This window comes from Flavobacterium pectinovorum (assembly GCF_900142715.1).
In the GTDB taxonomy this organism is placed as follows: domain Bacteria; phylum Bacteroidota; class Bacteroidia; order Flavobacteriales; family Flavobacteriaceae; genus Flavobacterium; species Flavobacterium pectinovorum.
This window is the reverse complement of sequence record NZ_FRBX01000002.1, coordinates 749433-864775: the sequence shown is the minus strand read 5'-3', so window position 1 is coordinate 864775 and position 115343 is coordinate 749433. Positions and strand designations below refer to the sequence as shown.

General features: G+C 33.9%; 77 protein-coding genes and 2 riboswitches (1 of these 79 only partly in view). Of the genes, 19 read left to right on the top strand and 58 right to left on the bottom strand.

Annotated elements, in window-relative coordinates; all coding sequences use genetic code 11:
* Positions 1–943: the 3' portion of a hydrolase/aminopeptidase gene (locus BUE22_RS10245; protein WP_073394940.1), read on the top strand. Its footprint begins 920 nt before the window's first position; the window shows 943 of its 1863 coding nt (coding positions 921–1863); its start codon lies off the left edge, out of view; its stop codon occupies positions 941–943.
* A gap of 327 nt (positions 944–1270) precedes the next feature.
* Here BUE22_RS10245 and BUE22_RS10240 read toward each other — a convergent pair whose 3' ends face one another.
* Positions 1271–2515, bottom strand: coding sequence for a glycosyltransferase (locus BUE22_RS10240; protein WP_073394939.1), 1245 nt, complete (start codon positions 2513–2515; stop codon positions 1271–1273).
* 113 nt (positions 2516–2628) lie between these two features.
* Here BUE22_RS10240 and miaE point away from each other — a divergent pair, with 113 nt between their 5' ends.
* Positions 2629–3210, top strand: a complete 582-nt coding sequence (miaE, locus tag BUE22_RS10235) for a MiaE family protein (RefSeq protein WP_035685975.1) — start codon at positions 2629–2631, stop codon at positions 3208–3210.
* Between the two features lie 51 nt (positions 3211–3261).
* Complete coding sequence (locus BUE22_RS10230) at positions 3262–5988, top strand: AsmA-like C-terminal region-containing protein (protein ID WP_073394938.1); 2727 nt, start codon at positions 3262–3264, stop codon at positions 5986–5988.
* 72 nt (positions 5989–6060) lie between these two features.
* Here BUE22_RS10230 and BUE22_RS10225 read toward each other — a convergent pair whose 3' ends face one another.
* From BUE22_RS10225 to rplU, 3 genes are all read right to left on the bottom strand, one after another.
* Entirely contained in the window at positions 6061–7347 is a 1287-nt protein-coding gene (locus tag BUE22_RS10225) for a hypothetical protein (RefSeq protein ID WP_243396783.1), read from the bottom strand.
* Positions 7348–7857: 510 nt separating this feature from the next.
* Complete coding sequence (rpmA, locus tag BUE22_RS10220; RefSeq protein ID WP_017497241.1) at positions 7858–8118, bottom strand: 50S ribosomal protein L27; 261 nt, start codon at positions 8116–8118, stop codon at positions 7858–7860.
* A gap of 24 nt (positions 8119–8142) precedes the next feature.
* Positions 8143–8586, bottom strand: a complete 444-nt coding sequence (gene rplU / locus BUE22_RS10215) for a 50S ribosomal protein L21 (protein WP_042566198.1) — start codon at positions 8584–8586, stop codon at positions 8143–8145.
* Between the two features lie 277 nt (positions 8587–8863).
* Here rplU and BUE22_RS10210 point away from each other — a divergent pair, with 277 nt between their 5' ends.
* On the top strand, positions 8864–10186 hold the full coding sequence (locus BUE22_RS10210; RefSeq protein ID WP_042566197.1) for a M16 family metallopeptidase: 1323 nt from the start codon (positions 8864–8866) through the stop codon (positions 10184–10186).
* A gap of 12 nt (positions 10187–10198) precedes the next feature.
* Positions 10199–12247, top strand: a complete 2049-nt coding sequence (locus tag BUE22_RS10205) for an insulinase family protein (protein ID WP_073394937.1) — start codon at positions 10199–10201, stop codon at positions 12245–12247.
* A 93-nt stretch (positions 12248–12340) separates the two neighbouring features.
* Here the strand turns inward: BUE22_RS10205 and BUE22_RS10200 are convergent, their stop codons facing one another.
* Positions 12341–13207 carry a DMT family transporter gene (locus tag BUE22_RS10200; protein ID WP_073394936.1) on the bottom strand — a complete coding sequence of 289 codons (867 nt, stop codon included), beginning with the start codon at positions 13205–13207 and terminating at the stop codon, positions 12341–12343.
* A 103-nt stretch (positions 13208–13310) separates the two neighbouring features.
* Between BUE22_RS10200 and BUE22_RS10195 the strand changes: the two genes are divergently transcribed.
* Both BUE22_RS10195 and BUE22_RS10190 read left to right on the top strand, forming a co-directional pair.
* Positions 13311–13688 (top strand): heavy-metal-associated domain-containing protein, encoded by a 378-nt coding sequence (locus BUE22_RS10195; protein ID WP_073394935.1) that lies wholly within the window; start codon positions 13311–13313, stop codon positions 13686–13688.
* Between the two features lie 132 nt (positions 13689–13820).
* Complete coding sequence (locus tag BUE22_RS10190; protein WP_073394934.1) at positions 13821–14282, top strand: VOC family protein; 462 nt, start codon at positions 13821–13823, stop codon at positions 14280–14282.
* 67 nt (positions 14283–14349) lie between these two features.
* Here the strand turns inward: BUE22_RS10190 and gldD are convergent, their stop codons facing one another.
* Genes gldD through mutY form a run of 4 tightly spaced genes read right to left on the bottom strand, consistent with a single transcriptional unit; the run spans position 14350 to position 17753 of the window.
* On the bottom strand, positions 14350–14910 hold the full coding sequence (gldD, locus tag BUE22_RS10185; protein WP_073394933.1) for a gliding motility lipoprotein GldD: 561 nt from the start codon (positions 14908–14910) through the stop codon (positions 14350–14352).
* Position 14911: 1 nt separating this feature from the next.
* Positions 14912–16207, bottom strand: a complete 1296-nt coding sequence (locus BUE22_RS10180; protein ID WP_073394932.1) for a gliding motility-associated protein GldE — start codon at positions 16205–16207, stop codon at positions 14912–14914.
* A 23-nt stretch (positions 16208–16230) separates the two neighbouring features.
* Positions 16231–16671, bottom strand: coding sequence for a single-stranded DNA-binding protein (locus BUE22_RS10175; protein ID WP_042566190.1), 441 nt, complete (start codon positions 16669–16671; stop codon positions 16231–16233).
* A 35-nt stretch (positions 16672–16706) separates the two neighbouring features.
* A complete protein-coding gene (mutY, locus tag BUE22_RS10170; RefSeq protein ID WP_073394931.1) occupies positions 16707–17753 on the bottom strand; it encodes an A/G-specific adenine glycosylase in 1047 nt (348 codons plus the stop codon).
* Between the two features lie 139 nt (positions 17754–17892).
* Between mutY and BUE22_RS10165 the strand changes: the two genes are divergently transcribed.
* Together BUE22_RS10165 and BUE22_RS10160 are read left to right on the top strand one after the other, a co-directional pair.
* Positions 17893–18183: an HU family DNA-binding protein gene (locus tag BUE22_RS10165; RefSeq protein ID WP_042566188.1), complete on the top strand. Its 291-nt coding sequence runs from the start codon at positions 17893–17895 to the stop codon at positions 18181–18183.
* A 406-nt stretch (positions 18184–18589) separates the two neighbouring features.
* The gene (locus BUE22_RS10160; protein WP_073394930.1) at positions 18590–20134 is read left to right on the top strand and encodes an Rne/Rng family ribonuclease; all 1545 of its coding nucleotides are present in this window, start codon (positions 18590–18592) and stop codon (positions 20132–20134) included.
* 218 nt (positions 20135–20352) lie between these two features.
* Here the strand turns inward: BUE22_RS10160 and BUE22_RS10155 are convergent, their stop codons facing one another.
* From BUE22_RS10155 to BUE22_RS10130, 6 genes are all read right to left on the bottom strand, one after another.
* Positions 20353–20736: a hypothetical protein gene (locus tag BUE22_RS10155; RefSeq protein ID WP_073394929.1), complete on the bottom strand. Its 384-nt coding sequence runs from the start codon at positions 20734–20736 to the stop codon at positions 20353–20355.
* Between the two features lie 18 nt (positions 20737–20754).
* Positions 20755–23130, bottom strand: coding sequence for a penicillin-binding protein 1C (gene pbpC / locus BUE22_RS10150; protein ID WP_073394928.1), 2376 nt, complete (start codon positions 23128–23130; stop codon positions 20755–20757).
* A gap of 133 nt (positions 23131–23263) precedes the next feature.
* Entirely contained in the window at positions 23264–28954 is a 5691-nt protein-coding gene (locus BUE22_RS10145) for an alpha-2-macroglobulin family protein (protein WP_073394927.1), read from the bottom strand.
* Between the two features lie 209 nt (positions 28955–29163).
* Entirely contained in the window at positions 29164–29796 is a 633-nt protein-coding gene (locus tag BUE22_RS10140; RefSeq protein ID WP_073394926.1) for a hypothetical protein, read from the bottom strand.
* Between the two features lie 22 nt (positions 29797–29818).
* Positions 29819–30262: a nucleoside deaminase gene (locus BUE22_RS10135; protein ID WP_042566300.1), complete on the bottom strand. Its 444-nt coding sequence runs from the start codon at positions 30260–30262 to the stop codon at positions 29819–29821.
* Between the two features lie 79 nt (positions 30263–30341).
* Positions 30342–31451 (bottom strand): Fic family protein, encoded by a 1110-nt coding sequence (locus BUE22_RS10130; protein WP_073394925.1) that lies wholly within the window; start codon positions 31449–31451, stop codon positions 30342–30344.
* A gap of 182 nt (positions 31452–31633) precedes the next feature.
* Here BUE22_RS10130 and BUE22_RS10125 point away from each other — a divergent pair, with 182 nt between their 5' ends.
* Entirely contained in the window at positions 31634–33421 is a 1788-nt protein-coding gene (locus BUE22_RS10125; protein ID WP_073394924.1) for a 1-deoxy-D-xylulose-5-phosphate synthase, read from the top strand.
* A 40-nt stretch (positions 33422–33461) separates the two neighbouring features.
* On the top strand, positions 33462–34463 hold the full coding sequence (locus tag BUE22_RS10120; protein WP_042566182.1) for a DUF3078 domain-containing protein: 1002 nt from the start codon (positions 33462–33464) through the stop codon (positions 34461–34463).
* Here the strand turns inward: BUE22_RS10120 and BUE22_RS10115 are convergent, their stop codons facing one another.
* On the bottom strand, positions 34464–35810 hold the full coding sequence (locus BUE22_RS10115; RefSeq protein ID WP_073394923.1) for a deoxyguanosinetriphosphate triphosphohydrolase: 1347 nt from the start codon (positions 35808–35810) through the stop codon (positions 34464–34466). It lies immediately after the preceding gene.
* Positions 35811–35888: 78 nt separating this feature from the next.
* Positions 35889–36350 (bottom strand): Lrp/AsnC family transcriptional regulator, encoded by a 462-nt coding sequence (locus BUE22_RS10110; protein WP_042566180.1) that lies wholly within the window; start codon positions 36348–36350, stop codon positions 35889–35891.
* A 157-nt stretch (positions 36351–36507) separates the two neighbouring features.
* Here BUE22_RS10110 and metE point away from each other — a divergent pair, with 157 nt between their 5' ends.
* On the top strand, positions 36508–38829 hold the full coding sequence (gene metE / locus BUE22_RS10105) for a 5-methyltetrahydropteroyltriglutamate--homocysteine S-methyltransferase (protein ID WP_073394922.1): 2322 nt from the start codon (positions 36508–36510) through the stop codon (positions 38827–38829).
* Positions 38830–39159: 330 nt separating this feature from the next.
* Here metE and BUE22_RS10100 read toward each other — a convergent pair whose 3' ends face one another.
* Both BUE22_RS10100 and BUE22_RS10095 read right to left on the bottom strand, forming a co-directional pair.
* Positions 39160–39756 carry an outer membrane beta-barrel protein gene (locus BUE22_RS10100; RefSeq protein WP_073394921.1) on the bottom strand — a complete coding sequence of 199 codons (597 nt, stop codon included), beginning with the start codon at positions 39754–39756 and terminating at the stop codon, positions 39160–39162.
* A gap of 162 nt (positions 39757–39918) precedes the next feature.
* Positions 39919–40497, bottom strand: coding sequence for an outer membrane beta-barrel protein (locus BUE22_RS10095; protein ID WP_042566177.1), 579 nt, complete (start codon positions 40495–40497; stop codon positions 39919–39921).
* Positions 40498–40645: 148 nt separating this feature from the next.
* Here BUE22_RS10095 and gldA point away from each other — a divergent pair, with 148 nt between their 5' ends.
* Both gldA and BUE22_RS10085 read left to right on the top strand, forming a co-directional pair.
* Positions 40646–41542, top strand: a complete 897-nt coding sequence (gene gldA, locus BUE22_RS10090; RefSeq protein WP_073394920.1) for a gliding motility-associated ABC transporter ATP-binding subunit GldA — start codon at positions 40646–40648, stop codon at positions 41540–41542.
* A 434-nt stretch (positions 41543–41976) separates the two neighbouring features.
* Positions 41977–44100 carry an outer membrane beta-barrel family protein gene (locus BUE22_RS10085; RefSeq protein ID WP_073394919.1) on the top strand — a complete coding sequence of 708 codons (2124 nt, stop codon included), beginning with the start codon at positions 41977–41979 and terminating at the stop codon, positions 44098–44100.
* Positions 44101–44307: 207 nt separating this feature from the next.
* On the opposite strand, the gene BUE22_RS10080 is transcribed toward BUE22_RS10085, so the two are convergent.
* The 18 genes from BUE22_RS10080 to BUE22_RS09995 form a co-directional block, all read right to left on the bottom strand.
* The gene (locus BUE22_RS10080) at positions 44308–45480 is read right to left on the bottom strand and encodes a PepSY-associated TM helix domain-containing protein (RefSeq protein ID WP_073394918.1); all 1173 of its coding nucleotides are present in this window, start codon (positions 45478–45480) and stop codon (positions 44308–44310) included.
* 113 nt (positions 45481–45593) lie between these two features.
* On the bottom strand, positions 45594–46823 hold the full coding sequence (locus BUE22_RS10075) for a DUF4374 domain-containing protein (RefSeq protein WP_073394917.1): 1230 nt from the start codon (positions 46821–46823) through the stop codon (positions 45594–45596).
* A gap of 91 nt (positions 46824–46914) precedes the next feature.
* Positions 46915–49260 (bottom strand): TonB-dependent receptor, encoded by a 2346-nt coding sequence (locus BUE22_RS10070; protein ID WP_073394916.1) that lies wholly within the window; start codon positions 49258–49260, stop codon positions 46915–46917.
* A gap of 297 nt (positions 49261–49557) precedes the next feature.
* Entirely contained in the window at positions 49558–50961 is a 1404-nt protein-coding gene (locus tag BUE22_RS10065; protein WP_073394915.1) for a pyridoxal phosphate-dependent decarboxylase family protein, read from the bottom strand.
* 115 nt (positions 50962–51076) lie between these two features.
* Positions 51077–52300: a dicarboxylate/amino acid:cation symporter gene (locus BUE22_RS10060; protein ID WP_073394914.1), complete on the bottom strand. Its 1224-nt coding sequence runs from the start codon at positions 52298–52300 to the stop codon at positions 51077–51079.
* 102 nt (positions 52301–52402) lie between these two features.
* On the bottom strand, positions 52403–53056 hold the full coding sequence (locus tag BUE22_RS10055; protein WP_073395037.1) for a class I SAM-dependent methyltransferase: 654 nt from the start codon (positions 53054–53056) through the stop codon (positions 52403–52405).
* A gap of 108 nt (positions 53057–53164) precedes the next feature.
* A complete protein-coding gene (metF, locus tag BUE22_RS10050; protein WP_073394913.1) occupies positions 53165–54121 on the bottom strand; it encodes a methylenetetrahydrofolate reductase [NAD(P)H] in 957 nt (318 codons plus the stop codon).
* 157 nt (positions 54122–54278) lie between these two features.
* Entirely contained in the window at positions 54279–56954 is a 2676-nt protein-coding gene (metH, locus tag BUE22_RS10045; RefSeq protein ID WP_073394912.1) for a methionine synthase, read from the bottom strand.
* Positions 56955–57367: 413 nt separating this feature from the next.
* Positions 57368–57805: a hypothetical protein gene (locus tag BUE22_RS10040; RefSeq protein ID WP_073394911.1), complete on the bottom strand. Its 438-nt coding sequence runs from the start codon at positions 57803–57805 to the stop codon at positions 57368–57370.
* A gap of 166 nt (positions 57806–57971) precedes the next feature.
* Complete coding sequence (locus BUE22_RS10035; protein WP_073394910.1) at positions 57972–58976, bottom strand: homocysteine S-methyltransferase family protein; 1005 nt, start codon at positions 58974–58976, stop codon at positions 57972–57974.
* 311 nt (positions 58977–59287) lie between these two features.
* Positions 59288–59402, bottom strand: a riboswitch (SAM riboswitch).
* 373 nt (positions 59403–59775) lie between these two features.
* Complete coding sequence (locus BUE22_RS10030; RefSeq protein ID WP_042566166.1) at positions 59776–60828, bottom strand: NAD(P)/FAD-dependent oxidoreductase; 1053 nt, start codon at positions 60826–60828, stop codon at positions 59776–59778.
* Between the two features lie 97 nt (positions 60829–60925).
* Positions 60926–61507, bottom strand: coding sequence for a precorrin-2 dehydrogenase/sirohydrochlorin ferrochelatase family protein (locus BUE22_RS10025; RefSeq protein WP_073394909.1), 582 nt, complete (start codon positions 61505–61507; stop codon positions 60926–60928).
* Positions 61508–61623: 116 nt separating this feature from the next.
* The gene (gene cobA / locus BUE22_RS10020; RefSeq protein WP_073394908.1) at positions 61624–62397 is read right to left on the bottom strand and encodes a uroporphyrinogen-III C-methyltransferase; all 774 of its coding nucleotides are present in this window, start codon (positions 62395–62397) and stop codon (positions 61624–61626) included.
* Positions 62390–64480, bottom strand: coding sequence for a HEPN domain-containing protein (locus tag BUE22_RS10015; protein WP_073394907.1), 2091 nt, complete (start codon positions 64478–64480; stop codon positions 62390–62392). Before BUE22_RS10015 ends, cobA begins: the two co-directional genes overlap by 8 nt.
* A gap of 161 nt (positions 64481–64641) precedes the next feature.
* Positions 64642–65886, bottom strand: coding sequence for a sulfate adenylyltransferase subunit 1 (locus BUE22_RS10010; protein WP_073394906.1), 1245 nt, complete (start codon positions 65884–65886; stop codon positions 64642–64644).
* A gap of 150 nt (positions 65887–66036) precedes the next feature.
* A complete protein-coding gene (cysD, locus tag BUE22_RS10005) occupies positions 66037–66954 on the bottom strand; it encodes a sulfate adenylyltransferase subunit CysD (protein ID WP_305809585.1) in 918 nt (305 codons plus the stop codon).
* Positions 66955–67153: 199 nt separating this feature from the next.
* Complete coding sequence (locus BUE22_RS10000) at positions 67154–67864, bottom strand: phosphoadenylyl-sulfate reductase (RefSeq protein ID WP_042566162.1); 711 nt, start codon at positions 67862–67864, stop codon at positions 67154–67156.
* Between the two features lie 26 nt (positions 67865–67890).
* Entirely contained in the window at positions 67891–68793 is a 903-nt protein-coding gene (locus BUE22_RS09995; RefSeq protein WP_042566161.1) for a sulfite exporter TauE/SafE family protein, read from the bottom strand.
* 308 nt (positions 68794–69101) lie between these two features.
* Here BUE22_RS09995 and BUE22_RS09990 point away from each other — a divergent pair, with 308 nt between their 5' ends.
* On the top strand, positions 69102–69884 hold the full coding sequence (locus BUE22_RS09990; protein ID WP_042566160.1) for a sulfite exporter TauE/SafE family protein: 783 nt from the start codon (positions 69102–69104) through the stop codon (positions 69882–69884).
* Positions 69885–70290: 406 nt separating this feature from the next.
* On the opposite strand, the gene BUE22_RS09985 is transcribed toward BUE22_RS09990, so the two are convergent.
* The 11 genes from BUE22_RS09985 to BUE22_RS09935 form a co-directional block, all read right to left on the bottom strand.
* The gene (locus BUE22_RS09985; protein WP_008466594.1) at positions 70291–70701 is read right to left on the bottom strand and encodes an RrF2 family transcriptional regulator; all 411 of its coding nucleotides are present in this window, start codon (positions 70699–70701) and stop codon (positions 70291–70293) included.
* 128 nt (positions 70702–70829) lie between these two features.
* Complete coding sequence (locus BUE22_RS09980) at positions 70830–71369, bottom strand: RDD family protein (protein WP_073394905.1); 540 nt, start codon at positions 71367–71369, stop codon at positions 70830–70832.
* Positions 71370–71376: 7 nt separating this feature from the next.
* Positions 71377–71886: an RDD family protein gene (locus tag BUE22_RS09975; protein ID WP_073394904.1), complete on the bottom strand. Its 510-nt coding sequence runs from the start codon at positions 71884–71886 to the stop codon at positions 71377–71379.
* Between the two features lie 191 nt (positions 71887–72077).
* The gene (locus BUE22_RS09970) at positions 72078–73250 is read right to left on the bottom strand and encodes a trans-sulfuration enzyme family protein (protein WP_042566294.1); all 1173 of its coding nucleotides are present in this window, start codon (positions 73248–73250) and stop codon (positions 72078–72080) included.
* 142 nt (positions 73251–73392) lie between these two features.
* A complete protein-coding gene (locus BUE22_RS09965; protein ID WP_042566157.1) occupies positions 73393–73818 on the bottom strand; it encodes an OsmC family protein in 426 nt (141 codons plus the stop codon).
* Positions 73819–73885: 67 nt separating this feature from the next.
* Complete coding sequence (gene thrA, locus BUE22_RS09960) at positions 73886–76300, bottom strand: bifunctional aspartate kinase/homoserine dehydrogenase I (protein ID WP_073394903.1); 2415 nt, start codon at positions 76298–76300, stop codon at positions 73886–73888.
* A 1-nt stretch (position 76301) separates the two neighbouring features.
* On the bottom strand, positions 76302–77285 hold the full coding sequence (locus BUE22_RS09955; RefSeq protein WP_243396782.1) for an alpha/beta fold hydrolase: 984 nt from the start codon (positions 77283–77285) through the stop codon (positions 76302–76304).
* A gap of 79 nt (positions 77286–77364) precedes the next feature.
* Positions 77365–77472: riboswitch (SAM riboswitch) on the bottom strand.
* A gap of 188 nt (positions 77473–77660) precedes the next feature.
* Positions 77661–77861 carry a hypothetical protein gene (locus BUE22_RS09950; protein WP_042566154.1) on the bottom strand — a complete coding sequence of 67 codons (201 nt, stop codon included), beginning with the start codon at positions 77859–77861 and terminating at the stop codon, positions 77661–77663.
* Positions 77862–78486: 625 nt separating this feature from the next.
* Complete coding sequence (locus tag BUE22_RS09945; protein ID WP_073394901.1) at positions 78487–79575, bottom strand: homoserine dehydrogenase family protein; 1089 nt, start codon at positions 79573–79575, stop codon at positions 78487–78489.
* Positions 79576–79774: 199 nt separating this feature from the next.
* Entirely contained in the window at positions 79775–81079 is a 1305-nt protein-coding gene (locus tag BUE22_RS09940) for an O-acetylhomoserine aminocarboxypropyltransferase/cysteine synthase family protein (RefSeq protein WP_073394900.1), read from the bottom strand.
* An 81-nt stretch (positions 81080–81160) separates the two neighbouring features.
* On the bottom strand, positions 81161–81343 hold the full coding sequence (locus BUE22_RS09935; RefSeq protein ID WP_073394899.1) for a hypothetical protein: 183 nt from the start codon (positions 81341–81343) through the stop codon (positions 81161–81163).
* 748 nt (positions 81344–82091) lie between these two features.
* On the opposite strand from BUE22_RS09935, the gene metK reads away from it, so the two are divergent.
* Both metK and BUE22_RS09925 read left to right on the top strand, forming a co-directional pair.
* A complete protein-coding gene (metK, locus tag BUE22_RS09930; protein ID WP_073394898.1) occupies positions 82092–83342 on the top strand; it encodes a methionine adenosyltransferase in 1251 nt (416 codons plus the stop codon).
* Between the two features lie 160 nt (positions 83343–83502).
* Positions 83503–85287, top strand: a complete 1785-nt coding sequence (locus tag BUE22_RS09925; protein WP_073394897.1) for a DUF4153 domain-containing protein — start codon at positions 83503–83505, stop codon at positions 85285–85287.
* A 61-nt stretch (positions 85288–85348) separates the two neighbouring features.
* Here BUE22_RS09925 and BUE22_RS09920 read toward each other — a convergent pair whose 3' ends face one another.
* The 3 genes from BUE22_RS09920 to BUE22_RS09910 all read right to left on the bottom strand — a co-directional run bounded on the left by BUE22_RS09920 (position 85349) and on the right by BUE22_RS09910 (position 91310).
* On the bottom strand, positions 85349–87577 hold the full coding sequence (locus tag BUE22_RS09920; RefSeq protein WP_073394896.1) for a hypothetical protein: 2229 nt from the start codon (positions 87575–87577) through the stop codon (positions 85349–85351).
* Between the two features lie 95 nt (positions 87578–87672).
* On the bottom strand, positions 87673–90360 hold the full coding sequence (locus BUE22_RS09915) for a TonB-dependent receptor (RefSeq protein ID WP_073394895.1): 2688 nt from the start codon (positions 90358–90360) through the stop codon (positions 87673–87675).
* 41 nt (positions 90361–90401) lie between these two features.
* Positions 90402–91310, bottom strand: coding sequence for a GLPGLI family protein (locus BUE22_RS09910; protein WP_073394894.1), 909 nt, complete (start codon positions 91308–91310; stop codon positions 90402–90404).
* Positions 91311–91543: 233 nt separating this feature from the next.
* On the opposite strand from BUE22_RS09910, the gene BUE22_RS09905 reads away from it, so the two are divergent.
* Positions 91544–92353 carry a hypothetical protein gene (locus tag BUE22_RS09905; RefSeq protein WP_073394893.1) on the top strand — a complete coding sequence of 270 codons (810 nt, stop codon included), beginning with the start codon at positions 91544–91546 and terminating at the stop codon, positions 92351–92353.
* Positions 92353–92967 carry a deoxynucleoside kinase gene (locus tag BUE22_RS09900; protein WP_042566144.1) on the top strand — a complete coding sequence of 205 codons (615 nt, stop codon included), beginning with the start codon at positions 92353–92355 and terminating at the stop codon, positions 92965–92967. Before BUE22_RS09905 ends, BUE22_RS09900 begins: the two co-directional genes overlap by 1 nt.
* Before the next feature lie 208 nt (positions 92968–93175).
* On the opposite strand, the gene BUE22_RS09895 is transcribed toward BUE22_RS09900, so the two are convergent.
* From BUE22_RS09895 to BUE22_RS09855, 7 genes are all read right to left on the bottom strand, one after another.
* Entirely contained in the window at positions 93176–95722 is a 2547-nt protein-coding gene (locus tag BUE22_RS09895) for a sodium-translocating pyrophosphatase (protein WP_073394892.1), read from the bottom strand.
* Positions 95723–95833: 111 nt separating this feature from the next.
* Complete coding sequence (locus BUE22_RS09890) at positions 95834–96364, bottom strand: inorganic diphosphatase (protein ID WP_042566140.1); 531 nt, start codon at positions 96362–96364, stop codon at positions 95834–95836.
* A gap of 110 nt (positions 96365–96474) precedes the next feature.
* Positions 96475–97074, bottom strand: coding sequence for a DNA-3-methyladenine glycosylase family protein (locus BUE22_RS09885; protein WP_042566139.1), 600 nt, complete (start codon positions 97072–97074; stop codon positions 96475–96477).
* Positions 97075–97372: 298 nt separating this feature from the next.
* Positions 97373–99874, bottom strand: a complete 2502-nt coding sequence (locus BUE22_RS09880; RefSeq protein ID WP_073394891.1) for a DUF5686 and carboxypeptidase-like regulatory domain-containing protein — start codon at positions 99872–99874, stop codon at positions 97373–97375.
* 70 nt (positions 99875–99944) lie between these two features.
* Positions 99945–100922, bottom strand: coding sequence for a pyruvate dehydrogenase complex E1 component subunit beta (locus BUE22_RS09875; RefSeq protein WP_042566137.1), 978 nt, complete (start codon positions 100920–100922; stop codon positions 99945–99947).
* 1103 nt (positions 100923–102025) lie between these two features.
* Positions 102026–111973, bottom strand: a complete 9948-nt coding sequence (locus BUE22_RS09860) for an RHS repeat-associated core domain-containing protein (protein ID WP_073394888.1) — start codon at positions 111971–111973, stop codon at positions 102026–102028.
* Positions 111974–111978: 5 nt separating this feature from the next.
* Positions 111979–114954 carry a DUF8202 domain-containing protein gene (locus tag BUE22_RS09855; RefSeq protein ID WP_073394887.1) on the bottom strand — a complete coding sequence of 992 codons (2976 nt, stop codon included), beginning with the start codon at positions 114952–114954 and terminating at the stop codon, positions 111979–111981.
* Positions 114955–115343: the final 389 nt, after the last annotated feature.

The following is a 115343-nucleotide window of genomic DNA, read 5'->3' as shown; positions in this document are numbered from 1 at the left end:
TTCTTTAACAAGTTTATTGGCGCACGAATTAGGCCACAGTTGGAGCGGAAACTTAGTAACCAACGCAACCTGGGATGATATTTGGTTAAACGAAGGTTTCACTACTTATGTAGAACACAGAATTGGCGAAGAAATTTTCGGTAAAAAAGAAGCTGAAATGCAAGACGTTCTAACTCGTAAAGATTTAGATGACAATATTACTGAATATGGCGCTACCAATCCAGATACAAGATTAAAAGCAAGCCTTACCAACAGAAACCCAGATGACGGAATTAGCCAGATTCCTTATGTAAAAGGCTATAACTTCCTGAAAGTAATCGAAGAGGCTGTTGGTCGTGAAAAATTCGATCCGTTTATTAAAAACTATTTTGATGCGCATGCTTTTCAATCTATAACAACAGAAGACTTCGTAAAATACCTAAAAGAGAATCTTATTAAAGATGACAAAGCCCTGGCTGATAAAATCAAATTAGACGACTGGATTTATAAACCAGGCGTTCCATCAAACATTACAACTCCTTCTTCTGAAGATTTTACTGCAATAGATAACATTCAGAAAAACTGGAGAACAACAGGCGTTAAAGGATTAAGCGAAAAGATAAAATCAACAACGGAAAAACAACATTTTATCGATTATTTACCTGCAGATATTACAGCCAAAGAAATGACAGCAATTGATAATGAGTTCAGTTTTACTAAAAACGGAAACTTCGTTATTAAACGTCAATGGTTTGTTCAGGCAATTCGTCATCAATACAAAACCGCTTATCCTGTTATTGAACAATTTATGATTGCAACGAGCAGAACAGGATCGTTAATGACACTTTATAAAGAATTGGTTAAAACTCCGGAAGGAAAAACCTGGGCAAAACAAATTTTTGAAAAAGCAAAATCTGGTTATCATGCCACAACTGTTCAGGCTGTTGAAGGTTTGTTGAAATAGTTTTCAGTCACAGCAAAAAGTGACAGTAAACAGTTTTAAATTTAAAAGTTTACATCCCCAATATCAAGATAATTGATAATTGGGGATTTTTTATATCCCATAGGGATTATATATTGGTAGAAAAAATCCAAGTATTACAATCATTGTCCCGTTAGGGACTACATATATTACATATTGTGCAGTCCCTAACGGGACAAATAATCAAAATGGATATTTTCTTTCTACCAATATATAATCCCTACGGGATATAACTATTCAATTTTATATATACAGGGAAATTATCCACCACATACAGTACATTCCCCTAAATATTAGCAATTAAAAACCTTAATTTTTATTCTTCGCTTCAATCCATTTTGCCATGTATTTGGTACTTTTTAAAGTATGATGCTCCAGTAAACTTCCCATAAAATTATGCAAACGATGATTTTCAAAATCATTCAATAATGAATTAATCGTTTTAATTAATTCGTCTGAATATTTATTTTTCTGATAGCACTCGTTCACAATTGCGATTCCATTTTTTTGGGCTTGCTTCCACAAATTTTCATTTTGATATAGTGTAACTGCATGTTTTGCAAACTCCTGAATATCATCAGTAATAAAACCATTCCACGGCAAATTACCATGCATTGCTTCCGAACCAATTGTTGTGGTTGCACTTGGTGTTCCGCATTGCATTGCTTCTAACAATTTTCCTTTTAAACCTGCACCAAAACGAATTGGAGCCAAAACAATTCTGGCGTTTTTTACAATTTCATTGGCATCTTCTGCCCTTCCCATAATAAAAAAACCGCTTTTAGGCTGATGCAATTGCAGTACTTTTTGTGATGGATATGCGCCATAAACTTGTAAAATAGCTTCGGGAAACTGTTTTTTAATTTCGCCCCAAATTGTTTCTTTTAAATACTGAACTGTATTCCAATTTGGTTCATGAAGAAAATTTCCGATGAAAACAAAATTCTTGCGTTCTTCAAAAGAAGGTAATTCCTGAAGATTTTCCTCAGACATTTTATCAACTAAAAAAGGTAAATAATGAAGCAGATTGGAATCAATTTTAAAAGTATCTTTTAGGAGATCCATTTCAAATTCTGAAATAATAAAAGATAAGTCACATCTTAAAATACTTGCGATTTCACGTTTTGCAACTTCCTCAGATAACAAATCATGAACTTCAAAAGTTCGATTTTCTTTAAAAGCTTTTTGTCTCGCTGTTCTCAAACAATGTAAATCTTCAGTATCCAGTAAACGAATTGCTTTTGGACAGTTTTCTGAAACCCGCCATCCAAATTGTTCTTCAATCATAAAACGATCAAATAAAACAACATCCGGATTTAATGCCATAATAAAATCATCAAAACTGGAATTATTCAATTCTATGGTTCTTTTTTCAACTCCAAAAGCTTTCAAATCAACCATAAAATCACTGTCTAATGCCGGGCTTGCAAATGTAATTTCAAATCCATTTGTTGCAAAAATAGAAATCAACTGCATCATTCTTCCACCCGCTGCAGACGAATTTGGCTCCGGCCAGACAAAACCAATAATTAAAAGTTTTTTTGTGTGATTCATTTGATTTGTTTCAAGTTACAAAATAATACTATTTTGCGCGGATTTGCACCATATTTCCTGACTTTCGGCGATAAAAAACACTAATTTTGCAGAACACTTTTTTCTATAAAATTATGTTAGGATTAAAATTAGCCACAGACCCTCGTTGGGTAAATATCGTCGAATCGAATATCGAAGAAATTTTAACGGATCATGCGTGGTGCGAGCAAAAAGCAGCTTCAAACGCCATTAGTTTAGTTACTTACAATTCTGAATTGGAAGAATTAGTAACCGAAATGCTTGTAATTGCAAGAGAAGAACTGGAACATTTGCAGATGGTTCACGACATAATTAAAAAAAGAGGCCTGACTTTGGGCCGCGAAAGAAAAGATCATTATGTAAATGAACTTTTTAAATTTATGAAGAAAGATGGAAGCCGTAAAGACGCGCTTTGCGATCGTTTATTGTTTTCGGCAATGATCGAAGCCAGGAGTTGTGAGCGCTTTAAAGTACTTTCTGAAAATATAAAAGACGAAGAATTAGCCAAATTTTATCGTGATTTGATGATTTCTGAAGCAGGACATTATACTACTTTTTTAGGCTTTGCCAGAAAATATACAGACAATATAGACATCGACAAACGCTGGAAAGAATGGATTGAATATGAAGGTTCGATCATAACCAATTACGGAAAAAGCGAAACCGTTCACGGATAAAAAAACTGTTATCCAATCCTAATTCAAATATAAATCATATCACAATTTTAAATGCCAACTAATAAATTTAAATCGGTCTTACTAAAAACAGGTAAATACCTGGCAATAACTTTTGCTGTTATTCTGGGGTTATTGTTTTTAACGCCTATTATTTTTGAAGATCAAATTAAGGATCAAATCAAAAAAACGGCGAATGAAAGGCTAAGCGCCGAATTGAATTACTCTGATGTTTCTGTATCTTTTTTTCGTCATTTTCCTTCTTTGACCTTAACATTAAATGATTTAAGTCTTAATGGTTCTGCACCTTATAAAGCTGAAAAATTTATTACCGCAAAAGAGGTTTCGTTTGGAATAAACGTTGCAAGTTTAGTTTTTGGCCGATCTGTAAAAATCGACCAGATTTATTTGTCTGACTCGTTTATAAATGTAAAAGTCAATAAAAATGGTGAAGCCAATTACAACATTTACAAATCTACGGCGCAGACAACCACACAAAAAGACAGCTCAGATACAGCTTTAAAATTGGAGCGAATTGAAATCATCAATAGTAAAATTATTTATGATGATCAATCTACAAAAGTACATTTTGATGCTCTTGGTTTTAATTATTTAGGAAAAGGGGATTTAAATAAATCTGTTTTCGATTTATACTCAAAAGCAAAAGTCGAAAAACTAAATATTGTTTATGAGGATGAGCCTTACTTAATGAACAAAAAAATTGATGCTGATTTGATTACGAAAGTAAATATCAATTCGTTATCATTCTTTTTCCAACAAAACAATTTAAAAATAAATCAGCTGGTAGTCGATTTTAAAGGAAATTTCAATTTTCTAAAAGACGGCTATAATATGGACTTGGCAATAAAATCAGAAAATAGCGATTTATACGATGTTTTCACTGCTTTTCCACCAAAATACATCACCTGGCTTTCTAAAACAGAATTAAAAGGAAATACTAATTTACTTTTAACAGTAAAAGGAGACTATATTGCTTCGCAAAAAAAAGCTCCGGATCTTAATTTAGATGTAAAAATTGACAACGGATTTGTGAATTATAACAAAAGTGCTTTTCCGGTTTCTGACCTTAATTTAGAGGTAAAAACAAAAGTTCCTTCATTAGATCCTGAACTTTTAATTGTTGATGCCAAAAACATATCATTGAAGATCAATAACGATTATTTAAAATCAAAGTTATATATGGAAGGCTTAAGTACTCCAAATATTGACGCCGATTTTAAAGCCAAAATGGATCTTGCCAAATTAAACAAAGCCCTTGGAATTCCTGACTTGGAATTAAAAGGAACTTTGGCCGGAGATGTAAAAGCGAAAGGAAAATTCGATCAAAAAAACAAACTTTTTCCTGTTACAAAAGGAAATATTGATTTAGAAAATGGTTATATCAAAACAAAATATTATCCAAATGCGATTACCAATATTGTTGTAAAATCTAACATCAGCAATCAAAAAGGAACTTTTCAGGATTTGAAAGTGAATTTAAAACCAGCTCAGTTTACTTTTGAAGGAAAACCTGTTTTTGTATCTGCTGCTTTAAGCGATTTTGATGATTTAAATTATGACATCAAAGCAAATGGTGAACTTGATGTAAATAAAATATACAAAGTGTTTTCTCAAAAAGGTCTGGATTTAGATGGTTTTATAAAAGCTGATTTGGTTTTAAAAGGCAAACAAAGCGACGCTGAAAAAGGAAATTACAGCAAACTTTACAACAAAGGAACGCTTGAACTTAGAAACATTGGAGTTGCATCAGAATATCTGCCTAAAAAATTCATTATTAAAGAAGGTATTTTCAAAATCAATCAGGATAAAATGTCTTTCAATAATTTTTTGGCTGCTTATGGGCAATCAGATTTTAAGATGAACGGATATTTGCAGAACGTTTTTAATTATATAACAACAAATACAGGAGTTTTAAAAGGTTCTTTTACGGTTTCGGCGAGATATATTAATGTAGATGAGTTTATGTCTGAAACAGATACAAATACAGCTTCTCAAATGGAAACCAAACAAACTGGAGTTATTATTATTCCAACCAATTTAAATTTGCAATTAATCGCGCATGCCCAAAAAGTTTATTTTGACAAATTAAATCTTCAAAATGCCAGCGGAAATTTAAAGATGAACCAAGGCAAACTGAGCATGCAAAATACAGGCTTCAATTTAATTGGCTGTAATGTTGCTATGAATGGCAATTATCAGGCTGTGACGCCTCAAAAAGCAAATTTTGACTACAGTATTAAAGCTTCTGATTTTGATATTAAAAGAGCCTACAATGAAGTTGAAGTTTTTAGAAAAATGGCTAGTGCAGCCGAAAAAGCACAGGGAATTGTATCACTTGATTATCAGTTAAAAGGAAGATTAAACGGAAACATGAAACCGGTTTATCCATCGCTTGTTGGCGGCGGAACACTTTCTGTAAAAAACGTAAAAGTAAGAGGTTTGAAAATGTTTAATGCCGTAAGCAAACAAACCAATTCTGAATCTATGAAAAACCCTGATCTTTCAAAAGTTGAAATAAAAAGTAAGATCAAGAATAATATCATGACAGTTGAACGCTTTAAATTTAAGTTTGCCGGCTTTAGACCAAGAATTGAAGGAACTACAAGCTTAGACGGAAAATTAAATCTAAAAATGCGTTTGGGATTACCGCCATTAGGTATTTTCGGAATTCCGTTAACTGTTACAGGAACTCAGGATAGTCCTAAAGTAAAAGTTGGCCGTAAAACTGAGGATTTAGAAGAAACAAAGGATACGGAGTAGATAAATTTAAATCTCAATTTTTATCCCGAAGCTTCGGGACCAAATTCCAATTCCCGACAAAACAATTATAACTTAAACCACATACAACACGCCCGAAACATATAAAATACCTTTGGCCAGCAACCACAATAATACCGCCATTCCTAAAAATCCCCAAGTAGCCGTTTTGCTTCTTTTCCAGCTTACAAAAAATGTTGGAATCTCCCAATATTTTATAATAACATAAAGGCTTGTTCCTATTAAGGACGCCCAAATCATTTCTCCGGAATGAATATAAAAACTATACAATAAAACAGCCGAAAGAAAAAGAATGGTGATAAATTGTAAATAGTAGTAATTTTTATAATTGTATTTAAAATTATGCTTAAGTGACAATAATAAAAATGAGATAATCAGCAAACTAGTCAACGCAATTACGACATAAGAAAAAAGCGAATTATGCTGTCCTATAAAAAAGCCATCTATAAGTAAAGCTAAAACCATGCAGGCAGCAAGCGAATAAATACTTCTTTCTACAGCCGTGTCTTTATAAGGAATTAGAATTGGTGATATATATTTCTCTAAAACACGCCAAAAAGGTAAAGCACAAATAGCCGCCATACCAGACACAACAATCTCATAATTATATAATGTATCACCCGGAACTTTATATAAGACATACAAAAGAGCGACAGTCACAATAATTGCAGGAAGACAAATTGTTTTTACTGTCTCCCATTTATTGTTTCCCCAGAAATTGTCTTTTATTTGAAAAACATACTTCTGAACCAGATATTTTCGGGTAAAAATGGCAGTTGACTGACTCCACAATAAAAAGAGACCTGTATGAATTACTACTGTTCTCAGTGTCATTTCTTCTAAATAGCATCCCAAAATAATACATGCAACACCTATCAACAACAACTCATAAGTAAGCAAAATTGCCGAAAACAAAAGTCTGAATAACGGCGCAAATTGTCTTATAAGAACACCTATTAGCAAATTCCAATAATTACGTAATAAAGCAATTATGGCACAAATTGCAATAAAAGCGGCCAAATACAACATCCAATTGGTAAGTGATTGCGTTTGCATCCAAATTTGAACTGCAGAATCTTTTACCGGAACATATACAACATGAGCATTAACATAAATTTCCTGTGCCAATTGATTTCTTACTGAATCATGAATTGCAGAAAAGTGATTTTTATGTTTCAACCAATATGCATTAGCATCAGAACCGCTTTTTTGTAAAACTGCGAATTCATATAAAATCTTTTTTTGAGTATCATTTAATGACGCTATTTGTTCAGTAGGATGAATTTCTTTTGCAAACAGGCTTGTAGAGAAAAGAAATAAAAGAAAAAATATTTTTTTCAAAATTTGAGTGGTTTAGTCCAGTCAAAAATACAAATAATACGATACAAAAAAATTTCAATTCAGATAATAAAAAAACATGGATCAACGCCAAATATTGTGGAGAAACATTAAAATTCCCATACTCCTCAATTATTTTTTACCGCAGAGAACGCAAAGATTTTTCGCAGAGTTCACTAAGATCTAAGTTGTGTATACACAATCTAAGTCCGCAAAGCTTTGTGACCTTTGTGTTTTTACTAAACTTGACATATTTAAAAAACTTTGCGTTCTCTGTGGCAAATTTTTATTTGTCTCTGCACCGGTTTTAGGACGAATTCAAACTCAGTTTCTGTGTTAATTTCAACTAAGAAAAAACCACATAACACTGATTATATGATGCTTTCTATAATAAAACAATAAAATTTACCGTTTTATTTATATTATGTATACGCCGATAGCCAATTTCAATTTACAGAAAAAGAAAAAACCCGCTCTTTTCAGAACGGGTTTTTTTAATAAGTAATTTTATGATTATGCTTCGAATGGAAGGATAGATACATAAGATTTGTTATCTTTTTTCTTTTGGAACTTAACAACTCCAGCTACTCTTGCGTGTAGTGTGTGATCTTTACTGATGTAAACGTTTTCACCTGGATTATGTTTTGAACCTCTTTGTCTAACGATGATGTTCCCAGCAATAGCAGCTTGACCACCAAAAATCTTAACGCCTAAACGTTTTGATTCTGATTCTCTACCATTCTTCGAACTACCGACACCTTTCTTGTGAGCCATGACGTATGAGTTTAAATATTGTTATTATTCTTTAGTAGCTTCTTTTTTTGCTTTTGGAGCTGCTGCTTTTTTTGCTTTTGGAGCCGCTTCAACTTCAGTAGCCGGAGCTTCTTCTGCTACAACTGCTTTTTTAGCTGCTGCTTTTTTAGTTCCACCTGCTGCAGTAATACCTTCAATTACAATTTGAGTAAGATATTGTCTGTGACCATTTCTCTTTTTGTATCCTTTTCTTCTTTTCTTTTTGAAAACGATAACTTTATCTCCTTTTAAGTGTTGTAACACTTTAGCTTCTACTGAAGCACCTTCTATAGCTGGGGCGCCTAAAGTTACGTTTCCATTATCGTCTAATAAAAGAACTTTGTCAAAAGAAACTTTTGAACCTTCTTCATTAGCCAAACGGTGAACATAAACCTTTAAGTCTTTGCTTACTTTGAATTGTTGCCCTGCTATCTCTACGATTGCATACATACCAAATTGATTTATTGATTTTTAAGGTTGCAAATATACAATTAATAATTTACTGTGCAATCTCTTATTTCAAAAATATTTTCCTCGCATTAAAGTCTGTTTTTCAAGGTGTTTTATGGCTTTAAAAAACATATCGCGATCTAAAAGACTGTTAAAGTAGCATCAAAATATTGGCTAACATTAAAATCATCATTAAAAAAACTTATTTTTGATGTAACTATAATTACCTCTTGACTACCTACTATAATATTATAGGTAATAAAAATTATTAATCTTTATGAAAAATTCGATAATGATGTTAAGTGCTGCATTAATGCTTGGCGGAGTAGCTCATGCTCAAAAAGTAGCTTTTGAAGAATATAATTTAGACAACGGCATGCATGTTATTTTGCACAACGATCCTTCGGCGCCAGTTGTTGTAACTTCTGTGATGTATCATGTGGGATCTAAAGATGAACGCCCGGATCGTACAGGTTTTGCCCACTTTTTTGAACATTTGTTATTTGAAGGAACCCAAAACATAAAACGCGGTGAATGGATGAAAATTGTAACCGCAAATGGCGGAGTAAACAATGCCAATACATCTGATGACAGAACTTATTATTATGAAGTTTTCCCGTCAAACAGTTTAGAACTTGGTTTATGGATGGAATCTGAAAGATTGATGCACCCAATTATCAACAAAATTGGAGTTGATACGCAAAATGAAGTCGTAAAAGAAGAAAAGAGAATGCGTTACGACAATCAGCCTTATGGAAATATTTTGCCTGAAGTTAAAAAAAACATGTTCAAAAACCATCCGTATCGCTGGACAACAATTGGCTCTATGAAAGATCTGGATGCTGCAACTCTTGAAGAATTTCAGGCTTTTAATAAAAAATTCTACACCCCAAATAATGCCGTTTTAGTTGTTGCAGGCGATTTTGACAAAACAAAAACCAAAGAATGGATTCAGAAATATTTTGGTCCAATTCCAAAAGGGGAAGTTGTAAAAAAACAAACTTTTACAGAAGAACCAATTAATCAAACAATAAAAGCAACTTACGAAGATCCGAATATTCAGATTCCGATGGTCGTTGCTTCGTACAGAACTCCCTCAATGAAAACAAGAGATGCCCGGGTTTTAGACTTAATCTCTTCTTATTTAAGTGATGGAAAAAGCTCAAAATTGTACAAAAAAATAGTTGATGATAAAAAAATGGCGCTTCAAATTGGTGCGGTAGGTTTTAGCCAGGAAGATTACGGAATGTACATTTTATACGGTTTGCCAATGCAGCCTAATACAACCGCAGACATTTTAAAAGAGATGGATGAGGAAATTGTTAAAATACAAACCGATTTGATTTCTGAAAAAGACTATCAAAAATTACAAAATAAATTTGATAATAATTTTGTCAACGCAAACGCAAGTGTCGAAGGAATTGCAGAAAATTTAGCTTCTTATTATTTACTTTATGGAGATGTAAATCTTATAAATACCGAAATCGACCTCTACCACTCTATAACAAGAGAAGAAATTAGAGATGTCGCTAAAAAGTATTTAAACCCTAATCAGCGTTTAATTTTAGATTATGTTCCTTCAAAAAAAGTTGAAAACTAAGAGTCTCAAATCATGAAAAAAATACATACAATTTTAATCCTTTTATTCCTAACGGGAATTATGCAAGCACAAGATCGCCCACAACCTAAACCAGGTAACGCACCAGTAGTCAACATCAAAAAACCACAAACTTTTGTTTTGGCAAACGGTATGAAAGTTTTGGTGGTTGAAAATCATAAATTACCAAGAGTAAGTTTTAATCTTACGCTTGACAACGCTCCTTTTACCGAAGGAAACAAAAAAGGCGTTGACGAATTAACCAGCAGTTTAATTGGAAACGGCTCTAAAAAAACAAAAAAAGAAGCTTTTAATGAAGAAATTGACTTTTATGGCGCAAGCATCAATTTTACTTCATCTGGCGCTTATGCAAGTTCACTTTCTAAATATTCCGGAAGAGTTCTCGAGCTTTTAGCCGAAGGCGCTTTACAGCCAAATTTTACTCAGGAAGAATTTGATAAGGAAAAAGCAAAATTATTAGAAGGCCTTAAAGCCGATGAAAAAAGCGTTCCGGCAATTGCCAATCGCGTTGTTGACGTTTTAGCTTTTGGAAAAAATCATCCAGCTGGAGAATTTATTTCTGAAGAAACGTTGAAAAATGTTACTCTTGCAGATGTTCAGGCAAATTATGCTACTTATTTTGTTCCTGAAAATGCTTATTTGGTTGTAATTGGAGATGTTAAATTTAAAGAAACAAAAGCAGCTGTAGAAAAGCTTTTTGGCGGATGGAAAAAACAAAGCGCTCCAAAAAATACTTACGCAGATCCGCAAAATGTATCAAAACTTCAAATTGATTTTGTTGATGTTCCAAATGCAGTTCAATCTGAAATTTCATTGGTAAATACCGTAAATTTAAAAATGAGTGATCCTGATTTTTTTCCTGCTGTAATTGCAAATCAAATTTTGGGTGGTGATTTCAACAGTTATTTAAACATGAATCTGCGCGAACAGCACGCCTGGACATACGGCGCAAATTCAAATATTGGAAGCGGAAAATATGTTACTAAATTCAAAGCAACATCTGCAGTTCGAAATGCGGTTACCGATAGTGCCGTTACAGAATTTGTAAAAGAAATTAAAAGAATCAGAACAGAAAAAGTTTCTGATGATGTATTAAAAAACGTAAAAGCAGGTTATATCGGAAGATTTGTAATGCAGGTTGAAAAACCTCAGGCTGTTGCTCGTTACGCTTTAAATATCGAAACAGAAAAACTTCCGGCTGATTTCTATGAAAAATACATTCAAACTATTAACAATGTTACTCCGGATGATATTTATCGTGTTGCCAACAAATATTTCCCTCTTGATAATATGCGAATTGTTATAGTAGGAAAAGGTTCTGAAGTACTAGACGGTTTAGAAAAACTTCAAATTCCGATTTATTATTTTGACAAATACGGAAACCCTGTTGAAAAACCGGTAAGCAAAAAAGAGGCTCCGGCTGAAATCACCGCAAAAACTGTGTTTGAGAATTATATCAAAGCGATTGGTGGCGAAAAAGCGGTTTCTGCAGCAAAAACACTTTCCATGAAAGGTTCTACGACAATTCCGCAAGCACCGACTCCTTTAACTTTTACTTCAAAATTAGATTCAAAAGGAAAAATGATGGTTTCACTTTCTATGGGAACTATGGCTTTGATGAAGCAAGTTGTAAACGACAAAGGTGCTTATATAGAACAACAAGGACAACGTAAAAATCTTGAAGGCGCAGATTTAGCCGAAATGAAAGCAAACGCAGCTCCTTTTGAGGAATTGCTGTTAAGCAAAAAAACTGGTTTAAAAGTGGAAGGAATAGAACCAATAAACGGCAGCGACGCTTATTCTATAAAAGATGGAAAAACTATTTATTATTATGATGTAAAATCAGGATTAAAAGTAGCCGAAACCAAAATAAAAGAACAAAGCGGACAATCTACAACACAAACAACTTATTTTAATGATTATAAAGAAGTAAAAGGCGTAAAAGTTCCTTTTAATCTAATACAAAACGCAGGTTTTGAATTAGACATTAAAATGTCTGAGATTAAGATAAATGAAGGCGTTTCTGAAGCAGATTTTCTTTAAAAAGATTCTGGTATTAAGTTGCTATCCCGAAGCTTTGGGACTAAGATTTTTTTAAGAGCTTTGTCAAAGTTTTAAACTTTGACAAAGCTTTTTTTATTTCTTAGCCGATAAATAAACTCCGATCAAAATAATAAAAGCACCAAAAAACTGAACTGGCGTTAGCATTTCATTATCTAATAATCCCCAGAAAAAAGCAACTATCGGAATTAAATACGTTACTGATGTTGCAAAGACAGGCGATGACATTTGAATTAATTTAAAGAATAAAACATTTGCAATTCCGGTACCTAAAACACCCAAAATCATTACAAATAAAATAGAATGCTGTGTTGCTTCGAGATTTATTCTTTGTGTAAAATCGGTTGTGCTTAAAATAATTAATGCAGGAATAAGCAAGACCGTAAAATTTCCGGTTGTGATGCTTAATGAATTCAAATCCGGTAAATATTTCTTGATTAGATTTACATTTATGGCGTAACAAATCGTTGCAATTACGACCAAAAGAACATAATAATAATTTTGTCCCGGATGCGCAGAAGCGCCGCTTAAAACCAGTAATAAACACCCAATTAGACCAACGAAAACTCCTAAAACCTGACGTTTTTGAAATTGTATTCCGAAAGCAATTATTCCTAAAACCAATGTATTTAAAGGTGTAAGCGAATTTAAAATAGCCACAATAGAACTATCGACCTGAGTTTCGGCAATGGCAAAAAAGAAAGCCGGAATAAATGTCCCAAAAACTGATGTTAGCGCCACAAATTTCCATTGACGGCGGGAAATTTTCTTTAAACTTGAAAATCCTACAATAAGCAAAAACAAAGCGGCAAAAATAATTCGGAGTGAACCTACCTGAATTGCTGTTAAACCAACTAATCCTCTTTTAATTAAAATAAAAGAACTTCCCCAAATTAGCGAAAGCAAGAATAAATAAAACCACTTTAATTGTTTTGCATCCATAAATAGTATTTTACTGCAAATTTGTAATTATTTTATGAACTGACCTTCGCTTTTTTATTAATTTTGCGAACAACGTTATTAGCTAATTTAAAACATCGATATAATGAAATTTACAAAAATCATAACGGCACTAGCAATTTCAGGTTTAGTACTTGTAAGCTGCAAAAAAGAAGAAGACAAAAGCTTAGCGGTAATAAATGCTGACAAAACAGTTACCAAAGAACACAAAGCAATTGCTCCCGAAAATGTACAAACTGCAAGTTTTACAATCGAAGGAATGACTTGTGCGGTAGGTTGTGCAAAAACTATTGAAAAAGAACTATCTAATCTTGAAGGTGTAGAAAAAGCTGCCGTTGATTTTGACAAAAAAACAGCAACGGTAACTTTCGACAAAACAATTCAAAATCCTGAAAGTTTAACTAAAGTGGTTCAGGAAACAGGAGATGGAAAAACATATAAAACTTCGAATGTAAAATCGTAACAAAACATTTGTAGCGTACTGAAAAGAAATAATACATTTCAAACAGTAGTAAACTCAGGATTACTACTGTTTTTTTTTGAATTATTTTAAATCGATTCACTCACAGCAATAATATAATTAAATACAAAAAGAATGAACCTTAAATTTAGCCATATAGACATTTTAGTTAAAGACCTTCAGGCAGCCTGTGATTATTACAGACAAATCCTCGGAGCCGAAATCTCAAAGAAATTCACTTGGGAAAGAGGAGAACTTCATGTCGAATATGCTGTTGTAAAAATGGGTCAGGAACGTTTTATGCTGGTGAAGCCTTTTTCGGGAAATTTAAAAAACCTATTAGATACTAAGGGTGAAGGAACTATTTATCGTCATTGTTATTCCGCTCCGGACATTGAAAAAGTTTTTGATGAATTGGTATCTAAAGGAGTTCAGCCGGAAGATGAAAATGGAAATCCTTTATCACTGGAAAGCCTTAATTCTCCAAGCGGAATTCGAATTATTTGGCTTCCAAAACGTTTTGGAGAATTCTCAATCGAGATACTCGAAGAAGCAGGACTTCAGGAGTTTATGAATGATGCATTTTCGGCTTCTTAGTTCAATGCAATTTTTAATTACATCACTTTAAAACATAAAAAAAGCATTCAGTTGAATGCTTTTCTTTTTATTTCCATTTTAATGTTTCCATCAACTGTCGCATATCATTTTTGATATAACTGGCTGCCGGCATAATTGAATCGAAGTTTGGTTTTGCATAAAAATAAACCGATCCGGTTATAAAATGTTTTGTACTGTCTGTAACGTAAAATTGAGAGTTTGTAGCAGCGTTTCCATCAACTTGATAAAACATTCCGTAAACCTTTTTTTCCGGGTTTAAATACGGCTGTTCTAATATATCATCAGCTTTTATTACATGCTCGTAAGTTAGTTTTTGCGCATCTTTAAGTAATTTTTCGATATCGCCGTTTACTGGTTTATACGTTAAATAAATGGTAGCTTTCATTTTGGGATACGTAATTGCAAAACCACAATTTTTTTCGCCTTTTATAATCGCAGCTTCATTCATTTGAAAAGAAAACGGACAATCACCTTCAAAATTAGCATATGTAGCTTCCGGATAATCCAAACGTAAAAAACTTGCCGGTTTTGGCATCACATCATCTTTACAGCTTACAAGTGTTAGTGTTAGTAAAATTGTCGCTACTGAAATTATTCTTTTAAGCATTTTATTCTATTGTTACTTTTATTTGTTTTACACGTTTTTTATCAACTGTTTCTATCGTAAAAACACAGTTCTCAAACGCTATTTTTTGGTCTTTTTTAGGGAAATTCCCCAGAATCTCAAGAATAAAACCAGCTAACGTTTCGGCTTCACCTTTATGTGATTCAAAAATATCTTCATTTACATCTACAATTCTGTAGAAATCCTTCATATTGATTTTACCTTCAAAAAGAAAATTCTTTTCATCTATCTGAGAATAATTGAGGTTTTCATCATCAAACTCGTCACTTATATCACCTACAATTTCTTCTATGACGTCTTCTAAAGAAACCAATCCGGATGTTCCGCCATATTCATCAACCACAATAGCCAAATGGCTTTTAAGACTTTGAAAATCCTTTAATAAATTGTCCAGTTTTTTATTCTCCGGAACAAAAAAAGGCTCTCTTAATAAAGATGTCCATTCAAACTCTTTTTTGTCAATATGGGGCAATAAATCCTTAACAAACAAAACGCCTTCTATTTGATCGATATTGTCTTTATAAACAGGAATTCGTGAAAATCCTTTGTCGATTATCTTTGGATAAATTGAAGCAAATGATTCTGATATCTCTAATGCAAAAATATCAATCCTTGGACTCATTACCTGTTTTGTATCCGTATTCCCAAAAGATACGATTCCTTCGAGTATTTTTTGCTCTTCGCTTGATGTCCCTTCAGAATCTGTAAGCTCTAAAGCCTGGGAAAGCTGATTGATCGAAAAATTATTCTTCTGTTTCCCTAATTTATTCTGCAAATATAGGGTAACCCGACGCATAGGCAAACTTATTGGTGAGAGTAATTTATCTAAAAAAGAAATTGGGTATGCTGCCCATTTCGCAAATTTTATATTGTTTCGACTGGCATAAACTTTAGGTAAAACTTCACCGAATAGTAAAATCAAAGTTGTCACCAAAGTAACTTCTAAAACAAACTTAAATACTGGTGAAATAACATTTGAAAAAATATTTTGTCCAATAAAAGAGAATAAGATAACAACTCCAATATTGAAAAAATTATTGGCTACCAATAAAGTAGCTAAAAGTTTTTTGGGTTTATCTAAAAGACTGGAAATAATTTTTCCTTTTGAAGTATCTTCTTGTAAAGTATCTTCGATGTCTTTTTGAGATAAAGAAAAAAGTGCTACTTCGGCACCTGATACAATTGCTGATAAGAACAGCAAAATAAATATTCCGACAAAACCAATAATTAAATTGATGTCTAAGTTAGTAGAGAAAAATAAACTGGGCTCCGGGTCCAAATCAAAAAAGATTAGTTAAACAATCAAAAAGGCAAATCATTTATAGGCAAGCCTTCGTTACTCGCTTCAAAGTTAGCATTTTTTGCGGATTCTGACTCGTGATTTTGTTTATGATTTGCTACTTCTTTTTTGGTAGTCAAGAAAGTAAACTCCGTAACCTGAATTTCGGTTGTATATTTTGTAGTTCCGTCTTCGGCTTGCCATTGACGCGATTTTATGCGCCCCTCGATATAAATTTTATCTCCTTTAGAGAGATATTTTTCACAAATTTCAGCCGCTTTATTGCGTACTACTAAATTATGCCACTCTGTAGAGGTTATCTTTTCATTGGTCGTTTTATTAATATAAACTTCATTTGTTGCCAACTGAAAACGTCCAATACAATTTCCTCCATCAAAATAATGCATCTTTACATCATCGCCTAAGTGGCCGATGAGCATCACTTTATTTAATGTTCCGTTCATAGTTTTTGTGGTATTTATCTCAAAGATACATTTTTTTAGCAATTTATTTCTTGCTTTTTTATAAAATTATAAATCACAATAGGAAAAGGAAATGTTTCCAAACTAACTGAGTCTACTCCATTTTCAATTATTTCATTGATTTTAATTTTCCAAAACTGAATATGCAAATGCTGATGCGAAAGTTTATGAATAACCGTTGCATGGCTACAGTCTTCTATACCTAATATAGTATAGTTTGAAAATATATCATTTTGAACAGTTTTTGAAACAAAATCAAAATCAACAATTTCCTGTGCTTCTAAAAGAGGAAACTCATATAGATTGTGCCAAATTCCTTTTGCGGTTCTTTTTTGGATTAAAGTATTACCCAAAACATCTTCTAAAATTAAATAATTAAAAAATCGATTGGTTACTTTTACCTTTTTAGTCTTTACAGGCAAAACATCTACTTTCTTTTTTTGCAATGCCGCGCAGCTATTTGAAAAAACACAAACAGAACAGTTCGGACTTTTAGGCACACATTGCAAAGCACCAAATTCCATTATGGCCTGATTGAAAATTGCAGGATCGTCCTTTGGCATTAATTGGCGTGCCAGTTCTGTAAATTCTTTTTTGGTTGCCGGTAATGTAATATCAGATTCAATATCAAAATAACGGGAAAGCACTCTAAATACGTTTCCGTCTACTACCGGAACAGGTTCATTATAAGAAAAAGAAGCAATTGCAGCGGCTGTATATTCACCAACACCCTTTAATTTTAACAATTCAGTATAAGAAGGAGGGAAAATTCCATTTAACTCATTTGCCACATATTGAGCCGTTTTATGCAAATTTCGGGCACGAGAATAATAGCCTAATCCCTGCCAAAGTTTCAAAACTTGCTCTTCATCGGCATTTGCGAGATCAAATACCGTAGGAAATTCCTCTGAAAAAGAAAAAAAATAAGGCGTTCCCTGCGCAACTCTAGTCTGTTGCAACATTATTTCTGATAGCCAAATTAGGTACGGATTGGTCGTTTTTCGCCAAGGCAAATCACGTTTGTTTTGTAAATACCATTTTATCAATATGTTAGAAAAATCCATCGTAAAATACTTAGAATACAAAAGTAAATGTTTATGTAATTAAAATTTAACGAATTAGCTTGATTAATTATTTTTTTAATTCCTATATTTGCAAACTCAAAAAAATAGTACATCATTTATAAATAAAATAGGAAAGAAAATGACGAAAGCAGATATCGTAGCGAAAATTTCAGAGAAACTAGGTCTTGAAAAAGGAGATGTTCAAGCAACAGTAGAAACTTTTATGGAAGAAGTTAAAATTTCATTAGAAACTGGTGACAATGTTTACCTAAGAGGTTTCGGAAGTTTTATCGTAAAAACAAGAGCTGAAAAGACTGGAAGAAACATCTCTAAAAACACCACTATCAAAATTCCAGCGCACAACATTCCTGCGTTCAAACCTGCAAAAGTTTTTGTAGAAGGAGTAAAAACAAACAACGAAGCAAAATAATACTATTAATTAATTATAAAATCGACACGATATGCCAAGTGGTAAAAAAAGAAAGAGACATAAGGTAGCTACTCACAAAAGAAAGAAAAGAGCGAGAGCTAACCGTCACAAAAAGAAAAAGTAGTTTTAAACTACTTTTTTCTTTTTAAACGTTCATTGAAATTGAAAAAAGATGAAAGAGTAAAGAAAATAGAAGATAGATGTAAAAATCTATTCTCTTTGTTCTATTCTCTACTAATCTTCTTTTCCCCGGGTTCAATACCTGTTAAAAATATTGTTTAATCCATCTGTAGATAAGATTTTAGATTTTAGTCCCGATAGCTATCGGGATAGATTTTAGATTTTTTTAATCTATTTTCTATTCTCTATATTCTATTTTCTGAAAAAACAGATAAAAATTTACAGTGTGAATAAAGAATTAATCATTAGATCTAGTTCTGAAGCCGTAGATTTTGCCTTATTAAAAGATGGAAAACTAATTGAATTACATAAAGAAGAAGAGAAAAGCAATTTTCAGGTTGGTGATATTTTTATTGCCAAAATAAGAAAACCAGTTGCCGGACTTAATGCTGCTTTTGTAAATGTGGGCTTCGAAAAAGATGCCTTTTTACATTATCATGATTTAGGACCTAACTTAGCTTCTCAATTGAAATTCATAAAACTTGTAAGCGCAGGTAAATTAAAAGATTTCTCCCTAAAAACCTTTCAGTTTGAAAAAGAGATTGACAAAGATGGCATCATTACTGATATTTTAAGTGCCAATCAATCTGTTTTAGTTCAAGTTGTAAAAGAACCTATATCTACCAAAGGTCCAAGAATAAGCGCTGAGCTTTCATTGGCAGGAAGATTTATTGTTCTCGTTCCGTTTTCTGACCGAGTTTCTATTTCACAAAAAATAGAAGACAAAAAAGAAAAGGATCGTCTAAAAAAACTTGTTCTATCTATCAAACCAAAAGGATTTGGTGTTATTGTTCGTACAGTAGCCGAAGGCAAAAACGTAGCCGAATTAGAAAAAGATTTGCAGAACCTGCTTGCCAGATGGAATGCAATGTGTAAAAAATTACCAACTGCTCATCATCCATCAAAAGTATTAGGAGAGCTTAACAGAGCTTCTTCAATATTAAGAGATGTTTTTAATGATACCTTTAGCGGTATCCAAATAGATGATGAAGAGTTGTACCATCAAACGAAGGAATATCTGCAAGAGATTGCACCTTCAAAACAATCGATTGTTAAGTTTTATCAATCAAACGACACTCCAATTTTTGAGAAATACAATATAGAGAGACAAATCAAAACTTCATTTGGAAGAACGGTTTCAATGAGCAAAGGCGCTTATCTTATTATCGAACACACTGAAGCTCTTCACGTTATAGACGTAAATAGTGGAAATCGTTCTAATAAGGCGACTAATCAGGAAGATACCGCCATGGAAGTAAATATGATCGCTGCCGCTGAAATTGCCAGACAACTTCGTTTGCGTGATATGGGCGGAATAATCGTAGTTGATTTTATCGATATGTCTAATCCTGAAAACAGGAAGGTTTTGTTCGACTTCTTGCGAGAAGAAATGAGCGACGATAAAGCAAAGCATAAAATCTTACCGCCTAGTAAATTTGGTTTAGTTCAAATTACCAGACAGCGAGTAAGACCCGAAGTTAATATTAAAACTAGAGAAGAAGATCCAAACAATGAACATGGCGAAATTGAAGCGCCAATTTTAATCATTGATAAAATCACCTCTGATTTAGACAGAATTTTAAAAACCCACAAGGGTGTTGTACTTAATGTACATCCGTTTGTGGCTGCATACCTCAGTAAAGGTTTTCCATCATTACGTTCAAAATGGTTTTTTGAACATAAGAAATGGGTGAAAATCATACCTCGTGACGCTTACACGTACCTAGAATATCATTTCTACGACAAAAAAGGAAATGTTATCAAAGAATAAAACAAGAAACCGCCTCTCGAAAGATTGGCGGTTTTTTTGTGCCTTTTTTTATTTTATTAGCTACGAATTCACGAATTATTATAAGTTCTAATTCGTGAATTCGTGGCTGTTTTTTAGGAGCAATTTCCAGCTATTCGTTACAATCTTTTATTTTTTAAAGAAAAAAATAAAAGGATTTCCACTTCTATCTGGGCTAGGCACTCGTTTTCATAAGAAGATTATTTACTTATATTTTTTATTTGAGTAAAGAAAAATGAACTACATGCAGATATAAAGCAAACTATTAAAATCGAACTAATAACAAATTTTGTTTCACCATCACCCAATATTGTGAAATTTTTAAAATCAAAATATTCAAAAGCAGACACAAGAACGCTCAATAAATAAACTAAAAAAACAAATAAACTACTTTGACGAAAGTTTGAAGATGATGCGTAATTATTAAAAAGATGTAACATTGAACCAATTGGTAAAAGAAGCGTATAAAAGAAAAGCCATAAAATAGTAAATTCTCCATTTTTAAAAAAGAATCCAAAGCCATAATGATAATTAAAAAATACTGATCCTAAAATAATTATCAGATACAGACACGTTTGTTTCATATATTATATTTTAGTTTTTTATTCTCTCACAATTTCAACTTTTCTCCTTATTTCATTTCCAAATTCATCAACTACAGTAACATAATGAAATCCTGCTGTCATCATAATGGGTTTTTCATGAAAAACTTTTGTTTCGCCTTTGTAAACATTATCAACGTACCAAAACAATTTATTTTCTCTTTGAGAATACGCTACTTTAAAAATTACCGGCTGTATTTCGCTATTAAAATCTTTTGTGAGATAAATTTTGCTGTTTGCTTTCGGATAAATAAAATCCATTGAAGCGGTTTGAGTACCGATACAATTTTCTCTAAATGGAGGCAAAGACAGGTATTCGATATGTTTGCCTTTGTAATACCAAGCCATAACCGGAGGTAAAACAAACCAATTTTTAATTACGATATTCTCTACACTTTCACAACTGCTATTAACCTGAAATTGTTCTGTTTGATCTAAATGTACGACTTTATGATACGGACAAATTGCTGTCGTTTTTCCTTTTTTACTGACCCATTGTTTTATTTTCGGGCATCCTTCTTTTGCCAGATAACCACTTAATTTACAAACTTCTACCTCATCTAAATCATCATAAGGCGTTTCGAACCATTTTTGCCTTGGCAGTAAATTAAAAACATCAAACAAAATAGGAGCCGCACTTGTAACTCCTGTCAAAGTTGGTCTTCCCTCGCCTGTTGCGTTTCCAACCCAAACACCCACTACATATCTCGAATTTGTTCCGATAGCCCAGGCATCACGATTACCAAAACTGGTTCCGGTTTTCCAGGCGATTTTTAACGAACTGTCATAAAACTTCCAGGCTTCGTCTCCTTCTGGTCGGTTTACTTCTTCCATTGCATTATACGCTAACCAAATTGAGCCGGCACCTAAAATATTCTTCTGATTCGTTTCGTCTCCAAAATCAGCCTCAAAATTATTTTCGTAATTCAGTTCTGCAAACTCTTTTGTTCTGTATTTTCCGTGACTTTTAGTATAATAATTTACCGTCGAAGATAAGTTTGCATATGAACGGCATAAATCCCATAAATTACTTTCGGCTCCGCCAAGAATAAGCGATAATCCGTAATGATCAGGTGTTTTATTTATATCTCTTAATTTAAATTTTTGCAATTCTTCATAAAATTTATTTACGCCAAATTCCTGCAGCATTAAAACTGCCGGAATATTTAGCGAACGGGACAGAGCTCTATGCGCAGGTACGGCTCCATCAAAAGTTAGATTAAAATTTTCTGGCGTATAACCCGCAATCTGAGTTGGTACATCTGCAACCAAAGTATTCGGCAAAAGTTCACCATCATCGAGCATTGCAGCATATAATAAAGGTTTTAGAATACTTCCGGTACTTCTTGGCGCATCAATAATATCAACATCTTTTTGGTGATCTTTATCTGTTGGTGCATTCCCAACATAACTTATTACATTTCTGTTTTTGACATCAATGACCAAAATTGCCAGATTATTGACTTCGTTTTGTTTGTATTGATTGTAATAATATTTCGCAATTTGATTTACTCTGTTTTGTAAAGCAAAATCAACCGTGGTTTTTACTTTTGTTCCTTCCTGATTTTTAGCAACTCGCTGTAATAAATGAGGTGCAATTTGAGGCAAATTATACGGTTTTCCGGGCAATGGCTCATCAACAGAAAGTTCATACGTTTGTTTATCGATTATACCTTCCTGATTTAATTTCAATAAAAGTCTATTTCTTTTTTCTAACAATTTAATCTGATTTTTTCCGGGATAAATTAAACTTGGCGCGTTTGGCAAAACTGCTAATGTTGCGCTTTCTGCCCACGAAAGCTGAGTAGATTTTAATCCGAAATAACGCCAGGAAGCCATTTCAAGTCCAACAACATTTCCACCAAAAGGTGCATGCGCGGCATACAAATCTAAAATTTCGTTTTTAGAATAACCTAATTCTAAACGTGTTGCCAGAATAAGTTCAATGAATTTTTCGAAATAAGTTCTGCTTTTTCCTTTTCGAGAAAGCCTTATTACCTGCTGTGTTAATGTACTTCCACCGCGAACTACTTTTCCGGCTTTTCGGTTTTGTTTGATAGCATTGACCATTGCAACAGGATTAAAACCGGGATGTTTATAGAAGTATTCATCTTCAAAATAAACGATACATTTTTTAAATTTATCGGGAACGCTATCTTGTTCCGGAAAACGCCATTGCCCGTCACGAGCAATTTTTGCGCCTAATAATTCTCCTTCTTCACTTTCGATAACGGTAGAATAAGGTTCGTGAAATAAAGTTCGTGGCAACGAGAAATAATAAATCAGCAAGAGTAAAAATACAATTGCTGATTTTATTTTATTTCTTTTTATCCAGTATAAAATGCGTTGAAAGAACGCTATAAGTTTATTTTTCAAAACAATTTCATTTTAGCCCACTGATTGTGCGGATTAAACGGATTTACACAGATTATTTTTTTATTAAATCTGAAAAACAAAACTAAAAACCAGTGTAAATCCGTTTAATCCGTTCTATCCGTGGGCAATATATTTACTTCACAACCTCAACCCAAAATCCTTTAGTTCTTGCTAAAAACGTATTATCATACATCGCTTCGCATTGCAATCCCGGTAAATAATAATTTCCTAAATAAGATGCATTCAGTAGAATTCTAAATACTTTGGTCTCGCCTGCTTTCATTCCAAAATAAAAATTTGTCCTGTCATCACGAATATCAATATAATCTGCAATATTGTTTGTTGCATCTCCGTAGTCAGTAAAACGGGTATTTACGATTTCAAACCCAGACGGAAGAATTTGAGACAATGCTACATTTTCAACGCGTTCATTTCGTTGATTTCTAACCGTAACTTCTGCAACAAACTCAGTTCCTTGTGTAATTCTCGAAACATCTATTGTTCCGCCTTTACGATTTTTGAAAACAATTCCGGCCGAAACATCATTTTGAACAACATTTTCCTGCCCAATTGGTAAAATTCCTGTATTTAATACACGAACATAAATGGTGTTCTTTTTATTATTTTTTAAAGTAATACTGTTTGATCCTGTTTTTACCACCAAACTTCTGTCAGCAACTGTCTTTGATGTTTTTACTACCTGAGATTTGCCGTCTTTACTAAACTGAACATCAATTCCTTTAGCACCATTATTTGCAGCAAATTTAGACATTGCATATAGGCAATATGCTGTTGTTTGCGTGCTCATCCATTGGTCACTTGCCATGTTTTTAGCCAGTTTTATAGCCATTGCAAATGCTTTTTCTTTTTGCCCTAACAATAACATCGTTTCAAGAGCCATTGCTCTGTTTCTGGCGCTTGAACCATAATAATAGTAATTATAATCACTTGTTTCATCTTCAATTTTACTATGTAAAAACAGGTTTTGACTTGCTGATTTTTGTCCTGCCAGAATATAAGCGGCAGCCAATCGCAATTTACTTTCATTAGAAATTCCTTTTGTTTCTCTTAATCTGTTCATCGAAGATAAATCTGAAGAACCAGCCAAAGCTAATGTATACAAACGATAAGCTTGTGCCAGATCATTTCCATAACGAGGTTCAAATCGCCATTGTTTGGCTTCTTTTTGTTGGTAGGAAAGCCATTTTGATTTAAAATTAATAGGTAAAACATAACCTTTTTTCTCTGCCTCAATCATAAAATGTCCAGCGTATGAAGTTCCCCAATCATCAGCAAGCGTATTTCCCTGCCAATAAGAAAGTCCTCCGTTTGGCAACTGAAAACCTCCCAATCGATTTATTCCGGCCGTAACATTCTTTTGAATCAGTTGTAAACGTGTACCATCAATATCAGCAACTTCATTTAAAAATAATTGTGGAAATACAGAGGAAGTCGTTTGCTCTACACAACCGTGAGGATATTGAATCAGAAACTGTAATCTTCCGTTTAAATTAATTGTTGGCATTGATGAAACTTCCAACTTAGCTTTATTACTTCCTGAAACTCCAAACGTTTTCCAGCTAATTGTTTTAGAGCTATTAGGTTCTAAAATCACATCTGTAAACGTATTCGTTACCGGATTTGGATTCGTCATATCAATTTCAACATCATAAACTGATTTTTCGTTCCCGGAAGTTGCCACAATTTGCACTTTTCCAATTCCGGTTAAACTGCCTACGGCCAGATTAAAATAAGCCATTTTTTCATCTGGTTGTGCAAATGTCAATCTTTGTGATGCACTTCCAATAACTTTCAATCCATTGCTGGTTTTGATCTGAACTGAAACATTTTTAATATTTTTTTCCATTGCAAAAACCGTAACCGGAATCGTTACTTTTTCTGATGGTGAAATTTTCCTCGGCAATGAAGCCAATACCATCAACGGACTACGAACCGGAGTTGCTTTTTCCACACTCCCGTATGCACTTGTATTGGCATCTCCTGCCACAACCATTGTTCGCACTGAACCAATGTATTTTGGTAATTTAATCTGATGTGTTTTGGTTTGTCCTTTTTCTAATTTAAAAGGTCCCAGATAAACCACAACCGGTTTAAAACGATTGGCTTTTTTGGCTTTTCCTCCACCCAAATCCTGATCTCCCCCAATACTGAAAATCTGATTTACTTTTCCACCATACGCACCAATAACATCATTGTAGACATCCCAGGTTTTTACGCCCAATGCTTCACGCACATAAAAACTATCCCAGGCATTTGGCGTTTTAAAACGTGTTAAATCCAACAACCCTTCATCAACAATTGCAATTGTATAGGTCATTTCTTTTCCGGATTGCTCATTGACTTTTAACGAAAATGTCTGTTCTGGTTTTAAAACATCCGGCATGGAAATTTTAGGAGAAAGAATCGTGTTTTTATCCACAACTTCAATCGGAACAATTCCGTACATTCTTATTGGCGAATCGTTTTTGGTCGTTGCGTGTGGTTGCAAAAGTGTAATATTAAAATACACATTTGGGGCCATTGCGGCTGTAACCGGAACTTCAACTTTTGTTTCGCCTTTTTTAGTTTCAACCCAAAGCGTCTGCACTACTTTTGATCCGTTTTCTATCGAAACCAATGCGCGTCCTCCTTCACTCGAAGGAAAAGAAATTTGCGCTTTTTCGCCTACAGCATACTCTTTTTTATCCGTAGAAAAAACAAGCATATTGGCAGTAGAAGCATCTGTATTTCTGGTTTTTCCAGACCAGATTGGCCAATCGATATTTACGGTTAATGCCGATGCATGTCCGCCAGCTTCATCTGAAACACGAATTAAATAACGTCCCCATTCTTCATCTGTCAATGCAAATTGAAAACTTCCTTTTCCGCTTGAATCTGTGTTTACTTTAAAAGTTTTATAAGATGTTGTTGCTTCTGATGAATTGTAATTGGATAAATTATCGCTTGAAGCATCCCACCACCAGCGCCATTCAACCTTGTATACTTTTACTTCAAGATCTTTAACAGACTTTGGTCTTCCATTTTCATCCACTGTTACAACATCAAATTTATTAGCCGTTCTGGTTTCCAGCATTCCGTATTTGTTTGGTTCAGGCGATTTAACTCCCACATATGTTTTATACGGAGAATAAGTTGTCGAGATAACATCTGTACTAAAATCTCCGCCTTCTTCATAAACTTTGGTAACAAACGCGGCTTTTAGCATTCCCGGTGCCTGACCTTGTAATTTAGGATCTATGTTTACGGATGCTCTTCCGTTTGCATCTAATTTTCCGGAGAAAACATTCACTTCTTCGGTACTAAACTGACGTACTAGATCATCAAAAACATATTTAGGATAATTTTTGAAAGTTGTGCTTTGCTGCGAAAATTTAGCTTGCATTTCTACATTCAAATTCTTAGCAATGGCACCATGAAGCCACGTTACTTCAAGATTACTTGTATTAGAATGTGACGAAGATAAAATAGGATTTCTAAAACTATTTTTGATTTTTAAACGATTTGGTTTAATCGTTTCTATTTTGATGCTTTTATAATATTTTGCTCCGCCTACGCTTACCATCGCTTCCCAATTTCCGGTTGGCGCATCGGGATCTGTTGGAACCGTAAAAGCGTAATGATTTAATTCATTCGTTTTTTGTACGGTTTGATACGTCACTTTTCCATTCGGATCTGTTAACCTGAATTTTATCGGATGCGCTTTGGGTAATTTATTCGCAGCATCATTTAAAATAAATGATAAATACAAATTATCGCCCGGACGCCAAACGCCACGTTCTCCGTAAATAAACCCTTTTAATCCTTTTTGTAAAGTTTCGCCGGAAACATCAAAATTACTTACCGAAAGTGAATTTCCGTCGTCAAGTTTAACATAAGTCGATTGATTTCCTAAAGTAACAATGGCAAAATAGGCAAATTTATCTAACTGAAATGAAGCAATTCCTTCACTGCTTGTTGCTGCTGTTGCCAGTTTTTGCTGCTGAAAACTATACAGATCAACTCTTGCATTTGAAACCGGTTCGGTTGTAATAATATTATTTACAGCAAAGAAATATGATTTATTTTCGCCTCTTTTGGCAATTACTCCCAAATCTGAAGCTAAAATATTGGTTCCTATTTTGGCATTGTAATAATACGAACCTGTACACGGATCCTGACTTTCTCTCCATTCATAATCATCATAATAATAATCATCGTAAGAGTTTCCACTGTAGTTTACGTCATTTTCATCGACTTCTTCCTCTTCTTCTGCAGAACTATCATCGCTTTCAGAACTTTCGCATTTGTATAAAGAATAGGTCTTTTTGTAGGAGAATTCAACTCTGTAAATTGCACCGGGTTCCGGGCTTATAATTTTGGACAAATCCAATGCAAAAGTGTTCCATTTACTCGGATTTATTAATGAATTTTCTTTAAGATTAAGTCTCGTTTTGGCGATGGGCTGCGAAACTCGTTTTAGGTTTTGTGTTCCGTTTAGTTCATTATTTTGAAGAAATTGTAAAATGTTGTTTTTATAGATTTTATACACTTTTACATCTACTGCACTTAAATTTACGGCTTCGAAATTCAGTTTCAAATTACTTGAACTTGGCAGGATTGTTCCGTTTTTGATAAGACGAACATTTGGTTTTATTTGATCAAAAGATATTTTTTCAGTATAATTATTTTTCATTTTCTGACCGTACTGGCTCTCGATTCCCTGAAAAACCTCCAATAATAATTCACCTGAAACAACTGCTGATTCCGGCTCTGGTTCTGCTACAACTTCCTCCTCTACAACCGGTTCTGCTACCGCAACAGTATCCACAGCAACACTTGCAGAATCAACTACAGCAACGGTAGAATCTACAGCAACAGCTTCGGTTTCTACTTCAACTTCGTGTACCACTTCTTCAACTGGTTTTTGATTACTGAAATATACTTTCAGGACATTTCCCTGAGTTGAGAACTTCAGATTATTGGTATTTTGTATGGAAACCAATCCTTTAAAATCCTGACCTTTTTCTAATGGTTCAGAAAAATTGATCAATACCTGTTGATTATTATCATCCGGAATATCGACTTTAACAATCTTAAAATCATTAATAGCTGTAATTGGAAAATCCATTTTGCCCTTTTGGTCGATATCAAAATCATTTCCATCATATGCAATCTCCAGATTACTTTCTGAATCTAATCGTTGAATGCTATCAATTATAAACTTAAATTCTTTTCCTGAATTTGGCGTTTTATTAAATTTAATTTTAACCTTATTTCCGTTTTGAGAAGCTTCAACCAATTTTTGGGCTGTTTCTAAATCTATATCATCTGCGGTTTTAAGAACACAATTCAGATATTGAAATTCTTTACTATAAGACTGAATATCCAGCGTATTGATGGTAAAATCCTGTTTTACAGTTTTAACAGTAAAATTAAAATCAGAAAGATCAGTTTTATCATCATCTGTTTTTTTAGGAAGTTCAATTAACTTATCTAAGTGTAACGTTACCTGATACTCTGTTCCTGCTTTTAGTTTTTCCTCTGGAATAAAAGCAATTGTATTGCTTGATAGTGCCACTACTTTTCCGTCGACACTTGGCGAAATATCAAACAAATCATTGTCTAAAACCTCATTTACTTTCCATTCTTTTTTATCGAAAGCCAGAACAACACGAATATCCGATTGTGCTGAGACAATTCCGCCTGTAAAACTTGTTATGTACTCTTTGAATAATGAAAAATCAGAGTTGAAATCTGATTTTTTGCCACAGGCCTGAAAAATTAAAAACACAAAAAACACGTAAACTAATTTTCTTGCTTTCACTTTGATAAAGGAGTTAATTGTTACAAATACTGTTAAATATAAAGAAAATGCGGTTTGATGATCTTAAAATCATATTAACAAAACACTAATTATATTCTAGTAAATGTATACTATTTTCCGAAGTATTTAAGAGGAAAATTCAGTTGCCTGAATTATTTTTCAGAAAGGGAAAGAAAGAATTATTGATAGCTTTTAGCAGAAAAAATGTTTTACATTTCTATACCTAATTTGGACAAATTTTCATCCATCTCACAAAAATGTTCCTCGGTATTGGCTGAATAAAAAAGTTGATTATTACTCATAATTATAATAACATCATCACTATAATTTCCATAAAATTTTATTCCTTCACACCATTGTTTAAAAGCAACGTTTTTATTTTTGTAGTTTTCAACGATAAAATCTATCTCATTTTGTTTCAATTCTTTAAATGATTCAGATGGAAATTGAAGTGCAAAAGCGGCCTGAAGAAAAGCCATTGCAGTAAAAAACTCTAATAAGGTTTCTGTTTCTAACAGCCATGTTTTTTGATCATAACTTATATAAACTGGCGGATTAGCATTTAATAAATCCTGTTTATTGATTCCCCAAACACAAGCTCTTTGATTCTCAGAATAAAATATCAAAAAATCATTATGTTGATAATATTGAAAACGTTCCGGTGTAATTAATAAATCTTGTGTCTGATTTAAGTCTTGAATTTTACCCAATTCAGCGTAATAATCAACAAATACTTGTGGAAGATTCCCAAAAATATTTTTAATTGTTTCTATTTCTTTATTTGCAAAACCATTAGATTCTGAAATGTGAAATAGTTTTTTTATTGTTGAAAAATCAGTCATAACATTGTTATCATCAAAAATATTATTTACGTCTCTCCATAAAAAAACGCTTCATTAATTCGGCCGCTTCATTGGCCATAACTCCAGAAACAACAGTTGTTTTTGGATGCAGTTTTGTTCCCATTACCATAAAACCACGCTGTTCATCGCGGGCGCCAAAAACGATTTTTGAAATCTGACTCCAATACAAAGCTCCTGCACACATTTGGCAAGGTTCAAGCGTAACATACAACGTGCAATCTTTAAGATATTTTCCGCCCAGAAAGTTTGCGGCCGCGGTTATGGATTGCATTTCGGCATGAGCCGTAACATCATTTAGCAATTCTGTTAGATTATGACTTCTTGCAATTACTTTATCAGCCACAACAATGATGGCACCAACAGGAATTTCGCCTTTTTCATAGGCCATTTCAGCTTCCTGCAAAGCTTTTTTCATAAAGTATTCGTCGGTGAAAGGATTTATCATAATTGCAAAAATAAGGTTTTGAAAATAATTTTTCTTAATTTAAGCATTAGAAAAATATCGACGAATCGGTAGATTTTAATTATTCTTTTACCGACAAATTCAAATCATAAGATCGGTTTCTACCTTCTCCTTTTGGTCTCAAAACATCTTTTTCTGTCAAATCCTGCAAATCTCTTGTTGCTGTTGCTCTTGAGGTTTTAGTAATTGAAATATACTTTATCGCCGTCATTCCGCCTTTAAAACCCGAAATACCATTCTCAAACATTTTTAAAACAACCTTTGTCTGTCTTTCATTCATTACATCTTTAAACTGATCTATGAATTTGCTTTTTGTTAATGTAAAAAGAACAATTTGTTTTGCATTTTTTTGAGATTCTAAAATCAAATTAGAAAAGTAAAAAATCCAATCTGTAATTTCGAGAGTTCGCTGTGCCATTTTTAGTGATTGGTAATATACTTTTTTGTTCTGTTCAATTGTACTTGAAATACTCATTAAAACAGGACGATTTAACGATTCTGAAAGACACTTTTCTGCAATAGCTCTTCCAATTCTCCCGTTCCCATCTTCAAAAGGATGTATACTTTCAAAATACAAATGAGAAATAGCCGTTTTAATCAAGGCTTTTTTAATATCGCTTTTTACTTCAAAATCATGGTACCATTTAATGAATTTCTTCATCTCCGTCGGGACCTGATTTGATGGAGGAGCCTCAAAATGAATAATTTCCTTATTATAACTACCTGAAACAATTTGCATCGGTTCTTCTCCTCTTCTATATTCGCCCGGAGTAACGTTTTTAGAATATTCCATCAGGATAGAATGCCATTCTTTTATTGTCAACTCCGTTAATTTATCAGAATAAGAGTTTCGAACCATTACCATTAGCTTGCCAATTCCCTGTGCATTTTTATCTCTAATCTGACTCACATTCTCACTAATCCCTAAATTCTTTTTAATGGAAGAAGTAATATCTTTTCTGCTAAAAAATTCACCTTCAATTTCAGAAGTTTTTATTGCTTCTGAAATCATAAATTGTAAAATGGTTTCTTGCTGAATTACTGTGGATAAAGAATCAACAAGTCCTTTTAATTCTCCTGTTTCAAATGCAAATTCAATACATAATGAATCTATTACAGAATCATCATATGTAAAGTTTTCCCAATCTGGTAGTTGCCAATTGTATTTCATGAGGCAATTAATTTTATTAATCGCCTCAAATATAGTAATTTTTTGAGGCAATTAATTCTGTTAATCGCCTCATTTTTCAATAAAATGATTTTATTAGATTTAAAATATCAAATAAATTTATCCTCAAACATTCAAAAACAATATTTTAAATTTAAAACCGTAAATTTGTTTTTTACTCTACAATGAAAAGCAATTTACTTTCAAACATATTCAATCCAGCCGATTTACGTCTTTTACAAGAGGCGCAATTACCTCAAATTGCTCAGGAATTACGTCAATTTATAATTGATGTTGTTTCTGTAAAAGAAGGGCATTTGGGCGCGAGTTTAGGTGTAATTGAATTGACAATTGCCTTGCATTATGTTTTTAATACGCCCGAAGATTTATTGGTTTGGGATGTTGGACATCAGGCTTACGGACATAAAATCCTGACTGAAAGACGAGAAAATTTTCATACCAACAGACAAATAGGCGGAATTTCCGGTTTTCCTAAAAGAGGTGAAAGTGTTTACGATACTTTTGGTGTTGGACATTCTTCAACATCAATTTCTGCGGCACTCGGAATGGCGATTGCCTCTCAACTAAAAGGTGATTTCAACAAACAGCATATTGCAGTTATTGGCGATGCTTCTATAGCTTCAGGAATGGCTTTTGAAGGTTTGAATCATGCCGGAGTTACTGACGCTAATATTCTTGTTATTTTAAACGACAACGCAATCGGAATTGATCCAAGCGTTGGGGCTTTAAAAAAATACCTCACAGCGGTCAAAAATGGAAAAAATCCGAAGCAGAATAATATGATCAAATCTTTGAATTTTGATTATTCAGGACCAATTGATGGTCATGATCTTCCGACTTTAATCAAAGAATTAAACCGTTTAAAAAAGACAAAAGGTCCTAAATTCCTTCATATTGTTACAACAAAAGGAAAAGGTCTACAGCAAGCCGAAGAAAATCAGGTAAAATATCATGCGCCTGGAAAATTTGATGCTTTAACCGGAGAAATTCATTTGAAATCTGAAGAAAATCTTCCTCCTAAATATCAGGACGTTTTTGGTTTAACCCTTTTGGATTTAGCCAAAAAGAATGAAAAAATTATAGGAATTACACCCGCAATGCCATCCGGAAGTTCTTTAAAATTTATGATGGATGAAATTCCGGAGCGTGCTTTTGATGTTGGCATTGCAGAACAGCACGCCGTTACGCTTGCCGCCGGAATGGCAACTCAGGGCATGATTGTGTATTGCAATATTTATTCGACTTTTTTACAGCGTGCCTACGATCAGGTTATTCATGATGTCGCTTTACAGGATTTGCCTGTTATTTTTTGTCTGGACAGAGCGGGTTTGGTTGGCGAAGACGGAGCAACGCATCACGGTGTTTTTGATATTGCTTATTTAAGATCAATCCCAAATATGATAATTTATGCGCCAATTAATGAAATTGCGCTTCAAAACATTTTATATACTGCTCAATTTGGACTAGAGCATCCTATTGCAATTCGATATCCGAGAGGTCGGGGCATTATTTCAAATTGGGAAGTAGAAAATTTCGGACAATACGAAAATATTAAAATTGGCGACGGAAATTGTCTAAAAAGCGGTACAGAAACAGCCGTTTTATCAACTGGAACAATTGGCAATAATGTGATTGCTGCCTTAAACGAATGCGGAAATCCTAAAACTATTGCCCATTACGATTTTCCATTCATTAAACCTTTAGATCACAATATATTACATTATACTTTTGAGAATTTCAAAACCCTTATTACTATCGAAGATGGTGTCATCAGCGGAGGTTTTGGAAGTGCTATTCTTGAATTTGCAGCAGCAAATAACTATACGAATAAAATACAAATTCTGGGCGTTCCTGATGTATTTATTGAGCATGGAACTGTCTTACAATTACAACAATTATGCAAAATTGACGTTAAAAGTTTAGCAAATCTTTTTTCTAACCGTTCAAAATAATTATTTTGCGCAGTCAAAAAAAAAATCAAAAGTTAACCTAATGAAATTATTTCGATTCACCATCTTATTATTCCTTTTTAGTTTTTCAATTACGACGTCTGCTCAAATTATTCGAACTACGCTAGATCCTTCCCAATTGCCAAAAATTCCTTCAAACTGGACAAAGAAAAATCAAATAGGTTTTGATATTTCAGAAATTGCATTTGTTAACTGGAGCGCGGGGGGAACAAGTTCTATCTCTGGTTTATTTAAAGGTGAATTTGGAAGAACTTATGCCAAAGGAAATCATAAATGGGTGAATGAACTTATTGTAAAATATGGTTTAAATAAACAAGATGGTACCGAATTAAGAAAAACTGACGATGCTGTTCAGTTGAACTCTACTTACGGATTTAGAAAAGACACTTTATCAAACTGGTATTATTCTGCCAAGTTTAATTTTAACACGCAATTTACAGACGGTTACAATTATCCTAATAGGGATATTGCAATCTCTAAACCATTTGCACCGGCCTATATCTTTTTAGGAGCCGGAGCTGAGAATTCAAACAAGCAAAAAGACAGAACATTTTATTTCTCTCCAATCACGTTAAAAACTACTTTGGTATTAGATCAATATTTAGCAAACCAAGGTTCTTTTGGTGTTAAAAAAGCCGTTTATATAACTGATCCTAATGATCCTGCAAGTCAAATTTTAGTTGAAGAAGGACAAAAGGTAAAAGCCGAATTTGGTATTTTATTCACCGGATATATGAAAAGCGAAATTTATAAAAACGTTTTTTATGAAAACAGACTAAGTTTATATACCGATTATCTGAACAAATTTGGAAATGTCGACATTGATTATGACACGCGTATAGACCTTGTAGTTAATGCTTATGTAAAAGCAAACATTGGGGTTCATTTAGTTTATGATGATGACATCAAAACCAAAATAGATGTTGTAGACCCGGTAACAGGAACAACAAGTCAGGTTAATGACGGACCAAGAGCTCAGCTAAGACAAGTTCTGGGTGTAGGTCTTGTATATGCTTTTCAGTAATTAATTATTCTTTCTTCCGTTAATAGTTTCGAATAATTCTAAAGCATTTCCATCTGTCAACAGAGAAACAAAATGACAAATATGAAGCAAACGTTCATATAAATTAGTTTTATCTAAATGATGCTTTTCCGGCAGCATTTTTAAAATTAAATTATCATAATTGGATGCCTTTCCTTCATATTTGTTATTAAAAGCTGTTATAAATTTATCCAGCAAGGTTTGAATAATTTGATAACCCACAATTTCCTTTTCAATTACTTCACGGCTTTGATAGATTTTCTCAACACTTAATTTGATAATATCATCCATTTGGGCTTTGTATTTGCTTTTATCTGTTAAAGCAAAAGGAAATTTTCCGGCCAGGATTGCTTCTTCATTTTCAATAAAAACATCAACCGCATCGTTTATTAAAGCTCCAATTGCTAAAGCTCTTAAATAACTAATGCGATCTTCTTTGGTCTCTAACATTTTATATTTTGAAACGCCAATATTGTCTTTTACAAGTTTTATTAAATATTCTAAAGCGAAATCTTCAGAAACTAAACCAAGATTTATCCCATCTTCAAAATCAATAATTGTGTAGCAAATATCGTCTGCAGCTTCTACCAAATATGCAAGAGGATGTCTTTCAAAACCAATATCTTCACCTTCTTTGTTGGCAATCATGCCCATATCCTGAGCTACTTCTTCAAAAAATGATTTATCAGTCTGGAAGAAACCGTATTTTTTATCGGCAATATTGTTTGTTGGTTTTTTAGGAAGACTTTCTTTTGGATATTTCATAAAAGCGCCTAAAGTGGCATACGAAATTCTCAGTCCGCCCTCAATTCCCGGACGACTGGCTGTAAGCACAGAAAATCCATTGGCATTTCCTTCAAAATCAATCAAATCCTGCCATTGTTTTGCTGTTAGTTTATCTTTATGTTTCAATCCGTTTCCTATTGAAAAATATTCACCAATAGCTTTTTCGCCAGAATGACCAAAAGGAGGATTTCCTATATCATGCGCCAAAGATGCCGCCGCTACGATGGCACCAAAATCATTCATATGATAGCCATGAATTTCTTTTAAGTACGGATATTTTTCGATAATTTTTTTTCCAACCAAACGCCCTAAAGAACGCCCTACAACTGAAACTTCTAAACTATGTGTCAATCTCGTGTGTACAAAATCTGTTTTTGAAAGGGGAATTACCTGTGTTTTATCCTGCAAAGATCTAAAGGCCGACGAAAATATAATTCGGTCATAATCTACCTCAAATCCCAAACGGGTATCATCTTGTTCTACACGTAATCTTTTGTTAGTATCGCCTTGACGTTTGAGTGATAAAAGTTGTTCCCAGTTCATTTTTTAATTTTAGATTGTAGATTTTAGATTTAGGATCTAAATGTCAAAAATACATTTTATTTTAGGATTTTATAGCGATTAAAACTCTAAAGCTGTGCTATGTTTAATTTCTCCCATGACAAAAATACTGTTGGTATTTCCAATATTTTCTATGGTTGATAATTTATTCATGACAAAATCCTGATAACTAGCCATATCCTGAACCAATATCTTTAGCATAAAATCGTAGTCTCCGGCAATATTATAACATTCTATAATTTCTGGAAGTGCCACAATATCTTTCACAAAATTACTTCCTACATTTTTTGCGTGCTCTTTTAGGCGAACATTACAGAAAACCGTCATACCGCGATTCATTTTTTTCTTATCTAATAAAGCAACATATTTAGTAATATATCCGTCGCGTTCCAGTCTTTTAATACGTTCATAAACCGGCGTTACCGTCAAAAATAATTTACTTGCGAGGTCTTTTGTATTGATATTGGAATTTTCCTGCAGGTGTTTAAGGATCAACAAATCGGTTTTATCTAAGTTTTCCATAGTAATTTTTACGGCTAAAGTTCTTTTAAATAAATTTCATCAGTAATATAATCTTTGAAAAAAGCATTTTAAAAGACATTTTACTTAAATAATAACCAAATATAAGTATTAAAACCTAAAACAATAAATTTGTTCAGTAAAAAATACTGAGACAAAAATGAAGACAAATAATTTAGGTTACCCACGAATTGGCAGCAACAGAGAACTGAAAAAAGCCAGCGAATTGTATTGGGCAGGAAAAATTTCGGTTGACGAACTTATTGATGCCGGAAAAGAAATTCGCCTTAACAACTGGAAATCACAAACTAAAGCCGGAATCGATTTAATCCCTTCTAATGACTTTTCTTTTTATGATCAGGTGCTTGATTTAACATTGGCTTTGGGTGCCATTCCGGAGCGTTATCATGAATTTGCCAAAACCAACTCTTCTATCGATTTGTATTTTGCAATGGCAAGAGGCGCGCAAAAAAACGGACAAGACGTTGTGGCGATGGAAATGACAAAATGGTTTGATACCAATTACCATTATATTGTTCCTGAATTTACAAAAAACCAAAAATTTGAATTGTTTTCAGAAAAAATAATTAATGAATTTAAAGAAGCAAAAGATTTAGGAATTGCTACAAAACCAGTTTTAATTGGGCCAATTTCTTATTTACTTTTAGGAAAAGAAAAAGAAGAAGGTTTTCACCGAATTGATCTTATCGATAAATTGCTTCCGGTTTACTTTGAAATTTTCGAAAAATTACAAGCCGAAAATGTAGCATATATTCAGCTTGACGAACCTTTCTTAGCTTTAAATTTAACGGATAAAGAAAGAAACACTTTTACAGAAGTTTATAATGAAATCAATATTCGTTTTCCAAAAATAAAAATCATTCTGGCAAACTATTTTGATTGTTTTGGCGAAAACCTGGCTACTGCATTGGCTTTGCCTGTTGACACTTTTCATTTAGATTTAGTACGCTGTCCGCTTCAACTAAATGATATTTTAGAATCAGGAAAATTAAACACTACTGTAAATCTTTCATTAGGGGTTGTTGACGGGAGAAATATCTGGAAAAATGATTTCAAAAAATCGTTGGAATTAATCAAAAAAGCTACTGATGCTTTGGGAGAAAACAGAATTTTAGTTGCTCCGTCTTGTTCTTTAATTCACAGTCCGTGTGATTTAGACTTAGAAACAAATGATGCAACACTTACACCTGAAATCAAACAATGGCTTGCTTTTGCCAAACAAAAAATCAGTGAAATTGTATTATTAAAACAATTTGCTTCAAACGAAGTGAATACTGAGAATTCTGAAGATTTTAAACAAAATACAATCGCGAATGAAAATCGTAAAACTTCAAAATTAATTCACAATAATGAAGTTAAATCGCGTGTAGCCAACATTACAGCTTCTGACGATAAACGTAAAAGTACATTTGCAACGAGAAGAAAAAGTCAGATCGAAGCTTTGAATCTTCCATTATTTCCAACAACAACTATTGGATCTTTCCCTCAAACGGCGGAAGTAAGAAGCTGGAGAGCGAAATTTAAAAAAGGCGAATTAACCGTTGAACAATACAATGATTTAATCGAAAAAGAAACCGAAGCTACGATTCGTTTTCAGGAAGAAACGGGAATTGATGTTTTAGTTCATGGTGAATTTGAACGTAATGATATGGTGGAATATTTTGGAGAACAATTAGCCGGATTTACCTTTACTAAAAATGGCTGGGTTCAAAGTTACGGAAGCCGCTGCGTGAAACCCCCGGTAATTTATGGTGATGTTTCGAGACCAAACCCAATGACTGTAAAATGGTCAAAATACGCACAATCCCTAACTCCAAAATGGGTAAAAGGAATGCTTACAGGACCTGTAACGATTTTGCAATGGTCATTTGTTCGTAACGATCAGCCACGTTCTGAAACTTGTACGCAAATTGCATTAGCGATTCGTGATGAAGTGGTTGATTTGGAAAAAGCAGGAATCAAAATTATTCAAATAGATGAACCAGCGATTCGCGAAGGATTGCCATTGAGAAAAGAAGAATGGGCAAATTATCTGGATTGGGCTGTAAAAGCTTTTAGAATTTCCGCAAGCGGTGTTAAAGACGATACACAAATTCATACACATATGTGTTACAGTGAATTTAACGATATCATCCAAAATATTGCTGACATGGATGCCGATGTTATTACAATCGAATGCTCGCGTTCGCAAATGGAACTTTTAGATGCTTTTGCCAATTTTAAATATCCAAACGAAATTGGACCTGGGGTTTATGATATTCACTCGCCACGTGTTCCTTCGAGTCAGGAAATGGTAAAATTACTAGAAAAAGCTTCGGCTGTAATTCCTGTAGATCAATTATGGGTAAATCCCGATTGTGGTTTAAAAACACGCCATTGGGATGAAACCAAAAAAGCTTTAATCGAAATGGTTGCCGCTGCTCAAGAAATGAGAGCTGCGGTTGAAAGTCCGGTTAATTAATACTTTTTATTTAATATATTTTTGTTTTTTAATGTCAACAAGTGAAGTCGGAAATCTGTAGTCATGATTTTTTGGCTTCACTTTCGTTGGCATTTTTGTTTTTAAAAATAAAATGAGTTAAAGTGAATTTTGAAGCAGAAAATTATGTTTCCAAAACACGTTCTGTCCCGCTATCCGCTATATCTTTTATGTCCGCCGCGGCGGACACAAAAGGATATCGCTTCTATCGGGGCTAAATGAGAATTTTTAGTTTTTAAAAGACTTCACGTAAAAAGCAAAAAGCATCCGCCAACGCGGATGCTTTCTTCAAAATTGAATATAATTTATATATTAAAAGTTTTTAGAAACTCCAATATTAACTGTTTTCCCAAAATTGAAATAGAATTTACTAACATCAGTATCACTAGTGTCAAAACTTAATGTTTCGTATCCTAAACCACCAATGCTAAAGTTTAACCCAAAACCTTTTTTCATATTTATAAAAAGTGCTGGTGTTATTCCTGCGTAAAGTCCATCTGCTTTACTTTCTGAAGTAAGCGATCCGTTAATATAATCTTTATTTTTCTGATTTTGGAAACCAGCCCCTAAATCGGCAAATACTGAAAATGTTTCACTCAACGGAACCGAATAACGCACAAATGCGCCTACTTTGAAAGCATTAAATTTCGATTCTGATTCTCCAATACTATTTAAAGAAAATGTTGATTTTGAAGAAGACAATGCAAATTCAACACCAGCTGTCCAGTTATCGTGAAACTGATACCCCACCTTTGGAGAAAAACCAAATGAATTTGATTTTCTCTCTTCGCCTTGATTATCATTTTTTTCAGAAGTAAATCCAATGTTTCCACCAACTAAGATTGTTCCCTTTTGAGCATTTGCAAAGCTAAACATAGCCAATGCAAGAATAAGTAGCATTTTTTTCATATGTAAGATTTATTAAGATTTTACATAGACTAAACAACAAAAATACCACGATTTCATTCTAACAGATTTCTTAACAATTTGTTTAAAATCGAATACATAAAACATCTTAAAACAAAAAAGCATCCGCCACGGCGGATGCTTTCATTTAATATAATCTTAAGATTAGAAGTTTTTAGAAACTCCAATATTAAATGTTTTACCAAAATTAAAATCGAAGTTTTTGTATTCTGGTCCGTTGTTTTCGTAGTTTATTGTACCGTAGTTTAATCCACCAATGTTGAAGTTTAAACCAAAACCTTTTTTCATATCGATAAAAAGAGCTGGTGTTACACCAACATACATACCGTCACCTTTAGCTGTTGAAGTAAGTGGTCCTGCATAAGTTTTGTCTTTTTCAGCCTGATAACCTAACCCTAATTCTGCAAAGAATGAGAAAGTTGGATTTAATGGCATTGTGTAACGTAAAAATGCACCTAATTTAGTAGTATTAAATCTATCTTCGTTAACTCCTTGTTTCGTTTTAGAAGAACCAAAAGAAGCCTCACCCCCTACTGTCCAACTTTCGTGAAATTGGTAACCTACTTTTGGAGAAAAATCAAATTCATTGTTTTTTACTTCGTTGTTACCAAGAGTTCTGGTTTCTGAAGAATAACCAATACTACCACCAACTAAGATTGTTCCTTTTTGTGCATTTGCAAAGCTAACTACAGCTAATGCAACAATAACTAACATTTTTTTCATTTTGTTTTTGTTTTAAAAAATTTAATAACGCTTTAACAATAACGATGCCGCAACAATTAAACATTAAGATTTTTTTATGAGTTCTTAAAAAGACAAAAATTTAGTAAACGAGCGTATTTCTGTTTACTTTTGTAGCAAATAAATACTCATGTCGATAGAAGTAAACAACATATCAAAAAGTTACGGAACGCAAAAAGCTCTTAACGAAATTTCATTTAAAATTGAGAAAGGAGAAATCGTAGGATTCTTAGGACCAAACGGCGCAGGAAAATCTACGTTAATGAAAATTTTGACCACTTATTTACTTGCCGATAGTGGCTCAGCTCTTGTAAATGGTCATGATGTCATGACAAACACAAAGGCAGTCCAGCTTTCTATTGGGTATTTACCCGAGCACAATCCATTGTATTTGGATTTGTATATTCGTGAGTATTTGGCTTTTAATGCTGATGTGTATCATGTTGCCAAGTCAAGAATTGAAGAAGTAATTCAACTGACAGGGCTGACACCGGAAAGTCATAAAAAAATAAGTCAGCTCTCTAAAGGATACCGCCAGCGTGTGGGACTTGCGAATGCTTTACTGCACAATCCGGATGTATTAATTCTCGATGAACCAACTACAGGTCTGGATCCGAATCAGTTAATGGAAATACGAAATGTAATTAAAAATGTTGGAAAAGATAAAACAGTTTTTTTATCAACTCATATTATGCAGGAAGTAGAAGCTATTTGCGATCGTGTCATTATTATTGACAAAGGACAAATTGTGGCTGATAAAAAATTAGATCATTTAATTTCTGAAAATAAAGAACAGGTTATCGAAGTAGAATTTGATTATCAGATTCAGGAACAGCTTTTAGCAAAACTTGAAAATATCATCTCATATAGAAACATTCATGATATGACCTGGGAATTAACTTTTGTTGCAGAAAAAGATATGCGTCCGGCTATTTTTGATTTTGCCAACGAAAACGGTTTGAAAACATTACAATTAAATCAAAAAAATAAAAATCTTGAAGCTGTTTTTAGAGAGATAACAAAATAGGTTTCAATTTAAAGTTTCAATTACAGAAAAGCTCGTTTTATAAACGGGCTTTTTTGTTTGTCTATTTTTCAATAGAATTCAATTATTCATTTTTCTTACTTTATTTCTAAGGTTAAGTTTTCGAAGTTTTAAAAACGGTTCATTCCCAGTGTTTTGGTGTTTTCTTGAAAAATTTATAGTTATTTTTATTTAGACTTGATATAAATAGTGTTATATTTGGAAAATAAAAACTCCAAAAAACGTTCAAAATGTTATCTCTATACTCCTCCTTCAAAAAATACTTCCTCCGATTAATCAATCGTATTTTGCATTTTCGAAAAGTTCTTTCAGAAAAACTCGAACGCATTGTTTTACCATAAAAACATTCCAAACTTATTTAAATCCCAATTCAATGAGAGTTGAAAAATCTCTCTTAAATTAAATATTACCATAATATGAAAAATATTATAACCTCTCTTATGCTTGCTTTTTCTGTCTACAGTTATTCACAAACAGAAAAAGAAACGGACAGTATTGTTGAAACCTCTATAAATGCGCTTGACGAAATTGTTATTGTAAAAAAGAAGGTTCTTTATACTCAAAAATCAGACAGAATGGTTTTTAATGTTGAAAACAGTATTGTTTCTGAAGGTGGAACGGCATTAGACGTTTTAAGCCGCGCTCCAGGTGTTGTGGTTTCTCAGGATGGCGAATTATCAATTCGCGGGCAACAAGGCGTTGGTGTTATGATAAATGGCAAATTAACTCAGCTTTCTCAAAAGGAACTGGCTAATTATTTAAAATCGACAACCTCATCAAATATCAAACAAATTGAAGTTATTACCAATCCTTCATCAAAATATGATGCAACCGGAAAAGCCGGAATTATCAATATTATTCTAAAAAAACCAAGCAATTCCGGCTTAAAAGGAACCGCTTTTTCAAGTTATGGAAGAGGTAGAAAAAACAGAACAAATTCAGGAATAAATTTAAGCTATAACAAAGACAAATTTGGTGTTTACGGAAACTACAGCTACACCTTTAGAGGCGAAGAAGAGCGCAAAAAATATGATCAGATTCAATATACCGACAATACCAGACAAGAAATTGTAACTAAAAATTATCAGAACGCAACGACTGACGAACCCTTGACTTCAAACAATTTCAAAATTGGAACTACTTACGAAATTTCGCCTAAAACTAATTTAGAAGCGTATGTTGATGCTAAAATTGGCCGTTATGAAAATATTGCCAACGGAAGAAATACGTTATTGAATGCGCAAGATCAATTACAATTTGATGCTTTGACTTATAATGACAGTAAAGAGAAATGGAATGATTATACTTATGCTTTTTCCGGAGTTCATAAATTTGATACTGAAGGAAAAAATATGACTTTTGATTTTGAATACGAGACATCTAAATTTAGATCAAATCAGTTTCAGAGTGCCCAAAATACAGATCAGTCAAGCTCAACTGTTATTAATGACAGAAGAGGTTTTATTCCTTCGCAATTAAAAGTTTTTACAGGAAAAGTTGATTTTACAAATCCCCTAAAAGAAAAGGAAAGCATTGAATGGGGATTTAAAGCAGGGTTGAAAAACAATGATAATCCATCGGTTTATGAATATAACGAAAATAACCAATGGATTATAGATGCAAATTCGACCAATCATTTTGAATATAAGGAACAGATTTATGCGGCTTATGCGAACTATAAATATCAAATGGAAAAACTTAATATTCAGGGTGGGTTAAGAACGGAATATACAGCTATTAATATTCTACAAAAAACGTTGAATGAAGAGCATAAAGATGATTACCTGAAATGGTTTCCTAGTGTTTCAATGAAATATGAATTTAATGAAAATAATTCTGTACACGCATCGTATAGCAAAAGGATTAACAGACCAAGCCAATTTGATTTAAACCCATTCCGTTTTTATGATGATTCTTTTAATTATTCGCAGGGAAATCCAAATTTAGTTCCCGAAATTACTCATGCAGCAGAAATTGGATATGCATGGAAAAGCACTTTTATGGCTTCGGTATATTTTAGCAAAACAAAAGATGTTTTTACAGAAGTGTATGTCTACAATCCTGCAACCAATACAACAGTAACTTCTCAAATTAATGTAGATAAATCATATAATTATGGTGTAAATATTACCAACACAAATGAAATATACAAATGGTGGTCACTCAATACACTTTTTAATGTTTTTGAAAATAAATTTATGGGAAATACTGTAAATACAGATATAATAGACCCAATAATTACTTTTAATTTAAGTGCACAAAATGCCTTTACAATTTCTGAAACATGGAAAGCTGAAGCAAATGCACAATATCAATCGAAATCAAATTTAGGTATTTATGAAAGAGCTGATTTTTTTGATTTCAGCATCGGAATTTCGAAACAAATTTTGGCAAATAAAGGAAATATCAAACTGAATTTTACTGATATTTTCAACACTAATAATTTTGATATTAAATCGGTCATCGGACAAACAGGAATTAATAAACAATACGAGCTTGATAACCGTATTGCTACAATTGCCTTTACCTATAGAATATAAGCCTATAATATAATTCAATCTTTGTTTTTTTGTTTTTTTGTGTTAGTAAAGAGCCTGTTTGTAGTTAGCAGGCTCTTTTGTATTATAAAACATCATCAAAAACTTATTTACTTTAATCTAAGAAGGAAAAAAGCCTTTTGAAAATCGTTAATGTATTTTCAAAAGGCTTTTCTATTCTCATTCAAACCAATACGTTTGAAATAAAAGCTAAGATTTTACTGTTGGTTTCTGTTTTTTCTTTCTTCCTAACCAAATATAAAAACCTGTAATTGGCAAACTGGCACAAATTAAACTGGCTGCAAAATAAATTATTTTAGTTGTTAATCCGCCGATGGCACCAACATGAAGACTATAATTAGAGCGACTCATCCAATCATGGAATTTTTCATCGTCAATGTATTTTCTTGAATTCGGAAGCAGTTCTAATGTTTTTGGATCAAAATACAAATCTCTCCAATTTCCGTTATGCATATCTGTACAGGCATAAAAATCATCCTTTGGCTCATCAGGAAAATGAATAATAACGGCTTCTTTATTTTCTTTTGCGATTTCTTTTCGAACTTTATTCCAGATAAAATCTGCATCTGTTAGTTTATCTAATTGTGGTGTAGCTAATACATCTTTTTTGACTGAAAGAATTTGTTCTTTTTTCTCTTTTTCATTTGCCCAGCCACCGGTAATCCAATAAGTACTTTCTCTTACCCAATGAAAAGTCATAATCAATCCAGTTAATGAAATAAGCAAAGCCAAAATGAGTGTATAAAACCCCATTACGTTATGCAAATCATAATTCAAACGTTTAAACTTAGCATTCCATTTAATTTTAAAACTGCTATTTATCGTAGTTTTATTCCATTTTTTTGGAAACCAAAGAATAAGTCCGCTGATAAGCAAAAAAAAGAAAATAAAGGTTGCCCATGATGTTATGGCAGTTCCTATTTCTTTCCCCAGCCACAAATAGCGGTGCCCTTCGTCTATTTCATGGAAAAAATCTTCATGATCAACCATTCCGGTTATCTTACCATTATAAGGATTTACATAAATCAAAGAATCTGATTCAACATCAACTTTTATTGTTTTATCTAAACCATTATACCATAAGCCATGAATTTCCTTTTCCGGCAAAGCTTTCCTGACCAAAGCATAGATTTGAGAAGGGGGCAAAACTTTCTCCGGACTTTGAGCTTCTACATTTAACCAAGGCGAAGTCAATCCTTTTATTTCATGCTCAAAAACCAAAATACAGCCTGTAACTCCCATTATTACGACTACAATTCCAGAAGCAAGTCCGAGCCATAAATGAAGCCAGGCGTTTATTTTACTGAAGCGTGATTTGGATTTGGATTTTGTTTTAGAAGGTTTTGTATTGATTGTAGACATTATAGCAATCTTAGTATTTCATCAATAATGAAATCGTTATTATTAAAAAAACCATATAATCAATATCCGTCGAGACATTGATTATATGGTTAAGTATTAAAAAACTCTTAGAATTATTGTCTTGGAGTTAATTTTGTAATAGCCGAAATATCAGTTCCACCTCCAGTAACTTTTGCTCCTGCAGTTGCAACACCAGTTGCGATATTAATTTTGTAAACACGAACTTCATCATTAGTTACAAAAGCTTTGTAAGCGTTTCCATCCTCTACAAATAAACTTCCAACTCCAAAATAACTATCACCAGCGTGAAGAGGTAATCCTGTAACTGGAGTTATAGTTTTAGAAGGTAAATCTATAATTGCAGATTTAAACTTGTATGAAGAATGATTAAGAAATCCCCAATCTACAGTATCGTCTGCAGTTGGAAGGTAAACAATATATGCTTTTTCGCCTCCAAGTGGATATGCTGCAATTACTTTTCCGTTAAGAGTACTTGCCTGGATATCTAAGAAATAATTAGCGTCAAAATCAGTCTGTCCTTTATTAATACGCAAAATTCCAGAATGTTCATCTTCTATTGCAACATAACCAGCAGCCATAGCATTTGAAGAGAAAGTATAAACGTTACCTGAATCAGTACGAATGATCCCAGTATTTGTATAATACATTCCTACTGCAGTTGTACGTGTATCAGCGATTCTTTTCACAAAGTTTAATGATGGATAATCATAAACTCTGATATAAGCTTGTTTTTGATCAATAGCCCAGTTATCGCTTGCATCTCTATCAAATACAGAAACGAATACTTTATCTCCTACAACAGTTACTCCTGTTGGAAAATCAAAACGCCCTGTAGTTGTAGCAAAATTATTAAATTTACGACCTGTAATAGCCTGTTTTACCGGATCATAAATAATTAATTCATTATCTGTAGAACTTCCTTCCCAAGAAGCACCAACAATTAATAATTTATCGTCATCTGTCACTCCATATGCAAACTGTGATTCAATAAACACGCGGTTTCCAGCAACTAATTGACTAGCAGCATTTAAATAAAAAGGAGCAGCTCCTTCTACTTCTGTATCACAAGCAAACATAGTATTTGCAAGTGGAATATATGAACCACCTTGCTCAATTCCTTTTCCTGTCATGTCAATAGTTCCGGTCATTAATTGATCTAATGAATCAAAACTCCACATATAATTACTATTCCAGGTTGCTGTTTGATAACCTAAAACATATTTACTTCCTTCTGTTGTATTGTCATCTGAATTATCACTGCTGCATGAGAAAAACGCAACTGACATTAGCGTTAATGCTAATAAATTTTTAATTGTTTTCATATCTATTTGATTTTTAATTAATTTTTTCCTGTTGTTTAACAGATTTTTATATTGATTGTATTTGAATTGTTTTTTTAAAAGGCGGATTAAACTACATAAAGAAATATCTCAACTTTAGAGTAAATGATCTACCCGGTTTTTGCACATTATAATAATCGTATAACTTCACATCAGTAATATCAAAGCATTCTAAAGCAATGTTATAACGACCGTTTTTTAGTGAATAAGCTAAAGATGCTGAATAATAAACCTGTTCAGGAATTTCTTTTTTATTCTGTTTTCCTAATGTTGGAGGATTTAAATAATAACTGCCTGCATAACTAGTCGATAAATTAATAGTAAATAAATCGTCAGTGTATTTTAAATTTTTAAAGTAGAAACCGAGATTAGCATTTCCATAAAAAATTGGTACGTTAGGTACTTGCGTTTTATATAAGTAATTAACCTGATTCGTTCCTGGCAGAAGTGTATCGTCCATGTTCAGCGTTTTTTGATATGTAGTATTTAAATCAAAAGTGAACCATTGTTTGTAGCCATAATGAATAACTCCATCAATACCTGTTACCTGAATATTTTTGAAGTTGACGTTTATACTTTTATTACCATCTAATTGAGGCTGAATAAAATTATTTGCCTTTCTGTAAAGCAAATTTCCTTCAAATGCAAAAGAATGGACTTTGTATGTTTTTTTATAAGCGAAACCTAAGTTAACATTATCACTAACTTCAGGTTCAAGCGTTGGATTTGGATTTATCCTAACTCCACCATCTCCTAATAATTCAATTGCTGACGGAAGCCTAAAAGCATGTTCATAAGATGCTTTCACCTGAAACTCCTCAGGAATTACAAAATAAGCTGCAGCAGTACCGTATCCTAAATCATTAAATGAAGGCTTTATTACTCCATTTTCCTGGGTCATTATTTCTCCGTGTAAATCAAGCATTTTGGCAAAAGTCGTATAAGACAGCCTTTTCTCTAATGCTGATAAACTATAAGAAAGCCCAAGTATATTTTTATTGATGTAAGGTTCTGTTGGTATATCTGTAGTTGTATACTCGTTATCCTGCTTACGTTTATAGCCTAAATAAGTATAATTAAGGGCGAAAGAATTATTCTCGTTTAAGTCGTATTTAAGATTTGCATTACTCTGAAGTGATTTTACATCAAATACCATTAAGGTTTTAACAGTATTTATTTCTCCTCCACTTTCATAACTTTTAATCTCATAGTGTCCAGACCAATCATATCTTGCAGATGAAGTATCGACAGTTCGTTCTTGTGCAATGTTATAAGAAGCAGCTAAAGTGGCTGTCAAATCTTTAGTAAATAAATTTGATTTTTTATATTTTATCGAAGGAACAAAATTCTGACTATCTGTAAAAGCATCACCAACAACTCTTAACATTGTTGTTCCTTGTTGTATTTCTTTTTTATTAGCACTTACAGCAGCACCAATTAATAAATAGTCTGCATATTTTTTGTCTTTCACTCCAACTTCTGCCATAACCGTACCCTGTTTATAACCATCGTGAAAATGTTTAAGTTTTTGAATTGGCCCATATACTCCAGAAAAAGAATCCGGAATACTTGCATCGACTTTATAACTGTTGTCCGAATAATTAGCAAAAGCATTAATATTTGCTACCAATCCTTTTTTACTTGTAAATCTGGTATTAATAGCAGCTTTATGTGTATTAAACGAGCCAAAACTATAAGAAGCATCTATATAATGATTTACATTTTTATTTGTTACAATGTTTACCGCTCCACCTAATGCATCACCTCCTAATTCAATTGGTACAACGCCTTTATAAACATCGATGCGTTCAGCCATATTTACAGGAATATTATTTAAAGTAAAAGATGAGCCGTAATTGTCAATAGGAATTCCATCTAGAAAAAATTTAACCTGATCTCCCGAAAATCCATTTAAAGAGAAATTAAAAGCCGATCCCATTCCTCCTGATTCGCGTACACGTACACCAGTAGTTTTATTTAATACCTGATTCAAATCAGCTGAAGTATTATAAAGTTGCTTTAAGTCAACAGCCGTGATATTAAAAGCCTGTTCCCTCACTCGTTGTACCTTTGTTTTACCTGTTACCTGAACCTCATCCAAAGCCGCCATATCTTCTTCTATACTAATGCTTGGTGCAGTTTGATTAGATTGCAGATTAATTTTTGTTTGTTTTGATTTGTATCCAACATAGGTAACGGATAAAACATAATTGCCCGGTTCGGCACTTAGTTCATATTCCCCTTTTTCATTTGTTAATGTTGAATAAGCTGTTCCTTTTAATGCTACAGAAACACCTTCAGCAGGCTGACCACTATCTGTTAAAATGACACCGGTTAAATTTACTTTACTACTTTGCGAAAAACCCTGAATTGATGCCAGCAAAACCAGCATCAAGATTAACAATCTTTTTATTTGCATTATTTAAAATTTGAATGACAGTTAAAATTTGGCACAAAATTAACTTCTCCAATGGGTTTTTCCAAATTATATTTAATTATTCTAAATAAGGATTATAATTAACTTTTAAACTGTTTTTTCTCAAAAAAAAAGACTCAATTATTAAGATTAACTTAATTCAGTCTTAATAATTGCTTAAAAAATAATCAAAAGGGTTAAAAAAAGATAAAAACATTTTATTAAAAAACTTACAAAAATTCACAAAAAAAGTCCTGTTTATGGGTAAACAGGACTTTTAATAAATACTTGTAATTTTTGTTATATTTCTAAAAAAACAGCTTTCATTTCTTCAATTACTGTTTGAATGTCATTTTCTGTAGTTCGCCAATTTACAAATGAAGCTCTGATTCCTTTTCGGTTGCGATAAACTGTTGGTGTCATAAAAACCTTGCCGCGGTCATTTAACTCTGTTAAGAATTGAGAAACTTTTTCCTGGTTGTGATCTCCTTTTAAAGTAAAACAAACATTATTAAGACGAATTGGCGCCAATAGTTCAAAATTTCCATCTTCGATAAGCTGATTTCCAAAATGCAAAGCCATTGAAGTACTGTTTTCTACAATATCACAAAACCCTTCCTTTCCATACGCCAATAATGAAAACCAAACCGGCAAAGCTCTTAAACGTCTTGAATTTTCAGGCAATACATTTAGATAATTAAAATTCTCCAACGGATTTCCTAAATAAGGCGCATTCGAATTTTGAAATGTTTCTATTTGTAAACTTGTATGTTCTTTTTTAACTAAATAAAAAGCACTTTCATAAGGAACATTCAACCATTTATGGCAATCAATTGTAATACTGTCTGCTCCTTCCCAGCCTTCAACCAAGTGTTTAAATTTATCTGAAACTGCGGCAAAACCACCGAAAGCAGCATCAATATGCCACCAGAAATTGTATTTTTCTTTTAGTTTTGAAATGGCCAGAAAATCGTCAAAATCGGCCGTATTAACCGTTCCTGCACTTGAAATTAGTATAAAAGGCCTTCCGTTTAAGCTTTCAATGTTTTTTTCTAGATCAGAGATATCAATTGCTTCACGATTGCCTTCAATTGTTTTAATTGTCGTGTAATTATTACTTCCAATTCCTAACATTGCCAATGATTTTATTGATGAAGAATGTGGTGTTGCAGTCAAAATATTAATTGGTTCTGAAATTCCGTTTTTGGCAAAATCTTTCCCAAATTGTTTCCCAAACCATTGTCTCGCAACTCCCAAACTGGTGAAATTTGACATCGTGGCTCCCGTTACAAATCCTCCTAAAAAAGAATCAGGTAACTCAAATAATTGCAATAATAAATTGATGGTTTCAAATTCAATTAATGCCGAAGAACCGCCTTGTGCTTTTATGGCCTGCGTATTTTGGTCATAAACCGTAGCCAGCCAATCGCCCACAATAGACGCCGGCGTTGATCCTCCGGTAACAAAACCCCAATACCGTGGCCCCGGAGAAGCAACCATCAAAGGTGCCAATCGTTCATTAAATTCTTTCAGCGCACTCAAAGAGCCTAAGCCTAATTCGTTTAATTCTCTGGTATAATCAATTGAGTTTTTATTAGAAGTTGGAATATTTTCCAGATCATTTAAGAAATCTATTCCTTGTTGTTTTGCTTTTTCTAAAATATTTTCGAGATCGTTTAAATCGTGTTGTAATACTGAATTCATATTATTTATTTTAATGAAACTGCTATTTATTTTTCACGCAGAATTTGCAGATAACGCAGAATTTGAGTTTAGAAATTGGAATTTGGAATTTAAAATTTTGGAATTTATAAATAACCTACCATTTTGTTTTTTCAGAAAATCGCGAAATCATCATCGAACAAATTAAATCGCCATTTACATTTAATAAAGTAGCAATTGGATCGACTAAAGTTCCTAAAATCATAGCTACAGGCAACGCTTGCTCCATTGGCAATCCGTAAACGGTAATTGCCAAAACTTCTCCAATATAACCTCCATTCGGGATTCCGCCTTCTACAATAGAAACAATTACAGTAATTCCTAAAGCTAAAAGTATGGTTGAAGGTTCGGTAAAATCTTTTCCAAACATGGCGAAAAGAACTGTTATTTTTAAGATAGATGACATACTGGAACCATCTTTATGCAAAGGTGCGCCGAGCGGAATAACTAAGTTTTTTACATGATTTGGAATATTCATTCTTTCTGCCGCTTCGAGATTTGCGGGAATCGTAGCAATACTACTGCAGGTTCCTACAGCTGTTAAAGCAGGCGTAATATTGTTACTCCAAAATACTTTAAATGCTCTTTTACCTCCTGCAACAAAAGCATACAAACTAAAAAACACAAAGAAATAGAATATACAAGCACCATAATAAATCGCTAACGGTTTGGCATAAACACCAAATAATTGCGGTCCGAAAACGCCAACCTGATAAGCAAAATAAGCACCCAAACCTATTGGTGCCAATTTCATAATCATATTCAGTAATTGTTTCATGACTTCATTTCCTGAATCCAGAAAACTTCTGAAACTGCTTCCTTTTTCTCCGGATTGCAAACTGGCAAAACCAATTAAAAACGAAAAAATAATAAGTGCCAACATGCTTTTTCTGGACAACAATTCGAAGAAATCATTTACCGTAAGCAATTGTGCAATTTGTTCGCCAATACTTGCTGACTCAATATTTTCAATAGGAACTTTAGAAATTATAATATTTTGATGGATAGGAAAAACATAAACTGCTGCAATCATAACTATTGCCGAAATTAAGACTGTGGCTAAAAATACAGCAATCATAATAATGAAAAGCTTTCCTAACTTTTCTGTTTTTTCTAAATTAGCAATAGAAGAAGCAATCGTGAAAAATATAAGCGGAATAATTGCTGTGAAAAGCAGGTTCAAAAAGATGTCGCCAAGCGGTTTTATAACCATGACATCTTTACCCAAAAAAAGGCCTAAAATACTTCCCAGAATAATACCTCCAAGAAGCAACAGAATACTACTGTAACTTTTGAGAAAATTGATTTTTTTAACTTCCATAATTATAAAAAGTATTTAGGATTCAGAAATAGAAACTTGCAATAAAAAAATCAATTAAAGTACTCAAAAAAAGAGTTCGAAAATTATTATTCTAACTTTTTGTTATTTTTCTAAAACCAATGTAGTAAATGCTCTGTCAACCAATTCTCCTGTTTTACTTTTTACTTTCTCTGTTTGAGTTTCTGTATAAACAATTTTAAAAGGTGTTTTCTTTATTAATTGCTGTGCTTTTTCGGTGTTGTAGAGTTCAAATTCAAATTGAGTGAAAGGAAGTTTCTTCATGAAGTCTTCTTCTGCAAATGTGAGGCAGAAATTTCCGTTTGGTCTCAGAACCCTGTAAATTTCCAGAAGTAATTTTTCTGGTTCCTGCCAAAAATAAATAGTATTTACGGTAAATATTTTATCGAAAGAATCCTCTTCAAACGGAATTGTATTTCCATCATAAAGCGAAAATAAAGCTTGTTTTTGAGAGACAAAATTCCTGTTGATCTGACGTGCTTCCTGAAACATTAGTTGAGACATTTCCAGTCCGTAATATTTTAAGTTTTCTGCTTGTTCTAATAAAAATTCTACATGTCCCGCATTTCCGTGACCTAATTCCAAAATAGAATTTCCGGCTTTTATATTTAGATTTTGAACAGAATGGCGTGTCATATTGATGTTGGTTTCATTCATCATATTTGCCATTTCAATTCCTTTTTCTCCCGTTGGATGTTTTAGCTGAGAAGCTATCGCTTGTAATTCTTCTTTTTCCATAATGTTTAAATTTAAAAAATTCCAAACTTTAACTCCCAAATTCCAAGCTAGCAATATCTTTGTCAAAGTTTTGAACTTTGACAAAGATTACAGCATTGTATTTAAATATTAAAAAATCTGACTCGCGATTTGGCGAATATTTTCAGATTTTCCCATTGAATAATAATGTAAAACAGGAACTCCGGCGGCTTTTAATTCTAACGATTGCTGAATTGCCCACTCGATTCCTACTTGTTTTATTTCTGCATTGTTTTTGCATTTATCAACAGCATCGATTAAATCTTCCGGTAAATCAATTCTGAAAATCTGTGGTAAAATTTGTAAATGTCTTTGAACGGCGATTGGTTTAATTCCCGGAATAATAGGAATTGTGATACCCATTTCTCTCGCTTTTTCTACAAAAGTAAAATATTTAGCATTGTCAAAAAACATTTGTGTCACCACATAATCTGCTCCTGCATCTACTTTTTCTTTCAGTCTTTTTAAATCTGATTGTAATGAAGGAGATTCTAAATGTTTCTCAGGATATCCCGCAACTCCAATACAAAAATCAGCTTTATTGTCGGCATCCATAACTTCATGCAGATATTTTCCGCAATTTAAGTCGTTGATTTGACGAACTAAATCGATAGCAAAACTATTACCACCAACTTTTGGCACAAAAGATTGTTCATCTTTCATGGCATCCCCACGAAGTGCCATTACATTGTTGATTCCCAAATACTGACAATCAACCAGCATGTATTCTGTTTCTTCCTGCGTAAATCCACCGCAAAGCAAGTGAGGCACAGTATCAACATTGTATTTGTGTTTTATAGAAGCGCAAATTCCAAGCGTTCCCGGACGCATACGAGTTAACTTTTTATCCAAAAGCCCGTTGCCTTTATCAATATAAATGTATTCTTCGCGTGAAGTTGTTACATCAATAAATGGCGGTTTAAACTCCATCAACGGATCGATATTATCGTATAATTCCTGAATGCTTTTCCCTTTTTGAGGCGGAATAAGTTCAAATGAGAATAATGTATTTCCTTTGGCGTTTTCTATATGTTCTGTTACTTTCATTCTTTAAATTATGAGTTATGAATTATGAATTTTGAGTTGTTTGTGTAAAAAATCTGAATCAAAAACATAAATCAAATATCTTTTTTTGTTTCAAGTTTCAGGTTTCAAGTTGCTTTAGAGAACTTGAAACCTGAAACTAAATAAACCTGAAAACTTTTTAATCTGCTATATTAGGGTTTAACCATTTCATTGCGTAATCTGTTGGCACGTTACGTCGTTTGGCGTAATCAACCACCTGATCTTCTTTTATTTTTCCTAGTCCGAAATACCTGCTTTTTGGGTTTCCGAAATAATATCCTGAAACAGAGGAAGCCGGCCACATCGCCATGCTTTCCGTTAACGTAACTCCAATTTCTTCGGCTACATTTAAAAGTTTCCAAATCGTTGGTTTTTCCAGGTGATCCGGGCAAGCCGGATATCCTGGCGCCGGACGAATTCCTTTATAATTTTCTTTAATTAATTCTTCGTTTGTTAAAGATTCTTCTATATCATAACCCCAGAAATCTTTACGAACTTTTTCGTGAAGATATTCGGCAAAAGCCTCAGCAAAACGATCGGCCAATGCCTTAACCATAATCGAATTATAATCATCCAAATCCTTCTCAAATTCTGCGGCCCATTCGTCTACACCAAAACCGGTTGTCACACAAAAAGCTCCCATATAATCCTCTATTCCGCTTTCTTTTGGCAGAATAAAATCAGACAATGCAATATTCGGCGCGCCTTTTGTTTTTTGTGATTGCTGACGAAGCGTTAAGAATTTCTCTAAAACTTTTCCATTTTCATCACGCAATTCGATATCGTCATCATCAACCTGATTCGCAGGAAAAATTCCATAAATACCTTTTGCTTGTAGTTTTTTCTCAGCCAAAATTACTTTGAGCATCGCCTGAGCATCTGCAAAAAGAGAAGTTGCTTCTTTACCCACAACCTCATCCGTTAAAATCGCAGGATATTTTCCATGCAATTCCCAAGTTTGAAAAAACGGCGTCCAGTCTATATACGGAACCAAAACATCCAGATCAACCTCAACGGTTTGTTTTCCAATAAATTTTGGTTTTGTCGGTGTGTATTCACTCCAGTCTAATTGCATTTTATTTTTACGTGCATCTTCGATACTTAAGAAATTTTTATCTCTTGAACGATTTAAAAACGTTTCTCTAAACGAATCGTATTCTGCACGAATATCGCTTGCATATATTTTACGGTTATGATCTAGAAGATTTCCTGCAACTGTCACGGCGCGCGAAGCATCGTTTACGTGAATTACAGTTTCTCTATATTGCGGAGCGATTTTCACAGCGGTATGCGCACGCGAAGTGGTAGCTCCACCAATCATAATCGGGATTTTAATATCTTGTTTGTCTAATTCTTTGGCCAGATACACCATTTCGTCAAGCGAAGGCGTAATCAGTCCGCTTAAACCAATAATGTCAACATTATGTTCAATCGCCGCGGCAATAATTTTTTCCGGAGGCACCATAACGCCAAGATCTACAATCTCATAATTGTTACAGGCTAAAACTACCGAAACAATATTTTTACCAATATCGTGAACGTCACCTTTTACGGTTGCCATCAATATTTTTCCGTTTCCTTGTTTATCTCCGGCTTGTTTGCTTGCTTCAATATAAGGCAGTAAATAAGCAACGGCTTTTTTCATTACACGTGCCGATTTTACAACCTGAGGCAGGAACATTTTTCCACTTCCGAATAAATCTCCAACCACATTCATTCCTGTCATCAAATTGATTTCGATAACTTCAATTGGTTTTGTTGCGGCCAAACGTGCTTCTTCAACATCTTCTTCAATAAAAGCATCAACTCCTTTTACTAACGAATGTGTAATACGCTCCTGAACAGTTCCCAAACGCCATTCCTGAATTGCTTTTTCATCACTTTTTACTTCGCCTTTTACGTTCTCAGCAAAATCTAAAAGTCGTTCTGTTGCATCGTCACGCCTGTCCAGAATTACATCTTCAACGTGTTCTAATAAATCTTTCGGAATATCATCGTAAATCGAAAGCATCTCCGGATTCACAATTCCCATCGTCATTCCGTTCTTGATCGCGTGGTATAAAAACACCGAATGCATCGCTTCACGAACGTGATCGTTTCCTCTAAAAGAGAACGAAACATTACTTACTCCACCACTAATATGTGCGTGTGGCAAGTTATCACGAACCCATTTTGTACCTCTAAAAAAGTCCAAAGCATTCAGGCGATGTTCTTCCATTCCGGTTGCAACGGGAAAAATGTTTAAATCGAAAATAATATCCTGTGGAGGAAAACCAACTTTGTTAACCAAAATATCATACGAACGCTGGCAAATCTCCACTCTTCGGTCAAAATTATCGGCCTGACCTACTTCGTCAAAAGCCATGATAATTGCTGCAGCTCCGTATCGTTTGATTAATTTGGCGTGATGAATAAAGGCTTCTTCACCTTCTTTCAACGAAATCGAGTTGACAACGCTTTTTCCTTGTACTACTTTTAGACCTGCTTCAATGATTTCCCATTTCGAACTATCGATCATAATCGGCACTCTCGAAATATCGGGTTCTGATGCAATTAAATTCAAAAATTTTGTCATTGCCTGAACACCATCAAGCATTCCCTCATCCATATTAATATCGATGATTTGTGCTCCACCTTCTACTTGTTGTCTTGCAATATCAAGCGCCTCGTCATATTTCTCTTCCTTGATTAAGCGAAGGAATTTTCTAGAACCCGTTACATTCGTACGCTCGCCAATGTTTACAAAAACACTTGTTGGCGTAATAATCAACGGTTCTAATCCTGCTAATACAAGGTCTCTTCTTTTTTCTGCCATTTTTTCTAAGTTACTAAGATCCTGATCCCGAAGCCTCGGGACTAAGGTTCTGAGTTTTTTTATTCTTTATTTTTCCTGCAAGGTTTTCGAAACCTTGTAGGTATATTTCGTTTTTTAATAATCTTATTTTGGGCGTGTTTCGCCGCGGCGAATCGAGCTATCCGTTTCTAGTCCTCGCACTTCCTTCGTCAGGCTGTGGGCTATCCACTTCTATCCCTCACGCAAACTCGGTTTCAAAAGACGATTTATTTTTTCACGATTTCAATTATCGTTTTTGAAATAAATTTTTCAAATCTTTGAACCAATTTTATATTTCGTTCCTACGGAACTCTATTATTGGGTCATCTTTTTTTCAACGGAATAAATTCCGTTGCTACCAATATTTCGTTCCTACGGAACTTTTCCCTAATTCACTATTTCCATTTTGACTTCTCTATATATTTGCAAGTTACACCTGCATCATATATGTAATATTTCGTTTTAGTAAATCCCGCTTTAACTAGTGTAATTGAATCAGGTTTTAATTCTTCTTCTAAAACTATGTAGTTATTTTCTGAGTTATTTAAATCGTATTTTACTTTATAAAACTTGTCGACAAGGCTATTATCTCTGCTAGAAACTTCAGATAAAATTTTTCTACCCGAATAGTAATAATATTTTAAATAATCTCTTTTTCCCGCGTGTTCAATTCTGGTTACAAATCCAATAGTTTCTCCTTTGAACGTCTTCTCATATTTTTTATACTCGTTGTTACTTTTATTTGAAAAAAAAATGACCGTAAATATTATTGCAAGAAGAACTATTCCTCCTATAAGTTCTCTTTTTCCCGGATCTCTTTTGTCTTCTGCCATTTGTTAAATTTTCAACGGAATAAATTCTTCCCATCTACGTTTTGTTCCTCGAAACTTTTATTCTCAATTCAACCTGCAAGGTTTCCAAAACCTTGTAGGTTTGCCATTTATTCGCCAACAAATTTATACCTACAAGGTTTTGAAAACCTTGCAGGAAACGTAAACATTAAGCAAATACCGGCGCAACACGCGGCTTATAATCCTTCGCAACCTCAGCAATTAATCTGATATGATCCGGAGTTGTTCCGCAACAACCACCGATAATATTAATTAAATTATCATCTAAATATTCTTTGATTAAGGCCTGTGTTTGTTCCGGTGTTTCATCATATTGTCCGAACGCGTTTGGCAAGCCTGCATTTGGATGTGCCGAAACGTTGAACTGTGTATGCTGAGATAAGGTTTTTAAATAAGGTTTCAACAAATCGGCTCCAAGAGCGCAATTGAAACCAACGCTCAATAACGGAATATGTGATACTGAAATCAAAAACGCTTCAACCGTTTGTCCCGAAAGTGTTCTTCCTGATGCATCGGTAATTGTTCCTGAAACCATTATTGGAATATCAAGATTACGTTCGTCTTTTACTTCTTCGATTGCGAAAAGTGCTGCTTTTGCATTTAACGTATCGAAAATAGTTTCTACCAAAAGTAAATCGCAGCCACCATCCATTAAGGCTTCTACTTGTTGCTTGTAGGCAATTCGCAAATCATCAAATGTTACGGCTCTGTAACCCGGATCGTTTACATCTGGTGACATACTTGCTGTTCTGTTTGTTGGACCGATGGATCCGGCAACAAAACGTGGTTTGTTAGGATTTTTAGCGGTGAATTCATCGGCTACTTCTCTGGCAATTTTAGCCGATTCATAGTTTAATTCATAAACCAAATCTTCCAGGAAATAATCGGCCATACCGATCGTAGTTCCTGAAAAAGTATTGGTTTCTACGATGTCAGCGCCAGCTTCAAAATAAGCGGCGTGAACATCGCGGATCGCTTGTGGTTGTGTTATGGATAGTAAATCGTTGTTTCCTTTTAACGGATGCGGGAAATCTTTGAAACGCTCTCCACGAAAATCTTCTTCCGAGAAATTATAGCGTTGCAGCATTGTTCCCATTGCTCCATCAAGGATTAGGATATTTTTTTTTATTGCTTCCTGAATTGTTATTGCCATGACTACTTGCCTTTTGCCACGAAGACGCTAAGACACTAAGCTTTTTTATTCTATTATTTAAAACATACCTAATAGGCTTTGAAAACCTTTTACGATATGCGTTTTGATTCACATTGATTCCAAAAATTCACTATTGTTGGCTAATTAGCCCCGATTGAGTCGATATCCTCGCAGTGAAACGGAGAGATAAAGACGAAAGCGGGAACTGTTGACAGCAAAAAATGCGTCAATGATTCGCTCATAATACTGAATTCAGTAAAATAATATTGTATGGTTGTCAGGAAAAGTTGAGAAATACGTGTAATGTATTTTTGTTATCTATCTTTAATACTATGAACTAGTACAAAGTAGAATTTAGCACCTTCTTTATGATAAAGGGTTGCTAAGGTTTCATCGGGTCTATCCCTCCGCCTTTCGTGATAACTTTCAATAATTTTAAGAACAGTGCAAAGGTATGAAATAGCCTTGCGACTTGCAAGTTTTTTTTTTAAGGTTCTGAGATACTAAGGAACTAAGGTTCTAAGTTTTAAATTTGGTTCCTATTTTTCAAATATAGCCCAAGGTTTCAACCATGGGAGACGGATCGTGATTATCTATTGATAGTGGTGAAACCAATAGCTATGTTTATGATTACGCATTGTAATATACATTGCGCTCCAGTGGTTGAAACCACTGGCTATGTTTTAAAATATCTACAATAAAAATTGTTCTTTATTATTTAAAAATAAAAGCCCAAACCATAAGTTTGAGCTTTGTATATAAAAATCTTAGAACCTTAGTATCTTAGCGTCTTAGCAACTTAGACTATCGCTTTCACAACTGCTTTTGGTGCTTCTTTACGAGTTCCGTCGAAACCGTCTACTCCGGAAACTGTTGTATATTTTAATACATATTTTTTACCCGGATTGATGATTGCGTATGCCGCCTGACACATTAAAGTTGCTTCGTGGAAACCACAAAGGATTAATTTTAATTTTCCTGGGTATGTGTTTACGTCTCCAATTGCGAAGATTCCCGGAATATTAGTTTGGTAATCTAATGCGTTGTTTACTTTAATGGCATTTTTCTCGATTTCTAATCCCCAGTCTGCGATTGGACCTAATTTTGGCGTTAATCCGAAAAGTGGAATGAAGAAATCTGTTTCGATTTTACGGTGTGCTCCGTTTTCTTCGATATCTAACGATTCAACGTGCTCAGCACCATTGATTCCGATAACTTCTGCTGGTGTAATTAATTTAATTTTCCCGGAAGTTTTTAATTCCTGTACTTTTTCTACAGAATCAAGAGCTCCTCTAAATTCGTTTCTTCTGTGAATTAAAGTTACTTCTGAAGCTACATTTGCCAAAAAGATACTCCAGTCTAAAGCTGAATCTCCTCCTCCGGCAATTACAACTCTTTTATCTCTGAATTTCTCCGGATTTTTGATGAAGTATTTTACTCCTTTATCTTCATAAAACTCGATATCTTCTATAAGTGGTTTACGAGGCTCAAAACTTCCTAAACCTCCAGCGATGGCGATAACCGGCGCGTGAAATTTAGTTCCTTTGTTTGAGGTTACAATAAAGCTTCCGTCTTCTTGTTTTTCGATTGTTTCTGCGCGTTCTCCTAATGTATAACCTGGTTCAAACTGCTTAATTTGTTCTTGTAAGTTATCAATTAAATCTCCTGCTAAAACTTCAGGGAAACCAGGAATATCATAAATAGGCTTTTTTGGATACAATTCTGAAAGTTGTCCTCCTGCTTGTGGCAAAGCATCTAAAATATGACATTTTAATTTTAATAATCCTGCCTCGAAAACGGCAAATAAACCTGTTGGTCCTGCTCCAATTATAAGTATATCTGTTTTAATCATTATGGTTGTTGTTTATAATCATTCTTAATAATACAAAGAAACGAATAATTTATTCTACTGCCAATGATTTTTGTCATTGATTTCTTTGTGAAACTTTTTACTCCTTATTTTTTAGTGAAGATGTAATTTCATTCATTCTCTTTACCTTTTCTTCAAAGTCGCCTTTTAAGGTTTTGCGATATTCATTGAGGTTTTCGACCATTTGATTGATATCTTCCGGAATTACTTCTTCGAAAAACTCCCGCAATCTTTTAGCAGTTGTTGGCGATTTTCCGTTGGTCGAAATTGCAATTTTTACATTTCCTTTCGTTACGATTCCGCCTAAATAATAATCACACAAATCTGGTGTATCGGCAATATTGCAAATCAAATAACGCTTTCTGGATAAATCATATACTCTTTTGTTGACTTCTAAATCATCGGTACAAGCAATTACCATATGGCGTTTTTTGAGCATTTTCTTTTTAAACTTAGCTTCCGTCAATTTAATTGAAGGATGATTTTCTGCCAAAACTTTAATTTCTAAGTGAAAATCAGGTGCTACAACCTCAACATTTGCATTCGGACTCGATTTTAATAAAAAAGAGAGCTTTTCTAGTCCAACATTTCCTCCGCCCACAATCAACACATTTAGATTGTGAAGTTTTAAGAATATTGGATATAATTCGTTTTGTTCCATTTTAATTTTATTTCATCCAATCAAAATTAGAGGATTTATTCTTAACAACATCAAAATAAATCCTGCGTTCCCCGGGTTGAAACCCGGCGCTACAATATGATCGTTCCTACGGAACTTTATCTTGCAATTTCTTTTGATAGAAATTCTTCGTAGAATCCCTTTAATTTATTGCTTTCGCGAACAACGTTTCCGAGAACAATAATGGCTGGTGAACTCAGTTTTTTCTCTTTTACAATTTCTAAAATTGAATTTACTGTTCCCACTCCCACTTTTTCATCTTTGGTTGTTCCGTTTTGGATAATTGCTACAGGCAAATCTCCTTTGTTTTCTTTTTGAAACAAATCGATAATTTGAGGCAATTTGTGCATTCCCATCAAAATAACAACTGTTGCAGATGATTGAGCTGCCAGAGCCACATCTGAAGATAATTTTCTGTCAGAAGTTGTGCCTGTGATTGCCCAGAAACTTTCTGAAACACCTCTTTTTGTAATTGAGATTCCCTGACTTGCCGGAACTGCCACTACTGAAGAAATTCCGGGAATGACAACTGTTTCGATTCCAAAACTTTCTGCAAATTCAATTTCTTCGCTTCCCCGCCCAAAAATAAACGGATCACCACCTTTTAATCGCACTACATTTCCGTAAGTCAATGCATTATCAACAATCAATTGATTGATTTGATCCTGCGTATAAGCGTGATTACCTATCTTTTTTCCAACAAAAATTTTGATGGCATTTTTGGGAGCATGCGCTAATATTTCATCATTGGCCAATGCATCGTACAAAACCACATTCGCTTCAGCCAATGCTTTTACACCTTTCAGCGTAAGCAAATCCGGATCGCCGGGACCTGCACCGACTAAAGTTACTTTTGGTTTAATATTAAGCATTTGCTAATTCTTGAGCTCTGTATTTTTCTATAATTGCAAAAAATGCAATTCCTTCTTCAATATATTGTTTTGCAAACGCTTCGCTCGGTTCATTTTGATTGATTTGATAAACCAATTCTCTGAATGTTGTTGGCAATCCAATTTTATTAGTTGCAATAAAAACAGTATCAAACAAGTCAACAATTCCTGCGTGATTATTTGTTTTTTCGTTTTCTGAAAGTAATAATGCTTTTGCACCATTTACAAATCCTGCGTATGCGTGGTAAATAGCATCAGACCATTTTCCTTCGTCGAAAGATTCCTGAGCAAATGTCAATTTATCTTTAGCTTCTAACAATAAAGTTGCCACTAAATCAATCACAACACCGGCACATTCTCCAACTCCAACTGCTTTTACGTAATTGTCTGCATTACCCCAATCCACGAAATCAGCTTCGGTTAAATTGGTTACATCTGCGAAAGGTTTTAGAATTTCATAGAAATATTTCTCTCCTTTTGCATCATAATAATTAAGGAATTTTTCTCCGTTTGCATTCGCATCAAAATCATTTAAAATGGTACGCAAAGCATCTGGTCCTCTACGGCTTGGAATTTTGATTACTTTATCTGCAAAACGTCCTGCGCCATTTCCTAATCTTCCTCCGCCTAATAAAACCTGCAATGCCGGAGCTACTAATTTTCCTGAATTGATCGACATTCCCTGAAAACCAATTGCTGACATGTTGTGTTGTCCGCAAGCATTCATACAACCCGAAATTTTGATTTCAATTTCCTGATTGTTCAAATACTGAGGATATTCGGCATTCAACACTTTTTCTAATTCTTCTGCAATCCCGGTACTACTTGCAATCCCCAAATTACAAGTATCTGTACCCGGACAAGCTGTAATATCTGCTGTAGAATTATACCCTAAATGAACAAAGTCCAGTTTGGCTAATTCCTGATAAAAGAAAGGAAGATTCTCTTCTTTTACGTGACGTATTACAATATTTTGACGCAATGAAAAACGTAATTCATTTGCTGCGTAATTCTTAATTAAATCGGCTAATAATCTGGCTTTATCAGTATAAAAATCGCCTAATAAAACTTTGATTCCGATAGCATAATAACCTTCTTGTTTTTGAGCAATTACATTTGATTTTTTCCAGGTTTCATAAGCTTTGGTATCTTCAATTGTAACTTGCGGAACTTCTAATAATGGTTCCGGAATTGCACCTTCAAAAGCGGTTGTGTCAATTTCGTAGGTTTCAAAAGCGATTGCTTTTTTCTCTTTTTCAACTAAATCAAGGAAAACATCTCTTCCCATTTCTTTGATTAAGAATTTCATACGCGCTTTCATTCTTTTTGCACGCTCACCATATCGGTCAAAAATACGGATGATTCCTTCTGCAGTTGGAATGATTTCATTTGCCGGAACAAACTCTGAAAGTAATTCAGCATGTGCTGGCTGAGAACCTAAACCGCCACCAAACATGATTTTGAATCCGCGAACGCCATCCACAACTTTCGGAATAAATCCTAAATCGTGTAAATAACTCAAAGCCGTATCTTCATCAGATGACGAGAACGAAATTTTGAATTTACGTCCCATTTCCTGACAAATCGGGTTTCTTAATAAATATTGGAAAAGTCCGTGTGCATAAGGCGAAACATCAAACGGTTCGTTTACATCTACACCAGCCAATTCGCTTCCTGTAATATTACGAACTGTGTTTCCACAAGCTTCACGCAACGTGATATCGTCTTTAGCCAAATTTGCCCAAAGTTCCGGAGTTCTGTCTAAACTTACGTAGTGAATCTGGATATCCTGACGTGTTGTAATGTGCAAACGACCTGTAGAATATTCGTCAGAAACTTTAGTAATACGCACCAATTGTTCGCTCGTTACTTTACCGTAAGGCAATTTAATACGAATCATTTGCACGCCTTCCTGACGTTGTCCGTAAATTCCACGCGCTAAACGAAGACTACGAAAACGCTCATCATCAATTTTTCCTCCACGGAATAAATGAATCTTTTTTTCTAAATCGATAATCTCCTTCTGAACTATCGGATTTTCTATTTCTGTTCTAAAACTTTCCATTTCTTTTACGCTTTAGGCTTTAGGCTATACGCTTTAAGCTTTATTAACTTTGTCTTTTTCTGGCTTGGCTATAAGGAATAAGCTTAAGCTTCTTTCCTGTCTTTTATACGTTTTTTGCTAAAAGCTTACAGCCTAAAGCTTATTGCTTACAGCAGTGAAAACTATCTAATGAATCCTACTCCTGCTGTTGTGTTCGTTGCTGTATCAATTAAGATAAATGCTCCGTTTGATTTGTTATCGTTATAGGCATCAAAATATAAAGGCTTGCTCAATTTGATGGTTACTTCTCCAATCTCGTTGATCGCCAATTGCGATGCTTCTTTTGTTCCTGAATAATCTGTTGAGATTGTATTTTTGATACTTTCTACTTTTGCCAAAACTGAGTTTGTATTGTGTTGTACAATATATTTTGTACCCGCAACCAGTTTTTTGCTATCCATCCAACAAACTGTTGTGGTGATTTCTTTTTCAATTTTTGGAAGTTCTGATGATTTTACAATCATATCACCTCTTGTTACATTGATATCATTTTCTAATTCGATTGTGATAGAAGAACCTGCAACGGCTTCATCATATGTTTTATCGAAAAAGTGAATTTTAGAAACTTTTGATTCTGTTAAAGAAGGAAGAACCGTTACGGCATCGCCAACTTTAATTGAATTTCCGTATAATTTTCCTGCGTAACCTCTAAAATCGTGGTATTCTTCTGTTTTCGGGCGAATAACGGTTTGAACCGGAAAACGTGCTTTTCCTGCTTCAAATACATCTGAAGAATGCAATCCTTCTAAATGTTCCAAAACCGTTTGACCTGTATACCAAGGCATATCTTTTGATTGATCAACTACGTTTCCACCGTTGATAGCACTTAACGGAATGTAACTTACGTTTTGCTCTTTGAATGTGCTTTTTGCATTTAATGCCTGAAAATCGGCTTTGATTTTATTGTAAACTTCTTCAGAATAATCAACTAAATCCATTTTGTTTATCGCAACAATTACCTCTTTTACTCTCAATAAATTATTGATAAAAAAGTGACGGTACGTTTGCTCAATTACTCCTTTTCTGGCATCAATTAAAATAATAGAAACCTGAGAAGTCGAAGCTCCTGTAACCATGTTTCTGGTATATTCTACGTGACCCGGAGTATCGGCAATAATGTAACTTTTCTTTGCAGTCGAAAAATAAATATGCGCAACGTCAATCGTAATTCCTTGTTCTCTTTCTGCAACTAAACCATCAGTTGCCAATGAAAAATCAAGATAATCGTACCCTTTTTGTTTACTGCTTTTTTCGATTGCTTCAATTTTATCTGTAGTCAATGATTTTGTATCGTACAATAATCTCCCGATCAAAGTACTTTTTCCGTCATCTACACTTCCTGCTGTTGCTATTTTTAAAACTTCCATTCTGTATTTTTTGTTTCAGGTTTAAATTTTTGTTTCAGGTTTCAAGTTTAAAGTTGATTCCCTTTGAACAAAAGTTTAAATCTGTATATTTTTTGTTTTTTGAATTTACTATAGAGATTTTTAATTTTTAATTCCAAATTTTTAATTGAATTAAAAGTACCCTTGTTGTTTTCTCTTTTCCATTGCGGCTTCAGAACGTTTATCATCGATTCTGGCACCTCTTTCAGAAATGGTAGATTCTCTAATCTCTCCTACTACTTCCTGAATGGTTGCTGCATATGATTCAACTGCGGCTGTACAACTCATATCTCCAACGGTTCTGAAGCGAACAATTCTTTCTTCGATTTGTTCGTCTTCTTCTTGGTACACATAAGGAGAATGCGACCAGATTAAACCGTCTCTCAAAAAAACTTTTCTTTTATGTGAAAAATAGATTGACGGAATCTCAATATGTTCTTTTTCAATATAACTCCAAACATCTAATTCTGTCCAGTTTGAAATTGGGAAAACACGAACGTTTTGACCATTTTCTATTTTTCCATTCAAAATATCAAACAATTCCGGACGTTGGTTTTTTTCATCCCATTGACCAAAATCGTCTCGAACTGAAAATATACGTTCTTTTGCTCTTGCTTTTTCTTCATCACGACGCGCTCCACCAATACATGCATCAAACTTAAATTCTTCGATTGCATCTAAAAGTGTTGTTGTCTGTAAGCTGTTTCTACTAGAATATTTCCCGGTTTCTTCTACCACTTTTCCTTCATCAATAGCATCCTGAACATTACGAACGATCAACTCTAAACCTAATTCTTCAACTAATTTATCTCTGAAAGCAATTGTTTCAGGGAAATTATGTCCCGTATCAACATGCAAAAGAGGAAACGGAATCTTAGCAGGGAAAAATGCTTTTTGCGCCAAACGCACTAATGTTATAGAATCTTTTCCTCCAGAAAAAAGTAAAACCGGTTTGTCAAACTGTGAAATTACTTCTCTGAAAATGTATATTGCTTCACTCTCTAAAGCGTTTGTTTTTAATACTGAACTCATTGTTTTTTTGTTTGATATTTTGTTTGTTTCAGGTTTCAAGTTTCAAGTTTTTTGCTTGATTCTGATACTCTCAACATTTTATTCTATTCTCTATATTCTTTATTCTATTCTCCATCGGGTTAAAACCCGACGCTACAATATAAATCGTTCCTCCGGAACTTTAAATCTTAATTCTTTCCTCTTTGTTCTATTCTCTTTACTCTATTCTCTTGCTTCTTTACTCTTTCTTAGCGCTATGCAAACCACATTCTTTATGACTTGATTCCCACCACCATCTTCCGGCTCTGATATCTTCTCCGGGAAAAATGGCTCTTGTACATGGCGCGCATCCTATACTTACGAAACCTTGTTTATGTAAAGCATTTTGAGGAACATTGTTTTCTTGCAAATACGCTTCAACTTCTTCTAAAGTCCATTTTAATAATGGATTGAATTTGATGATTTCGAAACCTCCATCGTATTCAAACAAATTCAAATCTTGTCTGTTTTCCGATTGTTCTGCTCTTAAACCTGTTATCCAAACTGAATTTCCAGCTAAAGCTTTTCGTAGCGGAACTACTTTTCGAATAAAACAGCATTCTTTTCTGTTCTCTACCGATTCGTAAAAACTATTAGGTCCTTTTGTTTTTAATAAATTTTCTACTGCTGTAGCTTCCGGAAAATAAACTTCAATTGGTCTTTTGTACTTTTTTAATGTTTTGTGAAAAACATCATAAGTTTCCTGAAATAGTCTTCCAGTATCTAATGTAAAAATGGTAATATCAGTATTACTTTTTGCAATAAAATCTGTAATTACCTGATCTTCCTGACCAAAAGATGTCGAAAAAATCACTTTTCCCGGAAATTCATTTGCTAAAAAAACTAATGTTTCGTCAAGCGAAAGATCTTTTGTTTTATCTAATAATGATTGTATAATTGTCGCGCTCATATTCTCTTTCCTTCCTAAAAAATCGATTACAATAATTTAGATAATGTTTTTAAACTCAATAATATAATTAAAATTCCAACTGCAATCATCATTGGTTTTCTTTTGATTTTATTTACAAGGTAAGCTCCAAGTGGTGCTGCAATTACACCTCCTAAAATCAAACCGATGATTACCTGCCAACCGTGAATTCCTCCAAAAAGCATGAATGTAATTCCGCTTGCAAACGAAATGGCAAACTCAGCCGCATTTACTGAACCAATAGTGTAACGTGGATTTCTTCCTCTTCCTAACAATGTAGAAGTTACAATTGGTCCCCAGCCTCCACCGCCAACAGAATCCATAAAACCTCCAAAAGCAGCCAAAACACTTAATTTTTTTGTTTTCTTTTTTACAATTGTTTTTTTCAATGCTTTTTTGATAATAATAACAGCCAAAATAATCATGTAAACTGCAATAAATGGCTTGATAAAATCTCCATTAATAACATCTGATAGTAAATAAGCTCCAGTAATTGAACCTAAAACTCCCGGAATCAATAAATGCTTTACCAGTTTTTTATTGATGTTTCCAAAACGATGATGAGAAAGCGCCGATGCTCCTGTTGTAAACATTTCAGATACATGGACCGCTGTACTACTCACAACCGGCGGAACCCCATAAGCCAATAAAAAAGAGGTTGAAGTTGCTCCGTATCCCATTCCTAAAGTTCCGTCTACCAACTGAGCAAAAATACCAATAAAGAAAAAAACCAAAAACTCCTGATTAAATCCTGAAACAAAACCATTCCATGAAAAGTCAGCATAATGATTGTAGATCAAAGTACTTAACAACCCTACAAGCAAAACTACCGGTATGATAACCCATAATTTTTCTTTTATCGACGTATCAGTCTTTACATCAACACTATTTATTTTCAGTTCTTTCTCCATATTTCTATGTTTCTTTTTTAAAAAATCTATTACCCTATCGGCTTACTAGATTACTTTGCAAAAATACTACTTATTTCTAAATATCAAAACAATATCTTTATTTTTTTAACCCCTTAATAATCCATTAATTACACTATAACGAAATATTTAAAGCTTCAACGGAATAATTTAACAAATAACGGCATATTTCATCTTATTTAAACAACAAACATTTACTAAATATTTGGTTTTTAATTACATTCTTAATGTCTACCATTTCCATAGGATAATTATAAAATTGTTTTTACTTTTACGCCAAATATTTTATTATGGATTTTCAGATTGGTCTTGTAATTGCAGGTTTGGTGGTTGGTTTTGTTGTTGGATTAACAGGTGTTGGCGGAGGTTCTTTAATGACTCCGATTTTATTATGGTTTGGTATTCCGCCAACCACAGCAGTTGGTACCGATTTATTATATGCTGCTTTTACCAAAATGGGAGGCGTATTTGTCCATCATAAAAAAGGAAATATCAATTGGTCTATTACTGGCTGGCTTACTTTGGGCAGTGTTCCGGCGGCTTTGCTTACACTTTGGATTTTAAATAGTATTAAAACTGATATTTCAACTATAAATGCTGTAATAAAGTACAGTTTGGGATGGGCACTTCTTTTTACATCAGTAGCTATTTTATTCAAAAAGAAACTTTTAGTCTTTTCTCAAAAACATGCCGGAGATAAATTTCATAGTGAAAGTCATACTCAAAATATGCTTACTATTGGAATTGGAGTTTTATTAGGCGCTACGGTAACACTAACTTCTATTGGTGCCGGAGCTCTGGGTACGGTTACTTTATTTTTTCTTTATCCGCTTTTACCAACACCTCGTTTGGTTGGAACCGAAATTGCGCACGCTGTTCCCTTAACTCTTGTTGCCGGAATTGGACATGCCTCAATGGGAAATTTAGATTTGGTTTTACTTGGTCAATTATTAATGGGATCTCTTCCTGGAATTTTTATAGGAAGCATGTTAAGCGGAAAAGTACCTGATTTATTGCTGAGAAATGCCATTGCGATAATGCTTTTTATTGCCGGATATAAATTGATTTTTTAGAATAAAATTCCAATCCTGCAAAATTTTCAAAACTTTGCAAATATGACTCTAATAGATATCTATTTAGAGATATCTAAGGATCAACGCTAAATGTTGTGGAGAAACATTAAAGATTTATACATCCTAATTATTTTTTAACGCAGAGATCACAAAGGTTTTTCGCAGAGTTCACTAAGATTTAAGTTGTGTTTACACAAGCTAAGTACGCAAAGCTTTGTGAACTTTGTGTTTTTACTAAACTTAACCTATTTAAAAAACTTTGCGTTCTCCGTGGTAATTTTTTTCTTTCTGTACAGGTTTCGTACTACTCCATACCTACAAGGTTTTGAAAACCTTGCAGGACAAAAATAAAAAGACCTTTCCATTTACTGAAAAGGTCTTTTTTTCTATTGAGAACAGAAATTGACTAAAATGCAATATCTGCCAATGAATTACTTTCAAGAATTTTAAGCGTATTATCACGAACTTCAGTCATTAAACGTCTTGCAGCGCATGTAGATTCATCATCGCAATCATCGCATCTTTCGTAAAAGTTATGACTCGCACAAGGCAACAATGCAATAGGTCCTTCAAGAATTCGGTAGACTTTCGCCATGCTAATGTCTTTCGGGTCTTTTATCAGATAGTAGCCTCCGCCCTTTCCCTTTTTTGCACCTAAAAAACCAGAGTTCCTTAGCAATAATAAAATACTTTCGAGAAATTTAATCGAAATATGTTCACTTTTGGCAATTTCGGCAATTTGTACAGGCTCGTTGTTTTCGCGTCTGGCCAAATAAGTTAAAGCTTTAATTCCGTATTTTGTTTTCTTTGAAAGCACTTCTTTATATTTTAATTGTTGAGTTTAGATTTTTAGCTAAATCACAAATCTTCATATTTTTAAACAACAAAAATATACTTTTTATATGAGAATAATCACAGAATAAGATTTAAATTCTACTTAGCCTATCAAATTATATCTTCAGTTCCAATTAAATTCAATTCCTGCAATTTCATTTGATCTTCTAATATGTTTTTCTCAACAACATATGTATCAGAAAGAGAATCATGCCACATTCTTCCTGATTCTCCCAAAAAAGATAAAGCATCAAAAGGAATAAGACGACTTAATGTCCTTTTGAAAATTGCGCCAAAACCCGGCTTTAGACCATACTCATTAATTACAACGCTGCCCGTAATAATTTTACCTAAAGTTCTACCAAAGAGACCTTCAAAAATAAAATAGTAGACCATTGCAAAAGAAAGATACGTTCCTATGAATCCAAGACTAATCAAAGTTTCTTCCCACATTCTATAGATATCCCATTGCAAGATATTCCCTATAATTACAATAACAAATGTAACCATGAATATTGTGACAAGTATAAAGACAAAATCAATAATACAGTTAAAAAAACGATCACGATCAGAAGTTAATAATTTCTTTTCAAGAATATAGATAAAGTCACTACTCTTTTGATCGGTGTTTTTTAATTTTATATTTTTCATTCCTTCTTTACGCTTCTACTTCCTGAACTCCAATTAAATTAAACTCATGAAACGTTTTTAAATTTTCCGCCAGATCTTTTTTGTTAACTACATATGTATCAGATATTGTATCATGCCAACCTCTACCTGAATCACCTAAAAAAGAAAAAGCTTCAAATGGAATTAAACGACATAAACTTCTTTTCAAAAAAGTACCAAAAGATGGTTTTTCACCGTTTTCATTTACCACAATTGTACCTGTAATAAGTTTTGCCAATGATCTTCCTAAAAACCCTTCTGTAATTGTATAATAAAAAATTGTAACTCCAATAAAAACTACCTGGCCACTAAGATCACCCATATCACTTAACCAAAGTAATATTCCGTTCCATTGAAAAAGACCAGCTAAGATGGCCAATATGAAAGCTAAAGCAAATATTAAGCACATAATAAAAATAATATCTAAAATATAATTTAGGATACGGCTTCCTTTAGAAGCGAACAATTCTTCGTCAATAATGTAAGTAGAGTTACTCATGTTTGGTTTGGTTTTAAGTTTATGATTATTAAATAGATTTAAATTTTAATTCAAACAAAAATATACTTTTTACTCAAACTATTACAAAATAGAATAACGATTTTTAACAGTAATAGAATTACAGCTAAAAATCGTTATTTATATTTAATTCTGATTTAGTTTTAAATCTAAAATCAGAAATCTACAATTATCTAAGAAAGCGCCTGGTCTAAATCGGCGATAATATCTTTTACAGTTTCCAAACCTACAGAAACACGCACTAAACCTTCTGTAATTCCTACTGCGAGCTTTTCTTCAACAGACAATTTACTGTGCGTTGTTGAAGCTGGATGCGTTACAATAGTTTTCACGTCTCCAATATTTGCCGAAAGCGAACATAATTTTATCTTGTCTAAAAATTTTCGTCCGGCTTCGATTCCGCCTTTAATTTCAATGGCAATGATATTTCCTCCTAAAAGCATTTGTTTTTTGGCAATCTCATATTTTGGATGCGATTTTAAAAACGGATATTTAATGCTTTCTACATTTGGGTGATTTTCTAAAAACTCCGCTACTTTTAAAGCATTTTCACAATGTTTATCAACACGAACCGCCAAAGTTTCTAAACTTTTTGACAAAACCCAGGCATTAAATGGTGACATTGCCGGTCCTGTATTTCTTGAAAACAAATATATTTTACGAATCAATTCTGCTTCTCCAACTGCAACTCCGCCTAAAACACGTCCTTGACCATCGATTAATTTTGTTGCTGAATGGATCACGATGTGAGCGCCATATTTAATAGGCTGCTGAATGTATGGCGTGGCAAAACAATTGTCGATTATTAAAATCAAATTATGCTTTTTTGCTATTTGCCCCAATAATTCCAAATCTACTACATCGACACCTGGATTTGTTGGCGTTTCTGCATATAAAATTTTGGTATTTGGCTTGATGAAACTTTCTATTGTTTCTGGTTTATTGATATCAAAATAAGAAGTTTCAATTTTCCATTTTGGGAAATAAGTCATAAACAACGCATGCGTAGACCCAAAAACACTTCCTGCAGATACAATGTGATCGCCAGAATCCAATAAAGCGGCAAATGTAGAATATATCGCTGCCATTCCGGTTGCAAAAGCATAACCAGCTTCGGCGCCTTCCATTGCACATACCTTGTCAACAAATTCTGTGGTATTTGGATTACTGAAACGAGAGTAAATATTGCGGACTTTTTCTTCTGTAAAAGAGGCTCGCATATCTTCGGCATCCTCAAATACAAAACTCGATGATAAATACAAAGGAGTTGAATGTTCCTGAAATTGTGTTTTTTCTAAATGTGTACGGATGGCTTGTGTTTCAAAACCAAATTCTTGTTCGTTCATTTTGTTTGTTTTTCTTGTTTCATGTTTCAAGTTTCAAGTTTTCTGCATTGCCTAAAACAAGAACTTAAAACTTAAACTTTATAGAGCATTAGTTAATCTTCATCTAAAAATTATCTAATTCTCTAATTGACTCATTTTCTAATTATAAAGCTTCGTTGTTCAACACAACTTTGTATTTAATTGTTGCTGTTGGCTCAACTGTTTTGGCAACTGAACAATATTTTTCGAAAGAAAGCTGTGCAGCACGTTGGGCTTTTTCAGGATTAATATCGCCTTCTAAATAAAAAACGACATTGATTTCTTTAAAAGGTTTTGCTTCGTCAACTTGCACGCGCTCGCCTTCGACCTCAGCATTAAAGGATGTTATTTCCTGACGTTGTTTCTTTAAAATCGAAATCATATCAATAGCACTGCATCCTGCAACTCCCATTAATACTAATTCCATCGGACTTGCACCTAAATCGCTTCCGCCAAATTCGGCTCTGCTATCAACATCAACTACATGACCTCTTTCATTTTTTAGTTTGAAATGAAACGCGTCGTTTACTCTGTTTAGGGTTACTTTCATTTTATTTGTTTTTTGTTTTTGTTTGAGCTCAAATCAGTAATCTAAACTCTGTAATCTAAAATCGATATTATCCTTTATCTGACAATCTCAAAATATCTCCAAATACTCCTCTCGCTGTAACCGCAGAACCTGCACCGGCTCCCTGAATTACGATTGGACGATCTCCGTAAGATTCTGTATAAATTTCGAAGAAAGAATCAGAACCTTTTAATCCGCCTAAGGCAGTATCTGAAGGAACAGAAACTAATTTTACTTCCAGATTCCCTTTGTCATTTTGCAAATCTCCAGACAATTCGCCAATGTATCTTAATACGTGATTTGGCTTTTGATCGGCTTTTATTTTATCGTAAATTGGGTCGAATTCTTTTAGTTTTGTCAAGAAATCAGAAACATTTCCATCACGTAAATGTTCCGGTATTAAATTCTGAATCGAGATTTCTTCAAACTCATTTTGTAAATCTAATTCTCTGGCCAAAATCAATAATTTTCTTCCCACATCATTTCCGCATAAATCTTCACGTGGGTCTGGTTCTGTGTATCCGTTATCAATTGCTTCTTTTAAAATTTCGCTAAACGGAACATCTTTTGCAGAAAAATTATTGAATAAATAACTCAAAGTACCAGAGAAAACTCCTTTTATCTTCGTGATATTTTCGCCCGAAAGATGTAATAATTTTATTGTATCAATTAATGGCAATCCTGCACCAACATTGGTTTCATACAAATAATTCTTTTGGTTTTCTGCCAAAGCTTTTCTCAATTCTTTATAAAAACCATAGCTTAATGTATTAGCAACTTTATTTGAAGAAATCAAGTCGAAACTGCTTTCTATAAACGGAATATAATTTTCTACGAATGAAGCACTTGCCGTATTATCAATCGCAATTAGGTTTTCTAAATGATGCTGATTGGCGTAAGCAATAATATCCTGAATGGTGTAAGCAAGACCTTCTTTTTCAATGTCAGTTTTCCAGCTTGAAGTTACGCCATTTTTATTTAAAAGTAATTTTTTAGAATTGGCAATTGCAAAAACATTCAATCGAACATCTTTTCTTTTTTCAATAGCTGATGCTGATTCTAAAATCTGATTGATTAAAGTTCCGCCAACTAAACCATGACCTATAATCGCGATATTGATTTTTTTAGAAACTCCAAAAATCTCTCCGTGAATTACGTTTAACGCTTTATGCAGCTCCGTTTTTTTAACCACCAAACTCACGTTTTTACCCGTAACGGTGTTGTTAAACAATATCGGAACAATTTTATTTTTGATTAATGCCGTGTAAGGTTTATGGAAAGTGCTCAAATCCTGACCAATAATTGAAATTACAGATACATTATCTGTTACTGTAATCTGGTTTACATCTTTAGAATAAAAATCATTTTCAAACTCTTTTTCTAATTCAACCATTGCGGTTGTCGCTTTATCAGTTGCCACTACAAGACCAATTCCTCTTTCTGAAGAACCTTGCGAAATGATGCTTACGCTGATATTGTGATCGCCCATTACTTTAAAAATTCGGGCATCAACGCCGGCTTTTCCAAGTAATCCGCGACCTTCAAGATTTACAAGAGAAACATTCTCTAATACTGAAAGTGTTTTTATCCCTTCTTTTGCAGAATCTGAAGTAATTAAAGTTCCGCGATTTTCGTGATTGAAAGTATTTAAAATACGAAGTGGAATGTTTTTTTCTAATAATGGAATAATCGTTTTTGCGTGCAGAATTGTTGCTCCAAAATTGGCTAATTCGTTTGCTTCGTTAAATGAAAGAAATTCGATTTTTTTAGCATCTGCAACCAAATCTGGATTAGCTGTGTAAATTCCGTCTACGTGTGTAAAGTTTTGTAATTCTTCGGCATTCAAGTAATTAGCAATTAAAGAAGCGGTGTAATTACTGCCGTTTCTTCCTAAAGTTGTGGTGTCGTTATTGTTGTTTGAACCAATAAAACCGGTTACAATGTTTACGGTTGAGCCGTTATGTTCTTTAAAATAATTAACAACATTTTTCTTCGAAAGCTGTTCCAGAGGCTGTGCATCACCAAATTTAGAATCTGTTTTTAGCAATTCTCTTGCATCAACAAAATTGGCCGGAATTCCTTTTTCTTTTAAAATCGAAGTCAATAATTTAGCCGAAAGCAATTCGCCTTTTGACAAAATCTGATCTTTAATTTTATTGCTGTAATCGCCAATTAAGCTTACACCTTCAAAAAGTTTTTCTAAAATAGTAAACTCTTCAGATAAATCAACTTGTGGATAATCTGAAATTTGATAGATTTTAAAGTTTTCGAATAATGGTTTATAATTTCCGTTTTTGGCAGCAATTTTTAAAATATATTCTAATTCATCTGTAGCATTTCCGCGGGCAGAAACTACAACGGCAATTTGTTCGCCCTGATTTACTTTATCTGAAATAATTGAGACAACTTTGTTAAGTCCTTCTCCGTTTGATAATGATTTACCTCCAAATTTTAATACTTTCATTTTATTTTGCTATTGTTTCTGCCTTAAAAATATCGGCAAGTAAATGATCTAATTGTTTGTACTCGATTAAAAAAGCGTCATGTCCGTGAACAGAATCTATTTCGTTATAAAAAACATTGTCTTTGAACTTTTTTAATTCCTGATAAGTTTCTCTGTTTTCTTTTGCCGTAAAAAATAAGTCAGAATTAATTCCGATAATGTGAATTGTAGCATTTGTTTTTGATATTAAGGTTTCGAAACTCTCACTATTTCGAGTAATATCTATGGTTTTAAGCAATTGGTTCATTAGTTTATAAGAAGCCAATTGATATCTTTTTTGCAATTTGTCTCCGTGGTGTGCCAGCCAGCTTTCTATATTAAAAACAGAAAGATTTGGGTTTGTCGTACGTTGAAATTTTTCTTTGAATGATTCCGGAGATCTGTAACACAACATGGCATGAATTCTGGCATCTTCAATTGGTCTTGATGAATTGTTCAGGATTTGTTCCTGTAAAAAGCAATTGGCAATCATCCAGTCTGTCGATTTCCAATCTGTTGCAATTGGAATCAGGTTTTGAGTAATGTTTGGTTTTAATGCCAGCATTTCCCAGGCAATTCCACCGCCAACAGAACCACCAATTATAGTATGGACCTGAGTTATATTTAAGGCATCAAGTCCTTCAAGAAAAATTCTGGCAATATCTCTGGTTGTAAAATCCTGGTAATTTTCGATGATAAAAGAATCGGTTCCGTTACCTGGAACGTTGAATGCAAGGACTGAGTATTTTTCTGTATCGATTGTTTTTCCTTCGCCAATTAAGTCATTCCACCAGCCATTTTCGCCTGTAACCTGAGCATTCCCTGTCAAAGCATGATTGACCAAAACAATAGGCGCGCTATATAATGGCAAACCAAAAACGGTAAAGCTTAAAGGTAACGAACGGTAAAGTGCACCATTTTCGGTGGTGAAATTTTGTATGCTAATGGGGTTTGGTATATTTTCCAATTTCAAATCTGTTGTATTATTGATTTGTATCTGGAAATATTAGAAAGAAAAAACTAGTATGAAACTAGAAAAATTCTTGTTGTTATCTTTCCACGTTTGGCGTGGTAGAATGCAGCACCTTCTTCGCTTTACCGAAGGGTTGCTAAGGATTCATCGGGTCTAATCCCTCGTCCTTTCTTTATAACATTTCAATACGTTTTTGAACTTAAAGGTGCAAATTAACTACTAATTTCTTAAACAAACAAATTTTATCGAAACTGATTGCTCAATTTCTTAAACATAATTCAAACTAAAACTATTGTACGCAAAAATTTACCGAACAATTTGCCCAGTAAAATTAAGCAGGTTTTCCCTTATTCTATGATGCTTTTCGATTTAGATAAAAAGCGTTTCATTTTCTTTTGAGTACATCAAAAACAATAAAGAGTTTGGCTCTTTTTTCTCTTCTTTTTTATCTGTTTCAGTTATTCCGAACCTTGGATGGATCAATTCGTTCTTTGGCGGCGGCGGATTGTTTCTTTTAGTTCTGTTTTTCAATGTTGAAAATGTTTTTGCGATGTAGTTTAATGTACTCATGATATTAAGTTTTAGTTTGTTGTGTGTTATTATGTTTACTATTCGTTTATTATTTTGTTAAGAAGCCAAATGAAATAAAAAAACCCTTTTGGATCAGGATACCAAAAGGGTTTAAGTTTTTCAAACTCATATATTCTTTTAGTATCAACAGACGCATACGCAAATAAATGCGACAGAGAACATCTTGTTCATCTGTAGGGATTTATTCATCTGTGATTTATTTATTATTTTAAATTCTTGCATTTTCTTATAAAATTAAAAAGCCTCCAAAAAAATTATCGGGAGGCTTTTGCATATGTTTTTATTGTTTTCTTACAATTTAAGCAAAAGACTTCCCAACGGTTTTAACCGAAATGGCGCAAAACATTTTATAGACATTTAAGTTCATTGATTCAGTAGCTTTTGGGTTTAACAAATATGGCAATATTATTTTAATTACGCAAATAAAAAACAATAAATTAATACGAAAATCCGACAAAAAACTACTTTTTTTCGATATAAAACATCTTACAAAACTTTTGTTACACAAAACAGAGGTAAAAACTTACAAATAATTGATTTACACCTTAATATTTCCACAAATCAGTTTATCAAAGAACATTTCAAAGCATTTTTTAATTTGGTTTTAAAGCCAAACTGCTTCCTTATTTTTAATTTTTTCGGCAACTTTTAAGATGTCAGTTATAATTCCTCTTGAAATTGCCTGTTTACAAGCCGAAGCACTCTGAATTACGATTGGAACATCGGCATATGATTGTGTGTAGATTTCAAAAATAGTATCAGAACCTTTTAATTGTCCAATTGCCGATGCTGCAGATTCTGAAACCAATTTCACTTCCAATGTATTTTTCTCTACATCAAATTCGCCAACGTATCTTAAGACATGATTATCGGCCTGGGTGATTTTTGAAATTTTAAAATACCTGTCAATCGCTTCTTTATCAAGAATTCCGTTTTTCTCTAAATGTTCTTCTTTAATAATAGAATTGATTTTAATATCCGACAGTTCAAAATCCTTTCCAATTTCTCTGGTCAGAATGAGCAGTTTTTTTGCCGTATCATTTCCGGATAAATCTTCTTTAAAAGTAGAACGCATCAATCCTAACAAACTGGCATCTTTTAAAACAGAAGAAAAAGTGGTTTCTTCATTCGAAAATCGATTAAAAACATAACTCAGATTATCAGAGAAAACACCCCGAATCCTGGTTATTTTTTCTCCCGAATAATACAAATCTCTCAAAGTCTGCAAAACCGGAAATCCGGTATCAACCGATGTTTCATACAAAAACTCTTTGTCGTACTTTTTAAGATTTTCCCTTATTTCTTTATAAAGATCAAGCGGAAGTGTATTTGCCTTTTTATTTACCGCTACAATATTAAATCCGTTTTGAATCAATGTATTATAATGACTTATCAATTCATCACTCGCCGTAGCATCAACAGCTATCAAGTTTTCAAATTCGTTTTCTTTTGCAAATTCTATAATATCTTCTACTTTAAACGGAATGGCCAATTGCACAAAATTGGTTTCCCAGGCATATCCAACGCCTTCTTTCTCGAAAAAAGCAACGGTAGAATTGGTGATTATCGGAAAATGAAAATCGATGTTTTTACTTTGCAGAAAAAATTCCTGACTTTCAATTATCTGATTGATCAAAGTGCTTCCGATATTTCCAATTCCGAAAAGGATAATATTTATTTTAAGCTTTGACATAATTTTAATTTTAATTTATTAAACCATATAAGTTATATAAGTTCATATAATGTGTCAACGATTATAATTTAGACGCACTGTTGTGCGTCTCTACTTATATGGTTCAAAACTTTTATACTGAATGCTTTTCTCATAAAAAATCACCTTTAGCAAAAACTCACTCGCTAAAGGCAATTTTTCAAACAAAAAACAAAAAAACCTAATTTTTATTGATGCTGTATTGCGATTGTGTAACACTTGCAAATACAGTTTCCAAGTCTGCGATTAAATCTTCAATATCTTCGATTCCAACGGAAAGTCTGATCAAATCTTTTGAAACTCCCGTTTCTAGCTGTTCATCATCTGTAAGTTGTTGGTGCGTTGTACTTGCCGGGTGAATAATTAATGATTTTGTATCACCAATATTGGCCAGCAATGAGAATAATTTCGTTTGATCTACTACTTTTTTAGCCGCTTCAAAACCTCCTTTTAATCCAAAAGTGATAATTCCGCTCTGTCCTTCCGGAAGATATTGTTTGGCTAAATCATAATATTTATTGTTTTTCAAACCCGGATAATTTACCCAAACCACCTCATCTTGTTTCTCTAACCATTCGGCAAGAGCTAAAGCATTTTCGCTGTGTTTTTTAATTCGAATTGGCAATGTTTCTAATCCCTGAATAATCTGGAAAGCATTAAACGGACTCAAAGCAGATCCGAAATCACGCAATCCTTCAATTCTAGCTTTTGCAATAAAAGCAGCCTTGCCTAAGGCTTCGTGATACACTAATCCGTGATATCCGGCAGAAGGTTCTGTAAATTCAGGGAATTTTCCGTTAGACCAGTCAAAAGTTCCGGCATCGATAATCGCTCCTCCTAATGAAGTTCCGTTTCCGGCAATATATTTAGTTAAAGAGTGAATTACGATATTCGCTCCGTGTTCAATTGGTTTTAACAAATAAGAAGTCGCGACAGTATTATCTACAATAAACGGCACTTTAAATTTTTTGGCTTCCGCCGAAATTGCTTTCAAATCCAATACATCCAATTTTGGATTTCCTAACGATTCTACGAAGAAAGCTCTTGTATTTTCTTTTGCCGCTTTGGTGAAGTTTTCTGCTTTTGCAGGATCCACAAATGTGGTTGTAATTCCTAAACGAGGCAAAGTCACTTTTAATAAATTATAAGTTCCTCCGTATAAACTATTCGAAGCCACAATATGATCTCCGGCTTTTAGCAAAGTCAGGAAAGTCGTCGCAATTGCCGATGCTCCAGATGCTGTAACTACGGCTGCAATTCCGCCCTCAAGCGCTGCTAAACGTTGTTCCAGAACATCATTTGTTGGATTATTCAATCTGGTGTAAATAAATCCGGCTTCGGCAAGGCCAAATAAATTGGCAGCGTGATCAGCATTATTAAATACGTATGACGATGTTTGGTAAATTGGCACTGCTCTTGTGCTTCCGTTTTTAGTTACGTCGTGTCCTGCATGTAGTGCGTTTGTTGCGAATTTTTGTGTGCTCATGATTTCTTAGTTTTTAAATATTGTTAAATAGATTTTATATTGTAATTGAATTTTATTTTTGAAATAGATATTGAAATAGATTTAAACAAAGTCTTCCTCTTCTTCAAGATCATACATTTGAAACAGTAATGATTTTTGACTTTTCATATACTGTTCCGGATTATACTGTAAAACTTTATTGGTTTCTTCAGCATTATTGTTTTTTTGAGAATCTGTTCTTAATAAGTATTGAAATGCGATTGTATTGATATCTAGTGTGTTCATGATTTTTAATTTTAATTGTTGGAAATAAAAAAAGCCCTTTCGGATGGCTTACCAAAAGGGCTTATAGTTGAAACTATAACAAAGATTTTATCTTTCACTTTCGGCAATAGCAGGTCTGGATGCACATCGACATCTTACAACACATCATCATTTTATTTACTACTGAATTCATTTTATTTTTTTGTTTTCACCATATAAGTGATATAAGTTCATTTTAGTTTTATTTTGAAACTCCACTTATATTTTCTTACATCATTTATATGGTTTAATTAAATTTTGATCAAAAAAAAACCTCTGCGATTTGCAGAGGTCTTATTGTTATTTTTAGATTTAGATACTAAACAATAGTGCACTCTGCGGAAGTTTCCGGCATCATGCAACACATATTTTTAATAACTAAATTCATTTTTGTTCTTGTTTTGTTTGGCAAATGTGAGAACTTTTTTTCAATCCACCAAACAAAAATTGATTTATTTTCCATTACCCTATCAAATTAGTATGATATGTTAAATTTCTGCTTATAAAAAGAAAAAATGTTCAACTTTAATTTGCAAATCAAAATGGTTTTGTACTTTTGCACCCGAATACAGAGGAAAAATTTGAACTGATTGCAACCTCTTCATAATGAAACGGTTCGTTATGAATACTGAAAGATTGATTTCAGTAGTAAAAAATGCTAAAGCAGGAATTCTCCTTTAGCCTTTTTCAGCAATTATTTTCCTCGCTTAATTTTAATTTAATAATTATTATGGCTTATTTATTTACGTCAGAATCTGTTAGTGAAGGGCATCCAGACAAAGTTGCAGATCAAATTTCGGATGCATTAATTGATAACTTCTTAGCATTTGATCCTGACTCAAAAGTAGCATGTGAGACTTTAGTTACAACTGGTCAGGTAATTTTGGCCGGAGAAGTAAAATCGAATACTTATCTTGATGTGCAGCAAATCGCTCGTGAAGTAATCCGTAAAATTGGATATACAAAAAGCGAGTACATGTTTGAGGCAAATTCTTGTGGAATTTTATCAGCAATTCATGAACAATCTGCTGATATTAATCAAGGTGTAGACAGAGCTAAGCCAGAAGAACAAGGTGCAGGAGATCAGGGAATGATGTTTGGTTACGCAACTAACGAAACAGAAAACTATATGCCTTTGGCTCTTGATTTATCTCATAAATTATTACAGGAGTTAGCTATTTTAAGACGCGAAAATAATGAAATCACTTATTTACGTCCGGATGCTAAATCTCAGGTAACTTTAGAATACAGCGATGATAACAAACCAACTCGTATTGATGCGATTGTAATCTCAACTCAACACGATGATTTTGATGAAGAAGCTACAATGCTTGCTAAAATCAAAAAAGATATTATCGAAATTTTGATTCCTAGAATTATCGCTAAAAATCCAGCTCACGCTCATTTATTTAATGATAAAATCAACTACCATATTAACCCAACAGGAAAATTCGTAATTGGAGGACCTCACGGAGATACTGGTTTAACAGGAAGAAAAATCATTGTTGATACATACGGTGGAAAAGGAGCTCACGGTGGTGGTGCTTTCTCTGGAAAAGATCCAAGTAAAGTAGACAGAAGTGCTGCTTATGCTACACGTCATATCGCTAAAAACTTAGTGGCTGCAGGTGTTGCTGACGAAATCCTTGTACAGGTTTCTTATGCAATTGGTGTTGCACAGCCAATGGGTATTTTTATCGAAACTTACGGAACTTCTAAAGTAAATTTAACTAACGGTGAAATTGCTAAAAAAGTAGAAGAGTTATTCGATATGCGTCCTTACTTTATCGAACAACGTTTAAAATTAAGAAACCCTATTTATAGCGAAACTGCTGCTTACGGACACATGGGACGTAAACCAGAGGTTGTTACTAAAACTTTTGCTGCTCCGGGCGGGCATTCAAAAACTGTAACTGTTGAGTTGTTTACTTGGGAAAAACTTGATTTTGTAGACAAAGTAAAAGCTGCATTCGGACTTTAATTTTTAATTCAAACGGTTATTAATTCTTAGACTTCACAGTCCATTTCTTTTTAATCTTACTTATATTACCCCCGATTTCTATTCGTTTAGAGATCGGGGTTTTTATTTGGTTATTAGTTTGCATTTGCTTTTCTTTAGTGTGAAATTAACCATCCCAAAAATGAGCAAACTTCCTTCGTTACAAAACGTATTAAATGCAATACAAAAAACAGTTCTTAGATTTCCTTTAGAAACCATTACAGCAATTCTGGGAACTATTTTTGCCATCATACTTAATGAGTTTGATTACAGCAATCCCAAAAAACATTTTTTCGAAAAAGCTTTATTGAGTTCTTCTTTATGTTTGGTTCTGTTTCTTTCTGTGAGTTTGTTTTTTCTTAGTTCGAACAAAAAAAACATTTTACGTTTTATCACAAGTCTAATTCTTGGATCGCTGGTTGTCGCTTTTGTTTTTAGTTTTAGAGACCGAATGATAGATACAGAATTTCAGCAGTTTTTTGTTCTTAATATTGCGCTGCATCTTTTGGTTTCCTTTGCTGGTTTTTTACCAAAAAAGTACAATCAGGAAGAGTTTTGGGAATTCAATAAACAGCTTTTTCTCAGGATTTTAACTTCTGGATTATATAGCTTTGTACTTTATTGCGGTTTGGCTTTGGCAATTTTAGCTGTCGAAAAACTATTTAAATTTGATTTTTACGATAATATTTACCTTTATATCTTTTTCATTATTGGCGGAATCTTCAATACCATTTTCTTTTTAAACGGAGTTCCTGAAATTGATAATCATGAAGTTCCGCTTCAGTTAAATTATCCAAAAGGACTTAAAAACTTTACGCAATATGTTTTATTGCCTTTAATAAGTCTTTATCTGGTAATTTTAATTTGTTACGAAGCCAAAATTCTTATTACGCTTTCATTGCCGGTTGGTTGGGTTTCTTATTTAGTTTTAGCATTTGCCATTACTGGTATTCTTTCCTTTTTACTCGTTCACCCAATCGCAAATGAAAGCGGAAATCTTTGGATGCGAACTTTTAGCCGATGGTTTTATTTTTTATTAATTCCATTATTAGGTTTATTATTCTGGGCTATTTTATACCGAATTAATCTTTACGGTTTTACACACGAACGTTATTATGTTTTGCTATTATCAACTTGGCTTGCGGTTGTTGTAGCTTATTTTTTAATTCAAAAGCATCCTAAAATAAAATTCATCCCGATAAGTATGTGCATCGCCGGGTTGTTTTCAATTGCTGGTCCGCAAAGTGCCAATTCTGTTTCAAAATACAGTCAGTTATCCCGATTTGAAAGTTACATGCAAAAGGATAAAAAAACAAAACTGACTTTTGAAGAAGAACAGGAATTGAGCAGCATTGTTTATTTTTTGGAGAGAAATTATGGTTTTGAAGTTATGTTGCCGTACGCTGACAAAAAATTAGACGCACTTTATAAAAAAGATAAAGATCCGGATTCACATCAAATTATGGAAAGTTTAGGTTTTGAATATCGATCTGAATATGATCGAAAAGACGATTTAAACGATTCTTTTAGTTATTATTTCTATGAAAGAAATGATAATGCCGTTGAAAATATTCATGGATATGATTTTAGTTTTACAATCCATAGCAGCATCTCTTTTGATTGTAAAGATTGTATCACTATCGGCAACACACCTTATTCAATACTATCACAACAACAAAAATACGATCGTAATTTACAGATCAATGAGGATATAATTCCATTAAAAATAAATGATTTTGTTAATTCAAATTCAGCCTTTAAGAGTAGAAATAATTACGATAATTCAGCCGTAAAAATTAATCAAAAGATAGAAAATTCAAAATACAATATTTTACTAACGTATATTAGCGCAAATGGTAAGATCGAAAACAACAAAAAAATCTTAGAAAACTACCAGATAAAAGTAATGATTGGTATTAAAAAATAAAAAAAAGAACCCGACAAAAGTAAAATCTTGTCGGGTTCTTTTTTATACGAATTTTAAAACTCTAATACGTTCCGTCTTCCATTTTAGTTAATGTTTCGCGAATTTCAACGGCAGTTTGTTCATCAATTTCAGCAGTTAAAAACTTAACTGCCAGCTTTTGAGTTGCGATCGCTTTATCTTTTTGACCGTCTTTGTAATACAACTGCCCTAATGTATCTAAATAATATGGATTGTTTTTAGTTACAATTAAACTATACTCTGACCAACTTATAGCATCTTTTATGAAACTATTATTTGCAGGTTTTAATACTGTTGCCCAGGCAGCATTATTCGCAAGATTGGAATGGTAATCTTTAAATGAATTCCATCCGTTATAAGAATAATCAGAATTAGTATCTAATGTCGCAAACATGCTGTCTAATCTCTCAATAGCATTTCCTTTTTCAGTTGATAAATTCGAATCAAAATAAGATTTAAACTCTTTTAAGAAAGCAACATCATCTACACTGTTTTGACTATCTGAATTCAAATAGTCAAAGTAATTTTTATAACAATCAAAATTTCCTTTACCACTTGCAATCAACTTTTTGTAGATCGCAATTATTTTATTTTGATTTGCTTTTCCTTCAACGCCTTCTTGCGTTACATAACTATTTTGTTGCAAAGCCGATGAAATTTCAAAACTTAAACTTCCTTTTAGTAATGCTAAGGCATTTCCGTTTTCATCTTCTATGTTCATTTTTTCAATGGCGTCGTAATGCTTTAACAAGTAATCAATTGCTAAGAAATCGGTATCATTAAAAACACGCTCTTCATTAAAAAACTGTTTCGTGAAACCTACGTTTTTTATTTCTCTCAAGATCGTTTCTACCAACTCTCTGCTTGGTTTTGTATCTTTTTGGTGTGATTCAATTAATTTTTTCCAAATCTGAGTCACTTCTTTTTTATCCAGAGTAACTTTTGCAATGTTAAAATCAGCCGGATTTACTTGTGCTGTAACTGTATCTGTTGTTGTTTCATATTCATACGGTATATCAAGCATTGAAGCTTTATGAAAAGCCGAAATAACATCAGCATCTGTTGTTTTTTTATTTTTCACCACTTTAGCAAAAGCAAAAAATGCATTGGCTCTTTGCAGTTTTTTGGCAAACTCATCATAATAACTTAACTCTGATTTTTTATCTAATAAATTCGATTTAGCGGTTGCCAAAACATCTCCATCTCCATTTAATATTACAATAGCAGGACTGTCAGAAATTTTAGCGGTTTTAAGCCATTTTTTATCATCGGCTGTAGCCAAATAATAATTAAAAACATCATATTGCGCATTGTAAGCATCATACATATAATACCCAACCTGTTCTTCAAGATCTTTTAATACTGCATCAAAATCAGCTTTTGCTGCAGGATTTTTACCATCGGCATACACTATCAAAAATTTCGTTTTTGCAGTTTTAGTTGCAGCAATAGCACTTTTTAAATTGTTTTCGACTTTAAATTTAAAATCATATTTAGAAGCATAATCTACTGTTGCAGCACTATCTACAGCAACTCCAAAATCATCGCTAACTAAAGGTTCTTTTCCGGGATATGTCCATTTTAAAACACTTTTATTTTCAATTGGCGTAACATTTGATGCTACATCAGGCTGCGCATCTTTTGAATTTATAAAGGTCAGAGGATTTTTTCCTGCATGTTCTGCAATCTGCAATTCATTTGTTTTTTTATCATAAAAACCGGCCAGATTTAAATCATTTACTTCATTAAGTTCATATTTAATGGTGATTTCTGAAACGTCTTTTGGCAAAGCAAATTTTGAAATTGTACTCTTTGCCTCATATTCTTCGAATACTAAATATAAATAATCGGTACGATCAATTTCAAATTCTACGTCGATATTAGTCCATTCAGGATCCAGCTTGGTTTTAATATCCGAAAGTCTTTCATATTGAACAGCTTCAGACCCTTTTTGAGTTCCTATATAAAATGAATAGAAAGAAGGATCTACAAACTTAATTTTAATTTTTTGGGATTTATTGTCGTTTTTATAAGTAAGGTTAAAAGGATTTTCAACCTTTTTACTTTGAATAAATATTAAAGAATCGCCTTTAATCTTGTAGTCACCAGAGTAAAAAACCAATTCGTATTTATTATTGTCTAATAAGTTTAATTTGATTTTCTGACCCTTATTTGTAGAAATATAAGTTCCTTTTTCTATTGTTTTTGTTTGAGAGAAAGAAGGAAACACTACACAAAAAAACAATAAGAAACTCCATATATAATTGCGCATAATATAAATTTTGGCTTGTTAATATTAAACGTAAAGATATTTGATTATTATCGAAATCAATTGCCTTAAATCCAAAAATAGATACTTAATAGATACTATAAATTATATTTCATCGAAAAAATAATATAGCGCGGCTGCACAGTATACTGAGAAACCCTTGTAGAAAACTGCGAAAAACTGTCATCATTTAAATAGGTAGTGTTTAGCAAGTTTGTAGCCGATATTTTATACTCCCATTTGCTGTCTTTTTTTTGATAAATTAAACTGGCACTCAGGAAATCATACTCGTTATCGACTGTTTTATTGCCATTGTAATAATGGTAAAATTCATATTCTGAAACAAACGAAAAACTATTCAGAAAATAATAATCCAATCTCGCAAAAGGTTTGTCTGTATAATAGGTCGAACCACTGTATTTATTGATTAACGCATTGTATCCAAACTCGATATTAGGCAAGTTTTTATAATTTGTTGAAGCTTTTACAGTATAACTCTGCACAAAACTTTCTGTTGTTGCTAATTGATTGTTTTGAATATTATTAAACTTCGACCAATTGAAACTTGCATTTACAGAAGCTTTATAATTTTTCAGGAATGATCGACCGTAATTTCCCATTCCGGAAAAAGTTTCATCTGCCAAATTTGAATTATACGGTACCGATGACTGATTAATTCCAGTAAATTCTGCCGCTGTTTTTATTGCATCTACTTTTTTAGTATAAGTTGCATTCGCAAAAATATTTTCAAAATTGAACATATTATATTTAAAATATCGCAACGTATGCACTTGTGAAGTAGCATTTTCCAGAAAACGATTTCCTCTAAACAAACTACTGTAATCAGATAAAACATAACCGGAAGCCAATTGATTAACATCTGTAAAATCGTTTGACAGAGAGAAATTATAAGTTAGCGTTTCTGCTTTTTTAATTTGATAAAGAGCAAAGAAATCAGGCAATATTTTTGTGAAATTCTGAGAATAATCAGTTCCTAGCTGCGTGTTTTTCATTGCATACGAATGCACACTAAATCCGGGTGTTAATGTAAATTTCCCTGTCAATATTTTATAATGAAATCCTAAAAATACATCATCAAAATTATAATTTACCTGATTGTTATTTTCCGAAGTATTCAGGTCATTTTTATCACCGTTATCCAAAATCTGAAACATATGAGAATTAAAATTTTGATGTGAATAGGTATTTCCAAATGTAATGTTGATGTTGCTTTTTGGCGTTACCATATAATAGTAATCCAGTTTTGCATCGATTTTATTGGTTTTTACAAAACGATCCTGATTCAGATCATTTCTGTCTTGTCCGGAAACATAGCCTTCCAAATCAAAAGGCTGTGTTCTTAAATTGGCATTATAAAACGGATTTTCATCCTGATAGAGATGCTGCATTTCAAAAGCAAAAATATTTTTGGTGCTTTGCGTATAATACAAACTCAAATTTTGATTTACCGATGTTGGATCCTGCTTTTTATTCGTTAAAATAGTTTCGATATCCGAAATATTATCAACAACAGATTCCCGCAACAAATTGGTGTCTTCATCTTGTTTTGATAATTTTGTTAAGATGTCATAATCAAATTGAAATTTATCATTTGGTTTATATGTTGAACTCAGTTTAAAAAGACCCAAATTGTTTTTTTGATGGGTTAATTCATCTCGTTTTTGCTGATCGCCAGAATCTAAAATGGTAGTTTGCGACTTGGTTTCCAAATCTGTTTTTGAAGAAGAAAGAATTCCAAAACCACTAATATTCCAGGATTTCGTAACGGAATAAGCAAAATTTGTTGCTCCAAATTTCGTTTCAATTTCCTTGGCGCGATTGTTTCGTAAAAGCGAAATCCCAATATCATTCGAAGAAATATTAAAATTACTTCCGCCCTTTTTCATCATATTTTTAAAACCTCCCGTAAACTTAAAATAATCCTGCGCCGTAAGCGGCAGTTCTCCAATATTATTAAAATTGGTGATTAAATTTATACTGTATTTCGGACTATAATAAAATAGTTTCGGGTTAATAATATATCGGCTATCGAGTTCTCCAACTCCAATTCCTGCGGTAACATCACCAAACCAAAAGTTCTTTTTGCCTTCTTTCAGTTTAATATTCATCGCCACATTATCCTGATCGTTTTCTAAACCTTTTAAGGCGCTGACTTCGTTATAATTTCGCAAAACCTGAATTTTATCAATGGCATCGGCAGGAATATTTTTAACACCGAGTTTGGTATCTCCGTCAAAAAAATCTTTGCCTTCAACCATCAATTTGCTTACTTTTTTTCCTTCAACTTCAATTTCACCATCAGCATTTACCTCAACTCCGGGAAGTTTTTTCAGTACATCTTCCAGCTTTTTTTCTGTTCCCGATTTAAAAGAATCTGCATTATAAACAATGGTATCGCCTTTTATGGAAACGGGCATTTCACGCACAATTTCTACGCCTTCCAATTCAATTCCGGCGCCATCCATGACAATGTTCTGTACTATATTTTCAGTCTTTGTCGAAATAGTAATTTCTTTCGATTTCATTCCGAGATAACTGATTTTTACGATATAAGATGCATTAGGTTTCAGAGTAAGCTGAAATCTTCCTTTATCATTTGTAATTCCGTATGAATCCATAGCTTTTGTAGCCGAATTTACAGCCATAATATTGGCCATTTCTAACGGGTTTTTCTGCTCGTCCTGAATGAATCCATCAAAACGGACACTTTGAGAAAAGGAAACAGAAGTCAATAAAAAGGCTACGAAACAAAGTATTTTGTTCATTTTAATAATTTTGGAATTTGAAATTTTAGAAGTTTGAAGCTTTATCTTCCCATCATTGGAGGTGGTCCGCCTGCACGACCACGATTCATTTCCCTAAATTCCTCCATCTTTTTAATTACGGTTTCATCATAATCTTTTTGCGAAATTACTTTTCCTTTTTTAGATGGTTTTATTTCTGCTTTTTCTTTGGCATTCAAAACAATTTTCGAACATAAAATCGTTGTTCTTCCGTCGTTTATTTCTAAAATTAAACCTGGTAAACCCCAATAGTTTTCCGGTCCCTGATTCACCGGAATTTCAGGTGTATACCAAGCTGTTACGATAATTTCTTTTGGCATTTCAAAATTATCTTCAAAGTTGGTTTTTGTTTCTCCCGAAGTTTTTTTGGCTTCATCTTTCTTTTCTTCCGGTTTTTTATCGTCGTTGTTTTTAGGCCTGAAATTTCTAAAATCAGTTTTACTGGCTTCTTTTACAGCCGTAGCTTTGTAACAATTGTAACCGCCAATTTGCTTGGTTTCCTGTTCTAATTTCCAATTCAATTTTGGCAAGGAATCAACAACGAGAAATTCTTTTCCCATAAATTCCTTATCAACTGTATATGATTTCGTTTTTACATCTTTATAAAAAGTTCCGCCGCCGCCCATAAACGAATTCATCATTACTCGCATTCCGCCGCCTTGTTGTCCGGGCGCGTCCAGTTTTTCTTCTTCTTTATATATAGAAGCCGATTTATCAAAATTCAGAATAAACGTTTTCTCCAGCATTTTTTTCATTCGCTCTTCCATGTTCTTTTGCATTTCTGGCGTAATATCCCGATTACCGCCTCGCATACCTTCAAATTTTGGCGCCTGCGTTTTTGACTCATAAACAGCCATTCCCTGAAAATCTTTTTGAGCCTGCATTTGAGTAAATACAAGGATCAAAGACATATATATAATTACTTTTTTCATTTCGTTTTGTTTAAAATTGAGTAAATCCGATAAAACTTACATTCAAATGTATTATTTATTTTAAAATACTGAAAGTTAAATATATCAATTGCTGTAAGGTATAGACAAAATTGCCTATTAGTTAGACTATTACGATTTAGAAAGGGTAAAACTCAAATTCACGTAAATATGTCTTATTTAGGCTGTTCATCGGGTAGTTTTTTGTAATTTGGCTCTTCTGAAATCTTAATCTTATGGGCAAAACAGTTCGTATTTTATTTTTATTATTTATCGGCTGTACTGTCTCTGTTTTTGCGCAAAACCAAAAACTAGATGCCACTTCAATCTCTCATTTTAAATTAGATGCTGATGAATTTATTGGTTATGATTCTTTTGGATTTTCCTATCAGATAAAAAACAATGTTTTCAGCAAAGTAAAAGGAAATGAGGTTTTTGAATACAAAAGCGTTTCTCTCGGAAATATTACTAAAGTAGATATTCTGAATCCTTTGAAAATTGTTTTATTTTACGAAGATTTTAATACTGTTGTTTTACTTGACAATCAATTGAATAAAATGACGGAAATTAATTTTTCTCAAAACAATATCCCCATTGTTGTTCCGGCAATTGGTATGTCTACCCAAAATCAATTATGGATTTTTAATACGTTAAACCAGCAAATTGGCCTTTTTGATTATTTAAAAAATGAATACAAAACGGTTTCTACGCCATTAACAGAAACCATTAAATATTATCAAACTGATTTTAATACTTTTTACTGGATTGATAAAAAGAATAATTGGTTTTCCTGCGATATTTTCGGGAAAACAACGGCTTTGGGAAAAGTGCCCGATTTTGAAAAATTCGAAATTATAAACAATCATCAATACATTTTTAGCAAGGCTAATTTGTTGTATTTTAAAGACATTTCTGATACAAATTCGAATACTGTTTCTGAAATCGAAGTTTTAGAAAAAACCTTTGATAAATTCTGCTACAAAGACCAAATTTTATCTATTTTTACAACTAAAGAAATTACCAATTATAAAATCGTAACACCGTAATGCACATAGCAATAGCAGGAAACATAGGCGCTGGAAAAACTACTTTGACTAAATTATTAGCCAAACATTTTAAATGGGAACCACATTACGAAGATGTTGTTGATAATCCGTATTTGGATGATTTTTACCACCAGATGGAGCGTTGGTCGTTTAATTTGCAGATTTATTTCTTAAACAGCAGATTTCGCCAGGTGCAGCAAATTCGCGAAAGCGGAAAGAAAATCATTCAGGACAGAACAATTTATGAAGATGCCTATATTTTTGCTCCCAATTTATATTCGATGGGATTGATGACAAGTCGCGATTTCGAAAATTATACTTCACTTTTTGAATTGATGGAATCATTGGTAAAAGCTCCTGATTTATTGATTTACTTAAGAAGCTCTATTCCAAACTTAGTAGGTCAAATTCACAAACGCGGACGCGAATACGAGAACTCTATTTCTATCGATTATTTAAGCCGTTTGAACGAAAGATACGAAGCCTGGGTTCAGACTTACTCAAAAGGAAAATTATTGATTATTGATGTTGATAATATCAATTTCGTTGATAATCCCGAAGATTTAGGAAACATCATTAATAGAATTGATGCTGAATTGAATGGGTTGTTTTAGAAAACACGAATTTCACGAATTTACACTAATGTAAAAATGCCTCTAAAATTTTAGAGGCATTTTTTGTTTATTTTATCAACGTTTAATATTTGACAGCTAATAACCGCAATCTATCATCCCGAGGAACGAGGGATGAAAAAAATGTGCAAACTAACTTTGGGTAAGCTTTGTCAAAGTTTTAAACTTTGACAAAGCTATCAAGTTGTTTTTATTTTACAGCTTCTATTTTCGCTTTTACGTCAGCTTCTGTACCTTCAAAAACTTCTGTTGTTGTTGTGCCGTTTTCGGTTTTGGTTACAGTTCCAACTGTTACACCATTGGTCGTAGATAAATTTACCTCAACTCTGTTTTTGCTGTATTTTCTTGTATCAAAACAATCTGTTTTTTGATTCGGATATTTCCCGTTTGCATCGTAATGCGCCAAACATTTTGCCGTTTCTTCTGCAGAACATCCTTTTTCTTTGCACATTTTAATACATTCTTCTTTGGTTAGCATAGCTAAATTTCCGCATTTAGAAGGAGTTCCTGCATGCATTTCCATTTTACAGCAAGCACCTTTTTCTGCAATTCCTGAAGTTGAATGTCCTTCTCCTAAAATTGGAGCAATTACCAATCCGATCAAACAAGTTAATTTAATTAAGATGTTCATTGAAGGTCCTGAAGTATCTTTAAACGGATCTCCAACTGTATCTCCGGTTACTGCTGCTTTGTGTGCATCAGAACCTTTATAAGTCATTTCACCATTAATTAAAACTCCGGCTTCAAAAGATTTTTTAGCGTTGTCCCAGGCTCCTCCGGCATTGTTTTGAAAAACTGCCCATAGCACTCCTGAAACTGTAACGCCTGCCATATATCCTCCTAACATTTCAGCAATCAATTGGTTGTTATCTCCATAAACTAATTTTCCTAATAACACAATTGCAATCGGGAAACCAATGGTTAAAATTCCCGGTAACATCATTTCGCGTAAAGCGGCTTTTGTCGAAATCTCAACACATTTACCATATTCAGGTTTTCCTGTACCTTCCATAATGCCTGGAATTTCCTTAAACTGACGACGTACTTCGTAAACCATATCCATTGCAGCTTTTCCTACAGAATTCATAGCCAAAGCTGAGAAAACCACAGGAATCATCCCACCAACAAATAACATTGCCAGAACTGGTGCTTTAAATATATTGATTCCGTCAATTCCTGTAAAAGTTACATACGCTGCAAATAATGCCAATGAAGTTAATGCTGCAGAAGCAATTGCAAAACCTTTTCCGGTTGCTGCGGTTGTGTTTCCTACTGAATCTAAAATATCGGTTCTTGTGCGGACTTCTTTTGGTAATTCGCTCATTTCGGCAATTCCTCCAGCATTGTCAGATATTGGCCCAAAAGCATCAATTGCTAATTGCATAGCCGTTGTTGCCATCATTGCAGAAGCTGCCAGTGCAACTCCGTAAAATCCTGCTAAAGCATACGAAATCCAGATTGCAGCAGCAAATAATAATACTGTTGGAAAAGTAGAGATCATTCCTGTTGCCAAACCTGCAATTACGTTTGTCCCTGCTCCTGTCGAAGATTTTTGCACAATCGCCATAACCGGTTTTGTGCCTAATCCTGTATAATATTCTGTTACTGATGAAATAGCGCCACCAACTATTAATCCGACCAATGTGGCATAAAAAACTCGCAGTGACGAAATTTGTTGAGAACCTTCACCAAAAAATTCCATTGTCATTACTTCTGGAAGCATATATTTTACTAAAAAGAAACAGGCGATTGCAGTTAAAACAATCGATACCCAGTTTCCAATATTTAATGCTTTTTGAACTTGTGCTTCTTTAGCATTTTCATCTGTTATTTTTACTAACGTAGTTCCGACAATCGAGAATAAAATTCCGAAACCTGCAATTGACATTGGAAGCAAAATTGGTCCGATTCCACCAAAGACATCCTGAATATTTCCACCCATATCTTTGATCACATAGTTTCCTAAAACCATTGCAGCCAAAACAGTTGCCACATATGAACCAAACAAATCAGCCCCCATACCGGCAACGTCTCCCACATTATCTCCTACGTTATCTGCAATTGTTGCAGGATTACGAGGATCATCTTCCGGAATTCCGGCTTCAACTTTACCTACTAAATCAGCACCAACATCGGCTGCTTTTGTATAAATTCCACCACCAACTCTTGCAAACAAGGCGATAGATTCTGCTCCAAGTGAAAATCCTGCTAAAGTCTCTAAAACTTTAGTCATATCTTGAGATGAAGTCCAAACTCCATTCATGAATATTTGAAAGAAAATAATGAAAAAACCTGTTAGTCCTAAAACTGCCAAACCCGCAACGCCTAGCCCCATTACAGTTCCACCTCCAAAAGAAACTTTTAGAGCTTGCGGTAAACTTGTACGAGCGGCTTGTGTTGTTCTGACATTCGTTTTAGTTGCTATTTTCATTCCCATATTTCCGGCTAATGCTGAGAAAAATGCTCCAAAAATAAACGCTACTACTATTAAAATATGTGTGGTAGGAACAATAAAAGATATTCCGGCTAAAACTAAACTTGCAGCAATTACAAAAAAGGTTAGTAATCGATATTCTGCTTTTAAAAATGCGAGGGCGCCTTCGTAAATGTGATCTGAAATCTCTTTCATCTTTCCGTCGCCTGCATCTTGTTTTAAAACCCAAGTCCTTTTTATTCCCATGAAAAGTAATCCTAAAATTGCCATAACAATTGGCAAGTAAATCATAAATGCATTCATAATCTAGTAATGGTTTTGGTTAATAATCAACAATCTAACTAAACGAATTTAAACAAAAAAGCAATACTCCTGACGGAGTATTGCTTTTTTTATAATAGAACAGGGTAAAAATTATTTAATACTAAATAATCCCTCTGGTTTGTTTTCGATATCGTTAAAACGTTTTGTACACTCAGCAATAATTGCAAAAGCTTCGTTTACGTCTCCCCAACCTTCTACATCTACTTTTTTGTTTTCAAGATCTTTGTACACCTGGAAGAAATGCTCGATTTCTTTTACTAAGTGTGGATTCATATCTGAAAGGTCATTTAAAGAATTCCAGATTGGATCTGAAACCGGTACACAAATAATTTTTTCATCCGGTCCTTTATCATCAGCCATGTGGAAAACACCAATTGGTTTTACTTCCATAACACATCCTGGAAAAGTTGGTTCGTTTACTAAAACCAATACATCAAGAGGATCTCCATCAAGGGCTAAAGTTTCAGGAATAAATCCGTAATCAGCAGGGTACATCATTGAAGAGAATAACATTCTGTCGAAACGCATTCTTTTGATTTCAAAATCGTACTCATATTTATTTCTGCTTCCTCTTGGTATTTCGATTAATACATCGAACGTTGTTAGTTTGTCTGCGGTCATTTTCGTTTTTTATTATTTCTATAATTGCGATTGCAAAAGTAACTAAACAATCCTTTTTTACAATAAAAAACTGCATTAATCTGCCTACTTTTCTTTTAAATAACAGACAGTTAATATGTAATTTTCCTATTTCGCTTATTTAGGTAATAATGCCATAACAAATATGTTGCATAAGATCGATATGGCTTCCATTGTTGGGCATGAATTTCCATTTCTTGTTTATCATGAATATCAAGTAATTCTTTGATTGTATTTACGACTGCAATATCGCCTAACGGAATCAAATCAGGCTCTTGTAAACAAAACATCAGATAAATATCGATAGTCCAATTCCCAATTCCCTTTAATTTGATCAATTCTTCCCGAACCTGTTGCGCCGACTTTGTAGCCAAACTTTCAATATCCAGTTCTTTGCTTAAAACTGCATCAGCCAGAATTTTAATATATTTTGTTTTCTGACGACTTACACCAAGACTTCTGAATTCTTCATCTGACAAAACCGACATTGTTTCCGGGTTGCAAATTGTATACGCTTTGATCTTTAAGAATGTGGCTTTCGCCGAATCTATAGAAACTTGTTGCTCAAGAATAAGCAATACCAATGTTTCAAAACCTTGAGGGCGTTTTGGAATGGGCGGTAATCCATACTTTTCTATAATTTCCTGAAAGATTGGATTTTTAGTTGATAGAAAATCGATGGCTTCTTGCATACCTAAGAGTTTTTAGCCCCGATAGAAGCGGTATCCTTTTTCTAGCTTCTTTAGCTAGGAAAAGATACAAGCGGATAGCGGGAATAGCTTCTAAAATTAATAAAAAATCTCGCAAAGACACGAAGTTGCGAAGTTTTTTTGCACGCAGATTTAAGCAGATAAAAGCAGATTTTTAATTTGAATCGAACAAAAAAATCTGCGTGAAATAATTCAATTGCATTTTTAAATAAAATGACAAAAACGCCAAACTGCAAGAATAAAACTTAGCGGCTTGGCGTCTTTGTAGGGTAAATTATTATTAGAAATAGAATCCGAAAGATCCTTTTACTGCAAATTTATTAGCATCCGGAGTATTTAAATAACTTCCTCTCCAGGAGAAATCGATTCTGAAAACTTTAAAGATATTTCCAATTCCGGCATTATACTCCCAGTATACATTCTCTGGTGCATTATAAGGCTGATCTGAAGCATTTATTGCTCTATTTGCCGCAGAAATAGTTCCATGAACTGCTTTTACACCAACAAACTCTCTCCAATTCAGTTTTCTCATAAAAGGGATTCTTGCAAATAATCTTCCTCCAAAATCATGATTCCATTGCAAAGTAGTGTATTGGTCTGTTATGAATTCGTAGAAATTTAAGTTACTAAAGGTATTTTCAATCGTAAAATAAGTCTGGTTTCCGGGAATTACACTCATTAATCCTAGCGGAATTGTTCCGAAAGTTTTTCCTGTTTCCAAAATAATATTTGATCTTCCCAAAGGCCCGATAATAATTGGCTGTTTATAGAATACTTGTATTTTTTCGTAAGCAAAATCACTGTTTAATACTCCTTTTAAACCATAACTAAAGTTTACAAAGAAATGACTAAAAGGACTATCGACAAGATCTCTTTCTACCCCAAAACCAATTGTTTTACGGTTTGGCATAAATTCGAACTGGATATTAGCTTCTGATTGCGTTACGGCACTTTGTACAACTCCTGCAGGATTCTCTGCTGTGGGCAATGTACTATAATAATTTAAACTAAAAGTTGGTGAAGCTGATTCTAAAGTACGATATGAAAGTCCAGCCTGAACAACAAAGTTTTTCATTGGTTCCATTTCAACCGAAATATTACTCAAATTAATATTGGTTAATTTTCCGTTGCTTCCAGTTGTAAACAAGGCTGAAGAAGCAAAACTTCGGCCTAAAATATCGTTTGTTGTGGTTAAACTGGCTCCAATTTGTTCAATATCACGCCTGTTTCCGCCCGAAATGATGACTCTTTTTTGTTTATCTACCATCCATTTCCCTGAAACTCCGTATTTGAATTTACTATCATCAAAACCATAAGCTGTATAAGCTTGTATACGCCATGGATCATTTGGTCCAAAATACGTTCGACCTCCTACTCTTAATCGTAAACCTTCGACTTCGTTGTAGCCAAAAGTGGAGAATATAGGTCCGAAATCAAAGTTTTTAAACTCGACATAGCCACTTCCTAAAATCGAAACAAGACTATATAATTGTTTAAATCGCTTAACGGTTTGCAACGTGTCAAGCATTTTATAAATTCCGGCTTCGTCTTTATTTAATTTTTCAAAACGATTTTCTTCCCAGAATTCAGGTGGTCTGTCATAAACAGCATTGTCTATAAAATTGACTTCTTCTTTATAAAATTTCTCCGGCTTTGGAATATTGAACTTATGATTTCGGAATAATGTGGTACGTTTTCCATAAACACCTTTTGATTTTTCTTTTTTATTTAAAGCAAAATCAGACATCATGTAATCGCGCGTCAATAGAAAAACAGAATCATTTTCTACCTCAAATTCCTGTTCGATATAAATATCTTTTACCCAGTTAATATTGGCGCTTTTAGTAACACCCATATTAATTTTTTTGATGGCAAAAGTAGAATCGTTTACCCAAAAATCTCCTTTAAAGGTTAATTCGTTTTTACGCCTTGGATAAAAAACAATATTATAACACCATTTTTTGTCAATAAATGCACTGTCTTTTAAAACATAATTATAGACGTCAATTCCGGTTTTTGAAAGCGGACTTGTAAAACTTTTGTCAAAAAAGGTAAGGTGATTGTCGTAGATATTATAATCTGAATAAAGATCTTTTACAAATGACAAAATCTGCTGATTTCCATTGAAACCAGACATTTTATTCCCTGTAATATTCTCTTTTACTTTCTTTAATTTGTTATCGCCATAAACGTCGTAAACCGATTCATTGATGAAAATAGGCAAATAAGTTTTTCCGGTAACATCTGATGTATCAACATGATCAAATACAAACTCCATTCCTTTAAAAAGTTTGTTTTTCATAAAAGCACTATCGATCGTGTTCATGTCGAACTCGACTTTCTCGTACTTTTGCATTTGATATTGGTTGAAAAGATATAAACCGTTTTTACGCTTTCTTTCCCAGATTTTTCTCAAAATATCTAATGCCGGATTGTTCTTTTTAGATGTTTTCCCGGTAAAAATTACAACTTCATTAAGCGCCTCGGCTTCCCCTAAAACAATTTTAAAATCATAATTTACAGCTTTATCTAATGGAACTTCTTTATCTGAAAATCCTGCAGATGTAACTAGTAAAGCCGTATAAGTATTTGGCGATTCAAGATAAAAACGCCCATCTTCATTAGAAACTATTCCGGTATTTGATCCCTTAAAAACAACATTTGCAAACGGAATGGGCTGATTTGATTTATCCAAAACAATTCCACTCACTTTCGTTTGTGCAGTAGCAATATTCGCAAATGCGAATACCAAAAATAGACTAAGTAAAATTATTCTTTTCATTGTCTGGACAAAAAAAAACTTCATCAATTAACTATGAATGATGAAGTTTTGCGAGTATTTTAAATTTGTATTATTTGTATAACACTTTTTTAACTGCTTTTACTACATCACCTGCATTTGGCAACCAGTCTTTTAATAATACTGGAGAATAAGGTGCAGGAGTATCTGCAGTTGTAATACGTTGAATTGGCGCATCAAGGAAGTCAAAAGCTTGCTCTTGAACGATATACGTAATTTCAGATGAAATACTTGCGAACGGCCAGGCTTCTTCTAAAATTACTAAACGATTTGTTTTTTTAACAGATTTAAGAATAGCATCTTTATCCATTGGACGAACAGTTCTTAAATCGATTATTTCGCATGAAATACCTTCTTTAGCTAATTCATCGGCAGCGATAAAAGCTTCTTTTATGATTTTTCCGAAAGAAACGATAGTAACGTCTTTTCCTTCACGTTTAATATCAGCAACTCCCAATGGAATTGTATATTCCCCGTCTGGCACTTCACCTTTATCACCATACATTTGCTCAGATTCCATAAAAATTACAGGATCATTATCACGAATTGCAGATTTTAAAAGTCCTTTTGCATCATAAGGAGTTGAAGGTACAACAACTTTAAGTCCCGGAGTGTTAGCAAACCAGTTCTCTAAAGCCTGAGAGTGTGTTGCTCCTAATTGACCTGCAGAAGCAGTTGGCCCGCGGAAAACGATTGGCACATTAAATTGTCCCCCTGTCATTTGACGCATTTTAGCAGCGTTATTTATAATTTGATCAATACCTACTAAACAGAAGTTGAAAGTCATATATTCAACAATAGGACGACAACCGTTCATCGCTGATCCTACTGCAATTCCTGTAAAACCAAGCTCAGCAATTGGAGTATCGATTACTCTTTTTTCGCCAAACTCAGCAAGCATTCCTTTTGAAGCTTTATATGCTCCGTTATATTCTGCAACTTCTTCGCCCATTAAATATATGGATTCATCGTGACGCATTTCTTCGCTCATCGCTTCACAAATGGCCTCTCTAAATTGTATTGTTCTCATATTTATATTGTATGTTGAATTTTCTGAAGAGCAAAAATAAATATTTTAAATAACTTAAAAGCATAAATTGAATTTAAAATCACTCGAAGTTCTTTCTATATTTAGGTTTTAACTTTTTAAACTTTATTGTGATATTTACGAAATCGATGTAACGTTAGTTGTTTCGCTTATAAAAAACATTTTTTTGAAAAATTTTATTTTATCTTTTTAACGTCGGTTATCTATTATTCATTCAAAAATGATGATACTTAAAAAGTAACAAATAAGGGCTATTTCAGATTTTATATATTTATTCTTAAAATGACTTTCAAAAAACAAAGTTTATAACCTCAACATTCCCTCTTTTTTATACATATTATAATTTATCTTTTATCAGTCACTATCATTTTACAAAATATCCTAAACTGCAACTTTAGCCCTATCCTCAAAGCTATGTTACATAATAAGTCATTATAGTGCTACCGCTCCCGCGCTGCACTATAAACTCATTATGTAAAATAGCTCGTTTCCTTAAGACCTTTAGCAAACCCCCAACGCTTCTGCCCTTGCGCACTACGATTTGTTTTTTATTTTGTTCAATCGCCACAAGGCTAAGCATTTTTTTTAAAATAATGCCAGGAATTTAACATTTCAATTACAACTTTCTGCGGTGGCATTATTCTAAAAAAAACGCCGATCTCGTTTGTGTTTGGAATTTCTAAAACATAAAAAAACCTCGCCAATTGGCGAGGTTTAATTCTTTTATTCTTTGTCGATGCTCTTTGAACCACACGAAAGGATTCGTGCGGGAGCTGTGGTCAGGATCTTTTCGGGTACTTTCTCTTATTCATAAAATTTAGAAGTTTAAAAACTACTAGCCAAGTTATTAAAAACACTATTGATTGTAGGATAAAGATAGCTATAAAGGAAATATCAACCATTACTAAGCCAAATAATAGAATATTTACTGGAATAGTTAATATTACTAGAGGTAACCACAAAGGATTATTATAGTCAAAACCCATTATTGAATAATCAGGAAAACTTACCATAACAGCGATAGTTCCCAATAGTACGTAAAAAAAGCTTATTATTAGTGCTTTACATAAGTTTTTATTTCTCATTTAAAATGATGGATTAGTTAGAGATGCAGGAACTACCAAAGATTGTCTAATATTAGACCAACTTTGTTTAAAAGATGAAGCGGCATTTAATCCATCTCTTAAAATAATGGCTTTACTCATTAATTTATATTCTCCAGCCTTACTATATTTATCTACCAATTTATCCATACTTTTTACGAATGTATTATCAGCAGTAGTTGTTGCTAAATCTACAAAGAGCCCCCCTCCACCAACAGCTCCTATTTTATCATAGTCTTTGTCGTGATTAAAAGCAGGAATTTCTATTTCGGTAGGTTTTACTGAATAATCAGATTTTCCATTGTATTTCTTAGGATTATTAGCTCCGGGATAATTATATCCAAATAAATTTTTATTTAAAGTTTCTGGATTTAACTTGTCAAGATCTACTTTATTATCTTTCATAGTTGAATATAATTTCTCAGCACCTTTCTTACTTAAATCTGCATTTTCGTAGTTTTTATTCACATATGTCCTAAGCGTTTCTGCATTATCTCCTTTATCCTTAACTAAAAGTCCACTCTTGTTAGGATGCCATTTATTTTCCTCTGCACTCATTCCCGTAGGATCGATAAATTTCAAAGGATTATTAAGAGCGTAAGCATATGAAGACCAACCTTTAAATTTCTCCGCCAACGGGTCAACCGATATAAAAATCCCAAGTTTCGGATCCTGATATCTAGCACCAAAATAATACATTCCCGTCTCTCTGTCAAGTTCTTTGCTCGTAAATAAATACGGCGTATTCCACTTAGCATTCTTCTCTTCCAAGAAAACTTCCCCGAAAGGTACGTACTCTACATGCTGAACAACCTCTCCATCTAAGTTGCTAATATACGAAGAACTTCCCAAATGATCAGGGTGATAGTAAAATTGCTGCAGTTCGGCATTATCATTTTTGGCTGTCATTTTTCCTGTTGAAGAACCACCCGAAGCGGTTCCTCCGGAAGGATTACAACAAAATCCAAGTCCGTTTACATAATCATTATTATCCAAACCATAGTAAGGAACGTCAAGCGAAGCATAATTTGCTTTAACTGTTTCTAACGATTTTTTGTATTTAGTATCATAATCTACTTTTACACCAGAGAATGATTCCCCTGCTTTTTCAACTCTTCGAGGGTCTGCACCATAACTGTCGAAATCTCCAATCTTACTTACAATACGCTGTGAGCCTATATAAATATGTTTGGTGTATCTTCCGCCATTCTGAGCTACCAAATAAGGATTTACATACAGTGAAAAATCACTCGTAGAAGTTTTTCCTCCAGAGAAAACAGAGTTCACAAAAATACCTTGTCCGCCTCCGGACATTTTCGTTATACGTTCTCCGCCCGCATCATAACTGTAAGATGAAACATAACCGTTTATACTTACTGCTCCCAAACGATTTTCTTCATCCCAAAGCATTTTTTTCTCAAATGCTTTTTCAGCTATTTTTCCGTCAACTTTTACTTCTTCGGTATTCACGTAAATCATGTTTCCGTTAGCATCATAAACATACTTGTTGTTTTTTTGCTTGTCGACTTTCGGGTCTGTATTTTTAGTTCTGTATTCTGTTTCGGTTACATTATCGAGCTGGTGTTTGTTATTACTGTTATAATTGTAATTCATTACATAACCTGCTTTCAAAGCTCCCGGATCACTTACTTTGTTCTGCGCTACGTTTTGTGTTTTGCTCACAATATTGTGCAGATCATCATATTTCATTGTCAGGTTGTAATTGGCCGTTTTTTGGTCAGATCCTGTGTACACTCCACTCGCACCGGTTAACTGGTACAAATTATCGTAACTGTAATTGTGCGCCATCATACCGCCCATTTTGGCTGTTACACCTGCAGCGCTATTGGTCACATTCAGTACATTACTTACTTTGTCGTACTGGTATTTATTGTTCATGAACATTCTTGGCGTATTGGTACCTTGATATCCTGTTCCTGAAGCTACGGTCATATTATCCAATCTTCTTCTCAGAGGCTCGTAATTGTATTTGGTCTCTGTTCCGTTACAGTATTTTAAATAACTTCTTTGTTCAAACTTATCATAGCCTATCTTGTTTACATAATTGTAACTATATGCTTTTTTGCCTGCCACTGCCTGCAATAATCCTCCTGAATTGTAGGTATAACTAATTTTCTCCTGATCGGGATAAATCATTTCCTGCAAACGGTTCCAACTGTCATATTTCCAGCTTGTAACATAGGTTGCAATGGCTTGATTAGGCACAATTACGGTTCTACGAATACTTTCAATCTCGCCCATTACACCGTATGAGAATTCTTGTGCGCCTGTAACGTCTTCCATCAAAATTAGCTTTCCTCTACGGTTCTGGCTCTCGTTTTTAGACCCAAAAACATACCGTACATTATTTTCAGGATGCTCCGGATAATTAATATTCGTCAATCGGTTGAAATCATATTCATACGTAATCTTTTTGCTTTTAGCTTCCAGATTCGCGGTTTGTCTTTCGAGTAAATTCCCTAAAGGATCAAATTTAAAAGTACTTTTTCCGGCGTCTGGCTGAATAACTTGTATACGTCTGTCGGCTAAATCATAAGTGCTTACTGTTTGTTGTCCCTGCGCATCTGTCACGGTAATATTTCTTCCTATTCCGTCATAACCAAACTGTGTAGCCACATTGTTGGCATCAAGAGTTTTCATGGTCAGTCCTGAACCGTTGGCAAAACTTGCATTGGTATTGTTTAATGCATCTGTAACTTCTGTTTTAAGTAAATTACTTTCTATAGTATAAGCCATTTTAGTTGCTGCACCATCGGGCAAAGTCGTTGTAATTGGTCTGTCCAAAATATCATACGTCGTTTTGGTCGGCGCAGTCGAATCATAACTATCCATAAATTTATTCCAATCGCCCAAAGGTGCTGTCTGTGGGTAGTAGGCTTCTTTGGCACGGCCAAAAGCATCAAACTTCGCACGGCCTGAAACCACCATTACATCACTTTGTTGATCGGGTGTTGTATTATTTGTAATTGCAGCATCTTTCTTAACCTGAATTGGCCTTCCTAATCCATCAACAAAAGTTACGGTTTCGATAGGATCATTTGGATGCTGAGCATCAAAATGTTTCGTTCTCGCATAAGCGGTTCTGGTGATATTTCCGTTAGAGACCATTGTAGTTGGAAAATAATCCATCATTATGGTGTATGGCTGTCCTGTTGCAGCTTCTTTTGGTCCTTGTACTTTGGTCAAACGTCCAAATTCGTCTATTTCTTTTTTCATTACATATCCGTTAAAATCCTCTGTTTCCAGTGCGATCCCATATTGCATATCATAATTCCTGAAGTAGGTGCGAAATTCAAAATTATCTACAATTTCTTCCAGATACATATTATATATATTGTCATAGCGGTATTTATAAACCAAACGCTGTTTCTTATAATTTTCCGGGAGTGTTTTTTGGGTTATATTTCCGTATTTATCATATTGTATGTCGGTAACAGCCCATTGGCTATCATTGAGCTTCTGGCTTACCTGCGTTAAATGATTGTCATAATTCATGTCGTAAACGGCTTTTATCTCGTGTACAGCCAGATTGCCCATCGTAACTTTGCTGCTCGTTGGCAATCCTATAATATGCTTGGTCAAATTATTAGCATAACCAATCTCGGTTTTATAATTTCCGGTGCTGTTGTCTTTATAACTGTAACTCTTCAAATCACCAAAATCACCTGACCCTACATAGTACTCGTTATTTATTTCACTTAATTTAAGTGGTGTTGTCCCTCCTTCATAGGCAAAAGAAGTCGTATTTTTAACTGGATTAAAACTCACACCCCTGTCTGAACATATTTTAGCTGTTGGAGTAAAATCATATTTATCGCCTGTTGCTTTTACTCCATATGTATAATAATCCTGACTACTTTGGTTATATTTTACTCCTGAATTTGAAGTACTGTTTACACCCTCGTTACTTTCTAAAACTGAACTTAATAAATGCCCGGCATTATAATAATCAGACACATCGTAATTTTGTGTTAGTGTTCTGTATACTTTATCGCCATTCTCTGTATCGATACTTTGGGTTTTTACTTCTCCAAAACCAAGAAAACTTCTTTCGTGACGTTCGTATTTCCCTTTAGCATACGCAAATTGTGTTTTCATATCAGGACCATCGTTGGCGATTCCGTCTTTTACAAGTACACTTTGCATTACCCATTTCCCTCCCGGGTGGTCGTATGTTGGGGTACTTCGACTATAGTCTACAATAAACTCACCTCCAAGCGGCGTGTGAACTGATTTTAACTTATTGGTGCGCGCAATGGTAGAGCGTTTTACGCCCATTGCATCATCTGTCGTAGAGGTCAGATAATCAGGAAAACCGTCACCGTCGATGTCTTGCAACATTGTTTCTACACGGTTGCTTGAAATTCCTGCACTTACTCCTGGATTAACTGCTATTTTAATTTGAACAATAGGTATTGGTACTACAGCAGTAAACGCTGTATTAAGGGACTCTCCAGTTGAAGAAACCTGTCCCAAAACTCCTAAACCATTCCATGACATTGGCGCGCTGTAACGATCTCCTAAATTCAAACGAACTAAATTATTCTTAAACACCTGATCTACCAGTCCATCACCATTTACATCCTGCAAACTAAAATCAGTCCATGTAATCGTTTTGGTAATTCCATAACCTGCACTGATCGATGAAGATCCCAAATCTACTCCCATTCCTATACTAGGAAATATAGATTCTCCTTTTGTAATATCTTCCAGTCCATAATCTATTGGTTCTGTGAAACCATATCCTAAATTAAGCTGTACTTTTTTGTTACTTAGTATCTTATCAGGCAATCCATCACCATTAAGATCCGTCCAGGATTGAACTGTTTCTTCTTTATTATAACTTATTCCACCGTTTACGGTAACTGCAGACGATTCCTCTTTGGCCTTATCTAAAGCGGCTTTTGCATTAGCAACTGTCTTTTCTGCTTTTTCTACCGCTTCACATGACCCTCCTTTATTTTCCCCGGCAAGAGCTTTTGCCGCTTTATTATAAACTCCTTGTGCAGTTGCTATTGAAGATGCATGCATTGCTCCACCTCCTGCTGATATACTATAAGACTGAGAACTACTGCTGTGTAATCCACTAATAGCTATATTTTCTCCGTCAAAACCACCTTTACTATTTGTCATCTGGATATTTGCTTTGGTAATAATATCCGGAAAACCATCACCGTTCATGTCCTGGTAGTCTGATAAGACTTCAGAGTTTCCATCTGCTTCACTCACTGTAAAAGCACCGGCCCCGATTTGTCGTGCTTCACTTTTTGCTTTTGTTATTTTATTAATTCCAAATGCCGTTGAACCCTCTGTACAATATTGATTGTTTGTATTTAGATTTCCGACAGCCAGGCCTTCTAATGGATTTGTCAATACTATATTATCTTCCCCCAAACGTGAACTTGATACTATTGCCCCATTAATATAAGTTAAATTATCTGCTCCCGACCAATATTTTTTAGTTGTTACATCTGGAGTCATAATAGTGAAAATCATTTTTCGAGGGTCTGTTTCTGCTTTGTCAGAATCCGGCAATACGAGTTTACTTTCGTTTATAGGCTGGTTGTAACGCCCATCCATCGCATTGTATATAAATTGTCCCCAATGGCGTTGCATAGGTCCAAATTTCTCGGTATCAGATAAAACCGGAGCAAATACTGCTGCTGTAATTGAAGTTCCGTTTACAGTTACTTTCGTTACAGCTGTTGCGCTATTTCCTAAAGCTGTGCGATCAGATACGGTATATTCTATCCAGATTTTGTCACCTGCCGCTGCGGTTACTGCTAATGGTGTTGCAGCTGTAAGTGCGCCATTTAGCATAGTGTAGTTTTTCTTGCCTAATAAAACTCCTGTACTTGTTTTCGCAGATAAGGTTACTTTATAAGCAATTCCGTTAGTATTGACTGCTGTTAATGCCGGTGTCAAAGTAAGTGTTCCTGCAGCTGCTGCTGTGTACAATTGTCCTTCTATTAAGTGAGTGCCAAAAAGGCCGTAGTCTTTAAAAGGTACTGTTTCATAATCTGATGTTCCGGTTATATTGGCAGAATTTACTCCTGTACAATTAACATCTGAAGGCACCGGAGTTATCGCACTATATTGCCCTAAAGGACAATGCGTTAGTTTTGCATCCCAGCTTATTTTGTCCCAAGCGACATTCGTATCACTGGTTATGGTAATTTTTACTTCCTGATACTCTTCTGTAAGGGCAGGCAGCACCGTTTTTGCTGTTAATACGCCATTAGCAGTTTCTGTAGCGGCATAGGTTTTGCACCAAAGTGTATTAAATATACCTGAACTGTTTTTTCCTAAGAGGCTAACCGTAACGGCGTCACTAGTAATGGGTTTTGTAAATGTCCCCGTTACCTGTACTGCGCCCGGCTCATTTACTTTCTGGATTACTATGTTAGACGTATTATTATCTACTATAAAACCTTCTGTTGCTCTATAGCTAAAACGCTGCTGCCCGTCTGGATTTGTAGGCAAATTGGTTCTGGCGACATCGGTATAAGTAATAACCGGGTTCCAGTCGACCTGATCAAAAGCACCATTGGCCAAATCTGTACGTCCGGACTGTACCCTGAAATATATTTTTTCACCTTTAGTTACAGTCTGTGAAACCGCTGAAAGATTTGCTGAAGGTGAAGTTTTTGTTAGTGGCTGCTGTGTTACAATTTGTGTTGATCCTTTTTGGATCCCAACAAATACACCATCTGCCAAAGCATATTCGGCTTCATCATAATTGCCTGTTGGCGCAATAAGCGTCGCTGTACTTTCTATTTTTATTGTTCCTGCAAAAGGTGCTTCCCATACCCTTACTACATCGTGTAAAGGAGAATTGGCAATTGCCTCTGCTTGTTCTGCCGGATCTACCGCTGTTACACTGGTATCTATAGTTCCGCCTCCCATTATAGGGCTGGCTGTATCTGAGCTTGAAGTAGTAAAGGTTGGTATTGCATTACCGTTAAGATTGACAATATGGTTGAAGTATACCACCCCGTCACGAACCAAATCGACTAGCCCATCATTATTAACGTCCTGAAAATAAGCACTATTAATAGACTTACTATTTTCATAACTTGTTCCTACTGTAGCTACTGTAAATCCAATTCCAATTTTTGCTACTACTCCATAACTTGTTGCTGTTGATTTAGAAAATGAAATAGTTGAGATTCCATGAACCTCTAATCGATCTCCAAAAGTATTATTACCCATATTCGGGCGGTAATAAATATGTCCTGATTCATTAAAAACTTTATCAGCAAGACCATCGCCATTAATATCCACCAAGGCCAATAGTCCCTTTGATTGTGAAGGTGAAAATGAAAAGTTAGCCCCAATAGTATTACTTGCAGAAGCATAAACTTTGTCATCAAGGCCTACTCCTACAAACAATGAGAATCCTTCAGAGGTAGAAACTCCACCTCCTAATGCTGATATTTTGTCATTGAAACTAACACCATCTCTTGTAATATCTGTTTTAGTAATAACACCATTACCGGTTATTTTATCGCTTCCGGTACTCCAGTTTTCGGTATCATTTTTAAAAGGCACATAACCTTCAGCTGCCTTTACATCATCATAATATTCAAAAACATGTTCGTTAAATTTGGCACCGCTGGCATCATTTTGTACTATTTTTTCTAAAAGGGTTTTCTTGAATGCCCCGTCGTCTTTTTTATATATAAAGGAATAACTTCGTACAGTATTATAACCCAAATTTATTACTTTAATATTAGTCAGTAATCTTTGCTGCGAAGTTAAAAACCCATAACGTCCGCTATTGGTTTTTACTGTTTTAACAGCACCGCTTGTAAAGAGAAGACGAGAGAATAAAGTTGTATTAATGCGGCCATAATCTATGTAAAGTAAAGTTTTAGAGCCTGCGAAAACTTTACCAACGGTTTCATTTCCTGCACTATAAACATATGCCATGTAATCACCGTGCGTATTTGTCACTTGGCCCAGATACCATTCTGCAATATTTCCATTCTGCCCTTTAATTGCTTCTCTGTAAATATAAACAGTACCGCTTTTATCTGTTACATACCAGCTGTAATCACTGGTACCATTTCCTTTCCTTATAATTTTACTAAAATTACTTTCCGTTCTAGGATAAAATTGTACTTCACCGCTTTTACGGGCTATTTTATCACCACGATGCGCTACTGTTGCATTTTGGTTGTCCATTTGCACTAGCATTACGCCGTTAAGGCTGTACGTTTCTGTTTCTTCTGTAGGGCTAAAACGCGGTACTCCCCAGCGGGTATCTACCGTAATTTTAGGTATTTCTATGTCCCAGCCTTCACCAAGCCAGCCACTACCTCCATCACTATTATAAGTTACATTGATGCTGGGCTGCATTCCGTTTCGTGCTGGCGGCACTTCGATAGCATAACTTAAATTGGCAGATCCCTGTTGGTTTGCGCTTGGCGGCAGTATGGTTTGTATTGCTGCTGTAGGATCTGCTGCCTTGATGTCGTTCATCATGGTTGCTGCAAAACCTTGCGTGTCCGGAGATTCAGGTGTTTTGATAACACCGTTGATCATATCGGTAAAATGAGTTGTCTTTGAGATGATGATTTGATTTGTAACATCTAAACTATCACGCTCCAATGCTTCCCAATGTCCTGTGTTTTTATCAAAAAAGAAAGTACGAATGTCTTCTTCCGTATAACCTGGAGGAAGTAATTCTTTGTTGTATCCTAATTTTACCACCGCTCCATCAGCAAAATGTTCTCCATGTGGTAAAAAACGATATCCTCTGCCATTTGTTAAATTGGTCATTAAAGGATCTAATGCCGGCAAATCAATGGAGCGTAAAGGGGTAATGCTTAATGTTTTATTTTCTAGTAAAGCAGTATTATCAACTTCAATACTTGCAGCACCAATAGACAATGTCATTTTTTGTCCTTTTATAAATGTTTTTGAACTTCCTGAAAGAACATTCAATAAAGGTTCCTTATGTGTTACCGAAACCGGTTTCATTACAATATTTTGATGTAAAGTTTGTCCGGCTGCAGTAATGTTTACAGTTGCTTTTGAATCATTTTGCGCTGGCATGACATACTCAAAAAATCCGTTTTGATGGGGAATTTCTTTTCCTTCAATACTAATCTTGCTGTCTGCTGTTAATCCATCTACAAAACCACTTATATATCCTTGTCCATTATAACTTAAAGCAGTAAGATTGTCTAATTGCAATGATTTTGATTTCCCTTTTTCGATTACCAAAGCAAGGTTACGAACCTGATAACCATAGGCTGCATTTTCGGGTAATGAAAATAAAAGAGTGTTATTTCCCTGCTGCAGGCTTGCTGTATTAATATATTGTTCCTGCGTGCTCCACTGGTCACTTTTCTGCACCCAGTTACCTCCTCTTGAAAATTCGTCGTTGATACTGATTGCTGCACCATGATAATCTGAAATACCCTGCAGTTCGTAAACAAGTTTAACACGATCTCCTGAGTTAAGTTTTTCCTTAAGTGAAAAATGGAATACATTATCTGCAGGATTATCCAGAAGTTTACCGGCATATACTCCAATTACTCCTCCGTTTTCGGCTGCAGGAATTACAAGTTGTTTGTTTTCATCAGGCAGGTTTTCGGTCGTTTTTTTCTTGCTGTTACTATCCGTTGCTTTCAAATTTGGCAATACTGCCGCATGCTTCTGTGTGTTATTTTGAGTATTTGCTCCCGATGCTGTATTAAAAGATACCGTTTTGGCAGTACTAAAATTATAGGCAAGTGCGCTTTGCCCAAAGATTATGACAGCCAATATACTCGCAGTAATTCTTTGCAAGTTTGATTTTATATTTTCTTTGTTTTCCATTATGGGTATTGATTTTCCTGAATTGGTATGGATGATTATTTTTTGATCTGTAATCCTGAGGTTTTGAAAAAAAGCCTTCATTTTTACTACTGTATAATGATTGATTTAGAGAATTCACCCTCAGTTGTCAATACCTTTATGATATAAATTCCTGATGTGGGAATACTGGTAGTAAACGTGCCTATTTTTTGAAGTTCTGGATTTCGAAGCTGTGTTATTAATGTCCCTGCTGTATTAAAGATCAATACCATCATCTCTGAAGGATTATTTAATTTTACATAAATATTGAAATTTGCCCCTGCTTTTGAAGGTACCGGAGCTACGACAAGATTATCTGTTACAGGTGGTGTTACAGGCGGTAGAATTTCTTTACATTCAGGAGCTTTAATCTCTATTTTTTGCACTACTTTGCTGGCTATACCGTCACCTTCTGTTATGGTTAAGTAGGTTGCCGTTGACCATCCAAGTTTGGTCGAACTGTTTACAAAACCGGTATGAGTTACATTATAAATACCATTACTTGTTCCTTCAAAACCTATAAATCCAAAATAAGGTTTTCCCACCTCTGATGGATACAAATTTTTAGTTCCCACGAGATTGCCATTAACCGAGCATTTTAGAATATCGTTCTGCATTTCCAATTTTATTCTGTCGCCTTTATTTAATATTGCTAAAACAACGTCGTATATACCTCCTCTGCTAAAGAAAGATAGCCTACCACCTACATCTATGTGCAGTCCATAATTTAAAGCATCTCGGGTGAGGGTTGTTTTTTGATCAATAAAACCTATGTATTTAACCTCATATCCATAGTAGTCAAAAACATCAGATACTGTCCATTCCAAACTTCCATTTCCTGGTGTGATTAAGCTTGTGTTTGTTACTGAGGCTACCAGAGCGGATTGATTTCCTCCGCTTCTTTCAAAATTGGTCCCTACCATTTCCAAAGTCAAATCATAATTACCTGCTTCCAGATTGGTCAGCGTTTTTTTAGATTCATTAAAAGTCCCAGTTTGCAAAACCGTAGAAGCTCCTGTTTTATTCAAAGTATATTTATATGCAGGAAAACCTTCTTTTACTTCAATATTAATTTTCCCGTCTTGTTGTAAGACTCCATCAACGCAAGTAGGCGGTATGGCCTCCTCAACGGCAATTAATTTTACCGCTTTATCTTTATATCCAAAAGAAAAAACATCTTTTCCATTACCATCTGTATCCCATAGTACATTGTTGAAAATTATTTTTTTTCGGGTATTGTCGATCTCACTAATGGGTAGGTATTCTACATTATCAACTCCAAATTCTCCAGTACCGGAACGGTCAATAATCAGGTAACTCCTGTCTGTATAGTTTGCAAATTCTGCCGCTCTTGAACTATCATAAGAAAGCTCTACTCTTGATCCTGTTGCTACAAAACCGCCATGAAGTACTGTCAGCGAAAAATTTACATCTTTTTGTTTTGACGATACAACACCATAAAAATCCTTATCTACATCTGCTGGCAAAACGGTTAGGATTCTTGTTGTAATTGATTTTACGCCATTGGGATCATAGATATTTATAAAAACCTGATTTCCTTTTTTTTCTATGGTAGTTTTATGATAATTTGGTATTATCACTCCTAAATAAACGGGTTGTTTGGTGTTTTCGATTGCATAAATTGATCCATTTGGATCCATTTTTATACCATAATCCATTGATCCTGCAAGCCCGTTCTGCGCTCCAAATTTTATGGTTACGTCACTTCCTTTTGCTACTGTTTTAAACTCCAGATAACCATTTTTTTTCTGCGTAGGCGTTTTTGTGACACTTATTCCTTCCACATATGCATAATCACTAGTAAATGTACTTTTACCTAAATTCGAATCTACCTCAAATCCTTTACTGTTAAAAAGTAATTTCTTTTGTTCTGCTGTTGGGTTTGGAATGTTCGTAACAAGTTTCCATGTTCGGGTCATTCGTTTTATCCCTGCAATACCACCGGCATCTTTAGTGGCTAAAATACCATTGTCATCCCCCCATAAAGAGGCACTCTTATCTGCCAATTCATTTGCGGGCATCTGCCCCATTGCCAATAAACGGTAACGTGTAGACTGGTCTCTATAAGCAGGCTCCTGATAAGAATCATAAGAATCAGAATAATAAGGTCCTTCTTCGTAACTTGTAGTAGAAAAAGGCTGATTTAAACCACTGGCATCATCACGCATAATTCCGGTAATACGGTTGTTGTAGGCTGTGTTTGCACTATAATCCCAAATTAATTTATCGTCACTCGCTATATAAGAATTAGTTAAGCTCACACCATATTTTACAGCCAGATAAGTTTCGGCTTTTCGGCGTTCAAGCAGTGTTAAAATACGGCTGTAGACAAATAATTCGGGCAGATAACCATATAGATTATTATAGAAATTTTTCATGGTATAGGTTGAAAAACCATTGGGCTCATTAATATGAACATTCCCAAGAGTTAGACTTGAATTTTGGTCTTCTCCCCAAACCGAAATATTAGGCTGCTGATATTGATAATACGAAACAATTTTTAAAGAACGTTCCCTGAATTTGGCTTCGGATCCTTCGCTATTGTCTTGTTTTCGGTACAAATCTTCTCCATTCGCTTCTCCATAATCCAAAATTTCGCCCCCTCTTTCAGCACTGTCTACTATTTTATCATTCGTTATTAATGTGCTTTCATTTGGTCGGCCTTTAACTCCGAATATAGTAGTCTCGTAGTTAAAATTAGTGGTTACAAAACCGAAAATTCCAATTATTGTAGCTTGTTGTAGGTTAGTTTGGTTTAAAAAAAACTCACTGCTCCAACCATTCATATTCAATCCGGTATTAAAATTAAAATTACGATTGGTATAAGTATACTCCTTAGTACTATTCCAATCATTAAACTTAACCCCGTTGCCACTGAAATCCTGCCAGTTAAAATAACCATTTGGCAATTGATTTGTTTTAAACCAAACCTGTGATCCCGGAACTCCACCAGGAGATTGACCATAACTCGTGAAATTAATAACCAAAATAAAACTCCAAATTATACTTCTTATTCTTACCATTATGCTTATTTTGATTATTATTGACTAGCTTATTTTTTTATTGAAATATTTTATTTAACATAAATTTTCGGCAATTTTAGGCTAATTTTCTGACTTATCAAAACAAAAAAGATATATTTTCTTACAAATTATTTTTAAAGCAAAATAATTGGTGCTCAATTAGTTCTCAAAAAAGAAAGGATTGTATCGATTTGTCTTTATTTTTTAATCCACTAAATTGTGTTTTAAATAGGATAGCATTCCTAAATTAAAAAACAACTAAAAATTAACAACTTATCCTTGCGGTTAATAAAACAAGTGTAATAACTCAAAAATACTTTAAGAAATATTTCTAAACTTTTACTACATAATTTGGATTACTCTTTCTATTAAGAAGCTTTCAAAAAATT

What these genes read in the sequence shown, in the direction of transcription:
- metK (WP_073394898.1), top strand. Translation starts at nt 82,092, where the DNA reads ATGGCTTATTTATTTACGTCAGAATCTGTTAGTGAAGGGCATCCAGAC.
- BUE22_RS09945 (WP_073394901.1), bottom strand. Translation starts at nt 79,575, where the DNA reads ATGTCAAAGCTTAAAATAAATATTATCCTTTTCGGAATTGGAAATATC.
- BUE22_RS09875 (WP_042566137.1), bottom strand. Translation starts at nt 100,922, where the DNA reads ATGAGAACAATACAATTTAGAGAGGCCATTTGTGAAGCGATGAGCGAA.
- BUE22_RS10095 (WP_042566177.1), bottom strand. Translation starts at nt 40,497, where the DNA reads ATGAAAAAAATGTTAGTTATTGTTGCATTAGCTGTAGTTAGCTTTGCA.
- BUE22_RS10030 (WP_042566166.1), bottom strand. Translation starts at nt 60,828, where the DNA reads ATGATTAAAACAGATATACTTATAATTGGAGCAGGACCAACAGGTTTA.
- BUE22_RS10040 (WP_073394911.1), bottom strand. Translation starts at nt 57,805, where the DNA reads ATGGCAGAAGACAAAAGAGATCCGGGAAAAAGAGAACTTATAGGAGGA.
- metH (WP_073394912.1), bottom strand. Translation starts at nt 56,954, where the DNA reads ATGGCAGAAAAAAGAAGAGACCTTGTATTAGCAGGATTAGAACCGTTG.
- metE (WP_073394922.1), top strand. Translation starts at nt 36,508, where the DNA reads ATGAAGACAAATAATTTAGGTTACCCACGAATTGGCAGCAACAGAGAA.
- BUE22_RS10025 (WP_073394909.1), bottom strand. Translation starts at nt 61,507, where the DNA reads ATGGAACAAAACGAATTATATCCAATATTCTTAAAACTTCACAATCTA.
- BUE22_RS10130 (WP_073394925.1), bottom strand. Translation starts at nt 31,451, where the DNA reads ATGAAATACAATTGGCAACTACCAGATTGGGAAAACTTTACATATGAT.
- BUE22_RS09990 (WP_042566160.1), top strand. Translation starts at nt 69,102, where the DNA reads ATGGATTTTCAGATTGGTCTTGTAATTGCAGGTTTGGTGGTTGGTTTT.
- rpmA (WP_017497241.1), bottom strand. Translation starts at nt 8,118, where the DNA reads ATGGCTCACAAGAAAGGTGTCGGTAGTTCGAAGAATGGTAGAGAATCA.
- rplU (WP_042566198.1), bottom strand. Translation starts at nt 8,586, where the DNA reads ATGTATGCAATCGTAGAGATAGCAGGGCAACAATTCAAAGTAAGCAAA.
- BUE22_RS10060 (WP_073394914.1), bottom strand. Translation starts at nt 52,300, where the DNA reads ATGGAAGTTAAAAAAATCAATTTTCTCAAAAGTTACAGTAGTATTCTG.
- miaE (WP_035685975.1), top strand. Translation starts at nt 2,629, where the DNA reads ATGTTAGGATTAAAATTAGCCACAGACCCTCGTTGGGTAAATATCGTC.
- BUE22_RS10015 (WP_073394907.1), bottom strand. Translation starts at nt 64,480, where the DNA reads ATGGAAAGTTTTAGAACAGAAATAGAAAATCCGATAGTTCAGAAGGAG.
- gldD (WP_073394933.1), bottom strand. Translation starts at nt 14,910, where the DNA reads ATGCTTAAAAGAATAATTTCAGTAGCGACAATTTTACTAACACTAACA.
- BUE22_RS10100 (WP_073394921.1), bottom strand. Translation starts at nt 39,756, where the DNA reads ATGAAAAAAATGCTACTTATTCTTGCATTGGCTATGTTTAGCTTTGCA.
- BUE22_RS10165 (WP_042566188.1), top strand. Translation starts at nt 17,893, where the DNA reads ATGACGAAAGCAGATATCGTAGCGAAAATTTCAGAGAAACTAGGTCTT.
- BUE22_RS10195 (WP_073394935.1), top strand. Translation starts at nt 13,311, where the DNA reads ATGAAATTTACAAAAATCATAACGGCACTAGCAATTTCAGGTTTAGTA.
- BUE22_RS09885 (WP_042566139.1), bottom strand. Translation starts at nt 97,074, where the DNA reads ATGCAAGAAGCCATCGATTTTCTATCAACTAAAAATCCAATCTTTCAG.
- BUE22_RS10080 (WP_073394918.1), bottom strand. Translation starts at nt 45,480, where the DNA reads ATGTCTACAATCAATACAAAACCTTCTAAAACAAAATCCAAATCCAAA.
- BUE22_RS09880 (WP_073394891.1), bottom strand. Translation starts at nt 99,874, where the DNA reads ATGAAAAGAATAATTTTACTTAGTCTATTTTTGGTATTCGCATTTGCG.
- BUE22_RS10135 (WP_042566300.1), bottom strand. Translation starts at nt 30,262, where the DNA reads ATGATAAATCCTTTCACCGACGAATACTTTATGAAAAAAGCTTTGCAG.
- BUE22_RS09950 (WP_042566154.1), bottom strand. Translation starts at nt 77,861, where the DNA reads ATGAGTACATTAAACTACATCGCAAAAACATTTTCAACATTGAAAAAC.
- BUE22_RS10240 (WP_073394939.1), bottom strand. Translation starts at nt 2,515, where the DNA reads ATGAATCACACAAAAAAACTTTTAATTATTGGTTTTGTCTGGCCGGAG.
- BUE22_RS10000 (WP_042566162.1), bottom strand. Translation starts at nt 67,864, where the DNA reads ATGAGCGCGACAATTATACAATCATTATTAGATAAAACAAAAGATCTT.
- mutY (WP_073394931.1), bottom strand. Translation starts at nt 17,753, where the DNA reads ATGGATTTTTCTAACATATTGATAAAATGGTATTTACAAAACAAACGT.
- BUE22_RS10230 (WP_073394938.1), top strand. Translation starts at nt 3,262, where the DNA reads ATGCCAACTAATAAATTTAAATCGGTCTTACTAAAAACAGGTAAATAC.
- BUE22_RS09970 (WP_042566294.1), bottom strand. Translation starts at nt 73,250, where the DNA reads ATGAACGAACAAGAATTTGGTTTTGAAACACAAGCCATCCGTACACAT.
- BUE22_RS10010 (WP_073394906.1), bottom strand. Translation starts at nt 65,886, where the DNA reads ATGGAAGTTTTAAAAATAGCAACAGCAGGAAGTGTAGATGACGGAAAA.
- BUE22_RS10205 (WP_073394937.1), top strand. Translation starts at nt 10,199, where the DNA reads ATGAAAAAAATACATACAATTTTAATCCTTTTATTCCTAACGGGAATT.
- BUE22_RS10155 (WP_073394929.1), bottom strand. Translation starts at nt 20,736, where the DNA reads ATGAAACAAACGTGTCTGTATCTGATAATTATTTTAGGATCAGTATTT.
- BUE22_RS10140 (WP_073394926.1), bottom strand. Translation starts at nt 29,796, where the DNA reads ATGACTGATTTTTCAACAATAAAAAAACTATTTCACATTTCAGAATCT.
- BUE22_RS10085 (WP_073394919.1), top strand. Translation starts at nt 41,977, where the DNA reads ATGAAAAATATTATAACCTCTCTTATGCTTGCTTTTTCTGTCTACAGT.
- BUE22_RS09935 (WP_073394899.1), bottom strand. Translation starts at nt 81,343, where the DNA reads ATGAACACACTAGATATCAATACAATCGCATTTCAATACTTATTAAGA.
- BUE22_RS10035 (WP_073394910.1), bottom strand. Translation starts at nt 58,976, where the DNA reads ATGGCAATAACAATTCAGGAAGCAATAAAAAAAAATATCCTAATCCTT.
- BUE22_RS09920 (WP_073394896.1), bottom strand. Translation starts at nt 87,577, where the DNA reads ATGCGCAATTATATATGGAGTTTCTTATTGTTTTTTTGTGTAGTGTTT.
- thrA (WP_073394903.1), bottom strand. Translation starts at nt 76,300, where the DNA reads ATGAAAGTATTAAAATTTGGAGGTAAATCATTATCAAACGGAGAAGGA.
- metF (WP_073394913.1), bottom strand. Translation starts at nt 54,121, where the DNA reads ATGAAAGTAACAGAACATATAGAAAACGCCAAAGGAAATACATTATTC.
- BUE22_RS10190 (WP_073394934.1), top strand. Translation starts at nt 13,821, where the DNA reads ATGAACCTTAAATTTAGCCATATAGACATTTTAGTTAAAGACCTTCAG.
- cobA (WP_073394908.1), bottom strand. Translation starts at nt 62,397, where the DNA reads ATGCTTAATATTAAACCAAAAGTAACTTTAGTCGGTGCAGGTCCCGGC.
- BUE22_RS10210 (WP_042566197.1), top strand. Translation starts at nt 8,864, where the DNA reads ATGAAAAATTCGATAATGATGTTAAGTGCTGCATTAATGCTTGGCGGA.
- BUE22_RS10115 (WP_073394923.1), bottom strand. Translation starts at nt 35,810, where the DNA reads ATGAACTGGGAACAACTTTTATCACTCAAACGTCAAGGCGATACTAAC.
- BUE22_RS10175 (WP_042566190.1), bottom strand. Translation starts at nt 16,671, where the DNA reads ATGAACGGAACATTAAATAAAGTGATGCTCATCGGCCACTTAGGCGAT.
- BUE22_RS09860 (WP_073394888.1), bottom strand. Translation starts at nt 111,973, where the DNA reads ATGAAGGCTTTTTTTCAAAACCTCAGGATTACAGATCAAAAAATAATC.
- BUE22_RS09975 (WP_073394904.1), bottom strand. Translation starts at nt 71,886, where the DNA reads ATGAGTAACTCTACTTACATTATTGACGAAGAATTGTTCGCTTCTAAA.
- gldA (WP_073394920.1), top strand. Translation starts at nt 40,646, where the DNA reads ATGTCGATAGAAGTAAACAACATATCAAAAAGTTACGGAACGCAAAAA.
- BUE22_RS10200 (WP_073394936.1), bottom strand. Translation starts at nt 13,207, where the DNA reads ATGGATGCAAAACAATTAAAGTGGTTTTATTTATTCTTGCTTTCGCTA.
- BUE22_RS10110 (WP_042566180.1), bottom strand. Translation starts at nt 36,350, where the DNA reads ATGGAAAACTTAGATAAAACCGATTTGTTGATCCTTAAACACCTGCAG.
- BUE22_RS09995 (WP_042566161.1), bottom strand. Translation starts at nt 68,793, where the DNA reads ATGGAGAAAGAACTGAAAATAAATAGTGTTGATGTAAAGACTGATACG.
- BUE22_RS10070 (WP_073394916.1), bottom strand. Translation starts at nt 49,260, where the DNA reads ATGCAAATAAAAAGATTGTTAATCTTGATGCTGGTTTTGCTGGCATCA.
- BUE22_RS09940 (WP_073394900.1), bottom strand. Translation starts at nt 81,079, where the DNA reads ATGAGCACACAAAAATTCGCAACAAACGCACTACATGCAGGACACGAC.
- BUE22_RS09980 (WP_073394905.1), bottom strand. Translation starts at nt 71,369, where the DNA reads ATGAAAAATATAAAATTAAAAAACACCGATCAAAAGAGTAGTGACTTT.
- BUE22_RS09925 (WP_073394897.1), top strand. Translation starts at nt 83,503, where the DNA reads ATGAGCAAACTTCCTTCGTTACAAAACGTATTAAATGCAATACAAAAA.
- BUE22_RS09890 (WP_042566140.1), bottom strand. Translation starts at nt 96,364, where the DNA reads ATGACCGCAGACAAACTAACAACGTTCGATGTATTAATCGAAATACCA.
- BUE22_RS09910 (WP_073394894.1), bottom strand. Translation starts at nt 91,310, where the DNA reads ATGAAAAAAGTAATTATATATATGTCTTTGATCCTTGTATTTACTCAA.
- BUE22_RS10055 (WP_073395037.1), bottom strand. Translation starts at nt 53,056, where the DNA reads ATGGAAAAAGAAGAATTACAAGCGATAGCTTCTCAGCTAAAACATCCA.
- BUE22_RS10120 (WP_042566182.1), top strand. Translation starts at nt 33,462, where the DNA reads ATGAAATTATTTCGATTCACCATCTTATTATTCCTTTTTAGTTTTTCA.
- BUE22_RS10065 (WP_073394915.1), bottom strand. Translation starts at nt 50,961, where the DNA reads ATGAATTCAGTATTACAACACGATTTAAACGATCTCGAAAATATTTTA.
- BUE22_RS09895 (WP_073394892.1), bottom strand. Translation starts at nt 95,722, where the DNA reads ATGAATGCATTTATGATTTACTTGCCAATTGTTATGGCAATTTTAGGA.
- BUE22_RS09965 (WP_042566157.1), bottom strand. Translation starts at nt 73,818, where the DNA reads ATGAAAGTAACCCTAAACAGAGTAAACGACGCGTTTCATTTCAAACTA.
- BUE22_RS09900 (WP_042566144.1), top strand. Translation starts at nt 92,353, where the DNA reads ATGCACATAGCAATAGCAGGAAACATAGGCGCTGGAAAAACTACTTTG.
- BUE22_RS10075 (WP_073394917.1), bottom strand. Translation starts at nt 46,823, where the DNA reads ATGAAAACAATTAAAAATTTATTAGCATTAACGCTAATGTCAGTTGCG.
- BUE22_RS10125 (WP_073394924.1), top strand. Translation starts at nt 31,634, where the DNA reads ATGAAAAGCAATTTACTTTCAAACATATTCAATCCAGCCGATTTACGT.
- BUE22_RS09905 (WP_073394893.1), top strand. Translation starts at nt 91,544, where the DNA reads ATGGGCAAAACAGTTCGTATTTTATTTTTATTATTTATCGGCTGTACT.
- BUE22_RS09915 (WP_073394895.1), bottom strand. Translation starts at nt 90,360, where the DNA reads ATGAACAAAATACTTTGTTTCGTAGCCTTTTTATTGACTTCTGTTTCC.
- BUE22_RS09855 (WP_073394887.1), bottom strand. Translation starts at nt 114,954, where the DNA reads ATGGTAAGAATAAGAAGTATAATTTGGAGTTTTATTTTGGTTATTAAT.